The 115,343-nt window shown below is 63.2% G+C and carries 93 protein-coding genes and 1 riboswitch (2 of these 94 only partly in view); of the genes, 57 read left to right on the plus strand and 36 right to left on the minus strand.

Annotated features, from left to right (window positions below; genetic code table 11):
- The 19 genes from AB7A72_RS16320 to AB7A72_RS16410 all read left to right on the plus strand — a co-directional run.
- Positions 1-9,580, plus strand: partial view of a hemagglutinin repeat-containing protein gene (locus tag AB7A72_RS16320; RefSeq protein WP_369460583.1) — the 3' portion only. 1,970 nt of this gene lie to the left of the window's left edge; 9,580 of the gene's 11,550 nt are visible here — the last part of the coding sequence; its start codon lies off the left edge, out of view; it ends in the stop codon at positions 9,578-9,580.
- Positions 9,581-9,608: 28 nt separating this feature from the next.
- Entirely contained in the window at positions 9,609-10,073 is a 465-nt protein-coding gene (locus AB7A72_RS16325) for a hypothetical protein (protein ID WP_369460584.1), read from the plus strand.
- Between the two features lie 186 nt (positions 10,074-10,259).
- On the plus strand, positions 10,260-10,790 hold the full coding sequence (locus AB7A72_RS16330; protein WP_369460585.1) for a hypothetical protein: 531 nt from the start codon (positions 10,260-10,262) through the stop codon (positions 10,788-10,790).
- A 145-nt stretch (positions 10,791-10,935) separates the two neighbouring features.
- A complete protein-coding gene (locus AB7A72_RS16335) occupies positions 10,936-11,481 on the plus strand; it encodes a DUF2247 family protein (protein WP_369460586.1) in 546 nt (181 codons plus the stop codon).
- Between the two features lie 39 nt (positions 11,482-11,520).
- Positions 11,521-11,787: a hypothetical protein gene (locus AB7A72_RS16340; protein ID WP_369460587.1), complete on the plus strand. Its 267-nt coding sequence runs from the start codon at positions 11,521-11,523 to the stop codon at positions 11,785-11,787.
- 192 nt (positions 11,788-11,979) lie between these two features.
- Positions 11,980-12,327: an Imm8 family immunity protein gene (locus AB7A72_RS16345; protein WP_369460588.1), complete on the plus strand. Its 348-nt coding sequence runs from the start codon at positions 11,980-11,982 to the stop codon at positions 12,325-12,327.
- On the plus strand, positions 12,309-12,764 hold the full coding sequence (locus AB7A72_RS16350) for a hypothetical protein (RefSeq protein ID WP_369460589.1): 456 nt from the start codon (positions 12,309-12,311) through the stop codon (positions 12,762-12,764). The genes AB7A72_RS16345 and AB7A72_RS16350 overlap by 19 nt, the downstream gene beginning before the upstream one ends.
- Before the next feature lie 184 nt (positions 12,765-12,948).
- On the plus strand, positions 12,949-13,344 hold the full coding sequence (locus AB7A72_RS16355) for a hypothetical protein (protein ID WP_369460590.1): 396 nt from the start codon (positions 12,949-12,951) through the stop codon (positions 13,342-13,344).
- Between the two features lie 305 nt (positions 13,345-13,649).
- On the plus strand, positions 13,650-14,141 hold the full coding sequence (locus AB7A72_RS16360) for an SMI1/KNR4 family protein (protein WP_369460591.1): 492 nt from the start codon (positions 13,650-13,652) through the stop codon (positions 14,139-14,141).
- Complete coding sequence (locus tag AB7A72_RS16365; RefSeq protein ID WP_369460592.1) at positions 14,132-14,419, plus strand: barstar family protein; 288 nt, start codon at positions 14,132-14,134, stop codon at positions 14,417-14,419. The genes AB7A72_RS16360 and AB7A72_RS16365 overlap by 10 nt, the downstream gene beginning before the upstream one ends.
- A 183-nt stretch (positions 14,420-14,602) precedes the next feature.
- Complete coding sequence (locus AB7A72_RS16370; RefSeq protein WP_369460593.1) at positions 14,603-14,992, plus strand: hypothetical protein; 390 nt, start codon at positions 14,603-14,605, stop codon at positions 14,990-14,992.
- 31 nt (positions 14,993-15,023) lie between these two features.
- Positions 15,024-15,389 carry a hypothetical protein gene (locus AB7A72_RS16375; protein ID WP_369460594.1) on the plus strand — a complete coding sequence of 122 codons (366 nt, stop codon included), beginning with the start codon at positions 15,024-15,026 and terminating at the stop codon, positions 15,387-15,389.
- Positions 15,390-15,486: 97 nt separating this feature from the next.
- Positions 15,487-15,753 carry a hypothetical protein gene (locus tag AB7A72_RS16380; protein WP_369460595.1) on the plus strand — a complete coding sequence of 89 codons (267 nt, stop codon included), beginning with the start codon at positions 15,487-15,489 and terminating at the stop codon, positions 15,751-15,753.
- A gap of 56 nt (positions 15,754-15,809) precedes the next feature.
- Positions 15,810-16,226 carry a hypothetical protein gene (locus tag AB7A72_RS16385; RefSeq protein WP_369460596.1) on the plus strand — a complete coding sequence of 139 codons (417 nt, stop codon included), beginning with the start codon at positions 15,810-15,812 and terminating at the stop codon, positions 16,224-16,226.
- A gap of 228 nt (positions 16,227-16,454) precedes the next feature.
- A complete protein-coding gene (locus AB7A72_RS16390; protein ID WP_369460597.1) occupies positions 16,455-17,159 on the plus strand; it encodes a hypothetical protein in 705 nt (234 codons plus the stop codon).
- An 83-nt stretch (positions 17,160-17,242) separates the two neighbouring features.
- Positions 17,243-18,805 carry a hypothetical protein gene (locus tag AB7A72_RS16395; RefSeq protein ID WP_369460598.1) on the plus strand — a complete coding sequence of 521 codons (1,563 nt, stop codon included), beginning with the start codon at positions 17,243-17,245 and terminating at the stop codon, positions 18,803-18,805.
- Positions 18,806-19,003: 198 nt separating this feature from the next.
- Positions 19,004-20,725 (plus strand): Hsp70 family protein, encoded by a 1,722-nt coding sequence (locus AB7A72_RS16400; RefSeq protein ID WP_369460599.1) that lies wholly within the window; start codon positions 19,004-19,006, stop codon positions 20,723-20,725.
- A gap of 2 nt (positions 20,726-20,727) precedes the next feature.
- The gene (locus tag AB7A72_RS16405) at positions 20,728-22,455 is read left to right on the plus strand and encodes a hypothetical protein (RefSeq protein ID WP_369460600.1); all 1,728 of its coding nucleotides are present in this window, start codon (positions 20,728-20,730) and stop codon (positions 22,453-22,455) included.
- Between the two features lie 44 nt (positions 22,456-22,499).
- The gene (locus AB7A72_RS16410) at positions 22,500-23,132 is read left to right on the plus strand and encodes a hypothetical protein (RefSeq protein ID WP_369460601.1); all 633 of its coding nucleotides are present in this window, start codon (positions 22,500-22,502) and stop codon (positions 23,130-23,132) included.
- Positions 23,133-23,215: 83 nt separating this feature from the next.
- On the opposite strand, the gene recQ is transcribed toward AB7A72_RS16410, so the two are convergent.
- On the minus strand, positions 23,216-25,144 hold the full coding sequence (recQ, locus tag AB7A72_RS16415) for a DNA helicase RecQ (protein ID WP_369460602.1): 1,929 nt from the start codon (positions 25,142-25,144) through the stop codon (positions 23,216-23,218).
- A 288-nt stretch (positions 25,145-25,432) separates the two neighbouring features.
- On the opposite strand from recQ, the gene AB7A72_RS16420 reads away from it, so the two are divergent.
- A complete protein-coding gene (locus AB7A72_RS16420; protein WP_239810089.1) occupies positions 25,433-26,497 on the plus strand; it encodes a homocysteine S-methyltransferase family protein in 1,065 nt (354 codons plus the stop codon).
- Between the two features lie 38 nt (positions 26,498-26,535).
- On the opposite strand, the gene AB7A72_RS16425 is transcribed toward AB7A72_RS16420, so the two are convergent.
- Complete coding sequence (locus AB7A72_RS16425; RefSeq protein WP_369460603.1) at positions 26,536-27,987, minus strand: aldehyde dehydrogenase; 1,452 nt, start codon at positions 27,985-27,987, stop codon at positions 26,536-26,538.
- Between the two features lie 321 nt (positions 27,988-28,308).
- The gene (locus AB7A72_RS16430; RefSeq protein ID WP_312526256.1) at positions 28,309-28,983 is read right to left on the minus strand and encodes a GntR family transcriptional regulator; all 675 of its coding nucleotides are present in this window, start codon (positions 28,981-28,983) and stop codon (positions 28,309-28,311) included.
- Between the two features lie 314 nt (positions 28,984-29,297).
- Between AB7A72_RS16430 and AB7A72_RS16435 the strand changes: the two genes are divergently transcribed.
- The 6 genes from AB7A72_RS16435 (at position 29,298) to AB7A72_RS16460 (ending at position 35,947) form a co-directional block, all read left to right on the plus strand.
- On the plus strand, positions 29,298-30,032 hold the full coding sequence (locus AB7A72_RS16435) for a DUF969 domain-containing protein (protein ID WP_239810091.1): 735 nt from the start codon (positions 29,298-29,300) through the stop codon (positions 30,030-30,032).
- Positions 30,029-30,985, plus strand: a complete 957-nt coding sequence (locus tag AB7A72_RS16440; protein ID WP_239810092.1) for a DUF979 domain-containing protein — start codon at positions 30,029-30,031, stop codon at positions 30,983-30,985. The genes AB7A72_RS16435 and AB7A72_RS16440 overlap by 4 nt, the downstream gene beginning before the upstream one ends.
- Positions 30,986-31,010: 25 nt before the next feature.
- The gene (gene pcp / locus AB7A72_RS16445) at positions 31,011-31,679 is read left to right on the plus strand and encodes a pyroglutamyl-peptidase I (RefSeq protein WP_239810093.1); all 669 of its coding nucleotides are present in this window, start codon (positions 31,011-31,013) and stop codon (positions 31,677-31,679) included.
- Between the two features lie 22 nt (positions 31,680-31,701).
- On the plus strand, positions 31,702-32,478 hold the full coding sequence (locus tag AB7A72_RS16450) for a LamB/YcsF family protein (protein WP_369460604.1): 777 nt from the start codon (positions 31,702-31,704) through the stop codon (positions 32,476-32,478).
- A 14-nt stretch (positions 32,479-32,492) separates the two neighbouring features.
- Positions 32,493-34,085, plus strand: coding sequence for a 5-oxoprolinase subunit B/C family protein (locus tag AB7A72_RS16455; protein ID WP_369460723.1), 1,593 nt, complete (start codon positions 32,493-32,495; stop codon positions 34,083-34,085).
- Between the two features lie 137 nt (positions 34,086-34,222).
- Positions 34,223-35,947 (plus strand): acetyl/propionyl/methylcrotonyl-CoA carboxylase subunit alpha, encoded by a 1,725-nt coding sequence (locus AB7A72_RS16460; RefSeq protein WP_133856691.1) that lies wholly within the window; start codon positions 34,223-34,225, stop codon positions 35,945-35,947.
- 63 nt (positions 35,948-36,010) lie between these two features.
- On the opposite strand, the gene AB7A72_RS16465 is transcribed toward AB7A72_RS16460, so the two are convergent.
- Together AB7A72_RS16465 and AB7A72_RS16470 are read right to left on the minus strand one after the other, a co-directional pair.
- Positions 36,011-36,271 (minus strand): DUF7661 family protein, encoded by a 261-nt coding sequence (locus AB7A72_RS16465; protein WP_369460605.1) that lies wholly within the window; start codon positions 36,269-36,271, stop codon positions 36,011-36,013.
- 117 nt (positions 36,272-36,388) lie between these two features.
- A complete protein-coding gene (locus AB7A72_RS16470; RefSeq protein ID WP_369460606.1) occupies positions 36,389-38,353 on the minus strand; it encodes a sigma-54-dependent Fis family transcriptional regulator in 1,965 nt (654 codons plus the stop codon).
- Positions 38,354-38,634: 281 nt separating this feature from the next.
- Here AB7A72_RS16470 and AB7A72_RS16475 point away from each other — a divergent pair, with 281 nt between their 5' ends.
- Positions 38,635-40,479 (plus strand): flavin-containing monooxygenase, encoded by a 1,845-nt coding sequence (locus tag AB7A72_RS16475; RefSeq protein ID WP_369460607.1) that lies wholly within the window; start codon positions 38,635-38,637, stop codon positions 40,477-40,479.
- 110 nt (positions 40,480-40,589) lie between these two features.
- The gene (locus AB7A72_RS16480; RefSeq protein WP_312414394.1) at positions 40,590-41,570 is read left to right on the plus strand and encodes a YihY/virulence factor BrkB family protein; all 981 of its coding nucleotides are present in this window, start codon (positions 40,590-40,592) and stop codon (positions 41,568-41,570) included.
- A 69-nt stretch (positions 41,571-41,639) separates the two neighbouring features.
- Here the strand turns inward: AB7A72_RS16480 and AB7A72_RS16485 are convergent, their stop codons facing one another.
- The 3 genes from AB7A72_RS16485 to AB7A72_RS16495 all read right to left on the minus strand — a co-directional run bounded on the left by AB7A72_RS16485 (position 41,640) and on the right by AB7A72_RS16495 (position 46,213).
- Positions 41,640-42,941 carry an MFS transporter gene (locus AB7A72_RS16485; RefSeq protein ID WP_369460608.1) on the minus strand — a complete coding sequence of 434 codons (1,302 nt, stop codon included), beginning with the start codon at positions 42,939-42,941 and terminating at the stop codon, positions 41,640-41,642.
- Positions 42,942-43,169: 228 nt separating this feature from the next.
- Positions 43,170-44,690 (minus strand): acetyl-CoA hydrolase/transferase family protein, encoded by a 1,521-nt coding sequence (locus AB7A72_RS16490; RefSeq protein WP_239810100.1) that lies wholly within the window; start codon positions 44,688-44,690, stop codon positions 43,170-43,172.
- Between the two features lie 230 nt (positions 44,691-44,920).
- Entirely contained in the window at positions 44,921-46,213 is a 1,293-nt protein-coding gene (locus AB7A72_RS16495) for a solute carrier family 23 protein (protein WP_312526243.1), read from the minus strand.
- 277 nt (positions 46,214-46,490) lie between these two features.
- On the opposite strand from AB7A72_RS16495, the gene AB7A72_RS16500 reads away from it, so the two are divergent.
- The 6 genes from AB7A72_RS16500 to minE all read left to right on the plus strand — a co-directional run bounded on the left by AB7A72_RS16500 (position 46,491) and on the right by minE (position 51,715).
- Positions 46,491-47,408: a double zinc ribbon domain-containing protein gene (locus AB7A72_RS16500; protein ID WP_369460609.1), complete on the plus strand. Its 918-nt coding sequence runs from the start codon at positions 46,491-46,493 to the stop codon at positions 47,406-47,408.
- Positions 47,409-47,431: 23 nt separating this feature from the next.
- Positions 47,432-48,067, plus strand: a complete 636-nt coding sequence (locus AB7A72_RS16505; protein ID WP_239810103.1) for a hypothetical protein — start codon at positions 47,432-47,434, stop codon at positions 48,065-48,067.
- Between the two features lie 87 nt (positions 48,068-48,154).
- Positions 48,155-49,651, plus strand: a complete 1,497-nt coding sequence (locus AB7A72_RS16510) for a hypothetical protein (protein WP_369460610.1) — start codon at positions 48,155-48,157, stop codon at positions 49,649-49,651.
- Between the two features lie 189 nt (positions 49,652-49,840).
- Complete coding sequence (gene minC / locus AB7A72_RS16515; protein ID WP_239810104.1) at positions 49,841-50,572, plus strand: septum site-determining protein MinC; 732 nt, start codon at positions 49,841-49,843, stop codon at positions 50,570-50,572.
- Between the two features lie 67 nt (positions 50,573-50,639).
- Positions 50,640-51,452: a septum site-determining protein MinD gene (gene minD / locus AB7A72_RS16520; protein WP_239810105.1), complete on the plus strand. Its 813-nt coding sequence runs from the start codon at positions 50,640-50,642 to the stop codon at positions 51,450-51,452.
- A 5-nt stretch (positions 51,453-51,457) separates the two neighbouring features.
- Complete coding sequence (gene minE / locus AB7A72_RS16525; protein WP_021027472.1) at positions 51,458-51,715, plus strand: cell division topological specificity factor MinE; 258 nt, start codon at positions 51,458-51,460, stop codon at positions 51,713-51,715.
- A 553-nt stretch (positions 51,716-52,268) separates the two neighbouring features.
- On the opposite strand, the gene AB7A72_RS16530 is transcribed toward minE, so the two are convergent.
- Genes AB7A72_RS16530 through AB7A72_RS16545 form a run of 4 tightly spaced genes read right to left on the minus strand, consistent with a single transcriptional unit; the run spans position 52,269 to position 55,484 of the window.
- A complete protein-coding gene (locus AB7A72_RS16530) occupies positions 52,269-52,727 on the minus strand; it encodes a PaaI family thioesterase (protein WP_021027471.1) in 459 nt (152 codons plus the stop codon).
- Positions 52,724-53,884: an acyl-CoA dehydrogenase family protein gene (locus AB7A72_RS16535; protein WP_239810107.1), complete on the minus strand. Its 1,161-nt coding sequence runs from the start codon at positions 53,882-53,884 to the stop codon at positions 52,724-52,726. Before AB7A72_RS16535 ends, AB7A72_RS16530 begins: the two co-directional genes overlap by 4 nt.
- A gap of 25 nt (positions 53,885-53,909) precedes the next feature.
- A complete protein-coding gene (locus AB7A72_RS16540) occupies positions 53,910-55,103 on the minus strand; it encodes a thiolase (RefSeq protein ID WP_312834810.1) in 1,194 nt (397 codons plus the stop codon).
- 15 nt (positions 55,104-55,118) lie between these two features.
- Entirely contained in the window at positions 55,119-55,484 is a 366-nt protein-coding gene (locus AB7A72_RS16545; protein ID WP_133856704.1) for a Zn-ribbon domain-containing OB-fold protein, read from the minus strand.
- Positions 55,485-55,739: 255 nt separating this feature from the next.
- Between AB7A72_RS16545 and AB7A72_RS16550 the strand changes: the two genes are divergently transcribed.
- Both AB7A72_RS16550 and AB7A72_RS16555 read left to right on the plus strand, forming a co-directional pair.
- Positions 55,740-56,948, plus strand: coding sequence for an ABC transporter substrate-binding protein (locus AB7A72_RS16550; protein WP_369460611.1), 1,209 nt, complete (start codon positions 55,740-55,742; stop codon positions 56,946-56,948).
- Positions 56,949-57,030: 82 nt separating this feature from the next.
- Complete coding sequence (locus AB7A72_RS16555) at positions 57,031-58,470, plus strand: NAD-dependent succinate-semialdehyde dehydrogenase (RefSeq protein WP_369460612.1); 1,440 nt, start codon at positions 57,031-57,033, stop codon at positions 58,468-58,470.
- A gap of 112 nt (positions 58,471-58,582) precedes the next feature.
- On the opposite strand, the gene AB7A72_RS16560 is transcribed toward AB7A72_RS16555, so the two are convergent.
- Both AB7A72_RS16560 and AB7A72_RS16565 read right to left on the minus strand, forming a co-directional pair.
- Positions 58,583-58,951: a helix-turn-helix domain-containing protein gene (locus tag AB7A72_RS16560; RefSeq protein WP_312526229.1), complete on the minus strand. Its 369-nt coding sequence runs from the start codon at positions 58,949-58,951 to the stop codon at positions 58,583-58,585.
- A 39-nt stretch (positions 58,952-58,990) separates the two neighbouring features.
- The gene (locus AB7A72_RS16565; RefSeq protein WP_312526226.1) at positions 58,991-59,395 is read right to left on the minus strand and encodes a type II toxin-antitoxin system RelE/ParE family toxin; all 405 of its coding nucleotides are present in this window, start codon (positions 59,393-59,395) and stop codon (positions 58,991-58,993) included.
- A gap of 317 nt (positions 59,396-59,712) precedes the next feature.
- Here AB7A72_RS16565 and AB7A72_RS16570 point away from each other — a divergent pair, with 317 nt between their 5' ends.
- A complete protein-coding gene (locus AB7A72_RS16570) occupies positions 59,713-60,534 on the plus strand; it encodes a TlpA disulfide reductase family protein (RefSeq protein WP_312834806.1) in 822 nt (273 codons plus the stop codon).
- Positions 60,535-60,608: 74 nt separating this feature from the next.
- On the opposite strand, the gene AB7A72_RS16575 is transcribed toward AB7A72_RS16570, so the two are convergent.
- From AB7A72_RS16575 to AB7A72_RS16600, 6 genes are all read right to left on the minus strand, one after another.
- A complete protein-coding gene (locus AB7A72_RS16575; RefSeq protein WP_369460613.1) occupies positions 60,609-62,123 on the minus strand; it encodes a class I adenylate-forming enzyme family protein in 1,515 nt (504 codons plus the stop codon).
- Positions 62,124-62,134: 11 nt separating this feature from the next.
- Complete coding sequence (locus tag AB7A72_RS16580) at positions 62,135-63,124, minus strand: Bug family tripartite tricarboxylate transporter substrate binding protein (RefSeq protein ID WP_239810113.1); 990 nt, start codon at positions 63,122-63,124, stop codon at positions 62,135-62,137.
- 43 nt (positions 63,125-63,167) lie between these two features.
- Positions 63,168-64,364 carry an acetyl-CoA C-acetyltransferase gene (locus AB7A72_RS16585; RefSeq protein WP_312462493.1) on the minus strand — a complete coding sequence of 399 codons (1,197 nt, stop codon included), beginning with the start codon at positions 64,362-64,364 and terminating at the stop codon, positions 63,168-63,170.
- A gap of 25 nt (positions 64,365-64,389) precedes the next feature.
- Positions 64,390-65,658: an acetyl-CoA hydrolase/transferase family protein gene (locus AB7A72_RS16590; RefSeq protein WP_407064992.1), complete on the minus strand. Its 1,269-nt coding sequence runs from the start codon at positions 65,656-65,658 to the stop codon at positions 64,390-64,392.
- Positions 65,655-66,548: a MaoC/PaaZ C-terminal domain-containing protein gene (locus tag AB7A72_RS16595; RefSeq protein WP_312414313.1), complete on the minus strand. Its 894-nt coding sequence runs from the start codon at positions 66,546-66,548 to the stop codon at positions 65,655-65,657. Before AB7A72_RS16595 ends, AB7A72_RS16590 begins: the two co-directional genes overlap by 4 nt.
- A 279-nt stretch (positions 66,549-66,827) precedes the next feature.
- Positions 66,828-67,733, minus strand: a complete 906-nt coding sequence (locus AB7A72_RS16600; RefSeq protein ID WP_312462522.1) for an SDR family NAD(P)-dependent oxidoreductase — start codon at positions 67,731-67,733, stop codon at positions 66,828-66,830.
- Positions 67,734-67,954: 221 nt separating this feature from the next.
- Between AB7A72_RS16600 and AB7A72_RS16605 the strand changes: the two genes are divergently transcribed.
- The 7 genes from AB7A72_RS16605 (at position 67,955) to AB7A72_RS16635 (ending at position 75,782) form a co-directional block, all read left to right on the plus strand.
- Complete coding sequence (locus AB7A72_RS16605; RefSeq protein WP_369460614.1) at positions 67,955-68,851, plus strand: FAS1-like dehydratase domain-containing protein; 897 nt, start codon at positions 67,955-67,957, stop codon at positions 68,849-68,851.
- 87 nt (positions 68,852-68,938) lie between these two features.
- Positions 68,939-70,105 carry an acyl-CoA dehydrogenase family protein gene (locus tag AB7A72_RS16610; protein ID WP_369460615.1) on the plus strand — a complete coding sequence of 389 codons (1,167 nt, stop codon included), beginning with the start codon at positions 68,939-68,941 and terminating at the stop codon, positions 70,103-70,105.
- A gap of 40 nt (positions 70,106-70,145) precedes the next feature.
- Positions 70,146-71,327, plus strand: a complete 1,182-nt coding sequence (locus AB7A72_RS16615; protein ID WP_369460616.1) for a CaiB/BaiF CoA transferase family protein — start codon at positions 70,146-70,148, stop codon at positions 71,325-71,327.
- A gap of 25 nt (positions 71,328-71,352) precedes the next feature.
- Positions 71,353-72,732 carry an MmgE/PrpD family protein gene (locus AB7A72_RS16620; protein ID WP_312462498.1) on the plus strand — a complete coding sequence of 460 codons (1,380 nt, stop codon included), beginning with the start codon at positions 71,353-71,355 and terminating at the stop codon, positions 72,730-72,732.
- 108 nt (positions 72,733-72,840) lie between these two features.
- Complete coding sequence (locus AB7A72_RS16625) at positions 72,841-73,836, plus strand: tripartite tricarboxylate transporter substrate-binding protein (protein WP_369460617.1); 996 nt, start codon at positions 72,841-72,843, stop codon at positions 73,834-73,836.
- A gap of 70 nt (positions 73,837-73,906) precedes the next feature.
- Positions 73,907-74,788: an HpcH/HpaI aldolase/citrate lyase family protein gene (locus AB7A72_RS16630; protein WP_369460618.1), complete on the plus strand. Its 882-nt coding sequence runs from the start codon at positions 73,907-73,909 to the stop codon at positions 74,786-74,788.
- A 118-nt stretch (positions 74,789-74,906) separates the two neighbouring features.
- The gene (locus AB7A72_RS16635; protein WP_312414298.1) at positions 74,907-75,782 is read left to right on the plus strand and encodes a hypothetical protein; all 876 of its coding nucleotides are present in this window, start codon (positions 74,907-74,909) and stop codon (positions 75,780-75,782) included.
- A 67-nt stretch (positions 75,783-75,849) separates the two neighbouring features.
- Here AB7A72_RS16635 and AB7A72_RS16640 read toward each other — a convergent pair whose 3' ends face one another.
- The 4 genes from AB7A72_RS16640 to AB7A72_RS16655 all read right to left on the minus strand — a co-directional run bounded on the left by AB7A72_RS16640 (position 75,850) and on the right by AB7A72_RS16655 (position 80,955).
- A complete protein-coding gene (locus tag AB7A72_RS16640) occupies positions 75,850-76,854 on the minus strand; it encodes a tripartite tricarboxylate transporter substrate binding protein (RefSeq protein ID WP_369460619.1) in 1,005 nt (334 codons plus the stop codon).
- A gap of 44 nt (positions 76,855-76,898) precedes the next feature.
- The gene (locus tag AB7A72_RS16645) at positions 76,899-78,485 is read right to left on the minus strand and encodes a class I adenylate-forming enzyme family protein (RefSeq protein ID WP_369460620.1); all 1,587 of its coding nucleotides are present in this window, start codon (positions 78,483-78,485) and stop codon (positions 76,899-76,901) included.
- Positions 78,486-78,508: 23 nt separating this feature from the next.
- Entirely contained in the window at positions 78,509-79,462 is a 954-nt protein-coding gene (locus tag AB7A72_RS16650) for a Bug family tripartite tricarboxylate transporter substrate binding protein (protein WP_312462507.1), read from the minus strand.
- A gap of 188 nt (positions 79,463-79,650) precedes the next feature.
- Positions 79,651-80,955: a Glu/Leu/Phe/Val family dehydrogenase gene (locus AB7A72_RS16655; RefSeq protein WP_239812810.1), complete on the minus strand. Its 1,305-nt coding sequence runs from the start codon at positions 80,953-80,955 to the stop codon at positions 79,651-79,653.
- Between the two features lie 208 nt (positions 80,956-81,163).
- Here AB7A72_RS16655 and AB7A72_RS16660 point away from each other — a divergent pair, with 208 nt between their 5' ends.
- Positions 81,164-81,946 (plus strand): fumarylacetoacetate hydrolase family protein, encoded by a 783-nt coding sequence (locus tag AB7A72_RS16660; protein ID WP_369460621.1) that lies wholly within the window; start codon positions 81,164-81,166, stop codon positions 81,944-81,946.
- A gap of 117 nt (positions 81,947-82,063) precedes the next feature.
- Here the strand turns inward: AB7A72_RS16660 and catC are convergent, their stop codons facing one another.
- The 9 genes from catC to AB7A72_RS16705 form a co-directional block, all read right to left on the minus strand.
- On the minus strand, positions 82,064-82,348 hold the full coding sequence (gene catC, locus AB7A72_RS16665; RefSeq protein WP_312414285.1) for a muconolactone Delta-isomerase: 285 nt from the start codon (positions 82,346-82,348) through the stop codon (positions 82,064-82,066).
- 197 nt (positions 82,349-82,545) lie between these two features.
- Complete coding sequence (locus AB7A72_RS16670; RefSeq protein ID WP_369460622.1) at positions 82,546-83,310, minus strand: hypothetical protein; 765 nt, start codon at positions 83,308-83,310, stop codon at positions 82,546-82,548.
- Between the two features lie 10 nt (positions 83,311-83,320).
- Positions 83,321-84,217: a YaiO family outer membrane beta-barrel protein gene (locus tag AB7A72_RS16675; protein ID WP_239810127.1), complete on the minus strand. Its 897-nt coding sequence runs from the start codon at positions 84,215-84,217 to the stop codon at positions 83,321-83,323.
- An 18-nt stretch (positions 84,218-84,235) separates the two neighbouring features.
- Positions 84,236-85,420, minus strand: a complete 1,185-nt coding sequence (wecB, locus tag AB7A72_RS16680) for a non-hydrolyzing UDP-N-acetylglucosamine 2-epimerase (RefSeq protein WP_369460623.1) — start codon at positions 85,418-85,420, stop codon at positions 84,236-84,238.
- Positions 85,417-87,306: a polysaccharide deacetylase family protein gene (locus AB7A72_RS16685; protein WP_369460624.1), complete on the minus strand. Its 1,890-nt coding sequence runs from the start codon at positions 87,304-87,306 to the stop codon at positions 85,417-85,419. Before AB7A72_RS16685 ends, wecB begins: the two co-directional genes overlap by 4 nt.
- Before the next feature lie 9 nt (positions 87,307-87,315).
- Complete coding sequence (locus AB7A72_RS16690; RefSeq protein WP_312462515.1) at positions 87,316-88,299, minus strand: prenyltransferase/squalene oxidase repeat-containing protein; 984 nt, start codon at positions 88,297-88,299, stop codon at positions 87,316-87,318.
- Positions 88,296-89,249 carry a bactofilin family protein gene (locus AB7A72_RS16695; protein WP_312462517.1) on the minus strand — a complete coding sequence of 318 codons (954 nt, stop codon included), beginning with the start codon at positions 89,247-89,249 and terminating at the stop codon, positions 88,296-88,298. Before AB7A72_RS16695 ends, AB7A72_RS16690 begins: the two co-directional genes overlap by 4 nt.
- On the minus strand, positions 89,246-90,607 hold the full coding sequence (locus AB7A72_RS16700; protein ID WP_312526187.1) for a glycosyltransferase family 2 protein: 1,362 nt from the start codon (positions 90,605-90,607) through the stop codon (positions 89,246-89,248). Before AB7A72_RS16700 ends, AB7A72_RS16695 begins: the two co-directional genes overlap by 4 nt.
- Positions 90,608-91,230: 623 nt before the next feature.
- Positions 91,231-91,998 carry an enoyl-CoA hydratase gene (locus AB7A72_RS16705; RefSeq protein ID WP_369460625.1) on the minus strand — a complete coding sequence of 256 codons (768 nt, stop codon included), beginning with the start codon at positions 91,996-91,998 and terminating at the stop codon, positions 91,231-91,233.
- 349 nt (positions 91,999-92,347) lie between these two features.
- Here AB7A72_RS16705 and AB7A72_RS16710 point away from each other — a divergent pair, with 349 nt between their 5' ends.
- The 6 genes from AB7A72_RS16710 (at position 92,348) to AB7A72_RS16735 (ending at position 105,623) form a co-directional block, all read left to right on the plus strand.
- Positions 92,348-92,800, plus strand: coding sequence for a YjfI family protein (locus AB7A72_RS16710; RefSeq protein WP_369460626.1), 453 nt, complete (start codon positions 92,348-92,350; stop codon positions 92,798-92,800).
- A gap of 40 nt (positions 92,801-92,840) precedes the next feature.
- Entirely contained in the window at positions 92,841-93,545 is a 705-nt protein-coding gene (locus tag AB7A72_RS16715; RefSeq protein WP_239810135.1) for a PspA/IM30 family protein, read from the plus strand.
- 93 nt (positions 93,546-93,638) lie between these two features.
- Positions 93,639-94,322, plus strand: coding sequence for a ubiquinone biosynthesis protein UbiH (locus tag AB7A72_RS16720; protein ID WP_312414259.1), 684 nt, complete (start codon positions 93,639-93,641; stop codon positions 94,320-94,322).
- A 78-nt stretch (positions 94,323-94,400) separates the two neighbouring features.
- Entirely contained in the window at positions 94,401-96,491 is a 2,091-nt protein-coding gene (locus AB7A72_RS16725; RefSeq protein WP_312414256.1) for a flotillin family protein, read from the plus strand.
- A 169-nt stretch (positions 96,492-96,660) separates the two neighbouring features.
- Positions 96,661-102,162 carry a DNA repair ATPase gene (locus AB7A72_RS16730; RefSeq protein ID WP_369460627.1) on the plus strand — a complete coding sequence of 1,834 codons (5,502 nt, stop codon included), beginning with the start codon at positions 96,661-96,663 and terminating at the stop codon, positions 102,160-102,162.
- Between the two features lie 74 nt (positions 102,163-102,236).
- On the plus strand, positions 102,237-105,623 hold the full coding sequence (locus AB7A72_RS16735; protein ID WP_369460628.1) for a mechanosensitive ion channel domain-containing protein: 3,387 nt from the start codon (positions 102,237-102,239) through the stop codon (positions 105,621-105,623).
- On the opposite strand, the gene AB7A72_RS16740 is transcribed toward AB7A72_RS16735, so the two are convergent.
- Positions 105,620-106,561, minus strand: coding sequence for a LysR family transcriptional regulator (locus AB7A72_RS16740; RefSeq protein ID WP_369460629.1), 942 nt, complete (start codon positions 106,559-106,561; stop codon positions 105,620-105,622). The genes AB7A72_RS16735 and AB7A72_RS16740 overlap by 4 nt on opposite strands.
- Positions 106,562-106,629: 68 nt before the next feature.
- Between AB7A72_RS16740 and AB7A72_RS16745 the strand changes: the two genes are divergently transcribed.
- A complete protein-coding gene (locus tag AB7A72_RS16745) occupies positions 106,630-107,085 on the plus strand; it encodes a PACE efflux transporter (RefSeq protein WP_239810141.1) in 456 nt (151 codons plus the stop codon).
- A 69-nt stretch (positions 107,086-107,154) separates the two neighbouring features.
- Here the strand turns inward: AB7A72_RS16745 and gltS are convergent, their stop codons facing one another.
- Complete coding sequence (gene gltS, locus AB7A72_RS16750) at positions 107,155-108,393, minus strand: sodium/glutamate symporter (protein ID WP_312836113.1); 1,239 nt, start codon at positions 108,391-108,393, stop codon at positions 107,155-107,157.
- 225 nt (positions 108,394-108,618) lie between these two features.
- Positions 108,619-108,728, plus strand: a riboswitch (S-adenosyl-L-homocysteine riboswitch).
- Positions 108,729-108,763: 35 nt separating this feature from the next.
- On the opposite strand from gltS, the gene metH reads away from it, so the two are divergent.
- From metH to AB7A72_RS16765, 3 genes are all read left to right on the plus strand, one after another.
- The gene (gene metH / locus AB7A72_RS16755; RefSeq protein ID WP_369460630.1) at positions 108,764-111,517 is read left to right on the plus strand and encodes a methionine synthase; all 2,754 of its coding nucleotides are present in this window, start codon (positions 108,764-108,766) and stop codon (positions 111,515-111,517) included.
- 127 nt (positions 111,518-111,644) lie between these two features.
- The gene (locus AB7A72_RS16760; RefSeq protein ID WP_369460631.1) at positions 111,645-111,920 is read left to right on the plus strand and encodes a helix-turn-helix domain-containing protein; all 276 of its coding nucleotides are present in this window, start codon (positions 111,645-111,647) and stop codon (positions 111,918-111,920) included.
- Positions 111,921-111,923: 3 nt separating this feature from the next.
- On the plus strand, positions 111,924-113,273 hold the full coding sequence (locus AB7A72_RS16765) for a type II toxin-antitoxin system HipA family toxin (RefSeq protein WP_369460632.1): 1,350 nt from the start codon (positions 111,924-111,926) through the stop codon (positions 113,271-113,273).
- Between the two features lie 46 nt (positions 113,274-113,319).
- Here the strand turns inward: AB7A72_RS16765 and AB7A72_RS16770 are convergent, their stop codons facing one another.
- Entirely contained in the window at positions 113,320-113,925 is a 606-nt protein-coding gene (locus AB7A72_RS16770) for a DUF4304 domain-containing protein (protein WP_369460633.1), read from the minus strand.
- Between the two features lie 240 nt (positions 113,926-114,165).
- Here AB7A72_RS16770 and AB7A72_RS16775 point away from each other — a divergent pair, with 240 nt between their 5' ends.
- Both AB7A72_RS16775 and AB7A72_RS16780 read left to right on the plus strand, forming a co-directional pair.
- On the plus strand, positions 114,166-114,990 hold the full coding sequence (locus tag AB7A72_RS16775) for an ABC transporter substrate-binding protein (protein WP_373449337.1): 825 nt from the start codon (positions 114,166-114,168) through the stop codon (positions 114,988-114,990).
- A 66-nt stretch (positions 114,991-115,056) separates the two neighbouring features.
- On the plus strand, positions 115,057-115,343 hold the 5' portion of the coding sequence (locus AB7A72_RS16780; protein ID WP_369460634.1) for an amino acid ABC transporter permease. Its footprint extends 481 nt past the window's final position; the window shows 287 of its 768 coding nt (coding positions 1-287); it begins with the start codon at positions 115,057-115,059; its stop codon lies beyond the right edge, outside the window.

Here is a 115,343-nt window from a genome sequence, read left to right on the forward strand (position 1 = left end):
CAATGGCACCGCGGGCGGCAATATCACGCTCAATGGGCAGGCCAACTCGGCCGGCTCACAAAACTGGCGCGCACAGGGCGACTTCAGCGCCACGCAAGGCCTGCAGGGCAACAACGTCAGCATCCAGGGCCACAACGTCAACGTGGCGGGCCCGGTGCTGGGCCAAGGCGCCGTCACCATTGCTGCAACTGACCAGCTGCAGCTGGGCAGCGAGGTGCGTGCCAACGGCAATGTGGCGCTCTCCAGCAGCCAAGGCGGCATCAGCGCGCAAGATGTGTTCTCCAATGGCTCCGTCAGCCTGCAAAGCCAGACCCATACCGAGGTGCAAAACGTGCAGGCCGGTGGCGATGTCTCCATCACCGCCACGGCCGGCCCCGTCACGGCGCAGTCCTTGTTGGCAGCGCGCGATCTGTCGGTCAACGCCCAAGACCGCATCCATGTCGCGGGCGACCTGGGTGCGGGCCGCAACGTGGCCGTTGCATCCAGCCAGGCGGATGTGCAACTGGCCAATGCCTCGGCAGGCGGCAACCTCAGCCTCAACGCAGCGCAGTCGCTGCAAGTGGCTGGTGGCGCCAGTGCCGGCGGCAACGCCACGCTGACCTCGCAAAACGCTGGTGTCAGCGCCCAATCGCTGCTCGCCCACGGCGATATCAACACCCAGGCCGCAGGCGACATCGCCATTGCCGGTGAAGTGGCATCGGGCGGAAGTGCCCGCTTGGCCAGCACCGGCGGCAAGGTCGATGTAGGCGGCGCTGTGTATGGCGCGCAAGGCGCCACCGTGCAGGGCAGCACCGTCACCTTGGGCCAGGGTCTGCAATCGGGCGGAGCGGCCACCATCACGGCCAGCACAGGCGACATCACCAGCGGCGCGGGCATCGCGTCCGTGAGTGATCTCACCCTGCAGTCGGAAGGCGCTACCCAGGTGGCAGGCTCCTTGCAATCCGCAGGCCAGGTGGCGTTGCAAAGCGGTGGCGACACCCGCATCAACGGCGACCTGATTGCCGAGCAAGGCCTGCAAGCCCAAGTGGGTGGCAGTCTCACTGCCAACACCGTGGCATCGGGTGGCAACGCCAGCCTGGCTGCGGGCAACATTGATGTGCAAGATGTGCAGGTCACTGGCGCAGCCCAGCTGCAAGCCCAGCAAGACATTCGCATTGCCCAGAACCTGATGGCCAGCGCCATCACCACCGAATCGGTGGCGGGCAACACGACCGTGGGCGGCCAGGTGGGCACCGCTGGCGCATTGGATATGCGCGCAGGCGGCAATATTGCGGCCGGCCAGGTGGTGGCAGGTGTGGCGGGCGGCGCCTTGGCGTCGATTGATGCGGACGGCTCCGTGCAACTGGCCAGCCTGCAAACCGGTGGCGACTACGTAGGCCGTGCGGGCCAGGACCATGCGGTCAGCGGCGAGATGGCCGTGCAAGGCCATGCCGATGTGCTGGCGGGTGGCAACATCCAGGCCGGGTCGCTGGCAGCAGGCGCGGGCCTGCAGGCGCAAGCCGGTGGCGATATTGTGGTGGATGGCGATGCACTGGTCATCGGCAACGCCCAACTGCAAAGCGCAGGCGCGCAGCGCGTGGCGGGCAACCTGCAGGTCACCGACCAGCTTGTGGCCAATGCACAAGGCGGCCTGCAAGTAGGCGGCGATCTGCTGGCCAACAACGGCATGCAGATCAGCAGCACGGCAGGCGCGCTGCAAGTGGGTGGCATGCTGGGCACCCAGGGCCATGCCCTGGTCGATGCGCAGCAAGGCATTCAGGTGGGCGGCCATGTGCTGGCCCAGTCGGTAGATTTGCGCAGCAGCGCCGGCGCCATTGCACTCGGCGGTCAACTCGCCACCCAAGGCGATGCCAGCTTGCAGGCGCAGCAAGACATCGCTATTGCCGGTCCTGCGGCCATCATGGGCAACCTGCAAGCCAGCAGCAATGCAGGCAGCATCAGCTTTGAGGACCAGCTGCAGGTGGCTGGCGACTTCAGCGGCCATGCGCACAAGGATCTGAACTTTCTGGGCGACAGTCTGCTGCTCGGCCAGGCCGATCTGAAGGCCGATACCGGCCACATCCTGAACCAGGGCAACATGACCTTTGGCCAGGCGGTGAATATCGACACGACGGGCGATCTGGTCAACGAAGGCACGCTGCAATCGCAGGGCGACATCAGCATCCGCGCCCGCAATATCGACAGCAACCTGGCCAGCCAGGGCGGCATTGCCACCGCTGGCACTTTGGATCTGCAGGCCTCGGGCGGCACGCGCCTGGGCCAGCGCGGCACCTTGAGCGCTGCGCAGGACATCCGCCTGCAATCGGCATCGGGCACGCAATCGGCGGGCACCATCCAGGCCGGGCAAGACCTGCACTACGCAGGCGGCACCCTGTCCAACAGCGGCACCGTGGTGGCGCAGAACGCCAGCATTGATGCAGGCCTGGCCAACCAGGGTAACGTCTACATCCAAAACCAGCTGGGCGTGACCGGCAGCAGCAGCAACAGCGGGGAGATTGCCGCCAACACGCTGACCATGGCCGCGTTGGACAACAGCGGCAAAGTCGGCGCGCAAAGCGCATCGCTGGGCAGCACCAGCAATGCCGGCGAAATCACTGCCAACAGCATCGACATCAGCGGTGGGCTCAGCAACAGCGGCGCTGTCAGCGCGGGCAGCAGCCTCACGGTGGGCGGCGGCAATACCAGCAATGACGGCAGCATCACGGGCGGCACGGTGTCCATCTCGGGCGGCAGCATCAGCAATGGCGGCCAGATCCAGTCATCGGGTGCCATGCAGATCAGCGGTGGCTCGTTTGAGAACCGCCTGCAAGAGAGCAAGAGCTGCGCGCTGCCCGGTGGCTGCAGCACCCCCGATAGCTATGAGTACAGCCAGAAGCCTGGCACGGTGTCTGCCGGCACCACGCTCAGCATCAATACGGGCACCACCCACAACCAAGGTGTCATCCATGCGGGCACTGACATCACCATCAACAGCGCGCTGAACAACGAGCGCAGCACCAACGACCCCTACACCTCGGGCGGTGCCGGCGGCGCAGCTGTCTCGGGCATCATCTCGGCAGGCGGTAACCTGACAGTGACTGGCGCATCGCTGCAAAACAGCGGCCAGCTGCAAGCGGCCGATGCGGTGCAGATCACCACCACCGGCGCCTTTGCCAACACCGCGCCCAGCGCCGATGTGGCAGGCAAGGTGCTGGGCCAAAGCGTGCAGATCACCGCAGGCTCGGTCAGCAACGATGGCACGTTGCTGGCCCAGGCCGGCAATGTGCAGATCACCACCACCAGCGGCGCCATTGCCAACCAGGGCAGCATCGTCGCCAGCGGCGATCTGGCCTTGACCGCAGCGGGAGCGGTATCCAACGGTAAGGACGGCAAGCTGCTGGCCGAGAACATCGCCATCAAGGGCGAGTCGTTCAGCAACGCGGGCATTGTCTACGGCCAAAACGGTCCCCCCAGCACCATCAGCATCGAGACCACCGGAGGCTTCAGCAATGCCGCCACCGGCGTGGTGATTGCCGGAGAAAACCTCGACATCCAGGCCGGCGGCTACAGCAACGCCGGCGGCACCGTGGGCAGCTTGCAAGATGCCAGCCTCACGATGGCTGGCACCTATGCCCCCGCCGGCAATGCGCTGGTGGCCCTGGGTAGCTTGGACCTGAACGTGGGCGGTATCTCCGTGGGCGCGGGCGAAAGCTGGAACGTCGCCAGCCAGGACGTGCGCTGGACCGGCACCTTGCACAACCAGGGCACGGTGGCTATCGCCGGCAATGCCGATGGCAGTATCCGCAACGAAGCCACGGGCACGCGCGACCGCGCAGGTACGCCAGACATCAGCCAGGGCGCCTATGCAGTGGATGCACCACCGGCGGGCCTGACGGGTGCGCAGGTGATCAGCTACACCGATGTGGCCAACCGCGCGCAGCTCTACATTGGCGGCACCTTCACGGGCCATCTGGACAATATCGCCTCCGATGCGCAGGTGAGCGGTACCTTCTCCGCCAACCAGCTCAACATCGACCAGACCGTGGTGTGGGAGGGCCAGGACGCCAACGGCGATACCGTGCAGATGACGGGCACCTCTATCTCCAAGCCGCGCGTAGATACCAGCGGTGGTGCCACCGAACTGACCTTGACCGGTCCGGACATCGGCACCATCGTGGGCGACAGCCTCATCATCAACGGTGGTGACATCACCATCAAACCACCGATTGACCCGGCTACCGGTTTGCCGCTGATCACCGATGCGCAAAACACGCAGGTGGATGCGGGCAATGCCCAGGCGGGTGAGGGCTCAGGCACGACCACCGGCGTCATCAAGCCCCTGGCGGTAGAGAACGCCCAGGCCATCAAGTACAGCGATGGCGAGGGCACTGACACCAGCGGTGCAGGTGCGGGCGCTGGCAACAACGCGGGCGCAGGCGATACCGGCTCTGCCGGCACGCCGGTGGCAGGCAATGGGGATGGCCCCGCGCCCACCACGCCAGAGCGCGGCCTGAACCTCCGTGACCCCATCTTCCAAACCCCGCAAGGCGCGGTGGCCGTGCTGATGGGCGCGGGCTTTAGCCCCCAATGGAGCGACTGGAGCCAGCTGCGCGTGGTGCCCGGCGGCCTCAGCGCCAATGACCTGCAGCTCAACCTGAGCGGCCAGTTCATCAACCACGGCCGGCTCGATGTCACCAACCAGCTGATCATCAATGCCGCGCAGGGTATCGACAACTTTGGCGCCAGCATCAGCGCAGGCGGCACCGCCAGCCTCAACGGCAAGTACCTGAACAACGACAACGGCCTGATCCAGGCCGGCACCCTGGTCACCGACATCCAGGGCGACATCAGCAACAACCGGGGCCGCATCGTTGCCAGCAACGGCGGCTTCTTGAAGGCGGATGGCAATATCTCGGCGACCGAAGGCCAGTTCATCAGCGATGCCGGCAAGTTTGTGCTGGATGCCGGTGGCGATGTGGACCTGATCGCCAGCAAGGTGGTGGGTAAACAGGGCGTGGGCATCAATGCAGGCGGCAACGTCAACCTGGGTGTCAAGCAGACGACTCAGACCACCCAAGCCGATAAAAACAGCCGTGAGTACCAGGCCTGGAACAACAGCGCCACGGGCAGCGATACCTTTGTAGAAGGCATCGCCGTTATCGACAGCCGCCAGACCAGCGCCAGCACTGCCACCACCAGCGTGGGCACCACCATTGACAGTGCGGACGGCAGTGTTGCCATTGCAGCCGGCGGCAAGCTCGCCATCACCGGCGGCAGCATCAACGCCGGCCAGGATGTGCTGCTGCGAGGCGCCGAGGTGACGGTGCGCGCCGCGCGCGACACCACCGTGACCGAGCAGGCGCAAAGCCGCACGGTAGACGGCCGCGTGACCGATAGCCAGACCAGCACCACGAACAGCGAAAGCTACAGTGGGGGCACGGTGACGGCGGGCGGCAAGGTGGCGGTGATTGCCAATACTGCCGAGGGCGATACCAGCAAGGGCAGTGGCAATGTGCTGCTGGCGGGTAGCCGGATTGAAGGCAAGCAGGGCGTGACCGTATCGGCCAGCGGCAAGGTGGATCTGCAGGCGCTGCAAGCGACCAGCACCACCACCAGCAGCGGCCAGCAAGGCAACTTTGTCATCACCCAAACGGCGAGCCAAAGCACGGCAGTCACCCAGCACAGCGCGGCGGTATCGAGCAGCGAGGGTGACGTCAAGATCGTTGCCAAGGGCGATGTGAACGTTATCGGCTCCAATGTGTCGGCCAAGCAAGACCTGGTCTTGCTGGGCAACAACGTCACGGTCGAATCCAGCAAGGAGCGGGTTACCACCAGCGACGAGGCGCACCGCAAGGGCTATGACCACGCACGCCAAACCAGCCAGGAAACCTTGGCTGGTGGCGAGATCAGCGCCGGGCGCAACATCGTCATCAGCGCCACCGGCAAACCCCAGCCTGTGGCAGAAAACCCCAGCACCGGCACTGGCGAGGCGGGCGACCCGATTGCTAAGAAGCCCACCGTGGTGGACAGAAGCGCGGGCGACGGCAACATCAACCTCAAGGGTGCCACCGTGGTGGCCCTGGGCGATGTGTCGCTGATTGCCGGAAACAACATCAACGTGCTGGACCAGCACACTGAAAGCCACGAGTTTGAGGCCGAGTACAAAAAGACCAGCGGCTTCTTGAGCAAGAAGACCAGTACCTCGCAATCGATCACCGACACCGTCGCCACGGTCGGCTCGCAGGTCAGCGGCAAGAACGTGCTGCTGCAAGCCGGCCAGGTGGGCGAAGACGGCAAGCTGGTCGCGGGCAGCGGCGATATCAGGATCCAGGGCTCCGACATCAGTGCCAGCGACAAGGCCACCTTGAACGCTGGCCGCGACATCCTCATCGTGCCCGGCCAGGGCAGCCTGCAAGAGTCGCATGAAGAGACGCACAAGCGCTCGGGCCTGTCAGCCAGTTTCATGTCTGGCGTGTCGGTAGGTACCAGCAGCGCCAAGGGCACGGGCAGCTCCAGCCAGACCATCAACGTGGGCTCGCGCATCCAGGGTGGCGACATCCAGATGCAAGCCGGGCGCGATGCCACCATCCAGGCGAGCCAGGTGATTGCCGACCGGGACATCGATGTCAAGGCCGGGCGCAACATCAACATCACCGCTGCGCGTGATACCCAGAACAGTGAGTACACATCGAGCAGCCGTAGCAGCGGCATTGGCCTGTTGCCAGGCTTGTCTGCCAATTTCACGCTGCTCAGCCACACGACTACCGATCAAAACGGCAAGGACCGGCTGGGCGTAGGCACCACCAGCGTGTTGAGCGCCAACGAAGGCAACCTGACCCTGCGCGCCGGCACCGACGAGCAGTACAAAGGCACCGGCCAAGGCAATGTGACTACCCAAGGCGCCGACCTGTTGGCCAAGGAGCGCGTCAGCATCAGCGGCAATGCGGTAGACCTGCAGGCCGTAGAGACCACGCACGAGAGCGAAGACCATCTGCGCAGCAAGAGCCTGGTGGTGGGCGCACGCCCTGCGGGCATGCTGGGCGCGGTCATCAACACGGCTGATGCAGCGCTGCAAAGCGCCCGCAGCGGCTCCGAGCGCCTGGCAGGGGCCAACGCCCTCAAAGCTGGTTATGACGCCTACAAGTACAGCTTGAACGGCGCAAACAGCGAGCGGGATGCCGCGCAAGCGGTGATCGATAGGGGCGGCGACGGCAAAGCGATCGATCCCAATGCCACCCGCTTTGGCGTGAGCGTCTCGCTCAGCTATAGCGAAAGCCGCCAGGACAGCAGCCAAAGCAGCACCACGCAGCGCGGCACCAACGTCCAGGCGTCCAACATCGACATCACTGCCAACGAAGGCGACATCACCACCCACGGTGCCAAGCTGCAGGCAGAGAACATTGCGCTCGATGCCGCCAAGAACATCCACCTGCTGGCCGTTCAAAACACCCAAGCGGTGCAAAGCAGCAGCAGCAGCTCGGGCGGCGGCCTGGGTGTAACGGTGGCGCTGGGCGAGCAAAGCGGGGTGAGCTTCCAGGCCAACTACGGCCAATCGCGCAACCGTGGCAATGGCACGGAGACCGTAAACGACAACACGCAAATCATTGCCGGCAACCGCCTGAGCATCAAATCGGGTGGCGACACGGAACTGCGCGGCGCGCAAGTGGCGGGCAAGCAAGTGTCGGTCGATGTGGGGGGCAACCTCACCATCGAAACCTTGCAAGACAAGACCACCTACGAGATGCAGCAAAGCAGCTCGGGCTTTAACGTCAGCCTGTGCATACCGCCCATCTGCTATGGCAACCCAGTGACCGGCAGCGTCAACGTCAGCCGCACCGAGCTGAACCACAACTACCAAAGCGCGGTGGGGCAAAGCGGTATCTCCGCCGGTGAAGGTGGCTACGACATCAAGGTAGGCGGCAACACCCACCTGATTGGTGGCGCCATCACCAGCACTGCAGAGCCGGACAAAAACCAGCTGCAAACACAAAGCCTGACCTTTAGCGACCTGACCAATACGCAGGACACCCATGTCAGCGCCAGCAGCATCGGCCTGAGCTATGGCGGCGGCAGTGCGCTGGCCACCGCTGCAGCCAACGCCACCAGCAACCTGCTGGGCGGCACCGCTGCCTTGGCTGGCCTGCCAGAAGCGGGCAGCGACCGCAGCCAAACCCAAAGCGTTATCAGCCCCGGCAAGGTCACCATCACCGGCCAAGACGCCGATGGCAGCAGTGCCCAGGCAGTGGCCACGTTGACGCAGCGCGACCCGGAGACGGCAGACCAGGGCCTGACCAACCGCCTGACCTTGGTGCAAGCCCAGCAGATCGAGGCGAATCAGAGGGAGGCGCAGGAGAACCTGCTGATCGCCAACCAGGTGGGCTCGGTGCTCACCGGCGCGGTTGGGGATATCTCTGCAGGCAAATGGGAAGACGGCGCACCCGAGAAAGTGGCATTGCACGCCATGGTGGGCGCGGCAGTCGTTGCGCTAGGCGGCGGTAATGCAGGCGTTGGCTTGCTGACGGGCGCAGCGAATGAGTTGGCCGTGGGCGTGATGGGCGATTATCTGGAGGACTTAGGCTATGTGAGAGGCACACCTGAGTTCAACGAGCTGATGAAGTTGGGCTCTGCGGTGCTGGGCACCGTGGTGAGCCGCACCGCTGGTGGTGATGCACAGACCACGGCGGCATCCGGACAGTTGGCTAGGGATGCGACTGAAAATAATTATCTTAAACACGACGAGCGTAAGAAGAGAAATGAATCAGAAAGCGAATGCTATAACGGTGGAAGCGATAGTGCATGCAGTGACTTAGCCAAGTGGAACAACTTAAATGCGTCACGAGATAAGGATATCAATAATTTAGCTGCGAACTGCACTGGAGATTGTTGGCAAGTCGTTAGTTATCTAGAAGGGGAGTTGAAGTCGCTTGGTTGTACCGGCCCTCAGGTCTGTGACGATGAAATCCTAAACGCAGCTAAACATTCGGCTTTATTAAAAGCAGAAGCGCTTTCTCCGGGATTTGGACCAGACGAAGCTGCCCTTTTGCTTTACGGGCTAGTGAGAGGGGCGATTCAGGTCGTTGCCGGAGCAAGAGGTGCAGGCAAGATTGTGGTAAATCGAGAGGTTGCTGGAAACGGTGAAGGACTATTCACAAATGTAGAGCGCATTCCTTATACGCCAACTGGACCTACCTTAGGACAATCTTTTGATTTCTCATGCGCGGCAGCTAGTTGCAGAATGGCTGCTAATCTAGCAGATACACCTGAAGCCTATATCAGAAGTGCCATATTGACTGATAGCAGCGGAACTTCGCTTGCAAACATTCCAGCGGGGTTGAAAAATCTAGGATTCAATGGCAAAGCAGAATACTCTGCATTCTCGACAGTTGAATCTATCTCTGCTTCTGCAAGAAATGGAGCATCTGTGATCGTCAACGTAAGAACTGAAACCGGGGGGATTCATGCCATAGTCGTAGACTCGGTGAAGGGAGGGATGGCTAATATACGTGACCCTTGGCCGCTGGGAACAGGGTCAAGCTATTCTATTCCTGCCGAAGCCTTAAGAAATGTTCTCACCGGTAAGAGTGTTGTGATTCGTCCCTAGATATGAAATTGATTTTGGAGAGTATATTGTGCAGAAAAAATGTGATATATACCTTTGTTGTGCAGTGAAAAATGAAAAATTGAGATTTATCAACCTGTTTGATAAAAATTTTGTATTCGACGAAAATAAATATTATGAAGGATTTTTAAGTATAAATGTAGATAGAGTCAAATTAATCCCAGTAATATTGGATTTAAGACGTGAGGGAATTACCTGTTTCAGTGCCCCAGTTGATTATAGAGATGGGGCCACTATTGCGCGAGAGGTCGCTTTAGGTCTAGCTAAAAAGTATGCCTCTTCACTAAACTCAAGCGTTAAATTTTCATTTGATGAGTTTAGGGTGCCACCTGTTATTTGGGTTTTTGATCTGGTTCCTAACTCTTTTCAGGGGGACGTCGCTGGAGGTCTAGCAATGGTTGACAAGCTAGACGGTCACATATGGACCACTTCCGAGTACGAGGAATATATGTACGATTACAACAATATGCTATGAATGCTATGATATTTACGCGCTGAACTCAGCCTGAAAATTGATGCTGCGGATAACAACATCAAGTAGGTAGCCAGCTTGGGTAAAAGCAATCTCGCATTTTTGTACGATAAAACGCAAAATACCGAGTACTGAGACGCTTATCAACAGCTTCAGGCTGCCGCCTCAGGGAACGAATTTGCTGATGCAATGATGTTCGGGAGCGCTGTCAATCGGAAGCCTTCTTCCGGCAAAGGCGGTGTCAAAAAGCCTGCTCAGGTGGCTGAGGAGGGAGCAGCTCCAGTAGCTAGCAATGGAAGCTCCAGCAAGGTTGAGGATGCGGCAGTTCCAGTAGCTAACAACGGAAGCACCAGCAAGGTTGAAGATGAGATCGCAGCTCTGCGTCGGATTCGTGAAAATCCAAATGGACCGGTTCTGAATGACAAGGCGCCTAATGCGAATTTGGATAAATCAAATCAACGAGCTGAAGAAAGAGAAATAAATAATGATGTATTGGATGAGAGGAGGGTTGGGCAAGGTGAAAAGGCAAAGGAAGTGGAAACAAAGTTGATCAGCGCTCTAACCAGCAAGTTATCGACGATAACGGAAAACCAATTCCAATATATGACTCCAAACCAAATGGTCCTTATGCTAATCAAGAATTTCCTCATAATCCTGTCGCGCATGGTTTCCCAAATATTGTTGATAATTATGCCAATGATGCGACTAAGTTTCCATTGAATAATGGTTCTCTCTTATATCAAGTCAGCGGCTCATATAATGGTGTTCCCGGAAGATTTGAGTGGATAGTCGATCCTAATTTGGGTGGAGTTACTCATAGAATGTTTGTGGCAAATGGGTCTATTAACGGAATACCGATAAAACCATGATGAAAATTATTTACGAACGAATCAGTAAATACGGCTTAGTTGATTGGGCCGTAGTGCGCCAAGGAGTTGTTGGTATACCTAGTCAATTAGACCGTCTCCCTTCTTCTTGCGTAGAAAATTATGCTCTTTTAAAAATTGAAGAAGTTTCGATAGACCATCCTTTGTTCCATCTGATCGCTAATTTATCAGACAGCAGAAATTTATCTACTTCGGAAATAATTTCTCAGCTGGAGCAAATTTGTAATGTCCAGAGTTTGAATATGGAAAGAGCAATGCGAATATGGCGCGCCGTGGCCGTGGAAGAAGTCATTGAGGATCTAGATTCTTCTCCAGTGTATGGTTTGATAAAAATTTCAGAATTTTGGTCTAGCTGGGGATGGCCATCGGATGTTCCATCTTCAATAAATATACATTTAAATAATTTGCCTGAGCATGATTACCACTCCGACGTGAATTATAAGAAAGTCATTAGAGAGCATGTCGATTGGATAAAAATTGAACTGACTGCCTTGAAAAATTCAAGCGATTCAGCTGAAAATTGAAATTTTATAATGTGCGTAAGCTTTAAATGATCAAAGAAAATGAGTCAGCATATATGGACAAATTTTGATGAGAGCATTGATCTGGATAATAGATTTTGGATAACAAATAGATTTGTTTTTAATAATATATTTAATCGTACTAAGGCAGTGTTTAGACCTCCGGAGTTAGTGTGCCAAGAAGCTTGCTACCAAGAATGGGGAATTGAAGGCCTTGAGCTGAGTTACGCTGATAAGGATTACTTTAATATTTTCTGCGCTCGCTGCGAAGAGGCATTCAATAAATATCCAGATGAAAAGGCGATATGAAAATTCGGGCGAAGACCGACGCGGAACATATGAGCATGTTGCATGGGAATGGACGGAAATACTAAATCGATTGAGGCTTGATGTCAGATACGATCCTGTGTGGATTGCTGAATATATTATTAAAAATCCATAGATATATTGATTAAATTCAATTGCGGTTCACGACTCTTCTAGCATAAATGTGGTGATTAGATGAATGAAATTATTATTAAAGGAATTGATTTTGGTTCAATAGATCTTGATCGTTTCATTCCTGAAAATCCACGTAATTTTTGCCTCTGGCTGACTTTGTCGATTGGTCTAAAAGATTCAGATGGGTCGCATTTATTTCAAGTAGGCGTTTGTACAGTTGCATGGCTTTCGCACAAAATTTCCGCTGAGCATATATTTTCTTTGAGAAATATGATTCTTGTTGAAGAATTTGATTTTCAACTTATAAAGAAAAAGCTATTTGAAATTGTTGCAGATTCTCAAAGGTCAAGCTGGGATGAATCGGTTCAAGCTTTATCACGGCATTTTTCTTGGGAGTTCGAGAATTAAAAGCTGTAAGTTTGCTAGAGCTAATAATTTTTATTGGTAATCTATTTTGCTCAAAATTGATCCAAGAGTCTATGAGATTGAATATAAATCTTCCAGATAATTTCTTTGCTAAGAAAACAGCTGGCTTAACTGATGTGCCTTGTGTTTGCAAGGTAATGATTAACGGCGACTTTTATCTAACTTTTAGTGAGCCAATATTTGAAGCTTCTGGATTTATTAATGAATTTGACAATCGCGATATAAATGCCAGATTTCCTGTTTTTGGTGGGGGTTCGGTTGCGCAACACTGCAATGCAATGATTCAACTGCAGGATAGAGGTAAAGATCAGTACGATGTTTTAAGTCTGAAATTTTTTGATAATTCCGAAGGTTGGGTTGTTTTGATAGAGCGTGGAATGTTTGTACCTATAGATGAAAATAAATATGAAGGATATTGAAAAGTGAGGCTTTTAAGGGGTGATGTGAATTGCATCGACTGAGTATCGATTGCCACCATCGTCAGCTAAAAGTGGTGCCGGCACAAATCGAAGTGTTGTGGATTCTCGAACTAGTGCCACATATCTGACTTGGACCCACTACGGTGATGCTGGTGAGTCTGCTTTAGTAAAGATACGGTGAATCATGAATTCTTTTAATTACGATAAAATAATTAACGAAATTGATGGTTTTGATGCGGAGATCTCAAGATTAAGGTCTGATGGGGTTTTTATAGTTGAATTCCCTATGCAATTAAGTACTAAAAATGAGATATTTGAATTTGTAAAAACAGAGTTTCCATTAGATCCTTTAATCAAAGGTGGAAAAAATTGGGATGCTCTTGCAGATTCTATTGGTGGTGGGCTTGAAAAATTCCGCACCAATGGAATAGTGGCGGTGATGAAATATGATGCGAACAATAGCTGTCAATCGTCCAGCTCAACAATTGAATTCATTGATATTTTGTTTCAGATAAGAAATGAACAAATCCCAGATGATATGAAGATTTATCTTTACTTGCCCAATGGCTTTGTTGAATAAATGAATTTCTTTCGCTGAAAAATGAGTGTAAATATAGATAATGGATCTAAACATCAACTTTCCGAGTGATCTGTTTGCTTTAGAAACTATTCAATTGATTGATCCTCACCAGAAATTAGATGGAGTTAGAGTATTCGCTGTCGATTAATGATTTGTTTGCGATGTTCTACAAATTTTGATCGGTATATTGGCGGTCTGCCAAGTGAAAGTACTGGCAAACTGCTTGCCCTCTGATACAGTAATTTGGCTGGCATGGCAGTCTTTTATTTTCTGAAAACGTATAACAAATATTGGCGTGCAAATAAATGGCTACCTCTGTCTGCAAAATTGAAGATATTTTCGAGAGCTTAATTGCTAAAGAATCGATATTTCGGTCCTCGCTCCTAGGTTGCAATAGCGATGAAATCAATTTTGTGGAAAAACATTTTGAATGTGTATTGCCCGCTGAATATCGTTGTTTTTTACATATAGCGGGCAGAGCGGCAGGGAAAATTTTCCAAGGGACTGATATTTTTTATCCGCGAATTTTAGAGCTTAAAGATGAAGCTCAAGTGCTATTAGTGGAGCTAGATGTTGCTCATCTTCTTCCTGCAGATGCAAAGATTTTCTGCATGCATCAAGGCTATGAGATCAATTATTTCCTTCCTGGCTCAAATGATCCTCCTATCTTCCAGTTTTTTGAAGGTCAGTCATCAGTATCACAACCTTGGGCCAGTTTTTCAGAATATTTTAGAACTTCGATAGAAGATCATTTGACGCAATGGCTGGATCTAAACAAGGAAGGAACATGGAAATAATAATCTATGGCGAAGAAGTTAAAACTCCACATGATTTTCATCATGCTTTTTCCTCAGTTTTAGGGATTGAACGTGTATATGGAAATAATTTGCATGCGCTTTGGGACGTTTTGAGTGCTGGAGTTGAGCGTCCAGTTATTTTGAAATGGAAAAATTCCGCAATTTCCAAATCAAATTTAGGAGAAAATTTTGAGGAAATTGTTGAGGTGCTTCATCGAGTCGAAAGGCAAGATAAACAGTTTGGATGGGTGGATAAATTTTCATTTACTCTTGAGTAAACGAAATTTATTAAACTGATCGCTCAATGTCAATTGATTTGGTCTGGCTGGGTATGGTTGCCATTGATGTAGAGAAAGAGGGCTTGATAACCTCTTTGTCAATGGTCTGAATCTTGCGTCATTGCTTGCCGCCATCAATAGCAGTTCTACGTTTACCGCATCCTTGCTGAGCGGCGCAAAAAAATGATTCTAGAGTCTGAAGGTAAGTCTGCGATTAGTAACCCAAAGGCCTCTCAAATCCGAACGGCCTTAGGTTCGCTGCGAAGCTATGGTCCTCATTCGTATGCATCGGTTACAGACGAGGCGAACAATTATCTGCAAGTCGCAGGAGGTGGGGCTTCATGTCTGTTGGAGCTCTATCGAGCAAATACGGGCGAAAGATTCCGTGCATATGGGAACGTTAAGAATAAAGCTTTCCCAGATGGAACTTTATTGATTTTTCGCGCAGGTCAGATCCCTATGATGGCTGATGAATGGATGAAAATCGACAAAGTAATTGAGGCGTTCAACTGTTTTTTAGAAAATAAGGAGTTGCCATCCGATATTAATTGGAGACTATTGCCCGGGTTTTAATTTCTATATTTCAACAATTTAAGTATTGGCAATGGATCTAAATATCAAACTTCCAACTAATTTGTTTGCTATCGATACTATAGGGCTTAGAGATATTCCGTGCGTATGTAAAGTAATGCTCGATGGAGATTTTTATGTAATCTTTAATGAGCCATTATTTGACGCATCAGGATTCATGAGTGAATTTGATAAAAAGGAGATTGATTCGAGATTTCCTGTTCTAACAGGCGGTTCAGTCACTCAATATTGCAATGCCGCAATTAGTGTGGAGCGAATTAATGATGATAAATATCATGTTGTAAGTTTAAAATTCTTTCATAGTTTAGATGGCTGGATTAGTTTGATTGAGTATGGTGATTTTTTCCCGCAAGGTGAAAGTAAATACGATGGCTACTAATATTCATCTCCTGGGGAAATCACTTCTGTGTGCATAGTGAATTGCTGAGTTTTAAGCACATGACTTTTAAAAATACAGAAGAAAACTTAGTTTTATTTTGAATGAGGTAGAAAGCCAACGCGAAATTTCTAAATCATTTCCTGAGCATATGCTGGGATTTGATGAAACTATCGCAAGGATTCATGAATATATAGAAGAAGCGGGAGAGTATGCTTTAGCGTATGAGCTAATGGTAATTCTACTTGAAACTTATGAATTTACTATTTCTGGATGGGGAGCTGTAAAGCTCTTGGAATTGGGCTTAATGATGAAGTTCAAGACTACTAGAGAGATCGATAGTCGATTCAATTTCGAAAATTGCTGAGGACAAGCTTATTTTTAAAAGACCCAGGTGCAGAGATTAAGCTACGCTTAGCTATTATGGATATAGATGAATTTGAAATTAACGTCATGCTTCTTGCCTTGAGAGGGAGTGATGATTGGGTCGTAAAAATGCGAAGTCAAATTTCGCATCTGAAATTCTCAAAAAGAGAACACTTCAATTGCGGATTTGTCACGTCCTTCAACCATTCTTCTAAGGCTGAATCTGTTGTTATCCCTCGTGATGAGACTGGGCTGCCAGTGAGCGGCTATCCACCTGCAATAAATGCAAGGCGCCGACACCCCGTTGACGGGTTGGTCAGCTTTCTAGTCTGGGTCGGACAAGATGGGGTGATTGACAGACTTGAAGCTGTTTCATTAACGGATGACAGGTGGCCAGAAGATATATTTGATGGGTTTTATGATTTCCAAGATGACTTTGGATGTATCGTTCAGGTCACTGCCGACAACAAATAATTGCAATAAATCAAGATTTATTCGAATAGATCTGTTTTCAGCTAGTTACGCCTAATTCTTAGTAGCTAACGCTTGAGCATCTTTGGGCTAAGCATCACTTCTTTGAAACTGCTTATGGTCTCTCTGTAGACAATTATTTTTAATAGCGGTTTATTGCGCCTGATCGATAGATATTTTTAATTAAAAATTAAAATCCGTGAGTATGGGTAAATCAACCAAGTTTAGAAAATGATCAAAGTAAACAAGATTTTTATTGGCGCCATCGCCAGCGCCGCCCTGTTAGCGGGCTGCAAAACCACCCCCAAGGCACCTCCGGGTCCCCTGAAGGTCACCTACTCCAAAGCGCCGTATGCAGCACCCAGGCTCAAAGAAACGCCGACGGAAGTGCGGATCGTGCGGCGAGAGGAAACAAGCGCTGCCGTTGCGGCGCAGGTAGGGGTGCATCTGCTGATGGCTGCGTTGGGTGGTGGCGCGGCAATCAATACCTTCAACAAGGAAGACCTCAAGGGCGTCCCTATAGAGGATGTGGTTGACCGCCAATATTTGAACAACCCGGTGCCGACGAGCTTTGTTCAGTCGCTGCAAGAAGCGGTTGATGCATCTATTGCCGAGAACCCATGGGCGCAGCAGAAAAGCTTTAGCTATCCACTGGTGGTAGGGGGCGGCTCCGCGCAGCTGATCTATGACAACTTGATGGGTACCGACGACGCGAACTACCAGCTGGTGTTGGATCTGGATGTGTCCAAGAAGCGTGAAGCAGGCAAGCGCAAAAACCTCCCCGTCGTTCAGTGCAGCGGCCGCTCCGAGCCCGCGCAACCTCTGGCCTATTGGGCCGAAGACTCTTACCGCAACGTGCAGCAAGAGCTGAACCGCATGTTGGCCGACTGCCAAGCCAAGGTGCTGGCGGATCTGCCCAACCTGTTAGAGCAGTAATTCCCTGAGACCTGAAAAGATCCCTGTCCCTGCCAGCACGCTGGCTGGGTTTTTAGTGCGTTAGTGTTGAAAAGGATAGTTGGATGAAGAAGCATTCCTTGGCCTGGTTGGCCCCTGTACCGGTAGCGGTGTCCCTGTTGATGGTGAGCGGCGCGCAAGCGGCCGAGCGCAGTTTTACCCCGCAGGCGGGCACCTGGGTGGTGACCAGCGAAGTCAATGGCAAGCCGGGCCGTGGCCTGGCCATTGATGTGCAGGAGGACACGTTCTTCATGCAGGTCTACAACTACCAGGCCAATGGCGAGGCAACCTTCCACACGGCACTTGGCGTAATGCAGGGTAATACGGTGACGGCGCCGCTGACCTACTACGCAGGCGGCCGCTACTTTGGCAGCGAGGCGCGCACGGCCGATGAAGCTGGCCAGGCCGGCAATGTGACGATCACCTTCGAGAACGGCCTGAAGGGCACGGTGCAGTTCCCCGGCGAGGCACCGGTGGTCATTGAGCGCTTTGTGGCGGGCGACTCTGCCGATGCCTTCAAACCCCAGAACGCAGCCTTGATGCAGGGCGGGCAAAACGCGGTGTGGGCCACCATCGATGGCACGAACCTGCATGAGGTGTGGCAAAGCAATCTGGTGCAAGCGGGCGCCGGCTACCGGCTGACCTTGCGCCCGTTCAGCCAGGTCATTGCGCCACCGTTTACCGTTATCCGTGAGCTCAACTACGACTGCCAGCGTGCCAGCCAGGGCGCTGCTGGTTTTGACTGCACGCAAGACGCTTCGCAAGCGGATTTGGACTACCTGCCCAAGCTGAGCTTTCGCTATGCCGCTGCCGATGTAACGGGCACGGCTGTGGCCAGCGAGGCATCGGGCAAGGAGCTGAAACTGGTGGGCCACCTGCTGGCCAATGGCACGGTGCCCAGCGCCAATGCGGCCGAATGCCAGCCTGCGCTGCAAACCTTTGTGCCGGGCAACAGCTGCAATGCCTCGCGTATTCCCGTCAACGGCACCTGGGTGGTGGCCGATGAGCTCAATGGCAAGCCAGGCCGTGGCATCAGCATGGACGTGCAAAACGGCGTGGCCGTGCTGCAGATTTTTGACTACCTGAGCACCGGTGCATCTACCTTCCACATGGGCTCGGGCGCTTATGGCCAATCTGCGATGGATATCGGCCTGTTCCAGTACGCAGGCGGCCGCTACTTTGGCGGCCCCGCCCGCACCGGCCACGAAGTGCAGGATGCTGGCGCGGCCTACATCGATCTGCAGCAGGCCGATTCGCTGGTCGAAGGCACCATCCAGTTCCCCCGCGAGGCGCCCAAAAAAATCATCCGCATGGACCTGACCGGCCACGGCAGCGCTGCGGAATCGCTGCTGGGCTACTGGCAGTTGTCGATGAGCAAGGGCAACCTGCGCGTCAACACCCGCGCCACCCTGGACCGCATCACCGATGGCGTCGCCACCAACAGCACGGGCAGCGTACGTTGCCAGTTCGTATCCGTTGCTGAGCGGCGCGCTACCTGCGGCTTCTACACCGTCGGTGCAGCACCGCAAGAGATGGCCAGCACCACCTTCTTCTACAACGGCCACTCGCCTGCCACGGGCAGCGTGATGAAGATCAAGGACAGCAAGGGCAATGTGCTGGGGCTGTGATGTTGAGGAGGTTGGCGGGGTGCTTTAAAACGGGCACCTGCCAACGGCATTCGCCGCGTCGCCTGCTGCCAACCGGCAGTAAAGGGGGCGCAGCGGATGTCGATACGTTCAATGATCGCTAGGCGAAATCTCGCACCAGCCAACCACCAAAGCGCGCCTGCTTATCACGCTGGGCGACTTATCGACTGCTGAGGAAATATGTTCGTAGGTATTGATTTAGGCACCACCCATAGCCTGGTGGCGGTGTGGCAAGACGGCAAAGCCAGGCTGGTGCCCAATGCCCTGGGGCAGGTGTTGACGCCTTCGGTGGTGAGTGTGGACAAGGACGGCAGCCTGCTGGTGGGTGAGCCCGCACGCGAGCGCTTGCAAAGCCATCCGCAGCAGAGTGCTGCGGTGTTCAAGCGCGATATGGGAACGGCACGGGTGTTTCGCCTGGGAGCGCATGCGATGCGCGCCGAAGAGCTGTCGGCCCTGGTGCTGCGCTCGCTCAAGGCTGATGCAGAGGCGGAGCTGGGTGCGGTCATTAACGATGTGGTGATAACAGTGCCAGCCTATTTCTCGGATGTGCAGCGCCATGCCACCCGGTCGGCGGGGCTGCTGGCGGGCTTTACCGATATCACCTTGCTGAACGAGCCGACAGCGGCTGCTCTGGCCTATGGCTTGCACCAGAGCGAAGGGCGGTTTTTGGTGTTTGACCTGGGCGGCGGCACCTTTGATGTATCGGTGCTGGAGCTGTTTGATGGCGTGATGGAAGTGCGCGCCACCGCAGGCGACAACCGCCTGGGGGGTGAGGATGTGGATGTGCTGATGGTGCGGCGTTTTGTGCAGCACCTGGGCCTGACGGAAGAGCAGGCGCAGCAGCCCATGACCGCTGCGCGGCTGCAGCGCGCGGCCGAGGCGACCAAGCGCAGCTTGGCCGTGCAGGAAGAGGCCCTGATGCGCATCGAGCTGGACGGCAAGCCGCTGGCAATGACGTGGACAGCGCAGGATCTGGAAGCCGTGCTGGAACCCCTGATGGAGCGCATGCGCCAGCCGGTAGAGCGCGCACTGCGAGATTCAAGAATCCGCCCGCAGGAGCTGGATGCCGTGGTAATGGCTGGTGGCAGCACGCGCCTGGTAGCCGTGCGGCAATTGGTGACCCGCCTGTTTGGGCGCTTTCCGCAAACCGCTCTGGACCCGGACCAGGCCGTGGCGCTGGGCGCAGCGGTGCAAGCGGCACTGCGAGGGCGGGATGCAGCATTGACCGAGCGGGTGATGACCGATGTGTGCCCTTATACGCTGGGTGTGCATGTTTCTAAGCAACTGGCAGATGGGCGCAGGCAGGAAGGCTTTATGTCGCCCGTGCTGGAGCGTAACACCATCATCCCAGCCAGCCGGGTAGAGCGCTTCTATCCCAGCACGCCAGACCAGCGGCATTTGCACCTAGAGATCTATCAAGGCGAGGCCCGCCGGGTGCAGGACAACATTGCGCTGGGCAAGCTGGAAATGCCTTTGCCAGACCGTAGCGATGATGATGGTTTTGCGACCGATGTGCGCTTTACGCTGGATGCCAATGGTTTGTTGGAGGTGGAGGCCGTATTACTGCGGCATGGCGAGCCCCAAGGTATTGCCCGGCAGTTGGTAATTGAGGCTTCGGCGGAGCGCCTTTCGCCTGAGGAACTGGCAAAAAGCCTGGATCGCATGAAAGCGCTCAAACTCCATCCCCGTGATCGCTTGGAAGTGCGCGCACTGATCGCAAGAGCGGAACGCCACCATACACAGCTGTTGGGCATATGGCGCAGCCTGCTGGCAGATGCGATTACGGAATTTGAGGCCGCGTTGGATACGCAGGATGATCGTAAGTTTGCCCAGCCGCGTAAGGAGCTGCAAGAGCTTCTGGCGCGCATTGAGGCAGAGCATTACCTGCTGGATACGGAATAGTCATGAATCTGCAGGAAGTGTTTGCACAATTAGGGTTGCCCATAGACGCCGATGAGCGGGCGGTGCGCCGAGCTTATGCACGCCAGCTCAAAGACATTGACCAACTGGCGCAGCCCGAGGCATTCATCGCACTGCGCAGTGCTTACGAGCAGGCCATGGCCTATGCGCGAAGCAATGCAGCATTGGATCACCCTGATTCGGAGCCTGATAAGACGGAGGCGCAGCAACTACGTTTGGAACCGCTGCAACCTGTGCAACCGTTGAACTTGCGAGACGAGGCGTCACCAGTTGGCAATACAGAGCTGCATGAACACAACAGTGCTGACCCAAGCCCTGAAACCGATACGGAGCCGAACTCTGAGCCAGGACCACAGCCAGAGCCAAAGCTATTGGTGATGAGCCCTATGGCTGTTGCAGAGCAGCTGTTGGATGCATGGCAATGGGAGTTTTCTCCAAATAACATGGAAGCGGCGCAGGCAGAGCTGCAGAGGCTGATGGCCAGCCCGATGCTGGAGAGCTTGGAGAACCGCGAGGCCTTTGAGATGGAGTTGGCGCTGCGCATTGAAGCCGGAACGTTAGGTGCGCGACGCAGTGCGCTGTTAATTGCGGCGGACAACCTGTTTGACTGGCGGCGAAAGGGTGTGCCAGGAGAGTCGCTTGAATATATTCTCGACGGATTTGCTGCGTTAGAACCCAAGCAGCGAGAGCTGGTAATTGCATTGTTAGGTGAGCCTGACCCCTGGGCTGCGCGAATGCAAATGGTGACGCCGTTCACCCTGGAATCGTTTGAGCAGCAGTTGCCCAATTGGCTTGCGTGGTGGCTGCCCGAGGGACACACAGAGCGTTGGTTTTCAGTATGGGCAGCTTTACCTGCATGGAAGCGGTTAAAAGAAGGCTTCCGCTTGGCGCCAGAGCAAGCGGGGGAAGATGCCTTTTCTTTTTGGGCTCAGATGGCTTTTATTGTCTTGCTGATCGTGGGCGGAATTTTTGCCTATCACTGGATTTCTGTGAGTGACCAACGAAGGCAAGAAGCTGGGTTGGACAAGGCGTGTTCGCAGAAGTTGGCCTTGTTCCGTTCATCTGCTTGGCAGGACCTACCTGCACCAAACCTTCGTGACTATTTCCAGTGCGCCGGTAGCGCTGGCTTTCCTATGAATGCAGATATCCGAGGCTGGGAGCAGGCATTGCGCATTGCCAACGTGTTGGCTCCAGTGCGTGATCATCGCCAGGAGGGACCTCCAGTGCTGTTGTACGACGATCTTTTGCTGAACTTGTCCGATGGCCGAGCCTTTGGCTTTGTTCGGTCTTACCCATTACCGCCCTATTGCGTGCAGCTACGTAGCTTCGCAGTTCGTAATCAATGGCTGCAGGTGGGCGATATCACATCAGCCAAGGCTTTCGTGGAGGAGCTGGCATGGTGCGATGCGCAGAAGACCGAGGACGACACCGGAAACCTTAAGACTGGCGATCGAGTGAGTGTGTTCGACCGGAATATCGATTCGAAAGTTTTAGGATATCTACTGCGCCATGTAGACGTTTGGCCTGATGCCAAGAAGCCAACAATTCCCTTGGATGTATTGATGAACGAAGCCAAGCTCCCGGATTACAACTGGCGGTTGCCGCCTGATGTGGACGGAGGCCATGTGGAGTGTCCGCATGACGTACCCTGCCAACAATCCGACATGTCTTTGTCGCGTTCTCCGGTACATACAGAGGAAAGAAGAAAGTAGGAATCCAAACAGATTTCTACTTCATTTACTTACTAGGAGGTTCTATGGGTATTGCCCAGTCAGGGGTGGCATTTCGGCCCACAAATCCGATTCAAGACATTCAAGCTTTCATCTCGCAACTCTTTGGTCAGAGCGCTGTTGAAATCCCTCATCCAAACAGAGGCGAATTTGACATCCGAAATCAAGGCGATGTCATGGTGGAGTTGTTTGACGATGTTTGCTTTATAAGCAATGGTGATCTTGTTTGGGAACTGCTTGCAGACCCAAATGCAGATATGCAGCCGCTTTCCAGGCGGCTTGGCAGCCCAGCCTATCTCTTAGCTTTCTGTCACTACGACTCTGGCGGAAGTTTTGGCTATGCAGTGATGGAAAATGGCGTCCGAACTCGCACCAGATTGCAGACAACCGACATTGCGGAGCTTCCACCACTCATTGAAAGTGGCGAACCACAACAGTTTGAGTCTGCATGGCTGTCAGCAACGTCTTATCTTGAAGAGGATGAGGACAGTCCACCTGAAGAGTGGGAAAGAGTCTATCGCTTAGGAGATCAAGAGGTCACTGAAGATTGGCTCACTGCACACATGTTGGGTGAAGGACTAGAAGCGAACTTTGGCGTCTGCCCTTGGACTACAGATGCCACCCCGACCTGCCATTTCTTTCAGTTGCACTCAAAGTAGTAGTCATGGTGGGTGTGCGTTGTTGCTGGGCGCTGAGTAGGGCAGGGCATCAAGCCAATTCCTTGCCCCGCTCTTCCTCGGCATCAATCCCTACACACCCGCAACACCGCCTCCCCATAAGCCTCCAGCTTCTTCACCCCAATCCCGCTCACCCCCTGCAGCTCATCCAGGCTCTGCGGATTGCGCTGGGCGATGGCTGCCAAGGTCGCGTCGGCGAAGACCACATAGGCGGGCACGTTGTGCTCCTTGGCCACTTCGGTGCGCCAGGCCTTGAGGTTGATGAAGCGGACCTGCTCGTCGGGGCCCAGGTTTTGGGCGGCGACGGCGGGTTTGGTGCTGCGCTGGCGCTTGCTGGGGCTGCGCTCGGCGGTGCTTTCGCGCAGCTCCACGGTTTGCTCACCGCGCAGCACGGCGCGTGAGCCGTCGCACAGGGTGAGGGTCTCGAAGCTGTAGCCGGCCTCGGTCTGCACCTTGTGGGTGGCCAGCGCGCCAATGGCCAGCAGCTGGCGCAGCACGCCGCGCAGCTGGGGCTCGGTGTAGTCCTGGCACAGGCCAAAGGTGCTCAGCTGCTGGTGGCCAAACTGGCGCACCTTGTCGGTTTCCTTGCCGCGAACGATGTCGAGGATATGGCTGGCGCCAAAGGTGATCTGGCTGGCCGAATGGGCGCGGTAGATGGTGGACAGCAGCTTGCGCGCGGCATCGGTGCCGTCCCAGGTCTTGGGCGGGCTCAGGCAGTTGTCGCAGTTGCCGCAGCGGTAGCGCGGCGCCTTCTCGGCCGATGCGGCGGAGGCCTCGGGGTGGGCCGAGTCGTAGTCGCCGCCCTGGCCATAGACCTCGTCAAAATACGCCAGCAGCCGCACACGCCGGCAGTCGGTGGCCTCGGCCAGGCCCAGCAGCGCATCGAGCTTGCCGCGCATCACCTGTTTGAAGGCGTCGCCCGCCGGGCTCTCGTCGATCATGCTGCGCTGGCTGACCACGTCGCGGTAGCCATAGGCCATCCAGGCGTCGGCAGGCAGGCCGTCACGCCCGCCCCGGCCGGTTTCCTGATAATAGCTCTCGATGTTCTTGGGCATGTCCACATGGGCGACAAAGCGCACATCGGGCTTGTTGATGCCCATGCCGAATGCGATGGTGGCAACCATCACAATGCCTTCTTCGCGCAGAAAGCGGCTTTGGTTCTGCTGGCGAATTTCGGCACCCAGGCCGGCGTGGTAGGGCAGGGCGTTGATGCCGGCATCGCACAGCGATTGCGCGACCTCTTCCACCTTTTTGCGCGAGAGGCAATAGACGACGCCGGCGTCGCCATCGTGCTCGCGCTCGATAAAGCGCAGCAGCTGGGCGGTGGCGTCTTTTTTCTCGACGATGGTGTAGCGGATGTTGGCGCGGTCAAAGCTGCTGATGAAGACGCGCGCCGATTCGAGCTGCATGCGCTCGACGATGTCGGCGCGGGTCAGCGCATCGGCCGTGGCGGTGAGCGCAATGCGCGGCACGCCGGCATAGCGCTGGTGCAGCACAGTCAGTTCGCGGTACTCGGGCCGAAAGTCGTGCCCCCACTGGCTGACGCAATGGGCCTCGTCGATGGCGAACAGGGCCAGCTTGCCCATCGCATGCAGCTCATCGAGCAGGCCCAGAAAACGCGGCGTGTTGAGCCGCTCGGGCGCCACATACAGCAAGGTGATGCCGCCCGACAGCAGCTGCAGCTCCACATCGCGGGTCTGGTCGTAGTCGAGGGTGGAGTTGAGGAAGGCGGCTTCCACACCGATCTCGTGCATGGCGCTGACCTGGTCGTGCATCAGTGCGATCAGCGGCGAGATGACGATGGTGGTGCCGTGGCCCTGCTGCTGGCGCACGATGGCCGGGATCTGGTAGCACAGGCTTTTGCCGCCGCCGGTGGGCATCAGCACCAGCGCATCGCCGCCGCCAATCACATGGTCAACAATGGCTTGCTGCGAGCCGCGAAAATGCGCATAGCCAAAGGCATCCTGCAAAACGGTGTGGGCGAGGGAAGTCACAAATTGCTAGAGAAGGCAGCTGTGCCAGCCCCCTGAAAGGGCCGCGCAAGCGGGGTATCGTCAACAGGCCAGAAGGGCCGCCCTGACACGGAGCCGGGGCGCAGGCGCAAAGCGCTATTGTGCGCGTTTTGGGGCGCTGCAACGGCAGCGCGGGGTTTGTGGGGCGGTAACGGGCTGTTTTGTGGCGCAGGTGCACGGCGGCCACCCCGGCGCGATACAACCAGCGCCGGTATGGCAAATAACGCCCGGCCGCCACGCGCCGGTGGGCGCAGCCCTACAATGGCCGCCATGTCACTGCCCCGCTACACCCGAGCCCAAGAACTGCCCGCCACCCTGGCCAAGCGCCTCGTCATCCTCGACGGCGCAATGGGCACCATGATTCAACGCTTCAAGCTGGGCGAGGCCCAGTACCGGGGTGAAGGTTATAGCGGCCCGGGCAGCGTGGGTGAGCGTTTCAAGGACTTTGGCTACGACGTCAAGGGCAACAACGAGCTGCTCTCGCTCACCCGCCCCGATGTGATCCGCGACATCCATGAGAAATACCTGGCCGCTGGCGCCGATCTGATCGAGACCAATACCTTTGGTGCGACCACGATTGCCCAGGAGGACTACCACATGGCCGACCTGGCCTATGAGATGAACCTCAAGAGCGCCCAGCTGGCGCGTGCGGCCTGCGACAAGTACAGCACGCCCGAGCACAAACGCTATGTGGCCGGCGCCTTGGGCCCCACGCCCAAGACCGCCTCCATCAGCCCCGATGTGAACGACCCGGGCGCGCGCAATGTGACGTTTGAGGCGCTGCGCCAGGCCTACCTGGAGCAGACCTTGGCCTTGATCGAAGGCGGCGCCGATGTGATCCTGGTCGAGACGATTTTTGACACGCTGAACGCCAAGGCCGCGCTGTTTGCGGTCGATGAGGCCTTTGAGCAGACCGGCGAGGTGCTGCCGATCATGATCAGCGGCACCGTCACCGATGCCTCGGGCCGCATTCTGTCGGGCCAGACGGTGACGGCTTTCTGGCACAGCGTGCGCCATGCCAACCCGCTGTCGATCGGGCTGAACTGCGCGCTGGGTGCCACCTTGATGCGCCCCTATGTGCAGGAGCTGGCCAAGGCCGCGCCCGATACCTTCATCAGCTGCTACCCCAATGCTGGCCTGCCCAACCCGATGAGCGATACCGGCTTTGACGAGACGCCCGACATCACCAGCCGCTTGGTGCATGAGTTTGCTGACGAAGGCCTGGTCAACATCGTGGGCGGCTGCTGCGGCACCACGCCAGACCACATTGGTGCGATTGCCCAGGCAGTGCAGGGCGCGACGGCGCGCAAGCTGTTTTACCCCGCTGCGGCCTAAGACGCCTTGCCAGCCACGGCCCGTTCTGGCCATCGGGTTTAGAACGGGTACTGGCGCTCGGTGGTTTGCATGGTGATCCAGCGGGTGTCGGTGAAGGCATCGATACCCTGGCGTCCGCCAAAATGGCCATAGCCTGAATCCTTGACGCCGCCAAACGGCATTTGTGCCTCATCGTGCACGGTGGGGCCGTTGATGTGGCAGATGCCCGCCTCGATGCGGGCCGCCACGCGCCAGCCGCGTGCGGTGTCGCGGGTGAACACAGCCGATGACAGGCCGAACGCGTTGTCGTTGGCGCAGGCAATGGCCTCGTCTTCGCCGTTCACGCGCACGATGCCCTTGACCGGGCCAAAACCCTCTTCGTGGTAGATGCGCATCGCTGGCGTCACGCCGTCCAGCAGAGTTGCAGGCATCAGCGTGCTGTCCGCCTTGCCGCCGCAGACGATGGTGGCGCCTTGTGCCACGGCATCGTCGATCAGCGCGTTGCAACGCTCCACGGTCGCCATGCCCACCACCGAACCCAGCACCACCGGCCCCTGGCGCGGATCGCCCAAGGGCAGCGCCGCAGCCTTGGCCGCCAGCTTGGCGATGAAGGCATCGGCCACGCGCTGGTCGACCACCAAGCGCTCGGTGGACATGCAGATCTGCCCCGAGTTGGCAAAAGAGCTGAAGCTGGCGGCTCGGGCGGCTGCTTCCAGGTCGGCATCGTCCAGCACGATGAAGGGCGCCTTGCCACCCAGCTCCAGCAGCGCGGGCTTGAGGTGGCGGGCGCAGGTTTGCGCAATGAGGCGGCCCACGCGCGTTGAGCCGGTGAAGCTGACGCGGCGCACCGCCGGGTGGGCAACGATGGCCTCGACGATGCTGGCCGCGTCCTCTGGCGCATTGGTCACGAAGTTCACCACACCGGGCGGCAAGCCGGCATCCTGCAGCGCCTCCATGACCAGGCCGTGAGTGGCCGGACACCATTCCGAGCCTTTGAGGATGACCGTGTTGCCGCAGGCCAGCGCGGTGGAGATGGCGCGCACGGCCAGGATCACCGGCGCATTCCACGGCGCGATACCGAGCACCACCCCGGCGGGCTGGCGCACCGCCATGGCCAGGCTGCCTGGCACATCGGAGGGGATGACTTCGCCGCTGATCTGCGTGGTCAGGGATGCGGCCTCCAGCAGCATGTTGCTGGCCAGATGGACGTTGAAGCCCGCCCAGTGGCCCGAAGCCCCCGTCTCGGAGGCCATCGCTGCGGCAATGGCATCGCCCTTGGCGTGCAGGGTGTCAGAAGCCTTGATCAGCAGCGCGCGCCGCGCGCCGGGTCCCAGCTGTGCCCAGGCCGGGAAGGCCGCTGCTGCGGCCTCGCAGGCTCTTATGGCATCGGCCACGGTAGCAGCGGGGGCGCGGGATGCGACCGTGCCATCGAGCGGATTCTTGCGCTCCACCGTCGCCGCATTGCCCGCATTGCAAGGCTCGCCACCAATCAGCATCTTTTGTTCAATCATTGCAGGGTCTCCTGTTCGCTGCCATTCACCGACGCTCAGGCCCACCTCTCCACCAGGCTGGCAAACTTGCGCACCGGCAAGGGGCTGATGAATGCCTGCCAGTCCAAGGGAAGCGTGGGGCGCCAAGGCTGTTGATGCTATCGATCACACGCAGTTGCTGCAACGCGCAGGCAATGCGGGTGTGCCGGCGTGCGCTGCAGCCCTCGGCGGTTCGAGCAGCGCAGCACGACGGCGATCCAGTGCTGAGAAGCTGCCCATGGCCGCCAGTACTTCAACGTCAGCCCGCTGATGCCCCCAGCGTCTGGCGGCACAAGGCAGCTATCACAGCACCATGCCCGCATCACTCATGCGGCGGGCATAGACGCTGAGCAGGACGCGCTCGGAATGGGTCAGGTAGTCATGCATCAGCTTGGCGGCCTGCTCCATGTCCCCGGCCTCGAAGCGTTCCAGGATGTTGGCATTCAGGTCGATGTAGGGCGCATGCATGAACTCGGCATCGCCCAGCATGCCAAACGCCAGGCGCAGCTCCACCAGCAGGTGCGAGAACAGGGTGTTGAGCCGCTCGCTGTCGGCCAGTGCCACAACGCCCTTGTGGAACCGCATATTGCCGGTGCCCACCTCCACCCAGCGGCCGGCCTCGCGCAGTTGCTTTTGCGCAGCGACGGCTTCGCGCATCTCTTTGCGCGCCGGGTGCTGCGGTATGGCCTGCTGCAGCGCCTGGCACTCGATCATGCGGCGCACGCGGTAGATATCCATGATGGAGGCCATCGATGGGATCGCGACAAACACGCCCCGGTTGGGCAGATGGCGCAGCAGCCCTTCCTTGGTCAGCAGCCGGAACACCTCGCGCAAGGTGTTGCGCGAGATCTCCAGGCTTTCGCTCAGTGCTACTTCGGACAGGCGTGATCCGGGCTGGAATTCCCCACGCACGATGCGGTCGCGGATCTGCTCGGCCACGCGGTCATTGAGCGAGAGGGTAGGCAGTGCAACATTCATGGCGATCGCAGGTAGTCAGAGATTGATACACATGATAGCGGTGGCCTGTAGCCCGGCCCAGCGCATTGCCCCAGCTGCTGAATCGGTCGGTCTGGCGATTTTCTTCGCCACAAAGACGAGAATTTCGCCTACATCGCTATTTGAAAGCAGATGTGTACGGGTTTTCCCGGTGAGAAAGCTGATTTTGTTTGGCTAAACTTTTGTATTGTTCAACAAACTGTCATCCACCATCGGTGAAACAGATAGGTTGTTGAACAAAAACTATGCGGTGCCCAGTCCCTGGGGGCCGTGCCTATAACAAACCTTGTATTGTCATGGACAGCTCAATCGTCAACCTCTGGCCGCTCCTCGGGGTGGCCGTCATCATTGTGGGATTCGTCCTGCGCTTCAATCCCTTTGTGGTGGTGGTCGTGACGGCGATCGTCACCGCTGCGCTGGCGGGCTTCCCGGTCCAAAAGGTACTGGCCGAGCTGGGCACGGGCTTTGTCAAAACCCGCAATCTGCCGCTCATCCTGGTGCTGCCGCTGGCCGTGATCGGCCTGCTGGAGCGCCATGGGCTGCGCCAGCATGCGCAAAACTGGATCGGCCAGATCAAGTCGGCGACCACCGGCCGCCTGCTGATCGTCTACCTGGGCGCGCGCCAGCTGACCGCTGCCATCGGCCTGACCAGCCTGGGTGGCCACCCCCAGATGGTGCGTCCGCTGCTGGCCCCCATGGCTGAAGGCGCGACCGAAACCCGCTACGGCAAGCTGCCCGAAGCACTGCGCAACCGCCTGCGCGCTTTCAGCGCCGCGACCGACAACGTCGGCCTGTTCTTTGGCGAAGATATTTTTGTGGCCTTTGGCGCGATCGTGCTGATGACCACCTTCCTGCATGAGGCGGGCATTGACGTCGAGCCGATCCATGTGGCTGTGTGGGGCATCCCCACTGCCATCTGCGCGTTCCTGATCCATGCCTACCGCCTGCGCCGTCTGGACCAGTACATCGCCAAGGAAATGGCCAACGCGCCTGCCCCAGCATCGACCACCCGTGAAGGAGGTGCAGCATGATTTTCAGCATCACCCAAGTCTATTGGCTGGCCGGCCTGGTCATGGCGGCCGTGGCCGTCTTCAACCTGCTCGATGCCAGCAACCCCAAGCGCTGGACCACCGGCCTGTTCTGGGGCCTGTATGCGGTCATGTTCCTGCTGGGCGACAAGATGCCGCCTGAAGTGGTGGGTGCCGGCGTGGTCGTGCTGGCGCTGATCGTGCTCGTCAAGGGCGTGGGCGGTGGCAAGCCGCAAGTGCGCAGCGATGCCGAGAACAAGGAAAGCGCACTGCGCCTGAAGAACAAGCTGTTTGTGCCGGCGTTGGCGATCCCGGTGGTTACCGTGATCGGCAGCGTGCTGCTCAAGGACTTCAAGATCGGCGGCAACTTCCTGATCGACCCCAAGAACGCCACCCTGGTGAGTCTGGCACTGGGCTGCATCATCGGTGCGGCCATGGCCTGCAAGATGACCCGCGAATCGCCGGTGCAATCGCTGCGCGAATCGCGCCGCCTGGTCGATGCGATGGGCTGGGCCATGGTGCTGCCGCAGATGCTGGGCATGCTCGGTCTGGTGTTCTCCGATGCGGGTGTTGGCAAGGCCGTGGCCCATGTGACCACCACCTACATCAACATGGACCTGCGCTTTGTGGCGGTGGTGGTCTATGTGGTCGGTATGGCGCTGTTCACCGTCATCATGGGCAATGGCTTTGCGGCCTTCCCGGTGATGACCGGCGGCGTCGGCGTGCCCGTGCTGATCAACGTGTACCACGGTGATCCAGCGATCATGGCCGCGGTGGGCATGCTCTCGGGCTACTGCGGCACCTTGCTGACACCGATGGCGGCCAACTTCAACATCGTGCCGGCGGCGCTGCTGGAGCTGCCGGACCGCAATGCCGTTATCAAGGCGCAGGTGCCTACGGCACTGGGCATCCTGGTCTGCAACGTGTTTTTGCTGTACTTTTTGATGAACCACTGACCGCCGCCACCCACAGGACCTCTGCATGACTGACACAACCGTACTGGTGCTGGGCTTTGAGCCCTTTGACAAAGCCCCCCTCAACCCCGCGTGGGAAGTGGCCCGCAGGCTCGATGGCAAGACCATTGACGGTGCGCGCGTGGCTGGCGTGCAGCTGCCCTGTGTGTTTGGCAAGGCGCTGGATGCGCTGGACGCAGCCCTGCAGCAGCACCAGCCCAGCCTGGTGATTGCGCTGGGCCTGGCCGGCGGCCGCACGGCCCTGTCGATCGAGCGCGTGGCCATCAATGTCGATGATGCCCGCATTGCCGACAACGCCGGCCAGCAGCCTATCGATGTGGCCGTCACCCCCGATGGCCCTGCGGCCTATTTTGCGCGCCTGCCCATCAAGCAGGCCGTGACTGCCATGCGCGCAGCCGGTGTGCCCGCCGAGGTGAGCAACACCGCCGGCACCTTTGTCTGCAACCATGTCTTCTACGGCCTGATGCACCGCCTGAACACGGTGCCTGCCTGGGCACAGACGCGCGGCGGCTTTGTGCATGTGCCCTACCTGCCCGAGATGGCAGCGGCGCTGCCGGGCGCCCCCAGCATGGCGGTGGAGACGCAGTGCAAGGGTATTGAAGCGCTGATCGCGGCCGTGCTGCGGCATGATCCTGAGCAGCAGGATCTGCAGCTGAGCGCAGGCCAACTCCACTGAAATTCATAAGAAAGGTAGCACCATGTCCCTCACCATGGATTTGAACAGCGACCTGGGCGAGAGCCTGGGTGCATGGACCATGGGCGACGATGCGTCCATGCTGTCCATCGTCAGCAGCGCCAACGTGGCCTGCGGTTTTCATGCAGGCGATCCGGCTGGCATTCTCGATACCTTGAAAAAAGCCAAGGCCAATAACGTCGTGGTCGGTGCCCATGTGGCCTACCGCGACCTGGTCGGTTTTGGCCGCCGCAACATGGATGTGGCCCATGCCGACTTGGTGAGCGACGTGATCTACCAGATTGGCGCACTGCAAGGCCTGGCCGCTGCGGCAGGCACCACGGTGCGCTATGTCAAACCCCATGGCGCGCTGTACAACACCATTGCGCAGGACCGCCGCCAGGCCGCTGCCGTGATCGAGGCCATGCAGGCCGTTGGCGGCCAGCTGGCACTGGTGGTGCTGGCCGGCTCGCCGCTGATGCAATGGGCGCGTGAAGCGGGCCTTACGGTGATTGCCGAGGCCTTTGCCGATCGGGGCTACACCCCGCAAGGCACCTTGGTATCGCGCCGCGAGCCAGGCGCTGTGCTGCACGACCCGGAGATGGTCGCCCAGCGCATGCTGCAGCTGGTGCAGCAAGGCACGGTGCAGGCCAATGATGGCTCCGTGGTCGAGGTGCAGGCCGATTCCATCTGCGTGCATGGCGACAGCCCCGGCGCGGTGGCCATGGCCAAGGCGGTGCGTGAGTACCTGCAGGCGGCCGGCGTGCAGATCCGCTCCTTCATGGACAAGGCTGGCGCATGAGTGACGAACGCACGATGCGCTTTCTGCCCGTAAGCGACCAGAGCATGCTGGTGGAGCTGCAGGACCTGGAGCACACCTTGGACCTGCTGGCCGCACTGCAGGCCGAGCTGCCCGCTGGCGTGCAGGAGCTGGTGCCCGCTGCGCGCACCATCCTGGTCTCGTTCGACCGCTGGCAGACCAGTGCTGCCGACCTGCAGCGCCATATGGCCGCATTGCGCCTGGGCCGCCAGGCCCGCAGCGCCGGCCAGCGTGTCGAGATTGCCGTGCACTACGACGGCGAGGACCTGGCCGATGTGGCGCAGATCCTGGGCATTGATGTGCCCGAGCTGATTCGCCGCCACAGCGGTAGCGATTACAGCGTGGCCTTTTGCGGCTTTGCGCCCGGCTTTGCCTACCTGACCGGTGGCGACCCGAGCCTGAACGTGCCGCGCCGCAGCACGCCGCGCACCAAGGTGCCTGCGGGCTCGGTGGCGATTGCCGGCACCTTCAGTGCCGTCTACCCCAATGACACCCCCGGCGGCTGGCAGCTGCTGGGCCGCACCGAGGTGCCCATGTGGGACCTGCTGCGCAACCCGCCTGCCTTGCTGCAGCCGGGCATGCTGGTGCGTTTTGTCGATGCCAGCACCGCCGCTGGCCAGGCGCTGCTCCAGCAGCAATCTGCGGCGCAGGCCCAGGCCCCCGCAGCGGCCGAGCATACCGGCGCCGGCATGCGTGTGCGTGCCACCGGCTTGCAGACCCTGGTGCAGGACGCCGGCCGCGCAGGCCAGGCGGGCCAGGGCGTATCGGCCGCCGGTGCGCTGGACCAGGGCGCGATGCGCCGTGCCAACCGCCTGGTGGGCAACGATGCGCGCCAATCGGTGCTGGAGTCCGTCGCCGCAGGCCTGCAGCTGCAAAGCCTGGGCGCCACCGTGGTAGCCGTCACTGGCGCCACAGGCCCCCTGACCGTGCGCAGCGCCAGCGGCGCTGTCTGGCAGGCCGAACGCAATGCGGCGATTGCCTTGAATGATGGCGATGTGATCCAGCTGGGCGAGCCCGACAGCGGCGTGCGCAGCTATGTGGCGGTGCGCGGCGGCTGGCTGGTGGAGCCCGTGCTGGGCAGCACCAGCACCGACACCCTGGCCCGCATCGGCCCTGCCGCCTTGACCACCGGCCAGACCCTGGCCGTCGGCGATGCACGCGATGCCGCTGCGGTGCAAGCCCCTGATCTGAACCCGCCTGCACTGCCCAAGGCCGGTGAGACGGTGGTGCTCGATGTCGTCATGGGCCCGCGTACCGACTGGTTCACCCCCGAGGCGGTGGCCCTGTTTGCCGCGCAGCGCTGGCAGGTCACCCCCCAGTCCAACCGCGTGGGCTTGCGCCTGGCCGGTGAAGAGGCACTGGTGCGCAGCCAAACCCAGGAGCTGCCCAGCGAGGGCACGGCCCTGGGCGCCATCCAGGTGCCCGCCAGCGGCCAGCCCGTGCTGTTCCTGGCTGACCACCCCTTGACCGGCGGTTACCCGGTCATCGCCTGCATTGCCTCCTACCACCTGGACCTGGCCGCGCAAGTGCCCGTCGGTGGCTGGCTGCAATTCCGCCCCCTGGCGCCCTTTGCGGACCTGGTGGGCTGAGTGTTGAACAGGGCGTGCGCGCCCCGTTCTTGAATGGATATAGCTATGAGCGAAGTGTTGATTGCAAAAGGCCGTGAAACACGCTGCGGCAATCTCACTTCTCTGTCGTGTTTTGGTTGTCTGGAGTCTTCTCAGCCATGAAAAAAGTATTGATTGCAAACCGTGGCGAGATCGCCGTTCGCATTATTCGTGCCTGCACGGACCACGGCCTCAAGAGCGTGGCGGTGTATGCCGATGCCGATATCGACGCGCTGCATGTGCGCATGGCCGATGAGGCCTATGCGCTTGAAGGCCAGCGCCCGGCAGAGACCTATCTGGACATCGCCAAGCTGATTGCAGTGGCGCAAAAGAGCGGCGCAGATGCGGTGCACCCAGGCTACGGTTTTCTGTCGGAAAACGCCGCCTTTGCCCGCGCCGTGATCGGTGCCGGCCTGACCTGGGTGGGCCCACCGCCTTCGGCCATCGAGCAATTGGGCGACAAGGTGCAGGCGCGCAAGCTGGCGCTGAGCGTGGGTGCGCCGCTGGTGGCAGGCACGCCCGAGCCGGTCAAGGATGTCTCCGAGGTGCATGCCTTTGCGCGTGACCATGGCCTGCCGATTGCGGTCAAGGCTGCGTTCGGCGGTGGTGGCCGTGGCATCAAGGTGATCTGGAAGGCCGAGGACATCGACGAGCTGTATGGCGCGGCGGTGCGCGAGGCCGTGACCGCCTTTGGCCGTGGCGAGTGCTTTGTCGAGCAGTTTCTGGACAAGCCGCGCCACATCGAAGCCCAGGTGATGGCCGACCAGCACGGCAATGTGCGGGTGCTGGGCACGCGTGACTGCTCCTTGCAGCGCCGCAACCAGAAGCTGGTCGAAGAGGCTCCAGCGCCTTTCCTGACCGACGCGCAGCGCGAACGCATCCACCAATCGGCCCGCGAGATCTGCCAGGCCGCTGGCTATGTGGGCGCCGGCACGGTGGAATACCTGCTGAGCCAGGGCGGCGCGATCTCGTTCCTGGAAGTCAACACCCGCTTGCAGGTGGAGCATCCCGTGACCGAAGAGACCACCGGTACCGACCTGGTGCGCCTGCAGTTCCGCGTGGCCGAAGGCGAAGTGCTGGCCGATACCACGGTGCCTGCCCCCCACGGCCATGCGTTTGAGTTCCGCATCAACGCCGAAGACGTGGGCCGTGGCTTCCTGCCCGCCCCCGGTCTGGTGACCCGCTTCGAGGCTCCATCGGGCCCCGGCGTGCGCGTCGACAGCGGTGTCGAATCGGGCTCGCAGGTGGCGGGCCAGTTCGATTCGATGCTGGCCAAGCTGATCGTCTGGGGACCAACCCGCGAAGTGGCCGTGCAACGCGCACGCCGCGCGCTCAAGGAGTTCAAGATCGAAGGCGTGCCGACCGTGCTGCCTTTCCATGAGGCCGTGATGGCGCATGCCGACTTCATCAACGGCCAGCACTTTGGTGTGCACACCCGCTGGATCGAAACCGAGCTGATGCCCCAGTGGGATGCCCAGCCCGAAACCCGTCCCCAGCCTGCCGCCACCGCTGGCCTGCAACGCGTGGCCATCGAGCTCGACGGCCGCCGCGTGATGCTGGGCCTGCCCGCCTCCCTGCTGTCCGGCCTGTCGGCCCCTGGCGCTGCCCCAGCGCCTGTGGAAGCAGCCGTGGACGAGAAGGCCGTCACGGCCGCCTCCGCCGGCACCCTCACGACCTGGAAGGTCGCTGACGGCGCCACCGTGCAAGAGGGTGAGCTGATCGCCGTGATGGAAGCCATGAAGATGGAAATGCAGATCAACGCCCCCCGCGCTGGCCGCATCAGCCTGAAGGTGGAAGCGGGCAGCTACCAGGCCGCTGGCGCTGTGATTGCGCGCATCGACTAAGCCGTCTTTTGGACGGTGGCCAAGCGCCGCGCAGCCTTTGGGTTGCGCGGCTTTTTTGTGGGACTAGGGTTTCCGGGATGGACGGTCGGTATCCCCCATCCCTGGAACAGAAATCTCCACCACATCCCCCCGGCTGCCCGCCGCCAGCTCATGGTAGATATCGTAAAGGTACTGACCCAGATCGCTGGCAGGCAGATCAGCGGGCACCGCCAGTTGGACCGGAGCGCGTTTGCCATCCTGCCCGACGGCATAGCAGCGCCAGCCCGTAGGGCAGGGCTCCAGATCGAGGATGCGGCCAAAGACGTTAAAGCGGTGTCGGGGCATGGGCAAGCAACGCGATAGGGTGGTGGTGGCACCAGCCTAACCGAGGTCACTCAGGCGCATGTCACGACGGGGTACTTGCCGCGTTCGCCCGGGTGCCACATCACGCGACGAGAACCCTTAAGGTCGCTCGTCCTCCTGCCTCGCAAACACCCGGCTGAGCTGTTGCCGCTGGATGCGGCGGTGGATGGTCGAGCGGTTGACGCCCAGCAGGCGGGCGGCTTCGGAGACATTGCCTTGGCACTGGGCGAGTACCTGTTGCAGCGTGGCGGAAGGCATGGCATTGCCATTGCATGCGGCGCCTGCCAAGGCTGCATCGCCAACCGCGTCCTGCCCCTGCGCCACAGCCGGGCTGCGCTGCAGCGCATCGGGCAGGTGCTCCAGGTCGATTTGCTGCTCGGCCAGCGCGGCGGCATAGCGCAGCGCATTGTGCAGCTCGCGCAGATTGCCGGGCCAGCGGTGGGCGCGCAGGGCGGCCTGTGCGGGCGCGCTCAGGCGCAGGCTGCAGCCGATGGCGGCCAGCATGTGCCCGGCCAGGGCCAGCAGGTCGCTGCGATCGCGCAAGGCCGGCAGCTGCAGCTCGGCGGCGTTCAGGCGGTATAGCAGGTCGGCGCGGAACTGGCCACTGCGCACCAGCTCGGCCAGCGGCCGGTGCGATGCGGAGATGACCCGGATATCGACCTTCTGTGGCGCACGCGCGCCCAGCGGCGTGATCTCCGACTCGGACAGCACACGCAGCAGCTTGGCCTGCAGCGCCAGCGGCATGTCGCCGATTTCATCGAGGAAGAGGCTGCCCTGGTGCGCGGCCTCGACCAGGCCGGCGCGGCCTTTGTGCGCGCCCCCCGTCCAGGTGCCGGGCAGGTAGCCAAACAGCTCGCTCTCCAGCAGCGCCTCGGGGATGGCAGCGCAGTTGATGGCGACAAAGGCACCGCTGCGGCCGCTGGCGGCATGCAGCGCGCGGGCCAGAAATTCCTTGCCGCTGCCGGTCTCGCCCTGCAGCAGCACCGGCAGGTCTTGCGGCGCCAGCCGGGCGGCCTTGTGCAGCACCTGGCCCATCGCGGCGTCGCCGGTGTTGAGCGCCTGCAGCGGCGCGGGCAGGCTGGGGCGTGGGCTGGCCTGCGCGCTGCTGCGCGGCTGGGGTGGCAGCGCATGGGCAAACCAGATGCTGCCATCACGGGCGCGCAGAATGCGCTCTTGCGCCGGGCGGTTGCGCAGCAGCTGCGGCAGGGCCTGCAGGTCGGTGTCAAAAAAGCGGCCCAGCGGCTGGCCGGTCAGCAGCGGCTGCTGGCGCCAGTTCAGCCCGGCGATGGAGGCCAGCATGCGGCTGGCGGCATGGGTCATCGCGCGGATGCGGCCGCGCGCATCGATGCTGAGCGCCGCATCGGCATCGACATCGAGAAAATCCGGCGACTGCGCCAGGCGCAGCACCCAGTCGCTGCCCGATTGGGCCATCAGGTTGGCCAGCTCCACCCGGCGCACGGCGGCGGTGACCAGGTGCAAGGCCATCTGCTGGCTGGCGCGGGCGGCGGGCGAGCGCAGCAGCGACAGGTCCAGCACCGCAGCGAGCTGGCCTTGCAGATCGTAGATGGGCGCGGCGGTGCACGACAGACGCGTATGGGTGAAGTCGAAATGGTCGCTCTGGTGCACCGTCAGTGCCTCGCCGGTGGCCAGGCACGTGCCCACGGCCGAGGTGCCGGCGACATCCTCGCGCCACTGCGCGCCCAGGTAGAGGCCGGCGCTGCGCAGGTCGCTGGCATCGCTGTCATGGCCGAGAAAATCCACCGCCACGCCATGGCGGTCGGCCAGCAGCAATACATAGTCCAGGCCCTTGAGCTGCTGGTACAGGCGCTCCAGCCCGCTGCGGGCGATGCGGATCAGCGGTTCGGACTCTTCGCGGTGGGCGCGCAGCTGGCCGGCGGGCACGATATGGGCTTCGCTGGTGCGGCTCGGGTCGAGCCGGTGCTGGTCAATGCAGCGGCGCCAGCTGCCCAGCACAGCCCGGTCGCGCGCCTCTCCGTGCAGCGGGTAGCCCATGCCAAAGGCTTCGAGCTCCTGGACATGGGCGGTATAGCTGTGGATGGGCATGGCGGGTCTCCTGCAATCACCGGGCTGATTCTGTGCCTGCACCCTGGCGCTGCCAATCAGGCTTACCCGCAACAGATGCTGCAGTGCAAAAAGGCGCATGCAACAGGTGTTGCATCGGCTGCCGCAGTGCCCGCGCCAGCGCGCTGCTGGCAAACCCGCAGCGCGCTGCCATGCTCTAAGGAGGTTGCAGTGCAGCATGGCCGCCTGGCATGGGGCTTGCAAAAACGCTGACGCTGCGGCCGCAGAGCCGCTGCGATACCGCCGATAAAAGGAGACAAGCCATGACCACCGCTACTGCCACCCCGGATGCCACCCCCACGGCTGCAGACGCACCTGCCGCCCGCGCCCAGGCCCTGCTGGACCAGCTCAACCAGGCGCTGGCCGCCCGCGATTTTGCGGCAGCCAGCCAGCTGTTTGCCCAAGACTGCTTCTGGCGTGACCTGGTGCTGCTGACCTGGAACCTCAAGACCTGCGAAGGCCCGGCACAGGTGGCCGACATGCTGGCCGCGCAGCTGGACGCCGCCGCGCCGTTGCTGCTGCAGCTGGACCCGAACGAAGAGGTGACGGAGGCCGATGGTGTGCTGAGCGCCTGGCTGGTGGTGGATGTGCGCCATGCACGGGGCCTGGGCCATCTGCGCATCCGCGATGGCCGCATCTGGACCTTGCTGACCACCATCCAGGAGCTCAAGGGCTTTGAAGAGGCGCAGGGGCTGCGCCGCCCGATGGGCGCCGAGCATGGCATACGCCGGGGCCGCAAGACCTGGCTGGACCGCCAGCAGGAAGAGGCCGAGACCCTGGGCGAGAGCCGCCAGCCCTATGTGCTGGTGATTGGCGGCGGCCAGGGCGGCATTGCGCTGGGTGCGCGGTTGCGCCAGCTGGGTGTGTCGCACATCGTCATCGACCGGCAGCCGCGCCCGGGGGACCAATGGCGCAACCGCTACAAATCGCTGTGCCTGCACGACCCGGTCTGGTATGACCACCTGCCCTACATCCCCTTCCCCGAGCACTGGCCGGTGTTTGCGCCCAAGGACAAGATCGGTGATTGGCTGGAGATGTACACCCGGGTGATGGAGGTGAACTACTGGTCGTCCACCCAATGCCTGGGCGCGCGCTACGACGAGGCTGCCCAGGAGTGGGAAGTGACGGTGGAGCGCGAGGGCCGCACGATGGTATTGCGCCCCAAGCAGCTGGTGTTTTCCACCGGCATGTCGGGCAAGGCCAACATCCCCCGCATCGAAGGCCAGGAGCGCTTCCGGGGCGAGCAGCAGCACTCGTCGCAGCATTCGGGGCCCGAGGCCTATGCCGGCAAGAAGGTGGTGGTGATCGGGGCCAACAACTCGGCCCACGACATCTGCGCCGCACTCTGGGAGCATGGCGCCGATGTGACGATGGTGCAGCGCTCGTCCACGCACATCGTGCGCTCCGATTCGCTGATGGACATTGGCCTGGGTGATCTGTACTCGGAGCGCGCCGTGGCCAGCGGCATGACCACGAAGAAGGCAGACCTGGTCTTTGCGTCACTGCCCTACCGCATCATGGCCGACTTCCAGGTGCCGCTGTATGACCGCATCCGCGAGCGCGATGCGGAGTTCTACCGCAAGCTGGAAGCGGCGGGCTTCATGCTCGACTTCGGCGATGACGGATCGGGCCTGTTCATGAAGTACCTGCGCCGCGCCTCGGGCTACTACATCGATGTGGGGGCCTGCGACCTGGTGATCGACGGCAGCATCAAGTTGCAGGCGGGCAAGAACAAGGGCATCAGCCACCTCACTGAAAACGCCGTAGTGCTGAGCGATGGCACCGAGCTGCCGGCCGACCTGGTGGTCTATGCCACCGGCTATGGCTCGATGAATGGTTGGGTGGCCGACCTCATCAGCCAGGAGGTGGCCGACAGGGTGGGCAAGGTCTGGGGCCTGGGATCGGACACCACCAAGGACCCCGGCCCCTGGGAGGGCGAGCAGCGCAATATGTGGAAGCCCACCCAGCAGCCGCAGCTGTGGTTCCACGGGGGCAATCTGCACCAGTCGCGCCACTATTCGCTGTACCTGGCGCTGCAGCTCAAGGCGCGGCAAGAGGGGCTGCCTACCCCGGTCTACGGCCTGCAGCAGGTGCACCACCGGCATTGAGCGCAGCGCAGGGCCAGCGTGCCGCTGCGGAATGTCAACATTGCACAGGGCGGCCAGCTATGGCCGATGGCTGACACCGGCCTGCCGCCCTTCAATGCCAGAATCGGGCGATGGTGAACCAAGACTCCACGCTCGCCCAGCGGGTGCAGCACAAGCTCAACCCTTTCCGCCCTTTCTACGATGCCGCCCAGCAATGGCTGGCGGCCGACGGTCTGCGCATGAGTGCGGCCATGTCCTTCTACGGCATGCTGAGCCTGGCACCGTTGCTGCTGCTCCTGGTGGGCGTGCTGGGCTGGTGGCTGGACCGCTCCTACATCGAGAGCAACCTGATCCACCAGGTCGAGGACATCATGGGCGCGCAGGTGGCCGATGTGGTGCGCGGCGCGCTGTCGAGTGCGCAAACCAAATCGCAGGGATTGATTGCCTCGGCCATCGGTTTTGTGATGCTGCTGTCCGGTGCCACCGGGGTGTTCGTGGAACTGCAGACTTCGCTGGAGCGGCTGTGGAACCATGGCGAGGCGGTCGACAAGAGCGATACCCCGTGGTGGTATTCGCTGGTGCAGCGTGTGCGGGGCCTGGGCTATATCCTGGTGCTGGGCTTCTTGATGCTGATCTCGCTGGTCATCACGACGATGCTGAGCATGACCACGCGCTGGGCCGGCGCCGTGTTGCATGTGGAGGCCCCCGGCATGCTGCTGGGCGTCATCAATGAGACGGTGTCCTTCCTGATCACCGTGACCTTGTTCGTCGGCATGATGCGCATCGGCACCGGCACCAAGCCCCGGCTGCGCTTTCTGATTGCCGGCGCTGCGATCGGCGCCTTCCTCTTCACCATCGGCAAGCAGGTGCTGGCCTGGTATCTGTCCACTGCAGCCGTCGTATCGGCCTATGGCGCTGCCGGCTCGCTGGTGGTGCTGCTGATGTGGATCTATTTCTCGTCCGCGATCCTGCTGTTTGCAGCGAGTTGTGCACGCTCGCTCAACGGTGCCGATATTGCGCTGCATGGCAAGGGAGGCGGCGCAGCGGAGGCGGACAGCGCACGCCTGCGGCCTGCGGCGGGCGAGGCGGCGACGGTGGATTTTCAGATCTAGAAGACCATCGCACCAACAACAATGCGTCCGAGGGCGCATTGTTTTTTAGGGGGAGGGTGGCCCCGCTCTTCAGTGGGCCGGGGCCTTCACATCAAAGCCTTCGGCGCGGGTGTCATGGCGCATGAAGAACACCAGCGCAAACGCGACAACGGCCAGCGATGCCAGGAACATGACGGCGTAGACATCGTTGCCCATCCTGTCCTTGAGCGCGCCAAAAATCGTGGGGCCGATGTAGCCACCCAGGTTGCCGATGGAGTTGATCCAGGCGATGCCCGCTGCGGCAGCGGTGCCGCTCAGGAAGGCGGTGGGCAAGGTCCAGAACGTGGGCAGCGCGCTGAAGATGCCAAACGCAGCCAGGGTCACCGCCGCCATCTTGGGCACCGGTGCGGCGGTGTTGGCAGCGATCAGCAGGCCGGCAACGATGCAGGCCAGCGGAATCAGCACAAACCATTTGCGCTCCTTCATGCGGTCGGAGCCGCGTGTCCAGAAGATCATCGCGATGGCGCCGACCAGATAGGGGAAGGCGTTGATGAAGCCGACCTGCACATTGGACAGGCCGCCAAAGCCCTTGATGATCTGCGGCAGGAAGAAGCCCAGGCCGTAGAGCGGCACGGTGATGCCCATGTAGACAAAGCCCAGCGCGATCACCTTGGGGTTGAGCAGGGTCTGCTTCCAGGAGATCTTGTGGATGGATTCGCGGTTCTGGCGTTCGGCCGCCAGGGTCTGGGCGAGCCAGGCGCGTTCTTCGTCGGTCAGCCACTTGGCGTCCTGCGGGCCATCGGGCAGGTAGAACAGCACGACGAAGGTCAGGAAGATCGCCGGCAGCGCCTCCAGGATGAACAGCCACTGCCAGCCATGCATGCCGCCCATGCCGTCCATGTCGAGGATGAAGCCGGAGATGGGCGCGCCGATCACCGTGGAGATCGGAATGGCGAACATGAACCAGCCGACGATGCGCGCGCGGTAGGCGGCCGGGAACCACAAGGTGATGTAGAAGATCACGCCGGGGAAGAAGCCCGCCTCGGCAATGCCCAGCAGAAAGCGCACCACGTTGAAGCTGGTGGCGCTGTCCACCCAGGCCTGGCCGGCCGACAGCACGCCCCAGCTGAACATGATGCGGGCGATCCACTTGCGGGCACCAAACTTCTCCAGCGCCAGGTTGCTCGGCACTTCACAGAGAAAGTACGAGAGAAAGAAGATGCCGGCCGCACTGCCGAAGACAGCGGCGGAGAAGCCCAGGTCCTTGGACATGCTGGCCCCGGCAAAGCCGATGTTGACGCGGTCGAGGTAGGCGATGAAGTAGCAGACCATCAGCAGCGGCAGGAGCCGCCAACTGATCTTGGAGATGGTGCGCTGTTCCAGGGTGTCCATGTTGGTCTCCGATGCTGTTATGGGTAGGACGTGCGGTAGAGGTGCTTCACTTTTGATAGCTGTATGTTCAGTTGTATCAAAAGCTGGTGCGGCTTTTCGATGGCGGCTGCCATCGGGTCGCCGCTATTGTGCGCTGCAGCGCCCGCTGCCGCAATTGCGTCGGAGACAGATGCAAAACGCCCCGCGCAGCGCAGGCTGGCGGGGCGTCCGGGTGATCGGGTGGGTGGATCAGGCGGTCTTCATCGAGCCGGTATCCAGGTAGCGCTGGTGCCAGGACAGCGCCTCGGTCAGGATGTGCGGCGTATGCAGGCCGGCCGACTGCTGCATCGCACGGTCCACATAGTCCTGCAGCATCGGGCGGAAGTCCGGGTGCGCGCAGCGCTCGATGATGACCTTGGCGCGCTGCTTGGGCGAGAGGCCGCGCAGATCGGCCAGGCCTTGTTCGGTGACGATGATCTGTGTGTCGTGCTCGGTGTGGTCCACATGCGAGCACATGGGCACGATGCAGGAGATGTGGCCGTTTTTGGCCACCGAAGGCGTGACGAAGAAGGACAGAAAGCCGTTGCGGGCAAAGTCGCCACTGCCGCCAATGCCGTTCATCATGCTCGAGCCCATCACATGGGTGGAGTTGATGTTGCCGTAGATGTCGGCCTCGATCATCGAGTTCATCGCGATCACGCCCAGGCGGCGTACCAGCTCGGGGTGGTTCGAGATCTCCTGCGGGCGCAGGATGATGCGGTCGCGGTAGAAGTCGATGTTTTCCTCGAAATCGCGGTAGGCGGCAGACGACAGTGAGATGGCGGTGGCCGAGGCGCGCGCCATTTTGCCGCTGCGCAGCAGGTCGAGCATGCCGTCCTGCAGCACTTCGGTGAAGCCCAGCAGGTTGTCGAAGGGGCCGGTCAGCAGGCCGGCCAATACCGCATTGGCCACATTGCCCACGCCCGACTGGATCGGCAGCATCTGCTGGGGCAGGCGGCCCATCTTCATCTCGTGCGAGAGAAAGTCGATGATCGAGGCGGCAATGGTGTTGGAGTTGGCATCCGGCGCGGCAAACACATTGTCGCGGTCGCCCTTGTGGGTCTCGACCACGGCGACCACCTTGTCCAGGTCCACCTTCAGGTAGCCCTCGCCGATGCGGTCGTCGGCATGCGTCATGCGGATAGGCACGCGGCGCGGCGGGATCGCCGTGCCGTAGTAGATGTCGTGCATGCCTTCCATTCTGGCGGGTGGCTTGGTGTTCACCTCGAGGATCACCTTGTCCGCAATCTCCAGCCAGGTCTTGTTGTTGCCCACGGCGGTCGACGGGATCAGCAGGCCATCGGCGGTGATGCCCAGCACTTCGACCACGGCCACATGCATGGGGCCCAGAAAGCCGAACCAGGCGTGCTGGGCCACATGCGAGAGGTGCATGTCGATGAAGTCGATGTCACCGGCATTGATCGCCTTGCGCGCGATCGGGTCGGTGTTGAACGGCAGCCGCTGGCCAATGGCCCCGGCCTCGGCCATCACACCATCGCATTCGGCGGCGGTGGACGCGCCTGTCCAGACATTGAGCTTGTAGGGGCGGCCGGCCGCATGCTCGGACTTGGCATGGGCGGCGATGGCCTGTGGCAGCGCCTTGGGATAGCCGGCGCCGGTGAAGCCGCTCATGCCCACATTGGCGCCAGCGGGGATCAGGGCAGCCGCGTCGGCAGCGGACATGATGCGGGAGTGCAGCGCGCTGCAGCGCACGCGGTCATTCAACGACATGGGGAAGACTCCGGGAGGGTGTTTTCGTTATTGTCTACAGATGCAGCCCAGCGGCAATGGCCGGGCGGCGAGGCGGGCAAATCTTAGCAGTCGTTGCACGCGAAACCATTTGGGATCCGGGAATACCCGATTGTGGATAAGTGCTACTGCAATGCCCATTTATTGTTGCGCTGCAACAATTTAGCGCAAGAAAAAAGCCCGGGACAACCGGGCTTGGGGAGATGTGCCGCTCAGCGCTTGTCGCTGCGGTTGAGCAGTTGGTAGAGGATGATGGCGCCGAAGGTCGCGGTCCCGATGCCACCCAGCGCAAAGCTGCCGAATTTCAATGTGAAGTCACCGGTGCCGATGATCAAGGTGATGGCGGCGACGATCAGGTTCTTGTTCTGCGAGAAATCCACCTTGTTCTCCACCCAGATCTTGGCGCCGGCCACCGCAATCAGGCCAAACACCACGATGGACACACCGCCCATGACGGGCAGCGGAATCGCCTGGATCAGCGCGCCGAACTTGGGCGAAAAACCCAGCAGCAGCGCAATGAGGCCGGCCACCATGAAGACAGCGGTCGAGTAGATGCGCGTTGCGGCCATCACGCCGATGTTTTCTGCATAGGTGGTCACACCCGTGCCGCCCACGCCGCCGCTGACCATCGTGGCCACGCCGTCACCGATGAAGGCCCGGCCCATGTACTGGTCCAGGTTGCGGCCGGTCATCGCGGTCACCGCCTTGATGTGGCCCAGGTTTTCGGCGACGAGGATGATCACGATCGGCGCGATCAGCACCATCGCTTGCGGGCTGAACTGGGGGGCCGAGAAGTTGGGCATGCCGATCCAGGCGGCCGAGGCCAGGCCCGACAGATCCACCGGCTTGCCCAGACCCATGCCATTGGTGAGGATGGCGTAGATGATGGACGCTGCAATCAGGCCCACCAGGATCAGCAGGCGCTGCACCATGCCCCGGGTGAGCACGGCCACCATGCCGACGCAGACAAAGGTCATCGCCTGCATCCAGCTCTCGAAGTTGTTGCTGGCCATGTTCTTGACGGGAACGCTGGCGAGGTTCAGGCCGATCACCGCCACGATCGCGCCCGTCACCACCGGTGGCATGAAGCGCTCGATCCACCCGGTACCCACCACCTGCACGATGAAGCCGATCAAGGTGTAGAGCAGGCCGCAGGCAATGATGCCGCCCAGCGCCATGCCGATGTTGGCATTGGGCCCGGAGCCGGCATAGCCGGTGGCGGCAATCACCACGCCGATGAACGCAAAGCTCGATCCCAGATAACTGGGCACCCGGCCGCCGGTGATCAAAAAGAAGATCAAAGTGCCGACACCACTCATCAAAATGGCGACATTCGGGTCAAAACCCATCAGAATGGGCGCCAGAATGGTCGAGCCAAACATGGCGATGACATGCTGCACCCCCATGATCGAGGTTTGTGGCCAGGGCAGGCGCTCATCGGGCGCGACGACATCGTCAGCGCCTGGGCGCACTTCACGCCAGCGGGGAAGGAAGGATTCAGACATGGTATGGGCAGGCCGCGTGCAGGGCTGCGCCGGTGGGCGCAATTGCGGGCGGGCGAGAGAAAAGGTGCTGCATCATAGTGAATTTGCCAATCCTTGTAGAGAGAGGGAAACTCTCTAACCAGGAACCCATGCAGTGCGGCCGGGACGGCGATGCTGCACGGTGTGGCGCCATGGCACTGGCCCAATGGGCCAATGCAATAGATAATCACAATGATATTCAGAACAAATACGGTAGGTTGCTTTCGGCAGCCTGTACGTCCAGGGAGAGAGGGTTTCGATGAACTGTGTGCAATGTGGCGAGGCATTGGCCGCCAACGCCAAATTCTGTCGGAAATGCGGCTGCAAGGTGCAGTCGGAGCCGCTGTCCGAGGCGCTGGCCAGCCCCCGCAGCCTGCCGGCAGCGCCGGTGGCCGCCTATGCAACCTGCCCCGACTGCGGCGCGCTGTGCAAAGGGCAGGCATTGTTTTGCAAGCAATGCGGCTGCCGCTTTGAGGAAAGCCCCGGGTTTCAGGACACCGCGCCCGACTGGGACACCCCGCTGAGCCCGGCCGAAGAGAAGGCCATTCTGGTCTTTGGCAATGTGCAGGACAGCTCCGAGCCCGCGTCCATGCTGCCCGGTGAGCGCATCCAGACCAGCGCCGCGATGGTGATCGGTGGTGCGGCGGCCAGCTCGGCAGCGGCCGTGCCGGCGCCTGCCTTGCGCGAACCCGAAGTGCCGCTGTGGCAGACCGATGCCGCTGCCAGGCGTGCCCCTCCCACCGCCCCGGACCCCGGCCTGCGCCCGCGTGCCGGCGCGCAGGTGCGCAACCCCATGCCCGAAGCCCCGGTGCCCTCCAGTGGCCACGGGCTGCGTATTATGTTGGCACTGCTGGGCCTGGTGGTAGTGGCCGCAGGCGGTGCCTGGTGGTGGAAGAGCCAGCAGGGGCGCCCTGCAGCGGGCAGCGTAGCGGCGCCCAGCGTCTCCGCCCCTGCCGCCGCCGCTGCGCCGGTAGAGGCGGCTGCGCCGGCGATGGTCGAGACCAATGCTGCGCTCGCCCCCAATGAATCGCTGGTAGCCCCGGCAACTGCCGAGGAGGCCGTGGCCGCTGCGGTGCCCATCGAAGAAGCGGCTGCCTCTGCGCCCGCACCGGCGCCGGCCCGGCCGGCCGTGCGCAAGCCGGCGCGCCCCCAAACCCTGGATGATTTGCTGAATTGAAGGAGAGCATTGTGAAGCTGTTGATGAAAATGTCCGCCCTGGTGTCGGTGCTCGCGCTGGCGGGCTGCGTGGCGCCACCGCCAGAACCCGCACCTGCGCCCGCGCCAGCGGTGCCGGTGCAGGTGGAGTGCGGTGTTGCGTCGCCCCCCGGCTGCCGTGAGCCTGCCGTGCCACCTGCACTGGTGACCTGGGAGCAGAAGATCAAGGGCGAGATCGACCAGGCCGAGGCGCTGCGCGTCCGCGCGGTCGAGGCGATGTCGGCGCTGCCGGTCAAGCAGCGCATCTCGGGCAGCAAGACCACCACCACCGAGCAGGTCTTCAGCTCCAGCCAGTCGCCTGCCACGCGCGGCATGCCGGTGCTCGATGCGGTATCGCTCGATCTGCCCTGGGCCGCCAAGTCGCGCCAGGAGCACAAGGATGCGATGGTTGCCATCAAGGACATCGCCACGATGATGGCCGACAACCGGGGCGGCGCCACGATCTTTGTCACCGTCTCGCCGCGCGATCTGCGTGCCAAGAAGGTCAATACCAATTCCGGCACCGCACCCACCGAGGCCGGCAACCCGGTCGAGGTCAAGAAATCGGCCGACAAGAATGTGCCACCGGGTATCGAGCACTTCGTGATCCAGGCCAAACCCTGGCCCAGCCGCATCGATTGAGGCCACCACCCGCGCCTGTAGCAGCCATGCGCGCCCCTGCGGAGCCGCTGGCCCCACCCAACGATAACCACGACGAAGGAATCGCTGATGTCTTCTCCCAAATCGATGCTGAAGTCCATTGACTTTGGCCAACTGATGCGAGCGGCCGAGGGCCTGACCCAATGGCGTGTGCTCGGCCTGTCGTTCCTGACCTGGCTGGCCGGCGGCCTGGTGATGGTGGGCGGCCAGATGCTGGCCACCCGCGCGGGCAGCATGCTGCTGGCGCTGCTGTTCCTGGTCATCGCCTCGGTGGTGTTCTCGGCCGGCATGTCGGCAGTCGGCATCCTGCTGCAGGACAAGGCCAAGGATGTGGAGCAGCGCAGCGTGGCTGCCGCCATCCGTGCGGGCCTGCTGTGTGTCCCGCGCTTCATCCTGTTTGGCCTGCTGGTGCTGGCCGTGGTGCTGGGCCTGTGCCTGGTGGCGGCCATTGTCTATTTCGTCTGCAAGATTCCGTTCATCGGCCCGATCCTGCTGTTCTTTGCCCATCCAGTGATGGTGATTGCCGCGTCGGTGTTCTTCATCGCGCTGTACTGGGTGGCGGCGCCGCTGCTGGCCCCCGCGATCTGGGACGGCCGTTCGCTGCGCCGCGCGGTCTCGCTGGTGCTGGCAGTGGTGCGCACGCGCCTGGTGCCGCTGGTGCTGATGCTGCTGGCGCTCTACATCGTCATCACCGTCATTACCTTGGTGGTGTTCACCGGCTTCATCCCCGGCTTTGCCTACATGACGGCGATTGCCAGCGGCGTGATCGGCCCGAGCATGATGGCGTCGATGGGCGGCATGGGCAACTCTGCCGCCTTTGGCGCGATGGCCGGCAGCGGCCATATGCTGGCCGGCACCCTGTCGACCGTGATCCTGTTTGCCGTGCTGATGGCGCTGACCATGCAGGTGATGATCATGGGCGTGAACATCATCTACCTGATGGTCACCGATGGCCTCGATGAGCAAGGTACCGAAGAGAGCCTGCAGGCCGGCATTGACCTGGCGCGCGAGAAGGCCCGCCAGGCCCAGGGCATGGCCCGCGAGGCGGCCGACAAGGTGCGCCATGCGGCGCATATGGATGGCCATGGCCACCACGGCGGCACGGCGCGTGCCCCGGCTGCGCCCGTGGCTCCGGCAGCACCAGCAACGCCTGCTGCACCGGTAGCGCCGCTGAATGACATCTTTGCGCCAGCGCCTGCGCCGGTCGCTCCCGTGGCTCCGGTGCCCCCGGTGACGTCGGCTCCTGCACCGGCATCGGTCGCCGCTCCGGTGCCAGCCCCAGCACCCGCAGCCCCCACACCCTCTGCTCCGGTAGCGCCAGCCCCTGTGGCGCCGGCTTCCGTGGTGCCCCCTGCGCCCGTGCAGCCGCCGGTGGCGCCAACGCCCACCACTGGCCTGGGCGCTGCAGCAGTCGTTGGCGGTGCGGCCGTATCGGCTTTGCCGCCCACGGCAGCGCCAGCGGCACCGGTGGCCTCCGAGCCCTTGCTGCGCTGCCGCAGTTGCTTTGAGGTGGTGGCGGCTGACGATGTGTTCTGCGGCCATTGCGGCTTCCAGCTCAAGCCCTGACCGGCTGAGGCATCCCCCAGGGCGCGTGAGCGCCCTTTTTCATGGCACTCTGCAAGCCCCGGCCCGCATGGCCTCATTGGTAAAAGAGTGTTGTCAATCCGGGCAAAACGGCAGACCGGCTGCGGCGGTTCACGTCAAGCAGGTTACACTTTGCCGATTCATGTCCAATAAGTAGATCGGCTTATAACCATGTCAGGTGAAACAACCCAGCGCAGCGGTTTCGATATGAAAAGCGCCCAGTTGCCGGTGGTTGCGTTCGCATTGCGTTCGGCCGACCTGGAGCAATTGGCCCAGGAGTTTGCCGAGCGTTTTGGCAGCGACTCCGCCTTTTTCGACCATGACCCGGTGCTGGTCGATCTGGCGCAACTGCGCGAGAGCGGGGAGGACATCGACTTTGCGGCGCTCGTGGCGTTGCTGCGCCAGTACCGCACCACGCCAGTGGCCGTGCGCGGCGGCAGCGAGGCGCAGATGGCCAGTGCCTACGCAGCAGGCCTCATCGCCGCGCCCGAAGCGCCGCCAGCGCGCAAGGCGGCGGAACCCGAGGTGCGCGAGGTCGAGGTCGAGGTGATCAAGGAAGTGCAGCTGCCGCCCAAGACCACCCTGCGGGTCGACAAACCCATGCGTTCGGGCCAGCAGGTCTATGCGTCGGGCAGCGATGTGATCGTCAACGCCATCGTCAGCTTTGGCGCCGAGGTGATTGCCGATGGCAACGTCCATGTCTACGGTCCGCTGCGGGGCCGGGCCGTGGCCGGCGCCCGTGGGGACAAGAGCGCGCGTATTTATTGCACCTGTTTCGAGCCGCAGCTCGTGTCGATTGCGGGCATCTACCGCACGGTCGAGTCGGATTGGCCCGCCGAGCTGTCGGGCAAGGCTGCCGTGGTGCGGCTTGAAGGTGAGAAACTGCTGATTGAACCGCTGTGACAGGCACCAAGGGACAGCCCGGACAGGGCTTTGGACATTTGAGGACGTAAAGGGATCGGATCGAAAGATGGCAAAAATCGTCGTTGTAACTTCCGGCAAGGGCGGAGTTGGAAAAACTACCACCAGTGCAAGCTTTGCGGCCGGATTGGCGCTGAGCGGCAACAAGACTGCGGTGATCGACTTTGACGTCGGCCTGCGCAATCTGGACCTGATCATGGGCTGCGAGCGCCGTGTGGTCTATGACCTGATCAATGTGATCCAGGGAGAGGCCAACCTCAACCAGGCGCTGATCAAGGACAAGCAATTGGAGAACCTCTACATTCTGGCCGCCTCGCAAACGCGCGACAAGGATGCGCTGACGCAGGACGGGGTCGAGAAGATCCTCAAGGACCTGGCGGCGATGGACTTTGACTACATCGTCTGCGACTCGCCCGCCGGTATCGAGAGCGGCGCGCTGATGGCGATGCACTTTGCCGACGAGGCACTGGTGGTCACCAACCCCGAGGTGTCGTCCGTGCGTGACTCGGACCGCATCCTGGGCATGCTCAGCTCCAAGACCAAGCGTGCCGTCGATGGCGGCGATCCTATCAAGGAACACCTGCTGATCACGCGTTACAACCCCAACCGGGTGCAGGACGGCCAGATGCTGTCGCTGGAAGACATCCAGGACATTCTGCGCATTCCGCTGATCGGTGTGATTCCCGAGTCGGAATCGGTGCTGCAGGCCTCCAACCAGGGCACCCCTGCGATCAATCTGAGCCAGACCGATGTGTCCGAAGCCTACAAGGATGTGGTGGCGCGCTTTTTGGGTGAAGACAAGCCGATGCGCTTTACCGATGCGCAGAAGCCTGGTTTCTTCAAACGTATTTTCGGGAGGTAAGTCTGATGTCCTTGCTGTCCCTGTTCTTGGGTGAAAAGAAGAAGACCGCGTCGGTCGCCAAGGAGCGGCTGCAGATTATCTTGGCGCGCGAGCGCACGGGCCGCAGCAATAACCAGCCCGACTATCTGCCGGCCCTGCAAAAGGAGCTGATGGCCGTCATTGCCAAGTACGTCTCCATCAATCCAGATGACGTCCGTGTAAACCTGGAACGACAGGACAATCTTGAAGTTCTAGAAGTCAAGATTGAGCTGCCAGACAAGTAAATTTCTAGGTCTGGGGTGCTTGTCCGTGGTGCATGTGTGCTGCGACGGATGCTGGTGACTTCGGGGCTTTGGCAGTTTTCGTTTTGGGGTGGCGATAGGGGCTCGCATGCGTTGTTGTGGCGCCTTGCCATACTGAATTGTGGGTTCTTGATTCTTGGGTGTTTGGGCGCTGTGACGGCGTCTAGCGGCTGAGGGGCGTTGACAGTTTTCGTTTGTTGGTGGCGATATGGGCCCGCATGCGTTGTTGTGGCGCCTTGCCATACCGAAGTATTGTCTGCGGCGCCACGCCTAGCCTGCGGGCCCATCTCGCCATTGGGGTGGGTGGTTCGGGCGCTCTGTGCGCTGCTGGGTTTCGTTGTTGAATACCGGAATTACCATCCTGGCATCTGGGTGCCGTTTTACTGCAGCGTTCTTGTCATTGCTTCCTCCAAAAACAAACGCGACCTTCGGGTCGCGTTTTCGTTGGGGGTAAGTCGGTGGATTTCTGGCGGTTCGTGGATAAGTGGCTGGTTTATCCACAAAACTGTGCACATGTCTGTGCTTTTCCCCTCAGTTATGCACTGGGTTCGGCCGTGTTGTCGTAGGCGTGGGCTTTCCAGTATTTGAAGGTACCTTGGGCGGTGGCCAGGATGCGGCGGTTGGCGTCGTAGATGTTGGCCTGGCAGGTGCACAGCGAGCGGCCCTGGTTGATGACCCAGCCTTCGGCAACCAGCGGGCCGCGGCCAGGGTAGATGAAGCGCGAGGACATCTCTACGGTGACGGCTGTGCTCGACGGTGCGCCGGGGGCGAGCACGGCGGCGCGCGACATCGCCACATCGAGCAGGGTCATCAGAATGCCGCCATGCGCGGCGGGCAGCTGGTTGCACAGCTCCTCGCGCAGGTCGGGCAGGTGCACGCGCACGATGCCGTCTTCAAAGTTCGGATCCTGGCGGGCGCCGATGAGGCGCAGAAACGGCACGCGGGTGTTGAGGTCCTCGATGCTCAGCTGCTGGCGGGGCGGGGTGGTGCTCATGCGGCGGCCTTGGCTTCGCGCACCATGTTGCGCGCAATGATGATCTGCTGGATCTGCGTCGTGCCCTCGTAGAGGCGGAACAGCCGCACATCGCGGTAGAAGCGCTCGATGCCGTACTCGGCCATATAGCCCGAGCCGCCGAGGATCTGCACTGCGCGGTCGGCCACGCGGCCGCACATCTCGGTGGCAAACATCTTGGCACTCGATGCCTCGGTCGAGACGTTCTGGCCCGCATCGCGGCGGCGTGCGGCGTCGATGGTCATGCACTCGGCGGCGTAGAGCTCGGCCTGGCTGTCGGCCAGCATCGCCTGCACCAGCTGGAAGTCGCAGATCGCCTGGCCAAACTGCTTGCGCTCCAGCGCGTACTGCAGCGCATCGCGCAGGATGCGTTTGGCGCAACCCACGGCCACGGCGGCAATGTGGATGCGGCCTTTTTCCAGCACCTTCATCGCGGTCTTGAAGCCCCGGCCTTCTTGCAGGCCGATCAGGTTGGCAGCGGGCACCTTCACGTTGTCAAAGATCACATCGCAGGTGTGGGCGCCGCGCTGGCCCATCTTCTTGTCGTACTTGCCAAAGCTGATGCCCGGGCTCTTGGCATCGACGATGAAGGAGGACACGCCGCCGGCGCCCTTGTCGGCCGGGTTGGTGCGTGCCATCAACGTGAACATGCCGGCATGGGGCGCATTGGTGATGAAGCGCTTGGTGCCGTTGACGATGTAGTGGTCGCCCTGCCTGACGGCGGTGGTGCGCAACGATGCGGCGTCCGAGCCGGCTTCGGGCTCGGTCAGCGCGAACGAGGCGATCACCTCGCCGGTGGCCAGGCGCGGCAGCCATTCGGCCTTCTGGGCATCGGTGCCATCCATCAGGATGCCTTGCGAGCCGATGCCCACCGTGGTGCCGATCACCGAGCGGAAGGCGGGCGAGGTCTGGCACAGCTCCAGCAGCACATGCACTTCCTCTTCCATCGTCAGCTCCAGGCCGCCGAATGCTTCCGGGATGGTCAGGCCGAACAGGCCCAGCTCGCGCATCTCCTGCACGATGGCTTCGGGGATCTCGTCGGTCTCGGCGACTTCGTTCTCGGCGGGCACCAGGCGCTCGCGCACAAAGCGGCGCACGCTGTCGAGCAGTGCGTCCAGGGTTTCTTGGTCTCGGATCATCGAATGTTCTCTCTCTTGAGGGCTTTTAGAGCGTTGCCGCCGTGCCCAAAATCGCCGTAGCCTGGCTCGACAGGGTGCCGCCATTGCCATGGGCCAGTGCCAGCTGGGCGCCCGCCACCTGGCGCTCGCCGCAGTGGCCGCGCAGCTGGCGCACCGCCTCGATCAGCGCAAAGATGCCGTACATGCCCGGGTGCACGCAGGACAGGCCACCGCCATTGGTGTTGACCGGCAGGCTGCCACCCGGCGCAATCGCACCGCTGGCGACAAAGGCACCGGCCTCGCCCTTGTTGACAAAGCCCAGGTCTTCCAGGAAGAGCAGGGTGTTGATGGTAAAGGCGTCGTAGAGCTCGACCACATCCATGTCTTGCGCCGTCAGGCCTGCCATCGCAAAGGCCTGCGCCCCCGACTGGCTCGCAGCGGTGACGGTGAGGTCGGGCATCGACGAGATCTGGCGGTTCCAGCAGGCCGTGGCATTGCCCAGCACATAGATGGGCGCGTTCGGGCCGCGCTGCGCGTCTTCTGCGCGGCTGAGCACAAAGGCGCCGCCGCCATCGGTCACCAGGCAGCAGTCGCGCACGGTGAAGGGATCGGCCACCATGCGGGCGCCCAGCACCTGCTCGATGGTCAGCGGGTCGCGCATGAAGGCCTCGGGGTTCTTCTGCGCCCATTGGCGGGCCGAGACGGCCACGGCCGCGAGCTGCTCGCGCGTGGTGCCGTACTGGTGCATGTGGCGCGCTGCGGCCATCGCATAGGCCGCCACCGGCATTGTGGGCTCGAAGGGGTGCTCAAAAGGCTGCGGGTCCATGAACTTGCGCGCAGCGGTGGACTCCTTGCGGCCAAAGGCGGCCGAGCGCTGGGCGCTGCCGTAGCAGACCAGCACATGCTTGCACTGGCCGGCCTCCAACGCCATGATCGACGGCAGCAGGTGGGCGATAAAGCTGGAGCCGCCCACCATGGTGCCGTTGATGTAGTTCGGGTTGATGCCCAGGTGCTCGATCACCGGCATCGGCCACATCGTGGCGTTGACGCTGCAGGTGGCCAGGCCGTCGATGTCCTGCATCGTCAGGCCCGCATCGGCGACGGCTGCATGGGCAGCGCGTGCGAGCAGCAGCATGTCGTCCGAGCCCGGGGCTTCGCCGCAGCCATAGGTGGCCACGCCGGTGATGGCGGCCTTGCCGCGCAGCGCGCGCAGGCCGCTGCTGGTATGTACTTGTGCCATGTCTTATCCCTCTTGTTATGCGGCTTTGAACACCACCAGGCCCTTGCCGTTGTGCTCGATCACCTCGGCCTGCACGGCCATGCCGATCTTCACATCGGCGGGCGCCATGCCTTCGACGCGGCTCATCATGCGCGGGCCTTCTGCCAGGTCCACCAGCGCGACGTTGTAGTCGCCACCGGCCTCGGCCTTGCGGCGGATCACCGTGGTCGAGTAGACCGTCCCTTTGCCGCTGGGTTGCTCCCAGGCCAGCGCATCGCTGCCGCAATGCGGGCACAGCTCACGGGGGTAGAAGATGGCCTGGGCGCAGGCCTTGCAGCGCTGAATCTGGAAGCTGCCCGTATCCAATGCAGCCTGGTACTGGCTTGACATCGAGGGTGTCATTGCGGAATCTTTCTGAGGAGATAGCGGATGGTCAAGCATGGCCCCATTGCCTGCTGCACGCAATTATTGGTTGCCGAAGAGGGGGTTTGGCCGCGCTTGACGAACTTGGGTGACAGCAGTTTGGTGTGGAAAACCATCAGGGTTTTCTAGGCTTTGGCACAGGCTAAGGTGCTGCTTCGCAAATGCAGAAACCAGGGGGCCAGAAATCTCTAGCATCGTCTGTCAAACGCTTTCTATAAAACCGGAGACAAGACCATGAAAATGACCGCGCTGGCTTTGGCGATGGCCGCATGCTGCACCACGGGCGCGCAAGCGCAGGGCATCTCTGACGACGTCGTCAAGATTGCCGTGCTCAGCGACATGTCCGGCCCCTATGCCGACACCGCAGGGCGCGGCTCGGTGGAAGCCGCCCGCATGGCGGTGGAGGACTTTGGCGGCAAGGTCGGGGGCAAGAAGATCGAGGTGGTGTTTGCCGACCACCAGGGCAAGGCCGACGTCGGTGCCAGCCGCGCACGCACCTGGTTCGATACCGACGGCGTGGACGTGGTGGTCGACCTGAACAACTCGGCCGTGGCGATGGCCGTCTACAACCTGGCCAAGGAGCGCAACAAGCTGGTGCTGACCTCGGGCGGCGCATCGGACGCGCTGACCAGCGAGGCCTGCATGCCCACCGGCATCCATTACACCTACGACACCTATGCGATGGCCAGCGGCGTGGCCCATGCGATGCTGGAAAAAGGCAAGAAGGACTGGTACATCATGGCGGTGGACTATGCGTTCGGCAAGGCTGGCGCCGAGACGGTGACCAATATCGTCACCAAGGGCGGCGGCAAGGTCGTGGGCCGCACCAACTTCCCGCTCAATGCCAGCGATTTCTCGTCCTTCGTGCTGCAGGCGCAGGAGTCCAAGGCCTCGGTGGTCACGTTGGTGAGCGCGGGCAATGACACCATCAATGCGATCAAGTCGGCCAAGCAGTTCGGCCTGATGCAAAAGCAGACGGTGGCGCCCCAGTTCATGTTCATCCAGGACGTGCATTCGCTGGGCCTCAAGACCGCGCAAGGCCTGACCTTTGCGACCGCCTTCTACTGGGACCGCACGCCCGAGACGCGCGCCTTCTCGCAGCGCTTTTTTGAGCGCATGGGCAAGAAGACCATGCCGTCGATGGTGCACGCCGGCACCTACTCGGCCGTCACCCAGTACCTGAAGGCCGTGGCCGCGATCAAGACCGACGACGGCCCCGCCGTCACCAAGTACCTCAAGTCCAACAAGATCGAGGATTTCTTCAGCCAGAACGGCCATGTGCGTGAGGACGGCCGCATGGTGCACGACCTCTACCTGGTGCAGGTCAAGTCGCCCGAGGAATCCAAAGGCCCTTGGGACTATTACAAGGTGCTGGCCACCATTCCGGGTGACCAGGCGTTCCGGCCCATGGCCGACGGCAAGTGTGGTTTCGTGAAGAAGTAACCACAGACTTATCCACAAGCCACGCGGTCTTCTTTTCAGAAAGACCGCGTTATGCATTCCAAACCCCTGGCAGGAGCCACCGATGTCCCAAGCTTATCCACAGTTGCAGCTGTTTATCAACGGCCAATGGCTGTCCGCCGACGGCCGCAAGAGCGAGCCCGTCATCAACCCGCTGGACGAGTCCACACTGGGCCAGCTGCCCCATGCCAGCCCAGCCGATCTGCAGGCCGCCCTGCAGGCCGCCAACGCCGCGTTTGAAGGCTGGAAGCGCACCTCACCGCTGGCCCGCTCGGACATTCTGCGCAAGGCCGCCAGCCTGATCCGCGAGCGTGCCGACCACATCGCCCGCTGCATGACCCTGGAGCAGGGCAAGCCCGTGCGCGAAGCCAGGCTGGAAGTGCTGGCCGCTGCCGACACCTACGACTGGTATGCCGAGGAGGGCCGCCGCAACTATGGCCGCCTGGTGCCGGGCAAGACCCCGACGCAGCGCATTGCCGTGCACCATGAACCGGTTGGCGTCTGCGCCGCGTTTGCGCCCTGGAACTTCCCCGCCATCACCCCGGCACGCAAGATTGCCGGCGCCCTGGCTGCGGGCTGCACCCTGGTGCTCAAGCCCGCCGAGGAAACCCCCGCCACCGCCCAGGAGCTGGTGCGCGTGCTGCACGATGCCGGCCTGCCCGCTGGCGTACTGAACATGGTGTTCGGCGTGCCGGCCGAGGTATCGGGCTACCTGCTCGACCAGCCCGAGGTGGCCAAGTTCTCGTTCACCGGCTCCACCGCCGTGGGCAAGATGCTGGCCTCGCATGCCGCCAAGAGCATGAAGCGCGCCACTCTGGAGTTGGGCGGCCATGCGCCGGTCATCGTCTGGAAGGATGCAGACATCGAGAAAGCCGCCGACGCCCTGGTCGCCGGCAAGTTCCGCAACGCCGGCCAGGTCTGCATCTCGCCCACACGCTTTTATGTGCACCGCGATGTGTTCGACCGCTTTGTGACTGCCTTTGTCGAGCGCACCAAGAAGCTCAAGGTCGGCAATGGCCTCGACGAAAGCAGCCAGATGGGCCCGCTGGCCAATCCGCGCCGCATCGAGGCGCTGACCCGCCTGATCGCCGATGCGCAAGACAAGGGCGCCACCCTGCACATCGGCGGCAAGCGCATGCCCGGCAAGGGCTTCTTTTGGGAGCCAACCGTCATCAGCAACCTGCCCGAAGATGCCGGTCTGATGAACGAGGAGCCCTTTGGCCCCGTCGCGCTGATCAATCCCATCGCCGACATGGACGAAGCGCTGCAACGCGCCAACCGCCTGCAATACGGCCTGGCCGCCTACGCCTTCACGCAGGACAGCGCCGTGCGCCAGCAACTCTCCAACGGCGTGCAAACCGGCATGCTGGGCATCAACACCTTGAACATCTCGATGGCCGAGGCGCCCTTTGGCGGCGTCAAGGAAAGCGGCTGGGGCTCGGAATGCGGTATTGAAGGGCTGCAGGCTTACTGCAATATCAAACTGGTGAGCGAGGACCAGTAAGACGGCTATTGCTACCGAGGCGCGTTGGTGGGTGGAGATTACCCAACGCGCTGGTATAGCGCGATGAAAACCGGCGACTGCTTGCGGTAGTCGCCGGCGGTTGAGAAACCCGTCAGGCTGTCTCCAGCTCTGGCGCAGGTTTTGTTTTGCTGGCTTTTTTGCGCGCTACGCCGGCCTTGGCCGCCGTCACCTTCGGCGGGGTGGGCTTGATCGCCACCGTGAAGCCCAGGCGCATCATGAAATCCAGCAGGGTGCCGACCGAAAACTTGGACAGCTTGCCCCGCACCAGATCGCTCACCCGTGGCTGGGCGACGCCCAGCGCCTTGGCCACGGCGGCCTGGGTCATGTCCGATTGTTGGATGTGCTCCCGCAGGGCCGTGAGCAGCTCACAGCGCAATTCGTAATCTCGGCGTTCTTCAGGTGTCTTCTCCAGAAGATCCGACACGCTGGAGAAGCTGACATGTTCGGTGATGGCATTCATAGGGCATCCTTTGCAATAGTCATGGCGCTGGCGGCTGCATCACGATGCAGTCTTGCCAGAGGCTGTCTTTCTGGCGGTTTTCTTCTGCAGCGCCTTCTCCTCCGATTTCAGCTGGAGCAGTTTTGCGAAGCGCTCCTTCGCCAGCTGGATATCTTTGTTGCTGGTCTTTTGCGTGGTCTTCTGGAATGCATGCAGCACCCAGACCGCATCCTCAAACTTGACGACGTAGATCACACGGTAGGCATTGCTGTCGTCTCGCAACCGAAGCTCAAAAGCACCTGCGCCAATGACCGCCATGGGCTTGAAATCATCGGGGTCTAGGCCCTGTTGAAGACGGTCGAGCTGGTAGCCGCCATCGTCCTGGATATCTGCGGGAAACTTGCGGTAGTCATTGACAACGGATTGCTCCCAAAACTGGAGTGGCTTTCGTGGTTTGAATTGCATTTCTTCCCTGCTTGAAAATTGCAATCCCTTGGGATTGCCAGGAGGCCTTGCGGCGCTTTTGCTTCATACACACTCCAGTTATAGGAATAATTTGCGTGCACATCGTCACGGCAGTGCATCCTTTAATTATACAACTACTTATATAAATTTGGCTGCTGGGTTGGTGCTGGATGCCGTGGTCATTTGCTGGTGGAAGCCTAGGCATCCCTTCAACCGAAACGCCACTGGAACCAAAATGCCGTATTGCATTCAGATGGTGCACCATGAATGTGGAGGATCGGTAACCACATCACTTCTTGTTGATTGAAAAAGCATTTATGAGCGCAAGTTTGCAGATCGGGCCGTTTTCGCTGCCCTGGGGTTTGGTCATTTTGATGCTGGCATGGCTGCTGGCCGATGTGCTGCTGGCGCGCTGGGCGCGGCAGCGGGGACTGTCCACGACGCCACATGCCTGGCTGCTGCCGCTGTTGGCGCTGGTCGCAGCGCGGCTGGGCTTTGTGGCGCGTTATGCCGATGACTACCTGGCGCAGCCACTGTCGCTGTTCAATGTGCGCGATGGGGGCTGGGAGCCCTGGGCGGCGCTGGCGGTGACGGTTGTTTACGTTTGGTGGCTGTGGCTGCGCAAGAAGGCGGTGGTTCAGCCGCTGGCGGGTGCGGCGGCGCTGTTTGCGGTGCTGTGGCTGGGCGGCAATGCGCTGGTCCATCACTTCTCCTCCAGCGCCAAGGCCTTGCCGCAGCTGTCGCTGGTGGCGCTGGATGCCCAAACCCATGCGCTCGACCAGTTCAAGGGCAAGCCCGTGGTGATCAACCTCTGGGCCAGCTGGTGCACCCCTTGCGTACGCGAGATGCCGGCGCTGCTGGAGGCGCAAAAGCGCTACCCGCAGGCGCAGTTTCTGTGGGTGAACCAGCAGGAAGCACCCGAGGTGGTGCTCAAGGCCGCACGCGGCTTTGGCCTGCCCGATGGCCAGGTGCTGCTGGACCCGCGCAACAGCATGGGCGAGGTGGCAGGCAGCCGTGCGCTGCCCACCACCCTGTTCTATGACGCGAACGGCCAGCTGCAGGGCCAGAGGGTGGGCGAGCTGTCGGGAGCCAGCCTGAACGACTTCATGCAGAAGATCGTGCCGGCCGCAGGCAGCTAGGCCAGGGGGGCGGCGGTGTTTCGGGGCACACACAGCCGCTTGTGCGGCTGGCTGTGCTGTGAACCACCTGCTCCTTAAAGTGTCTGCTCGGCCTCCAGCCGGACCTGCAGCTCGCGCTTCATCACCTTGCCATTGGCATTCACCGGCAGCTCATCGATGGCGATGATGCGTGCCGGCCGCTTGTAGGGTGCCAGGTGTTCGCGCAGGTGCGCCTGCAACGCATCCAGGTCCGGTGGATGGCGGGCATCCTGCACGACAAAGGCGACCACGGCCTCGTTGCCATCGGCCTCCTTCTGGCCCACGACGGCGGCGCGCTGGATGCCGGGAAAGCTGCCCAGCGCATGCTCGACCTCGCTGGGGTAGACGTTGAAGCCCGAGCGGATGATCATCTCCTTGAGGCGGCCAACGACGAACAGCGCACCATCGGCATGCAGCTCGCCCAGGTCGCCAGTGGCATACCAGCCGCCGTCGCGCAAGGCGGCGGCCGTGGCCTCGGGGTCGCGGAAGTAGCCGGGCATCAAGCCCGTGCCGCGCACCCAGATCTCGCCCCGCTCGCCGGTCGGCAGCGGCCGGCCGCTGTGCGGATCGACGATCTGCAGCTCCGCGCCGTCGATGCAGTAGCCCGCGCTGGTGTCGCTGCGGGCTTCGTCGATGCGCGTCAGGTGCAGCGAGCCAGCGTATTCGCTCATCGCATAGCCATGGTGCAGGGTCTGGCCAAACAGCGCCTCCACCTTGGTTTTCAGCGCCAGATCCAGCGGGCCGGCGCCGGTGTAGAGGTAGCGCAGATGCGGTGCCGCCGGTTGGCGGATGCCATGCTGCTCGCAGTACTGCAGCAGGCGCGCAAATAAGGTGGGTGGGCCCTGCAACTGGGTGATGCCATGGTGGGCCAGCGCGTCCAGCAGGTCAGCAGGCTCGAACTGGCTGCGCATCTCCAGCGCGGCGCCGGCCGACAGCGAGGCCAGCAGCACGGTGCCCAGACCGAAGATATGGGTCATAGGCACAAAGGCATAGACCTTGTCAGCAGGCCCCAGCCGGCGCGACTGGGCCGAGACCCGGGCAAAGTGCGCCACACCGCGCTGGCTCATCAGCACGCCCTTGGGGGTGCCGGTGGTGCCGGAGGTGAAGATGATGGCAGCGACGGGATTGCCATCCGGCTCGGGCTCGGCGCGCGCATCGGCACGCACGGCCGTGTGGGCCAGGCCCGGAACGCAAGAGGGGCTGGTGCCATAGCGCTCGGCGTGCGCTGCGGCGGCCTTGGAGACGCGGTCGGTGAAGTACACCACCCGCGCGTCGGCCTTGTCGGCAAAGCCGCGCACCTCGCCGGGCGCCATGCGGGCATTGACGCCGCAGGCCCAGGCGCCCACGCGGCTGCAGGCCAGCAGCAGCGCGGCATGCTCGGGGCAGTTCTCGGCGACCACCAGCACGCGGTCGCCGCTGCGCACCTGCAGCGCGCGCAGCTCCGCCTCCAGCGCGTCGACCAGGCGGCCCAGGTCGGCATAGCTCAGGGTGCGGTCAGGCAGGTAGATAAAGGGCCGGTCCGGGGCCTCCTGCAGCCAGCGGTCCAGAAACTGGTGAATGCGAAATTCCATCTTGGGTCCTGTCAGTCCACCACAATGCCCTGGGTCACGGTGGACCACATCTGGCGTTCCTTCGCGGCGCGCTCGACGAGGGTCTGGGGGCTGCCCGTCCATTCGTCGTAGCCCAGCTCCTTGTACTTGGCCTTCAGCTCGGGCTGGGCCAGCGCGGCATTGATGGCCTTGTTCAGGCGCATCTGCAGCTCGGGCGCCATGCCCTTGGGACCGTAGACGGCATACCAGCCGCCCACATCAAAGCCCTTGAGGCCGTCGATGCCGCTTTCGGCGAAGGTCGGCACATCGGGCAGCGCCGGGTTGCGCTGGGGCGAGGTGACAGCGATCGGGGTCACCTTCTTGCTGTGGATGTAGGTGCCCGCCGTGCTGATGATGTCCATCATCATGTTGATCTGGCCGCCCATCACATCGGTCATCGCCGGTGCATTGCCCCGGTAGGGCACATGGTTCAGCTCGATGCCGCTGCGCTTGGCAAACAGCAAGGTGCCCAGGTGGTTGGAGCCGCCCACGCCGGCCGAGGCATAGCTGAGCTTGCCGGGGTTGGCCTTGGCATAGTCCACCAGCGCCTTCGTAGTCTTGAAGGGCTCGTTGTTGTTCGCCACCAGCACGTTGTAGTAGCTCAGCACCGGTGCGATCGGGGTCAGGTCCTTGGCCGGGTCGAACTGCATCTTGCGCATCACATTGGGGCTGATGGTGATCGTGGGGCTGGCGGCAAACCACAGGGTCAGGCCATCGGGGTTGGCACGCGAGGTTTCGTTGCCCGCCAGGGTGGCGTTGGCACCGGTCTTGTTGTCGACCACGACGGTGCTGCCCAGCTCCTTGGACAGCGCGATGGACAGCAGGCGTGCGCCCTGGTCCACAGGGCCGCCTGCCGAGTAGCCGACGATGAGGCGCACCGGTGCGCCTGAACCCAGGCCCCCCTGGGCATGGACAGAGGCGCAGAGGCTGAGGGCGGCGGCGGCCGTGGCAGCCAGCAGGCGGCGGCGGTGGATGAGGGTCATGTCTTGTCTCCTGGTTTTTGTAAGCGGTGGGGAGGGCGGGCGCTCAGTAGCGCTCGAACACGGCGGCAATGCCCTGGCCGCCGCCGATGCACATGGTCTCCAGGCCATAACGGCCCTTGCGGCGTTCCAGCTCATGCAGCAAGGTGGCCAGGATGCGCACGCCGGTGGCACCAATCGGGTGGCCCAGCGAGATGCCCGAGCCGTTCACATTCAGGCGCTCGGCATCGTTCCATTCCAGGCCCTGCAGGACAGCAAGCACCTGGCAGGCAAAGGCCTCGTTGATCTCGACCAGGTCCATGTCGTTCATCGTCAGGCCCAGCTTGCCCAGCAGCTTCTTGACGGCCGGCACCGGGCCAATGCCCATGCGCGAGGGCTCGCAGCCGGCGGCGGCCCAGCCCACCAGGCTGGCCATCGGCGTCAGGCCCAGCTCCTGGAGCTTGTCTTCGGCCACGATCAGGCAGGCGGCCGAGGCATCGTTTTGCTGGCTGGCATTGCCGGCGCTGACGGTGCCGCCCTTCATCAACGCGCGCAGCTTGCCCAGCGAATCCATCGTGGCATCGGCGCGGAAGCCTTCGTCGCGGCTGAACAGGGTCGTCTCGCCCTTTTTCTGCGGCACGCTGACGGGCACCACCTCGGCATCAAAGCGGCCGGCCTGCCAGGCGGCGGCAGCGCGCTGGTGACTGCGCAGCGCAAAGGCATCGGCCTCTTCGCGGCTGATGCCATAGTCACGCGCCAGGTTCTCGGCGGTCTCGATCATGCCGGAGATGACGCCAAAGCGCTCCACCGGTTGCGAGCGCTCGCGGCCCCGGTCCAGGCGGTCATACATGGTGACGCTGCCGGCCCGCTTGCCCCAGCGCATATCGGTCGTGTAGTACTCGATATTGCTCATGCTCTCCACACCGCCGGCGATCACCACATCGGCGGCGCCGCTTTGCACCATCATGCAGGCGGTAACCACGGCCTGCAGGCCGCCACCGCAGCGGCGGTCCAGCTGCATTCCGGGGACCTCTACCGGCAGGCCGGCCTGCAGCGCGGCCCAGCGGCCCACGCAAGGCGTTTCGCTGCTGGCATAGGACTGGGCAAACACCACATCGTCGATGCGGCTGGGGTCGATGCCGCTGCGCTCGACCACGGCACGCACAGTGGTGGCGGCCAGGTCCTCGACCGAGACGGGGCGCAGGCTGCCTCCGTAGGTGCCCACCGGGGTTCGCAAAGGGGTGACGATGGCGGCTTTACGCATGGCTTTCTCTCCAGAAAAAAAGGGGTCAATTCAGGTGCTGGCGCGCTTGGGCCGCCAGCAGGTCTCGGTGTTCAGGTGCGGCAATGGCCAGCATCGCGCGCAGGCGCTGGCCCAGGCTTAGGCCGCGCAGGTCGGCAATGCCGTGCTCGGTGACGATCAGGCCGGCATCGGCGCGCGGCGTGGAGACCGGGCCGGAAAGCTGCGCGACGATGCGCGACTGGCCCCGGGCGGTGGAGGGCAGCGCGACAATCGGCAGGCCGCCATCGCAGGCGGCAGCGGCACGCAGGAAATCCATCGCGCCACCGACGGCGCCCAGGTATTGGCCTGCCACCACCTCGGCATTGATCTGGCCCGTCAGGTCCACCTCGATCGCCGAGTTGATCGCGGTGAGCCGGTGGGTCCGGCCCAGCACCTCGGCGTTGTGGGTGTAGTCGGTACCGGCAATGCGCAGCGCTGGGTTGTTATGCGCCCAGCGCCGCGTGCGGGCACTGCCCATCAGCAGGCCGGTGACGCTGGTGCCCGCATCGATGCCTTTGCGTGCATTGGTGATGACGCCAGCCTCGACCAGGTCGGCCACGCGGTCGCCGATGGTGCCGCTGTGCACGCCCAGGTCGCGGTGGCCTTGCAGCGCCTGCAGCACCGCATCGGGCAGGTTGCCAATGCCCAGCTGCAAGGTGGCGCCATCTTCCACGCGGCTGGCGATCAGCTGCGCAATCGCCTCTTCAGCGGGGCCAATCTTGCCGGCGGGAACATCAACAACAGCCTGGTCGCTCTGCACCCAGGCATCCACATCGGCCGGGCGCAGGCTGGCGCCCGCCACCCAGGGCACATCGGCGTTCACCTCGGCGATCACGCAGCGCGCATGGCGCATGGCAGTGACCAAATAGTCATGGGCCAGGCCCAGGCTGCAGTCGCCATCGGCATTGGGCGGTGATACCTGGACGAACACCACATCGACGGCAATGCGGCGGCTGGCGATCAGCTGCGGAATCTGCGAGTAATGGCAGGGAATCGGATCGAGCACACCGGCCATGCCCAGGGCGCGGTGCGCGCCACCGGCGGCATAGCCGCGCATATCGATGGCATCGGCATGCGCGGGCTGCAGGGTGTTGGCGCCACCGATGCCCAGAAAGACGCTGGTGCGCGCAAAGCGCTGGCGCTGGGCCACATAGGCCTGGATCAGCGACAGCGGCTCGGCAGCGGACTGGCCCCAGACGATGCTGTCGCCAGCGCGGATGAACTGCGCCAGGTCCAGATCCGCCAGCGCCATCTGCCGGCCTTGGGCCATGCTCATGGCTGTGCGGGGGCCAGGCTGGCATTGCCATGGCTGAGCACGACAATGCCGCGCTCGACCACCAGCGCGCGGAACTGCAGCGCATCGCCTGCCTGCCAGACCTCGGTGCGCAAGGTCTCGCCCGGAAACACCGGCGACGAAAAGCGTGCATGCATGCTGCGCAGCAGGCTGGCATCGCCATTGCAGGCCGTCATCACCAGCGCATGACAGACCATGCCGTAGGTGGCCAGGCCATGCAGGATGGGCTTGTCAAAGCCTGCCGCCTGCGCCACTTGGGGGTCGGCATGCAAGGGGTTGTAGTCGCCCATCAGGCGGTAGAGCAGTGCCGCCTCGGGGCGGATGGTGTGGGTATAGGTCCAGCGCGGTGCCGTGTCGGGCGTGGGCGCCAGTGCCGGCAGCGAGGCATCGCTGGGCTGGCCGCCCAGCGCTTCGCTGTAGCCGCCATCGCCCCGGCAGAACGTGACCTGCTCCAGCGTGGCGTACAAGGTGCCGTCTTCGCCCTCCAGGCTGCGCTCGCTGACCACAATCGCGCCCTTGCCCGCGCCCTTGTCGATCACCCGCGTGACCTTGGTCTTGCCCACCACCTTGGCCCCTACCGGCAGCGGCTGGTGGATGGTGGTGCGCTGCTCGCCATGCACCAGCTTGACCCAGTCAATCCCCGTATCCGCCTCCTTGGCCCAGAAGCCGGGATAGCCCAGCACCGAGCTCATCGTCGGCAGCGCCTGCAACGGCTGCGCCATGCCCTCGTAGACCAGCGGCAGATTGCGGGTATCGAGCGGATCATTGCCCACCCCCAGACTGAGCGCATACAGCATCGTGTCGCGCTGCGAATAATCCTGGTGCACCGGCGCAAACGGCCGGGCCTTGAGTTGCTGGTAGTTGATCGTCATGGTCGTTGTCTCTGGGGTTGTTGTGGTGCGGCGTAGTGCACTGCTTGTTGGGTGTTTTGCGAGGCCACCGGGGGACCTCCTTGAAACGGTCAGAGCACACCCATCGAGCTTCGTTGTTCGAGAATCAACATGCCCACTGTGCACTGCGCGTAAAAAACTGGCGCTACCGTACTAACTGGCACCGACGAAGGGCCGCTCCCGCCCGGAGGGTGCCGTCCCCCTTCCCACGCGAAGCGTGAGAGAAGGGGGAAGCCGCGCAGCGGCTCAGGGGGATGCCTCTTAAACCGGATCCCAACTAAACACCTCCCCCGACCGCTCCATCGGCACAAACGAAGATTTCAGTGCCGGCATCGCATGCGAGGCAATGTCCTCGGGGGTCCAGCCTTCGCCCTGGTGCACCGAGCGCAGCGGGCGCGGCTGGCTCATCAGGAAGATCTCGTTATTGCGCACCGCAAACACCTGGGCGTTCACATCCCTGGCCTGCTCGCTGAGCAGGTAGACGGCCAGTGGCGCAATCTTGTTGGGGGTCATCTGCTTGAGCTTGTCGACCCGGGCCTGCTGCTCGGGCGTGTCGGTCGGGATGGAGCCGATCATGCGGCTCCAGGCAAACGGCGAGATGCAGTTGCTGCGCACATGGAACTTGGCCATGTCCAGCGCAATGCTCTTGGACAGCGCGACGATGCCCAGCTTGGCGGCCGAGTAGTTGGCCTGGCCAAAGTTGCCTATCAGGCCGGAGGTGCTGGTCATGTGGACCATGGCGCCGCTTTCCTGCTCCTTGAAGTGGTTGGCCGCAGCGCGTGCCACGTAGTAGCTGCCGTAGAGGTGGACCTTGATGACGGCGTCCCACTCATCGACGCTCATCTTGTGGAAGAAGCGGTCGCGCAGGATGCCGGCGTTGTTGACGATGCCGTCGAGCTTGCCAAAGCTGTCGAGCGCGCACTGCACAATCTTGGCGGCGGCATTGGCGTCCGAGACGCTGTCGGTATTGGCGACGGCTTCACCGCCGGCGGCCTTGATCTCGTTGACGACCTTTTGCGCGGGGCCGTCGTCATGGCCTTCACCGGTGGTGGAGGTGCCGATGTCGTTGACGACGACCTTGGCGCCTTCCTTGGCCATGGCCAGTGCCATATCACGGCCGATGCCACCGCCAGAACCGGTGACGATAACGACTTTGCCTTCGAGCATGGTGGACATGTCTGTTTTTCCTTGGATCTGTGTGTAGATGAATACCACCAGCATGCCGTCCATGAAGCGCATTGCCAATTCGCAAATACGTAGGCAGGGCTTTGGCAAACTGAAACGGCTGGCTCACTAATGCGCGTTAACCCGCTGTCTTCACCGCTGCCAAAGGAGAGGTTCCAATCTCTGCGATTGCGCTGGCGAGCGCAGCCTGCGACAGTGCCACCATGTCGCACACCCCTGAACCTTCTGCCGCCTCGCTCTCTGCCGAGCAGGTCGCCCATTTGCAAAGCTGGATCAACAAGACCGAGACCACGCAGGACCTGGTGGCCCGCACGGCCGTAACCGGTCTGTCGGCCACCTTGGACCGCGATGACCTCCCGGCCCAGGACGGCGACAGCCTGCCGCCGCTGTGGCACTGGATGAACTTTGTGCCGATGGCGCGGCAAAGCCTGCTGGGGCCCGATGGCCACCCGGCGCGTGGCGGCTTTCTGCCGCCGGTGCCGCTGCCCCGGCGCATGTGGGCCGGTGGCCGCCTGCAGTGGCAGGCGGACAACCCGCTGCGCATTGGCGAGCGCGTGGAGCGCGTCTCGCGCATCGCCTCGGTGGACCACAAGGTCGGCCGCTCGGGCGAGCTGCTGTTTGTGCTGGTGCAGCACAGCTACAGCAATGCAGACGGCCTGGCGCTGACCGAGGAGCATGACATCGTCTACCGCGCCGCCGCCCAGCCCAGCGACCCGGTGCCCCAGCCCACGGCCGCCGAGACGCAGGCCGCCTGGAAGCGCGAGATCAACGCCGACCCGGTGATGCTGTTCCGCTATTCGGCGCTCACCTTCAACGGCCACCGCATCCACTACGACCGCAGCTATGTCACGCAGGAAGAGGGCTATCCCGGCCTGATCGTGCATGGCCCGCTGATTGCGACCTTGCTGGTCGATCTGCTGCGCCGCAATGCCCCCGATGCGGTGCTGACCGACTTCTCGTTCAAGGCCATCCGCCCGACCTTTGATCTGAATCCTTTCACCGTGCTGGGCCAGCCCCAGGACGATGGCAAGACCATCAAGCTCTGGGCGCATGACCACGAGGGCTGGCTCACGATGCAGGCCACCGCCAAGATCCGCTGAGCGCCGCAGACCACCACGCTTTTCCCAACACCGGGGGGTGGCGCATGCGCTGTCAGCGCCGCCAGCCCCAACGCCCGACCCAGAACCATGATTGAAACCACCGGCTCCAACAACTTCCCCGAAATCCGCGATGCCATCCGCGCGCTCTGCGCCGAGTTCCCCGACGAGTATTTCCGCAAGGTCGATGAGGCCCGTGCCTACCCCGAGACCTTTGTCGACGCGCTGACCAAGGCCGGCTGGCTGGCAGCGCTGATTCCGCAGGAATACGGCGGCTCCGGCCTGGGCCTGACCGAGGCCTCGGTCATCATGGAAGAGATCAACCGCTGCGGCGGCAACTCCGGCGCCTGCCACGGCCAGATGTACAACATGGGCACCTTGCTGCGCCATGGCTCGGCCGCGCAGAAGGAAAAGTACCTGCCCAAGATCGCCAGCGGCGAATGGCGCCTGCAATCGATGGGTGTGACCGAGCCCACCACCGGCACCGACACCACCAAGATCAAGACCACGGCCGTGAAGAAAGGCGACAAGTACGTCATCAACGGCCAGAAGGTCTGGATCAGCCGCATCCAGCACAGCGATTTCATGATCCTGCTGGCGCGCACCACGCCGCTGGCCGAGGTCAAGAAAAAGAGCGAAGGCATGTCGATCTTCATGGTCGACCTGCGTGAGGCCGAGAAAAAAGGCCTGACCGTGCGCCCCATCCTGAACATGGTGAACCACGAGACCAATGAGCTGTTCTTCGAGAACCTGGAGATCCCCGAGGAGAACCTGATCGGCGAAGAGGGCAAGGGCTTCAAGTACATCCTCGACGGCCTCAACGCCGAGCGCACCCTGATCGCAGCCGAGTGCATTGGCGACGGCTACTGGTTCCTGGACCGCGTGACCAACTATGTGCGCGACCGCGAAGTGTTTGGCCGCCCGATTGGCCAGAACCAGGGCGTGCAGTTCCCGATTGCCGATGCTTTCATCGAGGTGGAAGCAGCCAACCTGATGCGCTGGAAAGCCTGCGAGCTGTTTGACAAGCACGAGCCCATGGGTGCCCAGGCCAATATGGCCAAGTACCTGGCGGCCAAGGCGAGCTGGGAGGCGGCCAACGCCTGCCTGCAGTTCCACGGCGGCTTTGGCTTTGCCTGCGAATACGACGTGGAGCGCAAGTTCCGTGAGACGCGCCTGTACCAGGTGGCACCGATCTCGACGAACCTGATCTATTCCTACGTGGCCGAGCACATCCTGGGCCTGCCGCGCTCGTTCTGATGGCGCCGCGCAGCGAGAAAAACAGACAACCGGAGACTTCATGACCAGACCATTGGACGGCATCACCGTCGTATCGCTGGAGCACGCCGTGGCGGCGCCTTTTTGCGCACGCCAGCTGGCCGATCTGGGGGCGCGCGTCATCAAGGTGGAGCGGCCGGGCAGCGGCGATTTTGCGCGCGGCTATGACAGCCGCGTGCGCGGCCAGTCCTCGCATTTCACCTGGCTCAACCGCAACAAGGAAAGCCTCGCGCTGGACCTGAAGGACCCTGCATCCCTGGAGGCGCTCAAGCAGCTGCTGGGTACGGCCGATGTGCTGCTGCAGAACCTGGCGCCGGGCGCTGCGGCGCGCATGGGCCTGTCGTACGAGGCCCTGCACGCCGCCTTTCCGCGCCTCATCGTCTGCGACATCAGCGGCTATGGCGACAACGGCCCCTACCGCGACAAGAAAGCCTATGACCTGCTGATCCAGAGCGAGGCGGGCTTTCTGTCGGTGACCGGCACGCCCGAGACGCCGAGCAAATCGGGCATCTCGGTGGCCGATATTGCGGCGGGCATGTATGCCTACACCAATATCCTCTCGGCCCTGTTGCTGCGCGGCAAGACGGGCGAGGGCAGCCATATCGATGTGTCCATGCTCGAAGCGCTGGGCGAGTGGATGGGCTACCCGATGTACTACGCGTTTGAAGGCGCTGCGCCGCCACCGCGCACGGGCGCCTCGCATGCCAGCATCTACCCCTATGGCCCCTTTGTGGCCGGCGATGGCGGCACGGTGATGCTGGGCCTGCAAAACGAGCGCGAGTGGAAGGTCTTCTGCGACCAGGTGCTGCTGGCACCGGCGCTGGCCACCGATGCGCGCTTTGACAGCAATGCCAAGCGCAATGCCAACCGTGCCGAGCTGCAGGCCGAGATCCTGCGCATCTTTGGCTCGCTCAATGCCAGCGATGTGGTGCAGCGCCTGGACGAGGCCGGCATTGCCAACGCCCATGTCAACGACATGGCGGGCCTGTGGGCGCACCCGCAGCTGCTGGCACGCCAGCGCTTTGCGCCGGTGGACACGCCGGTGGGCGCAGTGCCCGCGCTGCTGCCGCCCGGCCGCAACAACCAGTACGACTACCGCATGGACGCGGTGCCTGCGGTGGGCGAGCACACGGCCGCCATCCTCGACGCGCTGCAGCTGCCGGCCGATGCGCTGGCAGCGGTGCGCAAGGCCTCCGGCCTTTGATGCTTTCTGTTGGAGAAAAAAGAACATGACCACAGCAACCACCTCCCCCACGCCAGCGGCCCAGCTGGCCCGCTTTGCAGCCGAGCTGCAGTACAGCGACATTCCCGAGTCCGTGCTGCAGAAAACCGAAGACCTCTGGGTTGACTGGTTTGGCTCGGTGGTGGCCGGCCACAATGCCCGCCCCGTGGCCAGCATCACCCGCTTTGCGCTGGGCCAGGGTCCGGCCCAGGGCCCGGCCGAGGTGATCGGCCCCGAGGGCCGCAGCAGCAGCCCCTACCTGGCGGCGATGGCCAATGCCGCCGCCTCGCATGTGGCCGAGCAGGACGATGTGCACAACGGCTCGGTGTTCCACCCGGCGGCCGTCGTCTTCCCCCCGGCCGTGGCCGTGGCGCAGGCGCTGGGCAAGTCCGGCAAGGAGCTGCTGACCGCCTGCATCGCCGGCTATGAAGTGGGCATCCGTGTGGGCGAGTTTCTGGGCCGCTCGCACTACAAGATCTTCCACACCACCGGCACAGCCGGCACCTTGGCCGCAGCGGCTGCTGTGGGCCATCTGCTGGGCCTCAATGCACAGCAAATGCTGCATGCCTTTGGCTCGGCCGGCACGCAGTCTGCGGGCCTGTGGGAGTTTTTGCGCACCGCTGCCGACAGCAAGCAGCTGCACACCGCGCATGCAGCAGGCGCCGGCCTGATGGCCGCCTACCTGGCCAACGATGGTTTCACCGGCGCGGCCGATATCTTCTGCGGCGCGCAGGGCATGGCCGCCGGCATGTCCAGCGACAGCGATCCGGCCCGCCTGGTCGATGGCCTGGGCACGCGCTGGGCCACGCCGGAGACCTCGTTCAAATGGCATGCCTCCTGCCGCCACACGCACCCGGCCGCCGATGCGCTGCTGCAGGTGGTACGCGCGCACCAGCTCAAGGTGTCCGACATTGCTGAAGTGGTGACCCATGTGCACCAGGCGGCGATCGATGTGCTGGGCCCGGTCGTGGACCCGAGCACGGTGCACCAGAGCAAGTTTTCGATGGGCACGGTGCTGGCGCTGGCCGCGCGCTTTGGCTTTGCCGGCCTCAATGAGTTCGACAACGAGTTCCGCGCCGAGGACACGATGGCGTTGCGCGACAAGGTGCGCATGGTGCTGGACCCCGAGGTGGACAGCGCCTACCCGCAGCGCTGGATTGGCAAGGTGACCGTGACCACCACCGATGGCCGCGTGCTGGAGGGCCGGGTGGACGAGCCCAAGGGCGACCCAGGCAACACACTGAGCCGCGAGGAGCTGACCGACAAGGCACTGCGCCTGGGCGAATTCAGCCGTGCGGTGCCCGCCGCGCAGATGCAGCAATCGGTGCAGAAACTGTGGCAAGTACGGGAATGGACCAGGGTCGAAAAGCTGTTGCTGGCCGTATAAAGAATGCAGCAGCGCCGACGCTGGGCGGCTGCGATGCGGGGGGCCCGACCCGGCCCCCTCCCCCTACCGGGATGGGCAATGTACCCCTCCCAAGACCAGGAGACAAAAATGCGCTTTCGCTTGTTGACCCCGGCAGCCGCTGCCGCCGTGTTGGCCTGTGCCGGCCTGGGCCTGCACCTCAACGCCCAGGCAGAGGACTGGCCGACCAAACCGGTGGTGATGGTGGTGCCCTACTCGGCCGGTGGCCCTACCGATGTGGTGGCGCGCATGCTGGCCATTCCGATGGGCAAATCGCTGGGCCAGACCGTGGTGGTGGAAAACACCGTGGGCGCAGGCGGCACCATTGCACCGGCGCGCGTGGCCCGCGCCAAGAACGATGGCTACACCATCCTGATCCACCACATGGGCATGGCTACGGCGCCGTCGCTCTACAAGAAGCTGCCCTATGACCCGCTGAAGGATTTCGAGTACATCGGCCAGGTGCTCGATGTGCCGATGACCCTGCTGTCGCGCAAGGACTTTCCGGCCAACAACTTCCAGGAGCTGATGGCCTATGTGAAGGCCAACCAGGACAAGGTGTCGCTGGCCAATGCCGGCATTGGCGCGGTCTCGCAGCTGTGCGGCATGCTGTTTGCGTACCAGGCGGGCGTCAAGCTGACGACGGTGCCCTACAAGGGCGCCGGCCCGGCGATGAATGATTTGATGGGCGGCCAGGTCGATCTGCTGTGCGACCAGACCACGCAGACCGCACCAGTCATCAAGGACGGCAACAGGGTCAAGGTCTTTGGCGTGACCACGCCCCAGCGCCTGACCGCCATGCCGCAGATCCCGACGCTCGACGAGCAGGGCCTCAAGGGCTTTGACGTCAAGGTCTGGCACGGCATGTATGCGCCCAAGGGCACGCCAGCCGAGGTGATCAACAAGATCAACGCCGCCCTGAATGTGGCCTTGAAGGACCCTGTGGTGGTGCAGCGCATTGCCGACCTGAGCAGCGAGCTGGTGACCCCGGACCGCGCCACGCCGCAGAGCTTGAAGGCCTTGCTGGAATCGGAAGTGAAGCGCTGGAATACGGTGATCAAGGCAGCCGGCGTGACAGCCGAGTAAGCCTGGCACTTGACCGGCGCTTGAGCAGGGGCCATGGGCCCCTTTTTTGATAGACGAAAGACTGATGGACATGACTCTCAATACGCATCCGCTGGCCAGTGCCACCTCCTGGCTGTTTGTACCGGCCAGCCGCCCCGAGCGCATCGCCAAGGCGCTGGCCAGTGGGGCCGATGCGGTGATCGTGGACCTGGAAGATGCGGTGGCGCCGCAGGACAAGGAGGGTGCCCGCGCCGCCTTGCTGGGCGCCTTTGGCCAGCTTCAAGCGGCCGAGCGCGCCCGGGTGCTGGTGCGCATCAATGCCCATGGCACGCCCTGGTTTGACGGCGATCTGCAGGCGCTGGCCCAGCTGGTCGCACAGGGCGGCGCCGGCGTGGTGCTGCCCAAGGCCGAGACGGCCGAAGCGATGGCACTGCTGCTGCCGGCGCTGGGCACGCAAGGGGTGCTGGTGCCGATCATCGAATCGGTGGCGGGCCTGCATGCCATAGATGCAATGGCGCGCGCGCCGCGTGTGCTGCGCCTGGCCTTTGGCCACTTGGATTTTCAGGTCGATGCCGGCATGGCCTGTGCCGAGGACGAGAGCGAGCTGCTGCCGGTGCGCCTGGCCGTGGTGCTGGCGGCGCGCCGCGCCCAACTGCCGGCGCCCATCGATGGCGTGACGGTCAACACCCAGGATTCGGCTGTGGTGCAGGCCGATGCGGCGCGGGCGCTGCGCGGCGGCTTTGGCGGCAAGCTCAGCATCCACCCGATGCAGGTGGCCCCTATCAATGCGGCCTTTGCGCCGACGGATGCGCAGCTGCAGCGCGCCCAGCAGGTGCTGGCGGCGGCAGAGGCGGCGCAGGGCGGGGTCTGCGTGGTCGATGGCCGCATGGTCGACGCGCCGGTGATTGCACTGGCCCACAAAACCTTGCAGCGCCACCAGCAGGCCCAGCGGCGCCTGCAAAGCGACGCGTAAAAGTGGCTTGCTCGGGTAGCCGAGCAGGACACTTTCTGACACAGCTCTGCGCAATCTCGTCTATATACTCGCTCCACTACCGCGCCGCAGCAGCGGCGCACCCCATTAGGAGAGCGACATGTTCAAACTCAAACACGCGATTGCCTGGGCCGCCGTGGCCCTTACCGGGATGGCCCATGCCTACGTGCCGCAGGGTGGCACCTGGATCGTCTCCGATGAAGTCAACGGCCGCCCCGGCCGGGGTTTTGCCATCGATGTGCAAAACGATGTGCTGGTGATGCAGGTCTATGCCTATGAAAGCAGCGGCCAGCCCACGTTCTATATGGCTACCGGCCGCCTGGATGACAACAGCGAGCTGACCACCCGATTGGGCCGCTACGAGGGTGGCCGTTTCCTGGGCAGTGGCGACCGCAGCGGTGTCGAGCGCGGCAGCCCGGGCAATGTGCGCATCCGCTTTGTCAGCGGCACCCTGGGCTATATCACCTTGCCGGGCGAGGGCGAGAAGGAAATCAAGCGCTACCAGTTTGGCTATGACAACTCGCCCGCTTCGCTGCTGGGTCTGTGGAGCCTGGTCTATGGCGACAGCAACGGCAACATCGAAACCGAGACCATGCAGCTGACCCGCATCACCGGCGGATCGTCCTTTGGCAGCGGCATGACGGTGTCTTACGACGGCCTGTTTGCCTGCGAGCAGATCATCCGTGGCGTCGATGCCGGCAAGACCCAGTGTGTGAAGATGCGCAGCGGCACATCAAGCGAAACGGTGCGGGGCTTCTGGTTCAACTTCAGCGTCAACCAGGCGGAGGGTGACTGGAGCAACACCCGTGGCTCGGGCACTGGCGCCCTTTATGCCAACCGTCTGATGCAGAACTCGGGCCGCATCACCGGCCTGCTGCGCAAGGTGACACCGGATACCGGCAGCGAGCAGAACAGCAATGACGATGCACTGCGCGCCGCACTGGAAGCCCAGGCCAGCGCGCGCCAAAGCCGCTGATCTGCGTTCACTGCCCCATGAAAAATGCCCTGGCTTGCCAGGGCATTGTTGTTGGGGCCGGAGCCTTTTATTCGATGCGGGCGCCGGTCGCTTTGACCACTGCAGCCCAGCGCTCCATCTCACGGTCGATATGGGCACCCAGCGCCTCGGGGGTGGAGCCCACCGGCTCATAGCCGCTGGCGGCCAGCTGCGATTGCAGCGAGGGGTTTTGCAGCGCGGTCGCAATCTCGCGGCTGAGCTTGCCGGTGATGTCGGCCGGGGTGCCTGCTGGCGCGATCACCGCATACCAGCCATTGATGTCGAAACCTGGAAAGCCCTGCTCCTGCACGGTGGGGATCTCGGGCGCCAGCGCGGAGCGCTTGGCGCTGGTGACGGCCAGCGCATGGAGCTTGCCGCTGCGCACATGCGGGATCGACGTCGAGATGCTGTCAAAGGTCAGGTCGATATCGCTGGCCAGCATCGCGTTGACGACACCGGCACTGCCCTTGTAGGGCACATGGGTCATCTTGACGCCGGCGGTGCTGGCAAACAGCGCGCCGGCGAGGTGGCCGGTATTGCCATTGCCGGCCGAGCCATAGGTGAGCTTTTCAGGCGCTGCCTGCGCGGCCTTGACCAGCTCGCCAATGTTCTTGGCCTGCAGCTTGCTGCTGCCCACGACGATCATCGGCAGGTTGGCCACCAGCGAGACCGGTGCAAAGTCCTTGCGGGTGTCGTAGGGCAGCTTGGGGTAGAGGCTGTCGTTGATCGCATGCGCGGCCAGCACCATCAGCACGGTGTAGCCGTCGGGCTTGGCCCGCGCCACATACTGCGAGGCCAGGGTGCCGCCTGCGCCGGGCTTGTACTCGAGCACCACCGGCTGGCCCAGCTGCTGCTGCAACTGCAAGGCCAGCGGCCGGCCCAGCAGATCGGCACTGCCCCCGGGCGGGTAGGGGATGACCAGCTGGATCGGCTTGCTGGGCCAGGGTGCCGCATGGGCCACGCCGGCCAGCAGGCTGCTTGCGGCAACGGCCAGGCCCGTGAGCAGGCCGGCCAGCTGCCTGCGCCGGGTGGATGAGGGGGGGCGATGGATCATGTCATGTCTCCTGGTCCTGTTCGTGGGTGGGCGCCGGGGGGCGCTCAGGCCGTTGATGGGGAGGTGGGGTGGGTCTGGCGCGCGTACAGCGTGCGCAGCTCGCGCTTGAGCACCTTGCCGATCTCGCTGCGGGGCAGTTGCGCATGGATGACCAGGTCAGCCACGCGCTGGGTCTTGCCCACGCGGCTGTTGAGCCACTGCTGCAGGTCAGCCGGCTGGGGGGTGCTGCCGGGCTGGGGCACCACATAGGCAACGGGGCTCTCGCCCCAGGCGTCCGAGGGCACGCCGATCACTGCGCATTCGCGCACCTCGGGGTGCTGCAGCAGCACGGCCTCGATATCGCTGGGGTAGACGTTGAAGCCGCCGGTGATGATCATGTCCTTCTTGCGGTCGCCCAGCACGATGAAGCCATCGGCATCCATCTGGCCCACATCGCCGCTGCGGATAAAGCGCTCGCCGCTGGGGCTGATCCACTCGGCCTCGCGGGTCTTGTCGGGCTGGCGGTGGTAGCCCGTCATCATGCCGGCCGAGCGGCCGACGATCTCGCCCTGCGCGCCCTTGGGCAGCTCCTTGCCCTCTTCGTCGATAAAGCGCAGATCGGCGTCAGGCCCGGCGCGGCCGACGGTGTGCAGCTTGTCGGGGAACTGGTGGCAGTGCAGCTCGCAGCGCACGCCTCCTTCGGTCATACCGTAGTACTCGATCAGGCGGCCGGGCCAGCGGCGCAGCACCTCGGCCTTGAGCGCGGTCTTGAACGGCGCACTGGTGCAGAACTTGTTCTGCAGCCGCGTCAGATCGGTCTGGTCAAAGGCCGAGCAGTCCAGCAGGCGCTGGTACTGCACGGGCACCAGCATCGTGTGGGTGGCGCGCTCTGCCTGGGCCAACTGCAGGTACTGGGCCGCGTCGAACTTGCGCATCATCACCAGGGTGCCGCCCAGGGCCAACGTGGGCAGGACTGCCACCAACGTGGTGTTGGAGTACAGCGGCGTCGCGCACAGCGATACCGCATCGGTGCCGTAGCCATTGGTGACGGCGCGGTTCACATGCGACCAGCGCATGCCCCAGCTTTGCACAATGCCCTTGGGTACACCGGTGGTGCCCGACGAGTAGATCAGGTTGAAAGGCCACTGCGGCGTGGGCTGCACCGGCTGGGGCGCCTGGCTGGCGGGCACCTGGGCCAGCCAAGTGCTCCAGGGCGTGCCCGCCTGCGCGTCGTCGTCCAGCGCGATGCAGGGACGCTCTGCGGTGCTGGCCAGCGGCCACTGGGCGGCGACCTCGGCATCGCGCAGCAGCAGCTTGGCCTCGGAGTTGTCCAGCATGGCGCTCAGGTGCTCGGCGGTGGCCGAGGGCGCCAGCGGTGCGACCACGACACCGGCTTGCAGCGCGCCCAGGTAGGCCAGCACATAGGGCACCGAGGTGCTGGCGCAGATGGCCACCACATCACCGGCCTGCAGGCCTTGCTGCTGCAGCGCGCAGGCCACCTGGCGCATGCCCTGCGCGAGCTGGGTGTAGTTCAGGCGCGTGTCACCCAGCACCAGCGCGGTGTGGTCGGGGCGTTCCTGGGCCTGGGCCAGGACCAGGGCGGGGATGGAGCCAAAGGGCTGGGCGAGTTGGAAGGAGGAAGTGTCAGACATACCAGGGATGCAAACGAAAGGAATCAGTCGAGAGACAGGTTGGCGGCGCGGACGATCTCGGCCCAGCGCTTGCGCTCCTGCGCGATGAAGGCGTCGTGCTCGGCCGCCGTCTCGCCGCCGGGCACACCACCCAGCTCGGCAAAGGTGCGGCGGATGTCGGCGCCTTGCAGCGCCTCATGGGCCACCTGCTGCAGGCGGTTGACGATGGCATCGGGCGTGCCGGCCGGCGCGAGCAGATCGAACCAGGCGGTCACATCCATCGGCACACCGGCCTCGCGCATCGTCGGCACATCAGCCAGCTGGGCCGAGCGCTCGCGGCTGGTGATGGCCAGTGCCCGGAACTTGCCCGACTGGATGTGCGGCATCGAGCTGGGCAGGTTGTCGATCATGAAATCGACCTGCTGGCCCAGCAAGGCCGTGACGGCGGGCGCCGCGCCGCTGTGGGGCACCAGGGTCACATCCAGTCCGCTTTGCTGGCGGAACAGCTCGGTGGACATGTGCGGCGACTGGCCCACGCCTGAGGTCGCAGCGGTCAGTGGCTTTTGCTTGCCCAGCGCCACGAGCTGCTGCACGTTCTGGATGGGGGAGCTGGCATGCACGACCAGGATGTTGGGCACCGAGATCACATTGGTGATGCCGCGCAGGTCATGAGGGCCGTAGGCCAGCTTCTTGTAGAGGCTGAAATTGATCGCCACCGGGCCGATGTTGCCCATCAGCAAGGTGTAGCCATCGGGCTTGGCACGCGCCACATAGGCGGTGCCGATGCCACCGCCGCCGCCGGCCTTGTTTTCGACGATGACGCTGGTCTTGAGCGACTGGCCCATCTTCTGCGCCAGCAGGCGCGCTGCGATGTCGGTGGTGCCGCCGGCAGCGGCGGGCACGACGATGGTGATGGGGCGGGCCGGCCAGTCGGCCGCCCAGGCCAGCAGCGGGGAAAGCAGCAGGGCCGCAAGGGCGCGGCGGCGCGCAAAGCGCATGGTGTTGTCTCCGTATTTTTAGTTAGGAGTTCACCATAGGCAGTCGCGCTGGCAGGCGTGATGGGGTTTGCCTGCACCCGGGCGCATTGGGCCTTCGCCGTTGCGAAAGCCATGCTTTGCGTGCGCGGAAGCAGGGCGCAAAAAAGCGGCCACGAGGGCCGCTGACAAAGCGTGGAATCGCGCTGGCTTTATGGGTACAGACCGCGTGCTTCGCGTGCGTGCAGAATGCGGCGGCAGGCGATGATGAAGGTGGCGGTACGCAGCGAGACCCGGTTCTCCTGCGCCACTTGCCAGACGGCGGCAAAGGCGTCCTGCATGATGCGCACCAGGCGGGCGTTGATCTCGTCCTCGCTCCAGAAGAAGCTGGAGAAATCCTGCACCCATTCGAAGTAGCTCACCGTCACGCCGCCGGCGTTGGCGATCACGTCGGGCAGCACCAGCACACCCTTGTCATGCAGGATGTCATCGGCTTCGGTGGTGGTCGGGCCGTTGGCGCCCTCGATCACCATCTTCGCCTTGATCTTGCCGGCGTTCTTGGCATTGATCTGGCCTTCCAGCGCAGCGGGGATCAGGATGTCGCAGTCGACAGCCCAGAAGTCCTCGTTGGCCATCTTGTCGGCGCCCTTGAAGCCGCCCACACCGCCGGTGTTGGCGACATGGTCGAGCACAGCGGGCACATCGAGGCCCTTGGCATTGAAGATGGTGCCGGTGTGGTCTTGCACCGCCACGACGAGGGCACCGGCTTCGGCAAACAGCTTGCCTGCCGTGCCGCCCACGTTACCAAAACCTTGCACGGCCACCTTGGCGCCTTGCAACGCCAGGCCCGACAGCTTGGCAGCCTCGACGCCCACGGTGAAAACGCCGCGGCCGGTGGCCTCGACACGGCCCAGCGAACCGCCCAGATCGATGGGCTTGCCGGTGACCACACCGGTGGAGGTGGCGCCGGTGTTCATCGAGTAGGTGTCCATCATCCAGGCCATGATCTGGCCGTTGGTGTTCACGTCGGGCGCAGGGATGTCCTTGGAGGGGCCAATGAACAGACCGATTTCGCTGGTGTAGCGGCGGGTCAGGCGCTCGAGCTCACCCTTGGACAGGGTCTTGGGGTCGACGCGGATACCACCCTTGGCGCCACCGTAGGGCACGTTCACGGCGGCATTCTTGATCGACATCCAGGCCGACAGGGCCATCACTTCGGACAGGGTCACATCCTGGTGGAAGCGCACGCCGCCCTTGCCGGGGCCGCGGCTCAGGTTGTGCTGCACGCGGTAGCCTTCAAAGTGGGCGATCGTGCCGTTGTCCATCTCGATGGGCACATCCACAATCAGCGCGCGCTTGGGGCGCTTGAGCGTCTCGACCCAGCGGGCCAGCGAGCCGAGGTAAGGCGTGACGCGGTCGACCTGCTGCAGGTAGTTGCCCCAGGGGCCCAGGTGCTTGGCGTCGAGGTAGGAAGGCAGCGCGTGTTGCGTTGCGGCGGGAGTGCTGTTGGACGTCATACGATCCATGCGGTTGAAAAGGTCTGCACAGCTTAAATCCGCTCTATAGCCTTTGTCCAAGGCCGGATGATTGGGATGGAATGCTTTTTTTGCATAACCTGGGCCTGGTGCTGCTTACATGTTGCGTATTACTGCGGCGACAGGGGCAGGTACGGCGGTCCGTTACGCTATGCCGATTGGACTTCTTACTCTTTTGGACCTGATCGCCATGCCCTCTGCCGACACCGCCGCACCATTCCAACCCGCAGCCCTGGCCCAGGCGCTGCAGACGGCCACGTCCGCTGGCACTGCCATCGACGCAGCTGCCTGGCCTGCGAGCCTGGCGCCTGCCGACATCATCGCCGTGCACCGGGAGCGCGCCCAGCGCTGGGGCGACAGCGCCCAGGCGCCGCAGTACTGGAAATCCGGCGGCCCCAGCCGCAGCCAGCCGCTGGGCCATGCGCCGCTGCCTCCGCAAGGGGTGCATGGCGGCGGCGCCGATCTTGGCAATACCCCGTTCTTTCTGCGCGGCGTGGAGGCCGAGATTGCGCTGCGGCTGGGCCGGCCGGTCGATGCGGCCCAGGCTGCAGCGCTTGATGAGGCCAGCGCCGCCGAGCTGGTCGATGCGATGGCGCTGAGCATCGAGATCGTTGATTCGCGCTGGCAGCAGCAGCTGCAGGCGCCGGCCGCCCTCAAGGCTGCCGATCTGCTCTGCCATGGCGCGCTGGTGCTGGGGCCCTGGCTGCCGTACCGCCCGGTCGATGGCCGCACGCAGCGCTGCACGGTGCAGATCGGTGCGCAGCCTGCCCAGGCTTTTGAGAACAGCTATGGCCTGCTGGACCCCGCCTGGCTGCTGCCGCAGTGGCTGCGCCATGCGACCGCACACTTTGGCAGCCTGCGCGCCGGCACCGTGGTGACGACCGGCAGCTGGTGCGGCCTGCTGCAGGCCGCGCCCGGCGATGCAGTGCGGGTGCAGTTTGACGGTATGGGCGAGCTGCGGGTGCAGCTGTAATCCGTACGCCAGGCCAAGCCAGGCCAGGCCAGGCCAGGCCAGAAAGCAGAACGCACACCGTTCGCCATGGGCGAGGGTGTGCGTTGCACAGCAGGTGGCCGGCCGGTGCCAGCGCTATCAGTTCTGGGCAATGGCCGACGGGTGCTGGGCCAGCGGCGTGACCGAGATCTTCATGTACGGGAACAGCGGCAGTGCCTGCAGCAGGCCATGGAGTTCGTCGTTCGATTCCACATCGAACACGCTGTAGTTCGCATACTCGCCCGCCACGCGCCAGATGTGCTTCCAGCGGCCATCGCGCTGCAGGTCTTGCGAGTAGGCCTTCTCGCGGGCCTTGATCTCTTGGGCCTGCTCTGCGGGCAGGTCATGGGGAATGTTCACATCCATGCGAACCAGGTACAGCATTGTTTTCTCCTTGGCGGCGCTGAGCGGGCCTGCCCCAGGGCCGGCTGCCGAGCGCCAGTGATCGATCGGTAGTTGTGGCCTCTGAGGTCGGCAACGGGGGCTGAACGCAAGGCCAGCGCGCATTGTCCGCCCAGCTGGATGCCAACAGGGTCTCGTCGGCTAATTGTTGCCTGGGAAACTTTTTCGGGCGCCAGGCGCTACGGGCTGCGGGGCTCCGGCGCGGGGGCAAAGCTCATGAACAGGCCATAGATGCCCAGTTGTGCCGCAATCTGGGGCAGAAAGCTGAACAGCATGTACAGGGGCAGGGTGACGAGCAGGCTGCATTGCTGGGCCAGCCACGCGAGCGAGGCCGCCTGCAGCGGGATGCTGACGACCAGCATCAGCATGCCGGTCATCGTGGCCGCCACCTTGTGCAGCACCGGGATCGGGAAGATATACAGCACCAGCGCATGCACGGCCGGCAGCAGCCAGAGCATCGCCAGGCCCATGTCCAGGATGTTGTCGGCCAGCAGACGGTTGACGTCGCTGACGGCCAGCGCGGGCAGAAATTCGTACGAGAGCACACCCACGATGCCCAGCAGTGCGACGATGCGCAGGCCGTAGATCAGCGGCAGGCGTTCACGCGAGAGCGCGAAGGACAGCGCCATCAGCCCCAGCGACAGCAGCGCGCCGCCCCACCACTGCCACAGGCTGGGCGGCGGCACATAGAACTGCGTGCGCACCACGTCCACGGGCACACCCAGCAGTGAGGTGGTTTTGACCTCGACCCCATCGCTGCTGCCCAGGCCCAGATGCGGCCAGGCCCAGCCCAGCACATCGGCCCAGCGGTGCATCAGCAGCGGCGCCGCCCACCACAGCACCAGCCAGAACGCCGTCAGCAGTACCAGCAGCTGCGCGCTGTGCTGCCAGGTCCAGATGTAGCTTCTGAGCCCCCGGTGCTGGCGGGTCATGCGCAACGACATGGTCTGGCCTCTAGAAGTCGAAGAACACCGCAGCGCTGATGCCCTTGCGGTTGTAGTAAGGGTTGCGGTAGAACTGGCCGCCCACCAGGTAGCCCCAGTCCCTGCCCAGCCACTGGCGCCACTGCAGGCTCAGCTCGGTCGACTGGAAGCCCACCTGGTTGCCGGCGCCATTGGCGATGGCGCCGGTGGGCAGGTAGCCCTCCTTGCCGTGGTCGATGCGGGCGGTGAAGTAGTGCTGCTTTTCGCGGCCCATGGTGAGCGCCGCAAAACCCCGGAAGCCTTCGACCGAGCCGGGGTTGGACTTGTTGTAGACCACGCCGCCTTCACCGACCCAGTCCTGGGCCGAGTAGTAGGCCACCGACGCGGTGATGCCCGTGTCGCGGTGGATGCCGTCGCGGCTGGCCGACTTCATCAGCGCCAGCCCGGTCACCCACTGCTGGCTCTCGGTCCACTTGCGGTAAATGGCGATGTCGCCCCGGTACTTGTTCTGGAAGTCGGCCGAGCCGGAGCTGGCGCCCACCGACACATACCACCAGGGGGTGAGGGTGTGCGTCAGCGACAGCGCGCCCACGGTGCCGCGCTGGTCGAAATGGCGTTGGCTGGACAGGTCCCAGTTCAACGTGGTGCCGGGCCGCAGCCCGACATAGCCACGCACGAACTGCTCGTTCCAGTTGCTGTTGCCCCCGGTCAGGCTCGAAAAGCCCATACCGGCATCGACGCGGCCACGGCGGCCGGGTTCGAAATCAGCCGCTGGCGCATCAGCGGGCAGTGCATCCGCAGGCGGTGCCACGGGCGTGCTGGCCGTCGCTGCGGCGGGCGTGGCATCGGCGGTTTGCGCCACAGCCAGGGCAGGTGCCAGCAAGGCGGCGCTCAGCGCCAGCGTAGGGGGGAGGGTGCGTATGTTCATGGTGTTCTTGTGGAGTGTTCAGACAGAGGCGTGCTGCAGATGGCGGCCAATCGCGGCAGCAATCTGTGCACCGCTGCTGCCATCGCCAAAGGGGTTGTCGACGGTGGTGGGCGGCAGGCCGGGGAGCTGGCCGGTGGCCAGCACATGGCTGGCTGCCTGCAGAATGCGCTCGGCCTCGGTGCCCACCAGCAGGCCGGCGCCGCAGGCGATGACTTCGGGGCGCTCGGTCACTTCGCGCATCACCAGCAGCGGCTTGTGCAGCGACAGGCCCTCTTCCTGGATGCCGCCCGAGTCGGTCAGCAGCAGCTGGGCCGCGTCCATGATCTCGACCATCGGCGCGTAATCGAGCGGAGCGGTCAGGCGCCAGCGGCGCTGCACATCGGCAGGGCAGGCCGCATGGGCGCCGCGCACCACCTGCTGCACCAGCGGGTTCAGGTGCACCGGCCAGATCACTGCCGCATCGGGGTGCTGCTCGAGCAGGCGGGCCACCGATTGGGCAATCTCCACCATCGGTTCGCCCCAGTTCTCGCGCCGGTGCGCAGTCACCAGCACCAGCTGGCGCAGCCCACTGTCAATGAACCACTGGTAGTCGGGGTTGGCCACCGGCTGGCCGGCAGCGCGCTGCGTGCGCACATGGCGGGCTGCCAGCAGCACGGCGTCCACGACGGTATTGCCGACCACCGAGATCTCGCCCGGCACGTTTTCCTTCTCCAGGTTCTCACGGGCCTGGCCGGTGGGCGCAAAGTGCCATTGGCTGACGCGGCCGATCAGGCTGCGGTTGATCTCTTCGGGAAAGGGCTCGGCAATGCGGCCCGAGCGCAGCCCGGCCTCCACATGGCCGACGGGGATCTGCAGGTAGGCGGCCGCCAGTGCGCCCATCGCGGCGCTGCTGGTGTCGCCATGCACCAGCGCCACCGCCGGCTGGAGGCTGGCCAGCGTGCTGCCGATCGCGGACATCAGCTCGCTCGACAGCGCCGGCAAGCTGGCGACCTCGCGCTTGAGGCGGATCACCTGCTCGGGCGCGATGCCAAAGAACGCGTAGAGCGGCCAAGCCATCTCTTCGTGCTGGCCGGTGTGCAGCACATGGGTGGGGATGCCGCGCTGGCGCAGTGCCAGCACCACCGGTGCCATCTTGATGATCTCGGGCCGGGTGCCCATGATGGCCACGACGGAGGAGGGGGAGGAGGGGGGCGAGGAAGTCATGGTTGGCGGCGCAGTTCGAGACGAAGTTCTTGGCCGCCTTGCGCACGCACCAGCCAGCCGTCGTCGGTGGCTTGCACCTGGGCCTGGCCTGCTTGTACTTGCACGGCAGCATATTTTTTCCTGGGCAGTGTCCAGGCCATGCCGGCCAGGGACTGGGGGTGGCGGGCACTGAGCACATCGGCGTTACCCTGGGCCTGCAGGGACCACTCTACCTGGTCGCGGCGGCTGAGGAAGTCGGCGGCCTCCGTCATCGAGATGAACTGGCACTGCGCGCGGTCCACGCAGGCCTGCATGCTGTCGATATAGGCCTTGACGGCGGGCAGGTAGCCGACCGCGCCAATCGGGTGAAAGTAGCTCAGGCGGATGCTGCGGGTCTGCTCGATGAAACGCGCCACCTGCTGCAGCCATGCGCCAAATTCCTCGGCCGGCATCTTCTGGAACGAGGCCTCTTCCGCCGACGCCACCTGGCCATAGGTCAGCACCGGGAAGGCCCAGGACTGGTGGATCTGGCGCGTGCCCAGCCACTGCCGCGTGGGTGGCATGCCGACGTTGGCCACCGTGTAGAAGGCCTGCACGCCATGCTCGGCCATCCAGTCGTAGGTCCACAGCGGTGTGTTGCCATTGGGGGCCGAGTATTCCTTGGGCTGCTGGCCATGGTTGGCCTTGGTGACGGCGGCATTGTTCAGGTCCAGCAGCGGCATGAAGTCATCGCTGTTGCTGTCCGATGCCCCGTCGCCGAAATAGTTGTGGATCCAGCCGCCATGGTTGCCGATGGTATGGCCCTGGCTGAGCAGCTTCTGGATCATCTGCTGGGCGTCTTCGTTGTAGTCCAGGTCCATGCCCAGGCCGTCGCCCGGCTTGTTCACATCGGGGCCGGCGGTGAAATGCATCGACTGGTGGCCGTGGTCGAAAATGCCGGCCTCCTGCAGCTCGTGCAGGTAGCCGATGGCCTTGCCGTCGTCGTTGTGCCAGTTCAGCACCAGAGCGCCCTTGCCGTCCGGCGCGCTGAGCAGCGCGGGCTGCTGCACCACCTGGTGGGCAAAGTAGGCCAGAAAGCCATGCAGAAAGATGCCGTCGGTGCGTTCGAGCAGGTAGGTCAGCGGCAGGTTGATGAACATCGCCTGGCCCTTGCCCCAGCGGTTGACGCTGGCCACGACATCGCCGTTGCTCGATTGCAGCAGCACCTGCAGGCCGCTGGGACGGTCGGTTTTCAGCACGGTAAAGCGCTGCGAATCCTTGGTGTAGCCCGCGATGAAGCTGGGGAAGGCCGGTTCCTGCTGCGCCAGCTCGGCGGGGTCGATGGCGGTGAGCTTGGCGGCGGCCTTGGCATCGAGGTAGCGCCCGGGCGGTATGCCCAGCAGCTCCATCGTCGCTGGCGCCCCACGGATCTCTTCATAGTCCGACAGCTGGTCCTTGAAGGTGTCGTAATCGCCATAGCGCAGGCCCAGCATCTGCGACAGGCGTGAGCTGCCCTTGTTGTAGTAGCCCCGCTCATCGAGCAAGCCGCCATCCTGCACGACCATGGCCTGGCCACCGGCATGCACGACGTCAATCAGGGTCTGCACAGCGGCGTCCGAGATATTGCGATGGAAGGTATCGGGCAGGATCACCGACTGCTGCGCCGCGGGCGCGCCGTAGTGGATGCCACGCATCCATTCGCTGATGGCCAGCGGCCTCAGCAGCACGCCGCGCTCGCGCGCGGCCTGGCGCCAGATGGCGACCTCTGGCGCATCGGGGGCCATGCGGTCGGGGATCAACAGGCTGATGGTGGCGTAATGCTGGCTGGCCCGAAGGCTGCGCGACTGGTGCCAGGCGATGGCGGCGAGCACGCACAGCACGAGCGCAGAGGCAGCCAGCCATTTTTTCCAGCGCAAGAGCTTGTTCATGGTTCAGCCTCAGCGGTTGGCCGCCGCAGCAGGGGCAAAGGGGCACTGCGTACCGATGCCGGTGTGCGCCAGCGAGGGGTCGATCATCGCATCCAGCACGGTCCAGCCCAGCGCAGCGGGGAAGGGGCGCAGCGATGCGCGCCAGCAGGCCGCCTGGATCGGGGCGGTCTGGCGCATCTTCCAGGCCACCAGACCCCAGGCATAGTGGTCTTCGCTGCGCGAGAGCCAGGCGTTGCCGTGCTGGGCCAGCCATTGGGCGGTGGCGCGGTCCGATTCGGCGCGCGAGATCAGGCCGGTCTGCCACAGGTAGGCACTGGCCAGGGTATGGGGGTAAAAGCGGGGGCGGTCGTACTCGGGCAAGGCGGGTTTCCATTCGCTGCCGCTGCGAAAGCGCTGGTGGATGGCGGCCGCCAGCCGCTTGGATCCGGGGCCGGCCTGCGCGCCTTCGCTCACCCGCAGTGCTTCATAGACCTCGATGTTGTCCATCAGGTAGTACAGCTCGGTGTCGAGCAAGGCCCTGTAGAGCTGGTTCTTGGGGTTGCGCAGACGTGCGAGCAGCTGCTGGCTGCGCGCGATGGCTTGCTCGGCAGCCGGCTGCTGGCTGGGCAGCAGCCATTTTTTCTGCTGTGCCAGGTGCAGCATCTCGATCGTCGTGGCGGCCATGGAATCATCGGCATCGGCACCCATGCAACTGCGCCAGGCCTTGTCCGCTGCAGGGCAAAAGCGGTCAAAGCCGCCGTCCTGGCGCTGGCGCGGCAACAGCCAGGCCAGCCACTGCTGCAGCTCGGCCTGCAGTGGCGCATCCGCCTGCAGCGCGATCGTGAAGCCCTTGTTGACGAAATACGGGTCCACCACCTGGCCGCCCACGGTCGTGTAATAGGCGCCATCGCCGGTGGCAAAGGCGGCCAGCCCCGGCGGCTCGGCCGGCTGGGCCGCGCCTGCGAGCTGCCAGGCCATCGCGGCAGAGGCGATCCAGAGATTGCGTGTTTTCATAGCACCACCTGTCCGGAACGTACCGCCGCAATACTGCCATAAACCCGCACACTGGCGTTGAGCGCAATGGTCCAGGCCGAGACACTGCTGGGACAGTCCTTGTCACCGACCTGGCTGTCAGGCCCCAGGTGCAGGCGTTTGCCCGCGCACAGCGGACCTTCGACATAGTTGTTGCCCTTGGTCTGCAGATCGCCATTGACGAAAACGGCACCTTGCACGCAGGCACTCTTGGCGAGGACGGCATTGCCATGCACCTTGACGTGGCCGATGACAACGGACATCTCCTCCATCAGCAGGTTGCCGGTGACCACCAAGCCGCCCCGCACGATGGTGCCAACGGGAATGCGCAAGTCACCTTCATGGCGCCGCTGCTGCGTCGTCAGCGGCATGCCGATGCCCAGCTCGGGCAGCGGAAACTGCAGCGAGCGCTTGAGCGGCCAGGTAAACACGCATTCGGCTGCGAGGCGCAGAAAGCGCGCACCGGGGGACAGCACGATATGGCGTTCGGCACTGGTCAGGCGCGCCAGCTGCGCCGGCCCCAGACAGTGGATGCTTTTGGCATGCAACACGCGCTGCACGACGCTGTTGGCCTGCAGCTCGACGATATCGCTGGAGACGAGGGTGCGCAGCTCGGAGCGAAAGCCGATCACCACCGGCAGTGCGGTCCGGGCCATGAGGCGGCTCTGGCCTCGGGGGACCATCAGGCGCCCCTGGTCATCCCGTTGCCATTGCGCTACGCGCGGCATGGCTTCGAGCAGGTCGAGCTGCTCGGCCATGCGGTGGGCGGCGTAGTCGGTTCGGCCGTCGTCCAGCGGGTCGATCTCCAGCGCATCGGCATCGCTGCGCGAGTACAGCTCTCGCAGCGCCGGCAACAGCGGCAGAAGGAAGACCAGGACGGTCGCGATCAGCCACATGCTGCCAAACAGCAAGGGGTTGGCGGGGGCGGTCATACACGGGCTTCAGGCAGGGCGGGGGTGACCGGGACAGTGGCTGGCGCAGCGGGTGGCTGGCGGTAGCGCACGGTCTTGTCCCATTTGAACTGGCGCTTGAACAGCTTGTCGAGCAGCAGCCCGTCGATCGTGGCCTTCGAGACCGCCACCATGCTGACGACAAAGCCGGTCAGCAGCAGCGGCAGCAGGCGCAGGCGGCGCTGGTGGCCATCGAGGTGCACGGCCGCAGCCACTTCAAAGAAGGCCGCGAAGTTGCCGACGCAGGCAAAACCGGTGGCGATCAGCAGCATCAGCAGCGCAATGTTCACATTCGCACCGATGCCATAGCCCGTCACGGTCAGCACCAGCGCCAGCATCCAGCCCACCAGCAGGATGGGGGACATCAGGAACACGCCCAGCAGTGCCACGCCATCGACCCGCTCCATCCAGCGCAGGCCCTTGCGGGTCAGCATCTCGGTGCCCAGCTTGGTCATGACCTGGTTGTGGCCCTTGGCCCAGCGGCTGATCTGGCGAAAACGCACGGCCCAGCTCTCAGGGACTTCTTCATAGCATTCGGCATAGCCCAGGTAAGCGGTTTGCCAGCCCTTGAGCAGCAGGCGGTAGGTCAGGTCGGTGTCCTCGGCCAGCACCTCCGGTGTCCAGCCGCCCACGTCCTGCAGCGCGCTCAGGCGAATGCCGCCGACCGTGCCGCCGTATTGGGCCACGGCGCCCAGGTTGAAGCGGGCCTGCTGGTCCACCTGGTAGCCGCCGGAGCGCTCCAGATCCAACAGGCGGGTGAGCAGGTTCACACCGGCGTTCTGCGGCACCACGCGGCCCATGACGGCACCGACTTCAGGGTCGAGAAAGGGGGCCACCAGCTGCTTGATGATCTTCTTGCCGGGCAGGTAGTCGGCGTCGAACACGACGATCAGCTCGGACTGGCCCCGGGCCTGGACGATCGCCGTGGCATCGGCCAGTGCAGCGGCCTTGCCGGGCGGGCCTTCCTGGCGGTGAAACAGCTGCAGGCGGCCTGGGTGGCGGTCGGCATAGCCGTCGATGATCTGGCGTGTGCCATCGGTCGAACGGTCATTGACCGGCATGATGGTCAGGCGGTCGCGCGGATAGTCCACATCCAGCAATGCCTCGATGCAGCCGGAGATGACGGCCTCTTCGTTGTGCGCTGCGATAAATACCGTGATGTGCGGCCAATGGGCATGCTCGATGCCGGCATACAGCGGGCGCTGCCGCGCAAACAGGCGGTTGAGCGTGAACGCATAGTGGCGGAAGGTGTAGAGCGCTTCGAGCAATACCACCAGCAGCAGCGCTGCCAGGCACAGACCCAGGCCCCAGGTGGCCCAGCTGGCTTGGTAAGGCCTCAACGGCTGCGCATGGGCCCAAACAGGAAAAAGGCCCAGAAACGCTGCGCAGAGGGCAGGTGCCTGAAGGAGGGGGGCGGAGCGCTTGGGCATGGTGATTGATAGAAAAAAATTCTTACGACTTGCGATTCGATTATATCAATCGACAAAACAGTATGAATAGTGTTTCAACAAGTATCCGAGTAAAAAGTAAGTATTTATTAACGCCAAAGGAGATAACTATCAACGCTCTGCCGGATCTTCGCCCTGTTGCAGTTACAAATTGATGCTTGATTTGGAAGTGTTTTTTAACGATTTGACACGGCGGATGATGCGCTGCAGCATCGGATTCTGTGACTGGGTGATGCGCTCAGCAGTGGCAAGAAGCGCACACCGATAGAAAAAATGCGCAGCCATGGAGGCAGGCGCGCCCCATGCAGGCGGGCGGGGCCGGGACCACAGAAGCGGGCGGGGGAAGGAGGGTCAGCGCGTAACGGGACAGCGCCCGCGCGTGGGCGGGCGCGTGGCGCTGGCTAAGAGAGGTGGGAGGCGGGGATAGAAGCGCCGCGCAGCGGCGGCGCGGCGCTCGGCAGGCGCTGCGGGTGACCAGACCGCCCGGGCCAGGCCTGGCGCGCCTGCGAAATGGCTCAGTGCTGTCCGAAGCGGGCCATATAGGCCTGAGGCTCACCGGTCTTGAAGGCGTTGGCAAACTCCTGCACGCTGTCGCCGATCGCCTGGTCGATCGATTGCTGCTCCCAGGCACGCAGCATGCGCTTTTGCTGGCGCAGGGCCTGCGGGCCGTAGCTGGCCAGCTTGTTGGCCATGTGTTCCACTTCGCCGTCCAGCCGCGCGGGCGGCACCACCTGGTCGAGCAGCCCCCACTGGAGTGCCTGCGCGGCATCGATGTTGTCGCCGGTCAGCAGCAGCCACTGCGTGCGGGCTGCGCCAATCAGCCGGGGCAGCAGCGCGGCATGGATCACCGAGGGGATGCCCACCTGGACCTCGGGCATGCCGCATTGCACGCGGTTGCTGGCAATGCGGATATCGCAGGCACAGGCCAGCTCCAGCCCGCCACCCAGGGTCCAGCCCGGCAGGCGCGCAATCACCGGTGTGGGGAACTGGCGCGCCCCTTCGCAGACGCGGCGCAGCCGGGTGATGAAGGCGGCGGCATTGTCAGGCGTGAGCGCCCGCATCTCCTTGATATCCGCACCTGCGACAAAGGCCTTGTCGCCTGTGCCGCGCAGCACCAGCACGCGGATGCGGCTGTCCTGCGCCAAGGTATCGAATGCTTGGGCCAGGTCATCCAGCACCGGTGACGACAGGATGTTGAGGCTGCCAGCATTGCGGAAAGTCAGGGTCGCCACGCCGTTGTCTTGCACGCTGGCGTGGGCATGGTGCAGGTCGGTCAAAAGCATGCAGCCATTGTGAAGATGCATCGCCAGCGGGCCGGTCCCCATCGAGACAAAACGCCAATCAGCCACGTGAAACAGCCATGCAGCGCTATGATTTTAAAAGAGAATTTACATATTGAAACTATTACATGTACACATCACATGTAATGGCTGTTATCGTGGCCCCATGGACCAAAAAACATCTGCCCACTACCAGCGCTTGCACCGCCAACGGCTGCGGGAGCAAGGGTTGGTGAAGAAAGAAGTCTGGGTACTTCCAGAGTACAGCGCGGTCCTGCATCTGCTCGAAAAGCAGATGCGCCAGCCGCAGGCGCAACCGGGTTCATGGACCATCCACCAACAGGAGGGGAGTATGGAAAGCAGCAAGCACCACTACCGCAGCATTCATGCACTGGCCGAAGAGTTGGGTGCATCGGCGCTGGCCCGGGAGGGCAAGTTGCAGATTGAGCTACTGGAAGGGGCCGAGACCAGCGTGCTGGTCACCTTGTCCGATTTTGGCGACCTGCCGGTGCATGTGGCGCTGTCGGGCGAGCAGCTGGTGGTCGAGGCCTTTCTGTGGCCCGCCAACCAGGTGCGCGATGGCGCGGGCCTCAATGCCCAAATCCTGCGGCTGCAAAAGCTGTTCCCGTTCACAACGATGGCGCTGGAGCCGCTGGCGCGGGGCGGCGAGGGCTATGTGATGTTTGCCGCGATGCGCGCCAACAGCAGCACGGACGACATCCTCGCCGAGATACTGATCCTGGCCGACAGCGTGATCCAGGCCACCGAGGCGCTGGCCCCCTATCTGACCTTGGCGCAGGTCTGAGCGCAGCCCGTCCCCGACCCCACAGTACAAGGAGAGCATCATGACCGTATGGAACAAGCTGGTGACTGCGCTGCGCGGCGCCGCGCACGAGGCGGGTGAAGCCGTCACTGACAGCCAGGCGCTGCGCATCCTGGACCAGGAGATCCGCGATGCCGACAACGACCTGAACAGCTCCAAGGAAGCGCTGGCCGAGATCATGGCCAAGCAAAAGCTGTCTGCTGGCAAGCTGCAGACCACCCAGGCGAAGATTGCCGAATACGAAGGCTATGCGCTCAAGGCGCTGGAAACCCAGGACGAGGCCCTGGCGCTAGAGGTTGCCGGCAAGGTGGCGCTGCTCGAAACCCAGCGCGATGAGGAAGAGGCCCAGCTGGGCGCCTTCACCCAGAGCGTGGAGCAGCTGCGCACGGCGATCCAGACGGCGCAATCCAACATCAAGCGCCTCAAGCAGCAGGCGGACACCGTCAAGGCCACCGAGAGCGTGCAACGCGCCCAGGCGACGGTGGCGGGCCGCTACACCGGCTCGCAGTCGCGGGTGCAGACGGCGCTTGATTCGCTCGAACGCATCAAGCAAAAGCAGGCCGAGCGCGGCGCCCGCATGGAGAGCGCGGCCGAGCTGGCGCAAAGCAGCAGCGAGGACGCGCTCGACGCCAAGCTGCGCGCCGCAGGCATCACCGCCACCGCCGGCAATGCGCAGTCGGTGCTCGAGCGCCTCAAGGCGCAACGCGCCGGCTCCAAGGAAGGTTGATACCGCCCGGGGCCATGGCTGGCCCGACCAGACACACAACAAGTGAGGAGCCGGCGCTGCGGCCGCTACCGCACACCTAGAAGAGGGACCGCCATGTCGACATTTCTGCACTATGCGCTGGGCTTTCCAACCTTCATCTTCGGCGCATTGCTGCTGTGCATGCTGCTGTACTGGCTGATCGCCCTGGTCGGCCTGGTGGAGACCGATTCGCTGGACCAATGGCTGCTGTTTGACGGCAGCGACCATGCCCATGGCGTGGAGCATTCGGTCAGCGCGCTGGCCGGCCTGCTGCTCAAGGTGGGACTGGGCGGCATTCCGGCCACCGTGATCCTGACGGTGTTGCTGCTGCTGTCCTGGCTGGCCTCTTATGTGCTGTGCCACCTGGTGCCCATGCCCGAGGGCTGGGCGCTGCTCAACCTGCTTATCGGCAGCGCGCTGGCAGTGGCTGCGTTGGTGCTGGGCTTTGCCGCCACCGTGGTGGTGCTGCGGCCGCTGCGCGGCCTGGTGGCGCGCATTGCGCCGCCCGAGACCCCCCAGGTGCTGCTGGGCCGCACGGGCCTGGTGCGCAGCGGGGTGGTCAACGCCACGCAAGGCTATGGCAGCGTCGATGACGGCGGGGGCGGGCTCAATGTGCAGATGCGCTCGCCAGAGCGCGACCTGCCGCGCGGCACCGAGATCGTGCTGATCGAGCACTTGCCCGAGCACAACGCCTGGCGCGTGGTCAGCAAGGCTGAGTTCGACGGCAGCGAGATACCGGGCCTGCTGCCACCGGTTTGATGGGAGCGGCTCGCCCGCGCCAGCGCGGCGGCCCGCATTCGCAATTTTTCAAAGACTGATATTGATAGGGAGATCCGCATGAATTGGGGAAATATGGAGTGGTACATCGTTGCCGGGGTGCTGATCGGCTCGGTCTTCATCGTCATCCTGGGCCTGTTTGCACTGGTCAAGGCCTTCTACATCAAGGTGCCCCAGGGCACGGCCTTGATCATCAACGACACCACGTCGCAGCCCAAGGTGAAGTTCACCGGCGGCATGGTGCTGCCGGTGATCCACAAGAAGGAGTTCATGCGCATCTCGCTGATCACCTTGGAGATTGACCGCCGGGGCAAGGAAGGCCTGATCTGCCGCGACAACATGCGCGCCGATATCACCGTCGCGTTCTACCTGCGCGTCAACGAGACCGCTGCCGACGTGCTCAAGGTGGCCAAGGCCATCGGCGTGGACCGCGCCTCGGAAAAGGGTGCCGTCAACGAGCTGTTCAATGCCAAGTTCTCCGAGGCCTTGAAGACCGTGGGCAAGCAGATCGACTTTGTGAAGCTGTTCGAGAACCGCCAGGATTTCCGCGACCAGATCATCCATGTGATCGGCAACGACCTCAACGGCTATGTGCTCGAAGACGTGGCCATCGACTACCTGGAGCAGACCTCCAAGGCCTCGCTGGACCCGAACAACATCCTGGACGCCGAAGGTATCCGCAAGATCACCGAGCTGACGGCCAACCAGAACATCGTCACCAACGAGCTCGAGCGCAATGCCGAGCTGGCCGTGACCAAGAAGAACGTCGAGACCAAGGAAGCGATGCTGGCGCTGGAGCGCCAGCAGGCCGATGCCGAAGCGCGCCAGAAGCGCGAGATCGCGACTATCCAGGCGCGCGAACAGGCCGAGACCCAGAAGGTGCAGGAAGAGGAGCGCCTCAAGGCCGAGCAGGCCCGCATCCAGACGCAGGAGCAGCTCGACATCCGCGAAGAAAACCGCCAGCGTGAAGTGGCGGTGGCGCAGCAGAACCGCGAGCGTGCGGTGGTCATCGAGATCGAAAAGGTCACCCGCGCCAAGGACCTGGAAGTGGTCTCGCGCCAGCGCGAGGTGGAGCTGCAGCGCATCGAGAAGGAAAAGGCCATCGAAGTCGAGAAGGCCAACATCGCCAACGTCATCCGCGAGCGTGTGGTGGTCGAAAAGGGCGTGGCCCAGGAAGAGGAACGCATCAAGGAAGTGCGCGTCGTGTCCGAAGCCGAGCGCATGAAGCAGGTCACCGTGCTGACCGCCCAGGCCCAGGCCGAAGAGGACCTGGTGCGCCAGGTCAAGAAGGCCGAGGCCGATGAAACCGCGTCGCGCCACAAGGCCGTCGAGGTGACCACCCTGGCACAGGCCGAGCTGGAGGCCGCCGGCAAGACGGCCGAAGCCAAGAAGAAGATGGCCGAGGCCATCGAGGTCGAGCGCGCAGCGCCCGGCCTGGCCGATGCCAAGGTGCGTGAAGTGACGGCCGCAGCGATCGAGCGCGAAGGCCTGGTGCAGGCCAAGATCATTGCGGAAAAGCTCATTGCCCAGGCCAAGGGCGAAGAGGAAAAGGGTCTGGCCGAAGTGCGCGTGATCGAGGCCCAGGCCGATGCCAACGAGAAGCTGGGCCTGGCCGATGCCAAGGTGCTCGAAGAGCGCCTGATGGCGCAGGCCCGTGGTGAAGCCCAGGTGGGCAACACCAAGGCCGTGGTGACCCGCGATGTCGGCCAGTCCGAAGCCGATGTGCTGCGCGACAAGCTGTTCGCCGAGGCCAAGGGCCTGACCGAGAAGTTCGGCGCGCTGGCCTCGCTGTCCGACCAGGCCCGCTCGCACGAAGAGTTCCGCATGCAGCTGGAGAAGAACTTCGAGCAGGCGCTGGCCGCCATCGAGGCGAACAAGACGGTGGCGCAGGAGCAGGCCGAGGTGCTGTCGGCCGCGCTGTCCAAGGCCAATATCGACATCGTCGGCGGCGGTGGCGACTTCTTCAACAACTTTGCCAAGGCGCTGTCGGTCGGCAAGGCGGTCGAGGGTGTCTCGGCCAAGAGCCCCATCGTGCAGGAGCTGCTGCAGAAGTTCATTGGCGGCAAGGGCCTGCCCAGCGATGCGCTGAGCAACCTGCTGGGCGGTGGCCAGGACAAGAAGAGCCTGCCCCCTTCGGCGGCCGAGTCCTGAACCCTGACCAGGCCAAGCCGGGCCGGGCCATGCCGGGCCAGGCGCCCTGCCTGGTCTGGCCTGACCTTGGGCCGGCCCGATCCTTCTGGGCGCCCAGCCCTCTTGCAACGCAGGCCCCAGTCCGCGCGCTGGCCTGCCGTGCCCCACCGCATTCTCTGCCGCTCTAGCCATGTCCACTACCCCATCCAACGACTCCCCAGACCGCTCTGCCGTTGACGACGCCGTCGCCAGTGGCGGCTCCTATGAAGTGCTGGCCAAGCGGCTCGATGCCCAGGGCCAGGCGCTGGAGACGCTGGCGCGTGAACTCAATGAAGCACGGCTGGAGGAGTTTGGCCGCAGCCAGATGGAGGTCATCGCCCGCATGCGGGTACGCACCGAAAACAACTGCCTGGGCCGCGACATCGCCCAGGTCGGCGGTTATCTGCTGTTTGGCTACAACGTCTTCATGGGCCTCAAGCAGGAGACACGCATCGACGATGTGTTCGCGCTCTACCGCCTGCACGAGGGCGAGCAGGGCTACGAAGTCACACCGGTGGACACCAAGGACAGCTTTCTGGGCATCCAGAGCTTTGTCCAGGATTTCCAGGAGCTCTACGCCTACTACAAGCACACCAAGCTGATGCAGCTGGCGGTGCGCGATGGCAAGCTGCTGGCCAGCTTTCAGATCGGCGAGCGCCTGGGCGATGTGCGGGTGTTCCGCTGGTCGGTCTCGCCCGATGGCCAGCAGATCCGCTACATCGACAACCGGGGCGAGCGTGACATCGAGCTTCCGGCACCCCATGATTTCGAATGGCAGCGCGCCGGCCGCGAGCACCTGGTACAGGGCCGCCACCCGCACATCAACATCCTCGACAAGGTGTTTGTCGAGACGCTCGATGGCGACCTGACGATCAAGGTCGAGAACAACACCAACGACGGCCTGGGCATCTACCGCGAGCCGGTGCAGGAGAAGAACCAGTCGCTCGACGACGCCGTGTTTGAATACGCGGCCGTCGGCAGCCTGATCCTGCTCAAGATCCTGCCCTACCGCGAGGACCAGTGGCGCTACCTGGTCTACAACACCTTGTCGCGCCAGGTGCTGCGCATCGATGCGATTGGCGCAGCCTGCATCCAGTTGCCGCAGGACCACGGCATCATCTTCCCCGGCGGCTACTACCTGCAAAACGGCGAGCACCGCGCCTTCGAGCAGAACATGCAGGGCATGCGCTACCGCCGCAGCATCCGCTCGCCCAATGGCGAGGACGTGCTCTATGTGTTCTACGAGCCCGAGAGCGGGCGCATGGCACTGTTCAAGTACAACCTGATCGAGCGGGCGCTGCAGCCGCCGATCATCGGCCACGGCTATGCGCGCATGGACGATGGCCGCATCGTCATCTTTGCTGCCGAGAGCAATGAGGCTTCGCGCGTGCACCCGATGCAGCTGTGGCGCACGCCCTTCGCATCGGACGACTATGCCGCGCGCCAGCCGCAAAAGGACAGCGCGCTGGGCCGCATCGGCAATGCCGAGCTGGTCAGCGGCATCTCTGACCTGTACAGCGTGCGCAAGGAGATCGCCGCCACCGAGGTATCGCTGCCGCGCTACGAGCGCCTGATCGACGCCGCGCGCCGCCTGTTCGAGCGCTACCCCTGGCTCAGCGGCCCTGGCATGCAGGCGCTGCATGAGAACCTGCTGGGCATCGTCGCCACCGGCGATGCGGTGCTGGACGAGTACGAGAAAGTCGAGAGTATCCGCCAGGCCTCGGCCAAGGCGATGAGTGAGGTCAGCAGCCGCCATGTGCAGCTGCTCAAGCAGATACGCCTGTCCGATGGCGACAGCATCGACGACTATGTAGGCGCGCTGACCGATCTGGCCGCATTGCGCGGCCAGTTGCTGGCCACGCGCGAGCTGCGTTATGTCGATGCCGCAGCGATCGAGGCCATGGTGCAGACGGCTGACGAGGCCCAGGCCGAGGTCTCGCAGCGCACGGCGGGCTTCATTGCCACCGATGCTGCGATGCAGCCCTATGTGGAGCAGCTGCAGGCACTGGACCAGCAGGCCCAGGCGGCCACCACCGTGGTGCAGCTGGCCGAGCCGCTGGCGCAGATGGCCCAGATGTCGGCCGCGCTCGATCTGCTGTCCGAGCTGATGGGCAGCCTCAAGATCGACGATGCCACCCAGCGCACGGCGGTGGTGGACCGCATCTCGTCCATCTATGCCCGCCTCAACCAGGTGCGGGCCCGGACCGAGCAGCGCAAGTCCGGCCTGGGCAGTGCCGAGAACCTGGCGCAGTTTGCCGCGCAGCTGGCGCTGTTCTCGCAGAGCATTGTCAGCGGGCTGAACCTGGCCCAGACCCCCGAGAAATGCGATGAGCAGCTGGCGCGCTTGCTGGTGCAGCTCGAAGACATCGAGGGCCAGTTTGGCGAGCATGCGCAGTTTCTCTCGGACATCATCGCCAAGCGCGAAGAGGTGCTGGAGACCTTCGAGGCGCGCAAGCAGTCCCTGCAGGACGAGCGCCAGCGCCGCGCGCAGGGCGTGCTCGACGCCGCGCTGCGCATTGTGCAGGGCCTGCCCAAGCGCACCGAGAAGATCGCCAGCCCCGAAGCGCTGCACGCATTCTTCGCAGGCGACCCGCTCATCGCCAAGCTCAAGGAGCTGGCCCAGCGCCTGCGCGGAGAGCTGCAGGACCCCGTCAAGGCCGATGACATCGACAGCCGCATCAAGTCGCTGCGCGACCAGGCTTTCCGCGCGCTGCAGGACCGCAATGATCTGTACGAGGGCGATGGCAAGCTGATCCGCCTGGGCCGCCACCGCTTCTCGGTCGGCAACCAGGATCTGGACCTGACCTTGCTGCCCCGCGATGGCCAGCTCTACCTGCACCTGGTGGGCACCGAATACTTCGAGCCCGTGGACAACCCCGAGCTGGCGGGCCTGCAGGCCTACTGGGATGCCTCGTCGCCCGCCGAATCGGCCGAGATGTACCGGGGGGAGTACCTGGCGCTGGAGGTGGTGCAGGCCGTGCGTGCCGGCCGCGAGGGCTGGAGCGAGGACCGCCTGCGCCAGCTCTTGCCCGATACCGAGGCGCTGACCCAGACGATTCGGGAGTTTTCTGCGCCGCGCTACCGCGACGGCTATGAGCGCGGCATCCACGACCATGATGCGGCGCTGATCCTGCAGGCGCTGGTGCCGCTGGCCGATGGCGCCGGTGTGCTGCGCCATGCGCCGCAGGCACGCAGCCTGGCGCTGCTGTTCTGGAGCCAGCAAGCCCATATCCAGCAGCCGCAGCTGGCCAGCAGCATTGCGCGCTGGCCGGAGCGCGCGCAGCAGGCCCTGGCGATGCAGCAACTGCTGGGCAGCGAGGCCGAGCGCCTGGCGCTGCAGACCGACATCATGGCCCAGCTGCGCGCCTTTGCGCAGGACCAGGGGCTGCTCGATGCGCTGCTGCGCTCCGACCCGGCCAGCCCGTTGCTGGCAGCGGCTGCGCCCGATGAGGGCGAGTGGGACAGCGAGGCCGACAACCTGCTGCGTGCCGCCGCCGATTACCTGCAGGCCGAGCTGGCGCACAAGGCGCTGCGCCTCCATTTCTCGGGTGCCAGCCAGGCGGTGGTGGCTGCCTTGCAGCAGGCGCTCAAGGCCGGCCCCAAGGAAGGGCTGCACTGGGCCGATCTGCAGCGCTACTGGGCGGGCAGCGAGGCCGGCCAGGGCAGCCGTGAGCGCGGCGCCGCACCGCTGGCCCAGCGCTGGCGCAGCGCGCTGCACTGGCTGCAGACGGTGGCCGAGGCTGCGCCGCCGGCCGAGCGCGCCGCCTGGCTGCCGTACTGCAGCGAGGCCGCCGCCTGGCTGGTCTGCCAAAGCGAGCTGCCGCACCAGGTCAGCCATGCCGATCTGCGCTGCGAAGTGCCGGGCCTGCTGGGGCAGCACGGCCGGGTGGAGGGCGGCCGCATGCACATCCAGCTCGATGAGCTGACCACGCGCGCGGCGCGCCACTACCGCCGCTATGTGCCGCAGTGGGAGCGCTACCAGGCGCTGCGCCAGCAGCTGCTGGGCGACTACCGGGCGCGCTTCCGGCTGGAGGAGTTCAAGGCGCGGCCGCTGTCGTCCTTTGTGCGCAACCGGCTGATCAACGAGATCTACCTGCCGGTGATCGGCGACAACCTGGCCAAGCAGATCGGTGTGGTGGGCGAGAACAAGCGCACCGACCAGATGGGCCTGCTGATGATGATCTCGCCGCCCGGCTACGGCAAGACCACGTTGATGGAGTACGTGGCCAACCGCCTGGGGCTGATCTTCATGAAGATCAACGGCCCGGCGCTGGGCCATTCGGTGCGCTCGCTTGACCCGGCGCAGGCGCCCGACGCGACGGCGGCCAAGGAGCTGGAAAAGCTCAACCTGGCGCTGGAGATGGCCAACAACGTGATGCTGTACATCGACGACATCCAGCATACGCACCCCGAGTTTCTGCAGAAGTTCATCTCGCTGTCCGATGGCACGCGCCGCATCGAAGGCGTGTGGCGGGGCCAGACCAAGACCCATGACATGCGCGGCAAACGCTTTTGCGTGGTCATGTCCGGCAACCCCTATACCGAGTCGGGGGAGGTCTTCAAGATCCCGGACATGCTGGCCAACCGCGCCGATATCTACAACCTGGGTGATGTGCTGGGCGGCATGGACGAGGTCTTCAAGCTCAGCTATATCGAAAACAGCATGACCTCGAACGCGGTGCTGGCGCCGATGGCCACGCGCAGCCTGCAGGACCTGTACCTGCTGCTCGACCGGGTGCAGGGCAAGGAGGTCTCGGCCAATGCGCTGTCGCATGACTACGCTGCCGCCGAGCTGCGCGAGATGGAGGCCGTGCTCCAGCGCATGCTGCAGGTGCGCGAGCTGGTGTTCAAGGTGAACCAGCAGTACATCCACAGCGCTGCGCAGGACGACAACTACCGCACCGAGCCACCGTTCAAGCTGCAGGGCAGCTACCGCAACATGAACAAGCTGGCCGAGAAGATCACCCCGGTGATGAACGATGCCGAGATGGCGCAGATGCTGAGCGACCATTACCAGGGCGAGGCGCAGGTGCTGACCGGCGGCGCCGAGGAAAACCTGCTCAAGCTCGCCGAGCTGCGCGGCAGCGCCGATGCCCAGGGCCAGGCGCGCTGGGCCGAGATCAAGGCCCAGTTCCAGCGCCAGCAGGCCGCCGGCGGCGCCAACGCCGATGCCGCCACCCGGGTGACGACCCAGCTGGTCGACCTGGTGGCCGCCACCCGCGCGATGGCCGATGCCCAGCAGGCCCGGCACAGCGGCGCCAGCGCGGCGCAAGCGGAGCTGCAGCACATGCTGGCGCAGTGGGGCCAGGCGCAAACGGCGGTGCGCCAGTCGCTCGATGGCATCCGCCAGGCGGTGCTGGACAGTGCACCGCCGCAACAGCCGGCCCGCCAGGCCCACCCACAGCCGCTGGATCTGGCGGTGCAGCAGCTCGGCCAGCTGGTGCTGCAGTCCTTGCAGCCCGTCGTCGAGCATCTGGACCAGAGCCGGCGCCAGCAGCTGGGCCTGCACCGGGTGCTGCTGCAGGTCGCTGCGCGCCTGCAGGAGCAGATCGACCAGCAGCGCGCCGGCCGCCTGCCGGTGCAGCCCACCTTGCAGGCCGACGACATCGACAAGGCTTTTGACCGGATGCAGGACCCGCGCCCGCCGGCTTGAAAGCTTTGTTATCAGGTGCAAGCAGCGCCTTTGTCCTAGCCATGGGGCAGGGCGCATACCGATACACTGTGCCGATGCAAGCCTCCCCCCTTTCTTTCTCTGCCCGCCAGGGCCTGCCACGCTGGTGGTTGCCGGCCCTGTGGCTGGTGCTGTGCGCCTGCCTGCTGCCGTGGGCGCCGGGGGCGTCGGCGCAGTCACTGACGTCGCTGGCGGGCTTGGGGAGCAGCTCGTCCAGCAGCAGCGGCAGCGACGAGGAGCGCGCCATCCAGGCGCAGCGCGAGGCCACCACGACGGCCGAGCAGGAGGCCGATGCGCTTGCGCAATCGCTTGAGCGCCTGCGCAGCCGGGTCCAGACGCCGGCCGCAGCGCCCCCTGCGCCGCTGAGCGACCTGGAGCTGAGCCAGATTCAGGCCCGCTGGGAAGAGCGCGTGCCTGCCAATGCCAGCCAGGAAGTGCTGGAGAAGCTGCTGACCGACGAGCGCGAGGCGATCGCCGCGCTCAAGTCCGGCATCGAGAAATCGGCGGCCGAACAGGCAAACCTGGTGGCCCAGCCCGGCAATGGCCGCACGGACCTGGCCACGTTGCAGCAACGGGTGCAGGAAACGGCCACGCCGCTAGCGGCCGAGCCGGGCGAATCGAGCGCGCTGACCCAGGCGCGCCAGCTGCGCCGCAGTGCTGAGAACCGCCGCGCCAGGCAGGAGCTGGCGCTGCGCCAGGAAGAACAATCGACGATCGAGACACGCCAGCGCCAGCTCGATGTACAGCTGCAGACCCAGCGCCGCGAGTTGCTGGAGCGCACGCCGCGCGTGGCCTGGCTGAACCAGCGTATTGCCGAGCGCGCGCGCCAGCAGCTGGAGCAGCAGGTGCAGCAAACGCAGGCGGCCGAACACGATGCGGCCGAGGCGCCCGCTTCCGTGCGGGAACTGGCACGGCAAAACAGTGCGCTGGCCGAGCAAATCCTCGCGCACAACAACCGCCTGGTGCAGGAGCGCCAGGACCTGGCCAGCGATGAGTACCGCCAGAGCCAGCTGGCCTCTGCGCTGCGCGACACGCAGGCGCGCCTGCGCCTGGGCGGCAGTGCATCGGTAGGCCAGTGGCTGTGGAAGCAGCGCGTGGCGCTTCCGACGGCCAACACCATCCAGGCGCGGCGCAAGGCCACCTTGCGGCAGTTGGCCGAGCTGCGGCTGGCGCTGTTCAACGCCAGCGAGCGGCGCTTCAACCTCAATGGCACGGCCAACGTGGGCGGGGGCGGCGACACGGGAATGACCACGCGCAGCGGCACCCAAAGCACCGCGCTGTGGTCCAAGCAGGCGGCGCTGATCGACCAGCTCCAGCCGCTGCTGCTGCGGCGCATCGCCGTGCTGGAGCAGACCGATGCTGCGCTGCAGTCGACGCTCAAGAGCGGCAGCGCGCTGCGCCAGGTGATGGACAAGGAGTTGCTGTGGTTCCCCAGCCATCTGGCCATGGGCCGTGCCTGGCTGGACGAGTGGCGCTCGGTGCTGCGCAGCCCGGACGGCGCAGGCCTGGAGCAGGGCGCCAGCGCATCGCCGTGGAACACCGCCCGGGTGCTGGGGGACAGCATGCTGCGCAATCTCTGGACCTATGCCGGCATCTTCGCCGGCGTGCTGCTGCTGCTGGGACTGCGCCGCTATGCGTTGCAGAAGCTGCAGGCCATCGCGCTGCGGGTGGACAACTTCTCGCAGGACCACTTTGGCCTGACCTTGATGGCGCTGGGCTGGAGCCTGCTGTATGCGCTGCCCTGGAGTTTTGCGACCGCCGCGCTGGGCACCCTGTTGCAATCGGCGGCGGCGCCGGTGGCGCTGGAGCCGCTGGGCCAGGCGCTGGAGCAGCTGAGCGCCTTTGTGTTTGTCGTGACCTTGCTGAACGTGCTGTTCCGCCCCTGCGGCCTCGCGGTGGCGCACTTTGGCTGGCCGCGCGAGCGCGTGCAGGTGCTGCGCCAGATGGTGCTGCGCGCCACCTGGCTGATCGTGCCCATCGATCTGCTGGGCGGTCTGGCTTTTTTCAGCCACGACGATACGGCCATCAGCACCTGGGGCCGCATGTGCCTGCTGGTGCTGACCCTGGGCCTGGCCTGGATGGCCTTCCGTTACCTGCGCCAAAGCCTGCTCAAGCAGCGCCCGGGGCTGCGTTGGAGCCAGGTGGTGAGCGTGGCGGTGATGCTGGTGCTGGCCGTGACCCTGGCCGGCATCGGGCTGGGCTATGTCTACACCGCCACCGAAGTGATCCAGGCGCTGCTGAGCAGCTTTGTGTTCCTGGCGGCGGCGGAGGTGCTGGTCAGCCTGCTGCGGCGCTGGCTGCTGCTGGGCGAGCGCCGGCTGGCGCTCAACCGCCTGCGTGCGGCTGCGCTGCAGCGCCAGGCGGCCAATGCCGCAGCAGTGGCCGATGCCGCCACAGGCACCCCCGCCACCGCCAACAGCAATGCCACCGATGAGCAAAGCCAGATGGCGCTGGTGACGGTGAGCACGCAGGCGCACCGCCTGCTGGGCCTGCTCCAGCGGGTGCTGGTGGCGCTGAGCCTGGTCTATGCCTGGTCGCCGGTGCTGCCGGCGCTGCTGCGCTTTGAGGGTGTGGTGCTCTGGTACACCACCAATACCGAGGCCAGCGGCATCGCCCGCCCCGCACCGGTGAGCCTGATGGATCTGCTGATCGGCGCGCTGATCCTGCTGATGACCTTCAGCCTGACGCGCAATCTTCCGGGCCTGGTCGAGGTGGTGTTCTCCAGCACGCGCCGGGTCAGCAGCTCGGACCGCTACACGATGGCGACCCTTGCGCGCTACGGCATCACCATTGCCGGCACCGTGAGTGCGCTGTCCCTGCTGGGGCTGCGCTGGAGCCAGCTGCAGTGGATGGCTGCCGCACTGACCGTGGGTCTGGGTTTTGGTCTGCAGGAGATCTTTGCGAACTTCGTCTCGGGGCTGATCCTGCTGGTCGAGCGGCCCTTCCGGGTCGGCGATGTGATCACCATCAACCAGCACACCGGCACCGTCACGCGCATCCGCACCCGTGCGACCACGGTGCTCGATTTCGACAACCAGGAAATCGTCATCCCGAACAAGACCTTCATCACCGGCCAGGTGACCAACTGGACCTTGAGCGACGATGTGACCCGTCTGATCATCGATGTGTCCGTGGCCCATGGCAGCGACCCGGCCGAAGTGCAGCGCATGCTGCTGGCGATTGCGGCCGAGCATCCCAAGGTGCTGCGCGAGCCCGAGGCCAACTGCTGGTTCATGGCGCTCGAAGGCCAGGGCCAGAAGTTCGAGCTGCGCGTCTACGTGGGCGCGGTGGACGACCGCCTGCCGGTGCGCAACGACCTCAACCGCAGCATCAATGCCCGCCTGAAGGCGGCCGGCATTGCAGTGGCCTTCCCGCAGATGGACATCCATGTGCGCGATCTGCCGCCCGCCCCGGCTGCACCGCAGCAGGCCCCGGGCACTTAAGGGGTTGGCGAAGCGGCGGCCTGCACCAGCGCCACAAAGCGCTTGGCGGCCAGGCCCATCGGGTGCTCCTTGGACCAGACCACGTCCACATAGAGCTGTGCGCCATTGCTGAGGTTGGCAAACTCCATCGCCACCAGTGCGCCCGACTGCAGCAGCGGCGCCACCAGCGGCTGGGGCAGCCAGCCCCAGCCAATGCCGGCGCTGACCATCTGCAACGCGGCCACATGGTTGTCGGTGCGCCAGACATCGCGGGCATAGACCAGGCGCTCAGGGTCCAGCGTCCAGTCGCGGCTGGCAACGATGATCTGCCGGGTATTGGACAGGTGGTGCTCGCGCAGCTGGGGCCGGGCCGGCTCATCCGGTAGCGGCCCCTGGTGCAGCGACTGCATCAGCGGGTGGCTGGGTGCGATGACAGCCAGCAAGGTCTCGGTCGCCACTTCCTGAAAGCCTTCGCGGCCATCGAGGCTGGGCCGCTCAAACACCAGCGCCAGCTGTGCACGGCCGCTGTGCAGCATGGTCAGCGCATCGGCCTGGGGGGCGGTGAGCACTTCGATGGCCAGCTGCGGGTATTCCTGCGCGAGCGCGGCCAGCGGCGCGGCCCAGGGGGCGGACAGCAACTCCGGCGCGATCGCCAAGGTCAGCCGTGATTCCAGCCCTTGCTCCAGCGCCAGCGCATGGGCATTGAGCTGCTGCAGCTGCGCGGCCAACAGGCGCGCCTGCGGCTCCAGGGCCAGCGCGGCGGGCAGCGGCCGGGGCTCGCGGCCGTCGCGGGCAAACAGCGGCATCTGCAGCTCGGCCTCGAGCTGGGCGATCTGCATGCTGACGGCCGAGGGCACCTTGCCCAGCGCCCGGGCAGCGGCCGAAAAGCTGCCATGGTCGAGCACGGCCAGCAAGGTCTGGATGGTGTCGGAGTCGAACGGGGCAAAAGCGCTGCGCATTGATGTATCAGTTTTTCTGAAAGATTCTGACTTATGTTATCAGTTCATGACACATAAGATAGCGCCCCATGTCAGTTCAAAAAATACAAAACAGCCCCTGGTCCCTGCAGGGGCCGATGCGGCGCGTGGTCTATGTGGCCTTGTACGAAGCGATTGCGATTGTGGCCGCCACGGCAGGCCTGTCGGCCTTGTCGGGCCAGGGCGCAGCGCACTCCGGCGTGGTGGCCGCTGCATCGTCGGCCATCGCGATTGTGTGGAATGTGGTCTGGAACCATCTGTTCGAGCGCTGGGAAGCCACCCAGCCCACCCGCGGGCGCGGCCTGGGCCGCCGCATTGCGCATGCGCTGGGCATGGAAGGGGGCCTCGTCTTCATGCTCGTGCCGCTGTTTGCCTGGTGGTTCGACGTCAGCCTCTGGGAAGCCCTGGTGATGGACATCGGCCTGCTGCTGTTCTTCCTGGTCTACACCTTTGTGTTCAACTGGTCATTCGACCGTCTGTTCGGCCTGCCGCAATCGGCGCAGTGACCTTCCCGGTCTGAAAACGCAGCGGGGCGTCGTGGTTACACGACGCCCCGCTTGTCTATGGCCCCGGCCTCAGCGTATCCAGGCAATCATCAGCTGCAGCACAAAGGCGTTGATGATGTCGATAAAGAACGCGCCCACCAGCGGCACGATCAGAAAGGCCTTGTGCGACGGGCCGTACTGGCTGGTGATGGCCTGCATGTTGGCGACGGCGGTGGGCGTGGCGCCCATGCCAAAGCCGCAGTGGCCGGCGGCCAGCACGGCCGCATCGTAGTTGCGGCCCATCGTGCGGAAGGTGACGAAGACGGCAAACAGCGCCAGTGCCACGGTCTGCACGGCCAGAATGAGCATCAGCGGCCCGGCCAGATCGGCCAGCTCCCACAGCTTGAGCGACAGCAGCGCAATGGCCAGGTAGATCGACAGGCCGGCGTTGCCGAACACATCAATGGCACGGTCAAACACCTTGAAGCCAAAACCATAGTCGAGCACATTGCGGATCACCACGCCGCCGCCCAGCGCCCAGACAAAGGTGGGCAGCTGCAGCTTGGTGCCCTGGGTGGCGCTGGTCATGAACTCGGCAAAGGCCAGGCAACCGGCAAACAGTGCCAGGGTCTCGATGGCCGCCTCGGCCGTGATCAGGCGCGGGGCGGTATTGGGCGTTTCAAAGTTGGCAGGCTCCGTGCCTTCGCTGGCGCTGCCGTGCGCGCCGGTCTGCGCGTCTGCCAGGCTGCGTGGCTGGGCCAACTGGTGGCGGGTGATCAGGCGCTTGGCCAACGGGCCGCCGAGCAGGCCGCCAATGACCAGGCCAAAGGTGGCGCAGGCAATGCCCAAGGCGGTGGCACCGCTCAGGCCGTATTGGTTCTCCAGCACCGAACCCCAGGCGCCCGCAGTGCCGTGGCCGCCCAGCAGGGTGATCGAGCCTGCGACCAGGCCAATCAGCGGGTCCAGCCCCAGCAACGTGGCCAGGCCGACGCCCACGCCGTTTTGCACAAAGATAAAGGCAACGATCACGCCCAGAAACACCACCAGGCCCATGCCGCCCTCACGGAGTTTGGCAAAGTTGGCGCTCAGCCCGATCGACGAGAAGAACACCAGCATGAAGGTGGTCTGCATGCCGCTGGCAAAGGCCAGCGTCAGACCGGTGGCCTGGTGCAGCGCGAAGATGATGGCCGCGACCACCAGGCCGCCAGAGACTGGCTCGGGGATGTTGAAGTCACGCAGAAAGCGGATGTGCCGCGTCAGCAGCTTGCCTAGCAAGAGCACGAGGACGGCAAAGATCAGCGTGTAGTAAGCACCGAAACTCAGATGCAAGGGAATTCTCCTCAAATCGCAGGCCTTGACCTGGTTAAACACAGAAAGCCGGCGTTGCGTAGACGTTCACGCAGGTTGCCAGCAAAGTGCTGCAATATGGGTGAAAGCTGATGCATCGTTTAATTTAATAAGGCTATAACCAACGTTCGTGAGTGGTGTTTATGGCTATGGACAAGTCCCCCCGCCTGTGCTTACGCGCTTGGCCTGGCTTAAAATGTAGGGCCTTGTTCCAAGGAGCGCTGCAGCCGGCCGGTGTAACCACCACAGGCCTGTCAGGCTTGGGGCAGGTCGACGGGCTGATTTCGCATCGCCCGCATCAACGGCGCTCACCTGTTCTGTCTCTGTTTTCTGGTTTTTACAGGTGAGCCCCATGTCTGCGTCTGCTGCCCCCGTTTCCGTTCCTCCCATGCGCCTGTCGGGCCTGGAGCCCGTGTTTGTTGGCGAGGACAGCCTGTTTGTCAACGTGGGTGAACGCACTAACGTGACGGGCTCCAAGGCCTTTGCGCGCCTGATCCTGAACGAGCAGTACGAAGAAGCGCTGGCCGTTGCGCGCCAGCAGGTGGAAAACGGCGCCCAGGTGATCGACGTGAACATGGACGAGGCCATGCTCGACAGCAAGGCGGCGATGGTGCGTTTTCTGAACCTGATCGCCTCCGAGCCCGATATCGCCCGCGTGCCCATCATGGTCGACAGCTCCAAATGGGAGGTGATCGAGGCGGGCCTGCGCTGCATCCAGGGCAAGGGCATCGTCAACTCCATCTCGATGAAGGAGGGGGTGGACGAGTTCAAGAAGCATGCGCGCCTGGTCAAGCGCTATGGCGCGGCGGCCGTGGTCATGGCCTTTGACGAAAAAGGCCAGGCCGACACCTACGAGCGCAAGATCGAGATCTGCGAGCGCGCCTACCGCATCCTGGTCGATGAGGTGGGTTTCCCGCCCGAGGACATCATCTTCGACCCCAACATCTTCGCCGTGGCCACCGGCATCGAAGAGCACAACAACTATGGCGTGGACTTCATCGAGGCGACGCGCTGGATCAAGCAGAACCTGCCCGGCGCCAAGGTGAGCGGCGGCGTGTCCAACGTGTCGTTCTCGTTCCGTGGCAACGACCCGGTGCGTGAGGCGATCCACACCGTGTTCCTCTACCACGCGATCCAGGCGGGCATGGACATGGGCATTGTCAACGCCGGCATGGTCGGCGTTTATGACGACCTGGAGCCGGTGCTGCGCGAACGCGTCGAGGACGTGGTGCTGAACCGCCGCCCCGACGCCGGCGAGCGCCTGGTGGAAGTGGCTGACAGCGCCAAGAGCGGCGCCAAGGACGACAGCAAGAAGCTGGAGTGGCGCGGCACGCCCGAGAGCCCGAAGACCGTGAACGAGCGCCTGTCGCATGCGCTGGTGCATGGCATCACCGACTTCATCACCGAAGACACCGAAGAGGCCTACCAGCAGATCGTCGTGCAAGGCGGTGGCCGCCCGCTGCATGTGATCGAAGGGCCGCTGATGGACGGCATGAACATCGTCGGCGACCTGTTTGGCGCCGGCAAGATGTTCCTGCCCCAGGTGGTCAAGTCGGCCCGCGTGATGAAGCAGGCCGTCGCCCACCTGGTGCCCTACATCGAGGAGGAAAAGCGCCAGCAGGAAGCGGCCGGCATGGATGTCTCGAGCAAGGGCAAGATCGTCATCGCCACCGTCAAGGGCGATGTGCATGACATCGGCAAGAACATCGTCACCGTGGTGCTGCAGTGCAATAACTTCGAGGTCATCAACATGGGCGTGATGGTGCCCTGCCACGAGATCCTGGCCCGGGCCAAGGCTGAGGGCGCCGACATCATCGGCCTGTCGGGTCTGATCACACCCAGCCTGGAAGAGATGCAGTACGTGGCCGGCGAGATGCACAAGGACGACTATTTCCGCGTCAAAAAGATCCCGCTGCTGATTGGCGGCGCTACCTGCTCGCGCGTGCATACCGCTGTGAAGATCGCCCCCAAGTACGAAGGCCCGGTGCTCTATGTGCCCGATGCCTCGCGCAGTGTGAGCGTGGCCCAGAGCCTGCTCGGCGAGAACAAGGACCGCTACCTGCAGGAGGTCGAGGCCGACTACGACAAGGTGCGCACCCAGCACGCCAACAAGAAGAAGACACCGCTGTGGACCCTGGCACAGGCCCGCGCCAATGCCACCCCGGTGGACTTTGCCGCGTACCCGCCCGTCACGCCCCGCGTTTTGGGCCGCCGCGTGTTCAAGAACTTCGACCTGGCCGAGATCGCCCAGTACATCGACTGGGGCCCGTTCTTCCAGACCTGGGACCTGGCCGGCCCGTACCCCGCCATCCTTGATGACGAGGTGGTGGGTGTGGAGGCCCGCAAGGTGCTGGCCGATGCCCAGGCCATGCTCAAGAAGATCATCGAAGGCCGCTGGCTGCAGGCCAATGGCGTGATGGGCCTGTTCCCTGCCAACCGGGTGGGTGACGACATCGTGTTCTATACCGACGAGTCGCGCAGCACCGAGCTGCTGACCTGGTACGGCTTGCGCCAGCAAACCGAAAAGCAGGCGGTGGATGGCGTGTTGCGCCCCAGCCGCTGCCTGTCCGACTTTGTGGCCAGCAAGGAATCGGGCATTGGCGATTACGCCGGCCTGTTTGCGGTCACCGCCGGCATCGGTGCCGAGAAGAAGGACCAGGAATTTGAAGCCGCGCTGGACGACTACAGCGGCATCATGTTCAAGGCCCTGGCCGACCGCCTGGCCGAAGCCTTTGCCGAATGCCTGCACCTGCGCGTGCGCAAGGACCTGTGGGGCTATGCCGCCGGCGAGCAGCTGAGCAACGAGGAGCTGATCAAGGAAAAATACCAGGGCGTGCGCCCCGCCCCCGGCTACCCCGCCTGCCCTGACCACACCGCCAAGACCGACCTGTTCAAGGCGCTGGACGCCGCCGATATCGGCATGCACCTGACCGAGAGCCTGGCCATGTTCCCCGCCTCCAGCGTCAGCGGCTTCTACCTGGGCTACCCCGAAGCGGTGTACTTCAACGTCGGCGAAATCGGTGAAGACCAACTGGCGGACATGGCAGAGCGCCGGGGCATGGACATCGAAGTGCTGCGCCGGGCGCTGGCGCCGAATCTGGCATAAATACAAGCCATAGACTGTAAAACGGAAATACAAACCAAGACTTGTATTTTGAAAATACAGCCTATATTTTGTAAATCTAAAATACAGCGTATAGTGTGTTTTTCTGCTGATTGCAGTGGAGCGCACCATGGAAGAATTCACCGTACGCACGACGGCACAGCTGCCGACGCTGCTCAAAGCCTTTCGCAAGACGGCCAAGCTGACCCAGGCGGATGTGGCCATGCGTCTGGGGGTCACCCAGCAGACGGTCTCGGCCATGGAGCGCAATGCCGAGTCGGTCAGCGCTGAGCGCTTGATGAAGCTGATGGGCATCCTGGGCGTGGATCTGGTATTGCGCGCCCGCCCGGCCGCGTCTCCGTCTCCGGACACTGGCCGTGAACTGCTGACACTCGATAGCTGGTAAGCCATGCGCAGCATTGGCCATAACAAAGCCCTGGGCCTCTGGATGAACGGCCACCGTGTCGGGACATGGCGCATCGAGGCGGGCAGCGATGTTCTGCAGTACGACGACGCCTGGGTGCGTGATGTGGCTTTGCGCCGGCCCTTGTCCTTGTCACTGCCCTTCACACCGGGAAATGGTCCGCACAAAGGCGAGGCGGTGCGCTTCTATTTCCAGAATCTGCTGCCGGACAATGAGCAGATTTTGGAGCGCATCGCGCGCCGCTACAAAGTGGGTGCTACAGACCCCAATGCGCTGTTGCGGGAAATTGGCAGAGACTGCGTTGGCGCATTGCAGATCCTGCCCGCTGGTGAGGCGCCCCCCAAAGAGCCGGAAATGCAGTACGAGGTGCTGAGCGAGGCGGACGTGGCACGCCTGGTTCGCGCGGTAGTGAGCCCGACGCAGTCCGGCGATGGGGGTCTGGACGACGACGATTTCCGGATCTCGATTGCCGGGGCACAGGAGAAAACCGCGCTGCTTTACTGGGCCGGCCAATGGTGCAGGCCCCTGGGTGCAACACCCACTTCACACATCCTGAAATTGCCGCTGGGTCTGATTGGCAATATGCAGATCGACATGCGCCACTCGGTGGAGAACGAATGGCTGTGTTCGAAGCTGGTGGCCGCCTTTGGGATTCCGATTGCGCCCTGCGACATGCTGCGCTTTGAAGACCAGAAGGTGTTGGCCGTTGAACGCTTTGACCGGAGCGTATGGCAGGAGAAAGTCCTGGTGCGGATTCCGCAGGAGGACATGTGCCAGGCCAGCGGTGTCTCTCCCATTCTCAAATACGAGAGTGATGGCGGGCCCGGCGTCGACACCATCATGAATTTGCTGATGAGATCCAGAAATCCAGCGACAGACCGGTTCCAGTTCTTCATGGCACAGCTGTTGTTTTGGATGCTGTGCGCCACTGACGGCCATGCCAAGAACTTCAGCATCTTTTTGCGCCCCCAGGGCCTGTTCGAGATGACGCCGCTGTATGACGTGATCTCGGCGTACCCGATTTTGGGAGCCGGGCCTGGCAAGTTGTCGCCCCACAAGGCGCGCATGGCCATGGCCGTGCGTTCCAAAAATGCGCACTGGCACATGAACAAGATCATGCGCCGCCACTGGGAGGCTGTTGGCGAGCGCTATGGCATCCGCTCGCCCCAAGGCTTGGATGTGCGAACAATCATCGACCAGGTGGTAGAGATGACTCCGGACGTGATTGCACGCGTCGAAAAACAGCTGCCCCCTGACTTTCCGGAGAGCGTGTCAACGGCCATATTCCATGGCCTGCAAGACGCTGCGAACCGCCTGGGCAAAGTGCATGACTGAGCTGCCGTGTTGAGCCACGGCAGCGCTCGCCCCATCGTTGCATAGCTCAACCCGCCAAAACAGCCTCCAGCTTCGCACGCAGCGAAGTAGCGCGCTCCGGCACCCGGGGCAGCGCTGCCTGGGCGATGGACTGTGCCAGTGCAGCCTCACCCAGCAGCGCAGCGACCCGGGCCCAGGTGAGCAGGTGGGCGGGGTGCCGCTCCAGGTCCTGCGCGGCCTGCCGGGCGGCGGCCAGAAACGATGCGGGATAGTCGCTGAAAGGCGCAAAAAAGGCTTGGGACTGCCGCTGCCATTCCGACACCAGAAAGGCTACTGATTCGGCCGCCTCGTGTGCGCTGGCGCCGTAGGCCAACTCGGCGTCTGTGGCGTTGCGAAAGCCGGCGATGACCGAGCCGCGCCAGGCGCAGTCATGGTCGCGCATGGTTTGCGGCGCGGGCAGGGTGCCGCCGGCCACATCGCCCAGCGCCAACAGATGGGCCCCCAGGTTGACCTGGAACACTGCGCTGCGCGGGCGGTGCTGGATCTCGACGATGTGCACCACACTGCCGTCCAGCACACGCCGGGCGATATCGCCTTGGCGCACAAAGCCGGTGGCCTGCAGCAGCGGAAAGAACTGCGCACGCAGTTCGCTGGTAATCGTTTTACGGTCCATGGCAGTGGCTGGTGTGTGTTCGGGTGGATGGCGCAGACCTGGGGTCCGCAGCGCTTCCCAGCTTATAAACGGTTCTGGATGGCTTGCTTTGTCGTCGATCGCTACATGCGGAATCTACATATCGATTGAATGAAATCGTCGTTGCCTGACGACGCTATGCATTTCTACACTGGGTCCTCAGTCAAGGTTTCGCTGGCAAGGGCATGGTGCCCTGGCGAGGCGATCTCAGAAAGCATAGCTATGAAAAACAAGGCATGGGCGATGGTGGCGACCGCTGCGGTCGCAGCACTGGCATCGGGGGCGGTGTGGGCGGATCGCCTGCAGGATATCAAGCAGGCAGGGGTGCTGCGCGTGGCAGCCTTCGATGCCAATCCACCGTTTGGTTTTGTCGATCCCAAGACCCGCAAGATCGTGGGCCTGGATGTGGACTATGCGCAGGCCTTTGCGCAGCGCCTGGGGGTCAAGCTGCAGCTGGTGCCGACCAACCCGGCCAACCGCGTGCCGCTGCTGCTGTCGAACAAGGTCGATCTGGTGCTGGCCAATTTCACGATCACCGACGAGCGTGCCAAGCAGGTGGGCTTCAGCGTTCCCTACTTTGCCTCGGGCACCCAGTTCATCGCCGCCAAAGGCACGCTGACCTCGCCCGATCAGCTGAACCAGCTGCGCATTGGCGTGGACAAGGGCACCACCAACGAGATCGTGCTGCGCGAGAAGCACCCGCAGGCCACCTTGGTGGCCTACGACGACACGCCGTTTGCGTTCACCGCGCTGCGCAATGGCAATGTGCAGGCCATCTCGCAAGACGGCCCCAAGCTGGTCGGCCTGCTGGCCACCATCAAGGACAAGAAGGAGCGCGACAAGTGGGAGGTGCCGGCATTCACGATCTCCAGCGACTACATTGGCGTGGGCATTCCGAAGGGGGAAGCGGCATTGACCGATTTCGTCAACACCGCGTTGAAGGAGCTGGAGGCCAGCGGCCAGGCCGGCAAGATCTACGACACCTGGTTCGGGCCGCAAAGCGCGACGCCGCTGGTGCGCAACTTCAAGATCGGCGACAAGCAATAAGCACCTAGCTGCTGCGCAGCCCCGCGTCCGACAAGACGCGGCTGCGTGCGTTTGGCGTTGGCATTTATGCAACTCTTGATGTCCTGGCTGGAGCCGCTGTGGCCCCATGTGCTGGCGGGCAAGTACTGGCGCTGGCTGCTCGATGGCTGGTGCACCACGGTGCTGGCGTCGCTGCTGGTGATTGCAGCGTCAACGGTGCTGGGCATCGGCTTTGCGGTCGCGCGCAGTGCGGCCTGGGCGCCGCTGCGCTGGCTGGCGCTGGGCTACCTGTCGGTGTTTCGCAATACGCCGCTCCTGGTGCAGCTGTTCTTTTGGTACTTTGGTGTGCCCAGCCTGCTGCCGCCCGCGTGGAT

It is taken from the genome of Comamonas sediminis (assembly GCF_041107495.1).
GTDB classification, from domain to species: Bacteria; Pseudomonadota; Gammaproteobacteria; order Burkholderiales; family Burkholderiaceae_C; genus Comamonas; species Comamonas sediminis.

Bases quoted from the DNA above. Each gene is read 5' to 3' on its own strand.
- AB7A72_RS16535 (WP_239810107.1), bottom strand. From the start codon at position 53,884: ATGATCCGAGACCAAGAAACCCTGGACGCACTGCTCGACAGCGTGCGC.
- pcp (WP_239810093.1), top strand. From the start codon at position 31,011: ATGACTGACACAACCGTACTGGTGCTGGGCTTTGAGCCCTTTGACAAA.
- AB7A72_RS16340 (WP_369460587.1), top strand. From the start codon at position 11,521: ATGAGTCAGCATATATGGACAAATTTTGATGAGAGCATTGATCTGGAT.
- AB7A72_RS16410 (WP_369460601.1), top strand. From the start codon at position 22,500: ATGGGTATTGCCCAGTCAGGGGTGGCATTTCGGCCCACAAATCCGATT.
- AB7A72_RS16690 (WP_312462515.1), bottom strand. From the start codon at position 88,299: ATGAAAACACGCAATCTCTGGATCGCCTCTGCCGCGATGGCCTGGCAG.
- AB7A72_RS16395 (WP_369460598.1), top strand. From the start codon at position 17,243: ATGAAGAAGCATTCCTTGGCCTGGTTGGCCCCTGTACCGGTAGCGGTG.
- AB7A72_RS16730 (WP_369460627.1), top strand. From the start codon at position 96,661: ATGTCCACTACCCCATCCAACGACTCCCCAGACCGCTCTGCCGTTGAC.
- AB7A72_RS16550 (WP_369460611.1), top strand. From the start codon at position 55,740: ATGAAAATGACCGCGCTGGCTTTGGCGATGGCCGCATGCTGCACCACG.
- AB7A72_RS16590 (WP_407064992.1), bottom strand. From the start codon at position 65,658: ATGAGCATGGCCCAAGGCCGGCAGATGGCGCTGGCGGATCTGGACCTG.
- AB7A72_RS16555 (WP_369460612.1), top strand. From the start codon at position 57,031: ATGTCCCAAGCTTATCCACAGTTGCAGCTGTTTATCAACGGCCAATGG.
- AB7A72_RS16580 (WP_239810113.1), bottom strand. From the start codon at position 63,124: ATGACCCTCATCCACCGCCGCCGCCTGCTGGCTGCCACGGCCGCCGCC.
- AB7A72_RS16760 (WP_369460631.1), top strand. From the start codon at position 111,645: ATGGAAGAATTCACCGTACGCACGACGGCACAGCTGCCGACGCTGCTC.
- minD (WP_239810105.1), top strand. From the start codon at position 50,640: ATGGCAAAAATCGTCGTTGTAACTTCCGGCAAGGGCGGAGTTGGAAAA.
- AB7A72_RS16450 (WP_369460604.1), top strand. From the start codon at position 31,702: ATGTCCCTCACCATGGATTTGAACAGCGACCTGGGCGAGAGCCTGGGT.
- AB7A72_RS16575 (WP_369460613.1), bottom strand. From the start codon at position 62,123: ATGGAATTTCGCATTCACCAGTTTCTGGACCGCTGGCTGCAGGAGGCC.
- AB7A72_RS16620 (WP_312462498.1), top strand. From the start codon at position 71,353: ATGACCACAGCAACCACCTCCCCCACGCCAGCGGCCCAGCTGGCCCGC.
- AB7A72_RS16390 (WP_369460597.1), top strand. From the start codon at position 16,455: ATGATCAAAGTAAACAAGATTTTTATTGGCGCCATCGCCAGCGCCGCC.
- AB7A72_RS16400 (WP_369460599.1), top strand. From the start codon at position 19,004: ATGTTCGTAGGTATTGATTTAGGCACCACCCATAGCCTGGTGGCGGTG.
- AB7A72_RS16335 (WP_369460586.1), top strand. From the start codon at position 10,936: ATGATGAAAATTATTTACGAACGAATCAGTAAATACGGCTTAGTTGAT.
- AB7A72_RS16455 (WP_369460723.1), top strand. From the start codon at position 32,493: ATGCGCTTTCTGCCCGTAAGCGACCAGAGCATGCTGGTGGAGCTGCAG.
- minC (WP_239810104.1), top strand. From the start codon at position 49,841: ATGTCAGGTGAAACAACCCAGCGCAGCGGTTTCGATATGAAAAGCGCC.
- AB7A72_RS16710 (WP_369460626.1), top strand. From the start codon at position 92,348: ATGGAAAGCAGCAAGCACCACTACCGCAGCATTCATGCACTGGCCGAA.
- AB7A72_RS16425 (WP_369460603.1), bottom strand. From the start codon at position 27,987: ATGATTGAACAAAAGATGCTGATTGGTGGCGAGCCTTGCAATGCGGGC.
- AB7A72_RS16570 (WP_312834806.1), top strand. From the start codon at position 59,713: ATGAGCGCAAGTTTGCAGATCGGGCCGTTTTCGCTGCCCTGGGGTTTG.
- AB7A72_RS16615 (WP_369460616.1), top strand. From the start codon at position 70,146: ATGACCAGACCATTGGACGGCATCACCGTCGTATCGCTGGAGCACGCC.
- AB7A72_RS16600 (WP_312462522.1), bottom strand. From the start codon at position 67,733: ATGCTCGAAGGCAAAGTCGTTATCGTCACCGGTTCTGGCGGTGGCATC.
- AB7A72_RS16345 (WP_369460588.1), top strand. From the start codon at position 11,980: ATGAATGAAATTATTATTAAAGGAATTGATTTTGGTTCAATAGATCTT.
- metH (WP_369460630.1), top strand. From the start codon at position 108,764: ATGTCTGCGTCTGCTGCCCCCGTTTCCGTTCCTCCCATGCGCCTGTCG.
- AB7A72_RS16365 (WP_369460592.1), top strand. From the start codon at position 14,132: ATGGAAATAATAATCTATGGCGAAGAAGTTAAAACTCCACATGATTTT.
- AB7A72_RS16560 (WP_312526229.1), bottom strand. From the start codon at position 58,951: ATGAATGCCATCACCGAACATGTCAGCTTCTCCAGCGTGTCGGATCTT.
- AB7A72_RS16330 (WP_369460585.1), top strand. From the start codon at position 10,260: ATGATGTTCGGGAGCGCTGTCAATCGGAAGCCTTCTTCCGGCAAAGGC.
- AB7A72_RS16530 (WP_021027471.1), bottom strand. From the start codon at position 52,727: ATGAGCACCACCCCGCCCCGCCAGCAGCTGAGCATCGAGGACCTCAAC.
- AB7A72_RS16685 (WP_369460624.1), bottom strand. From the start codon at position 87,306: ATGAACAAGCTCTTGCGCTGGAAAAAATGGCTGGCTGCCTCTGCGCTC.
- AB7A72_RS16370 (WP_369460593.1), top strand. From the start codon at position 14,603: ATGATTCTAGAGTCTGAAGGTAAGTCTGCGATTAGTAACCCAAAGGCC.
- AB7A72_RS16420 (WP_239810089.1), top strand. From the start codon at position 25,433: ATGTCACTGCCCCGCTACACCCGAGCCCAAGAACTGCCCGCCACCCTG.
- AB7A72_RS16715 (WP_239810135.1), top strand. From the start codon at position 92,841: ATGACCGTATGGAACAAGCTGGTGACTGCGCTGCGCGGCGCCGCGCAC.
- AB7A72_RS16740 (WP_369460629.1), bottom strand. From the start codon at position 106,561: ATGCGCAGCGCTTTTGCCCCGTTCGACTCCGACACCATCCAGACCTTG.
- AB7A72_RS16460 (WP_133856691.1), top strand. From the start codon at position 34,223: ATGAAAAAAGTATTGATTGCAAACCGTGGCGAGATCGCCGTTCGCATT.
- AB7A72_RS16640 (WP_369460619.1), bottom strand. From the start codon at position 76,854: ATGATCCATCGCCCCCCCTCATCCACCCGGCGCAGGCAGCTGGCCGGC.
- AB7A72_RS16500 (WP_369460609.1), top strand. From the start codon at position 46,491: ATGAACTGTGTGCAATGTGGCGAGGCATTGGCCGCCAACGCCAAATTC.
- AB7A72_RS16405 (WP_369460600.1), top strand. From the start codon at position 20,728: ATGAATCTGCAGGAAGTGTTTGCACAATTAGGGTTGCCCATAGACGCC.
- AB7A72_RS16430 (WP_312526256.1), bottom strand. From the start codon at position 28,983: ATGAATGTTGCACTGCCTACCCTCTCGCTCAATGACCGCGTGGCCGAG.
- AB7A72_RS16625 (WP_369460617.1), top strand. From the start codon at position 72,841: ATGCGCTTTCGCTTGTTGACCCCGGCAGCCGCTGCCGCCGTGTTGGCC.
- AB7A72_RS16675 (WP_239810127.1), bottom strand. From the start codon at position 84,217: ATGAACATACGCACCCTCCCCCCTACGCTGGCGCTGAGCGCCGCCTTG.
- AB7A72_RS16775 (WP_373449337.1), top strand. From the start codon at position 114,166: ATGAAAAACAAGGCATGGGCGATGGTGGCGACCGCTGCGGTCGCAGCA.
- AB7A72_RS16745 (WP_239810141.1), top strand. From the start codon at position 106,630: ATGTCAGTTCAAAAAATACAAAACAGCCCCTGGTCCCTGCAGGGGCCG.
- AB7A72_RS16725 (WP_312414256.1), top strand. From the start codon at position 94,401: ATGAATTGGGGAAATATGGAGTGGTACATCGTTGCCGGGGTGCTGATC.
- AB7A72_RS16545 (WP_133856704.1), bottom strand. From the start codon at position 55,484: ATGACACCCTCGATGTCAAGCCAGTACCAGGCTGCATTGGATACGGGC.
- AB7A72_RS16660 (WP_369460621.1), top strand. From the start codon at position 81,164: ATGCCCTCTGCCGACACCGCCGCACCATTCCAACCCGCAGCCCTGGCC.
- AB7A72_RS16495 (WP_312526243.1), bottom strand. From the start codon at position 46,213: ATGTCTGAATCCTTCCTTCCCCGCTGGCGTGAAGTGCGCCCAGGCGCT.
- AB7A72_RS16465 (WP_369460605.1), bottom strand. From the start codon at position 36,271: ATGCCCCGACACCGCTTTAACGTCTTTGGCCGCATCCTCGATCTGGAG.
- AB7A72_RS16475 (WP_369460607.1), top strand. From the start codon at position 38,635: ATGACCACCGCTACTGCCACCCCGGATGCCACCCCCACGGCTGCAGAC.
- AB7A72_RS16735 (WP_369460628.1), top strand. From the start codon at position 102,237: ATGCAAGCCTCCCCCCTTTCTTTCTCTGCCCGCCAGGGCCTGCCACGC.
- AB7A72_RS16645 (WP_369460620.1), bottom strand. From the start codon at position 78,485: ATGTCTGACACTTCCTCCTTCCAACTCGCCCAGCCCTTTGGCTCCATC.
- AB7A72_RS16510 (WP_369460610.1), top strand. From the start codon at position 48,155: ATGTCTTCTCCCAAATCGATGCTGAAGTCCATTGACTTTGGCCAACTG.
- AB7A72_RS16355 (WP_369460590.1), top strand. From the start codon at position 12,949: ATGAATTCTTTTAATTACGATAAAATAATTAACGAAATTGATGGTTTT.
- AB7A72_RS16610 (WP_369460615.1), top strand. From the start codon at position 68,939: ATGATTGAAACCACCGGCTCCAACAACTTCCCCGAAATCCGCGATGCC.
- wecB (WP_369460623.1), bottom strand. From the start codon at position 85,420: ATGACTTCCTCGCCCCCCTCCTCCCCCTCCTCCGTCGTGGCCATCATG.
- AB7A72_RS16650 (WP_312462507.1), bottom strand. From the start codon at position 79,462: ATGCGCTTTGCGCGCCGCCGCGCCCTTGCGGCCCTGCTGCTTTCCCCG.
- AB7A72_RS16435 (WP_239810091.1), top strand. From the start codon at position 29,298: ATGGACAGCTCAATCGTCAACCTCTGGCCGCTCCTCGGGGTGGCCGTC.
- AB7A72_RS16655 (WP_239812810.1), bottom strand. From the start codon at position 80,955: ATGACGTCCAACAGCACTCCCGCCGCAACGCAACACGCGCTGCCTTCC.
- AB7A72_RS16630 (WP_369460618.1), top strand. From the start codon at position 73,907: ATGACTCTCAATACGCATCCGCTGGCCAGTGCCACCTCCTGGCTGTTT.
- AB7A72_RS16485 (WP_369460608.1), bottom strand. From the start codon at position 42,941: ATGGACACCCTGGAACAGCGCACCATCTCCAAGATCAGTTGGCGGCTC.
- AB7A72_RS16385 (WP_369460596.1), top strand. From the start codon at position 15,810: ATGGATATAGATGAATTTGAAATTAACGTCATGCTTCTTGCCTTGAGA.
- AB7A72_RS16480 (WP_312414394.1), top strand. From the start codon at position 40,590: ATGGTGAACCAAGACTCCACGCTCGCCCAGCGGGTGCAGCACAAGCTC.
- AB7A72_RS16765 (WP_369460632.1), top strand. From the start codon at position 111,924: ATGCGCAGCATTGGCCATAACAAAGCCCTGGGCCTCTGGATGAACGGC.
- AB7A72_RS16670 (WP_369460622.1), bottom strand. From the start codon at position 83,310: ATGTCGTTGCGCATGACCCGCCAGCACCGGGGGCTCAGAAGCTACATC.
- AB7A72_RS16565 (WP_312526226.1), bottom strand. From the start codon at position 59,395: ATGCAATTCAAACCACGAAAGCCACTCCAGTTTTGGGAGCAATCCGTT.
- AB7A72_RS16490 (WP_239810100.1), bottom strand. From the start codon at position 44,690: ATGTCGTTGAATGACCGCGTGCGCTGCAGCGCGCTGCACTCCCGCATC.
- AB7A72_RS16770 (WP_369460633.1), bottom strand. From the start codon at position 113,925: ATGGACCGTAAAACGATTACCAGCGAACTGCGTGCGCAGTTCTTTCCG.
- AB7A72_RS16375 (WP_369460594.1), top strand. From the start codon at position 15,024: ATGGATCTAAATATCAAACTTCCAACTAATTTGTTTGCTATCGATACT.
- AB7A72_RS16605 (WP_369460614.1), top strand. From the start codon at position 67,955: ATGTCGCACACCCCTGAACCTTCTGCCGCCTCGCTCTCTGCCGAGCAG.
- AB7A72_RS16695 (WP_312462517.1), bottom strand. From the start codon at position 89,249: ATGACCGCCCCCGCCAACCCCTTGCTGTTTGGCAGCATGTGGCTGATC.
- AB7A72_RS16440 (WP_239810092.1), top strand. From the start codon at position 30,029: ATGATTTTCAGCATCACCCAAGTCTATTGGCTGGCCGGCCTGGTCATG.
- AB7A72_RS16540 (WP_312834810.1), bottom strand. From the start codon at position 55,103: ATGGCACAAGTACATACCAGCAGCGGCCTGCGCGCGCTGCGCGGCAAG.
- minE (WP_021027472.1), top strand. From the start codon at position 51,458: ATGTCCTTGCTGTCCCTGTTCTTGGGTGAAAAGAAGAAGACCGCGTCG.
- AB7A72_RS16360 (WP_369460591.1), top strand. From the start codon at position 13,650: ATGGCTACCTCTGTCTGCAAAATTGAAGATATTTTCGAGAGCTTAATT.
- AB7A72_RS16585 (WP_312462493.1), bottom strand. From the start codon at position 64,364: ATGCGTAAAGCCGCCATCGTCACCCCTTTGCGAACCCCGGTGGGCACC.
- AB7A72_RS16720 (WP_312414259.1), top strand. From the start codon at position 93,639: ATGTCGACATTTCTGCACTATGCGCTGGGCTTTCCAACCTTCATCTTC.
- AB7A72_RS16505 (WP_239810103.1), top strand. From the start codon at position 47,432: ATGAAAATGTCCGCCCTGGTGTCGGTGCTCGCGCTGGCGGGCTGCGTG.
- AB7A72_RS16470 (WP_369460606.1), bottom strand. From the start codon at position 38,353: ATGCCCATCCACAGCTATACCGCCCATGTCCAGGAGCTCGAAGCCTTT.
- AB7A72_RS16635 (WP_312414298.1), top strand. From the start codon at position 74,907: ATGTTCAAACTCAAACACGCGATTGCCTGGGCCGCCGTGGCCCTTACC.
- AB7A72_RS16595 (WP_312414313.1), bottom strand. From the start codon at position 66,548: ATGACGATCAACTACCAGCAACTCAAGGCCCGGCCGTTTGCGCCGGTG.
- AB7A72_RS16705 (WP_369460625.1), bottom strand. From the start codon at position 91,998: ATGCTTTTGACCGACCTGCACCATGCCCACGCCAGCGTGCAAGACAAC.
- catC (WP_312414285.1), bottom strand. From the start codon at position 82,348: ATGCTGTACCTGGTTCGCATGGATGTGAACATTCCCCATGACCTGCCC.